Annotated in this window: 107 protein-coding genes, 3 tRNA genes, 3 rRNA genes, 1 pseudogene and 1 riboswitch (2 of these 115 running past the window's edge); of the genes and pseudogenes, 64 read left to right on the top strand and 50 right to left on the bottom strand. The window is 65.6% G+C overall.

What is annotated here, in order from left to right:
- The 5 genes from NMQ09_RS01460 to NMQ09_RS01440 form a co-directional block, all read left to right on the top strand.
- A protein-coding gene (locus NMQ09_RS01460) for a PKD domain-containing protein (protein ID WP_255192682.1) crosses the window boundary here: on the top strand, window positions 1-410 show its 3' portion. Its footprint begins 94 nt before the window's first position; 410 of the gene's 504 nt are visible here — the last part of the coding sequence; the start codon falls outside the window, past its left edge; its stop codon occupies window positions 408-410.
- A gap of 127 nt (window positions 411-537) precedes the next feature.
- A complete protein-coding gene (locus tag NMQ09_RS01455; protein ID WP_255192681.1) occupies window positions 538-1,140 on the top strand; it encodes a twin-arginine translocation signal domain-containing protein in 603 nt (200 codons plus the stop codon).
- A gap of 278 nt (window positions 1,141-1,418) precedes the next feature.
- Window positions 1,419-1,907 carry a plastocyanin/azurin family copper-binding protein gene (locus tag NMQ09_RS01450; RefSeq protein WP_255192680.1) on the top strand — a complete coding sequence of 163 codons (489 nt, stop codon included), beginning with the start codon at window positions 1,419-1,421 and terminating at the stop codon, window positions 1,905-1,907.
- 415 nt (window positions 1,908-2,322) lie between these two features.
- Window positions 2,323-3,357, top strand: a complete 1,035-nt coding sequence (locus NMQ09_RS01445; protein ID WP_255192679.1) for a DMT family transporter — start codon at window positions 2,323-2,325, stop codon at window positions 3,355-3,357.
- 76 nt (window positions 3,358-3,433) lie between these two features.
- A complete protein-coding gene (locus NMQ09_RS01440; RefSeq protein WP_255192678.1) occupies window positions 3,434-4,126 on the top strand; it encodes a rhodanese-like domain-containing protein in 693 nt (230 codons plus the stop codon).
- Between the two features lie 3 nt (window positions 4,127-4,129).
- On the opposite strand, the gene NMQ09_RS01435 is transcribed toward NMQ09_RS01440, so the two are convergent.
- Window positions 4,130-4,552: a methylated-DNA--[protein]-cysteine S-methyltransferase gene (locus NMQ09_RS01435; protein ID WP_255192677.1), complete on the bottom strand. Its 423-nt coding sequence runs from the start codon at window positions 4,550-4,552 to the stop codon at window positions 4,130-4,132.
- Between the two features lie 308 nt (window positions 4,553-4,860).
- Here NMQ09_RS01435 and NMQ09_RS01430 point away from each other — a divergent pair, with 308 nt between their 5' ends.
- A complete protein-coding gene (locus tag NMQ09_RS01430) occupies window positions 4,861-5,973 on the top strand; it encodes a pyridoxal-phosphate-dependent aminotransferase family protein (protein WP_255192676.1) in 1,113 nt (370 codons plus the stop codon).
- Window positions 5,974-6,117: 144 nt separating this feature from the next.
- Here the strand turns inward: NMQ09_RS01430 and NMQ09_RS01425 are convergent, their stop codons facing one another.
- Window positions 6,118-6,363, bottom strand: a complete 246-nt coding sequence (locus NMQ09_RS01425; RefSeq protein ID WP_255192675.1) for a ferredoxin — start codon at window positions 6,361-6,363, stop codon at window positions 6,118-6,120.
- 125 nt (window positions 6,364-6,488) lie between these two features.
- On the opposite strand from NMQ09_RS01425, the gene NMQ09_RS01420 reads away from it, so the two are divergent.
- A complete protein-coding gene (locus NMQ09_RS01420; RefSeq protein ID WP_255192674.1) occupies window positions 6,489-7,292 on the top strand; it encodes a class I SAM-dependent methyltransferase in 804 nt (267 codons plus the stop codon).
- Here NMQ09_RS01420 and NMQ09_RS01415 read toward each other — a convergent pair.
- The gene (locus NMQ09_RS01415; protein ID WP_255192673.1) at window positions 7,268-7,486 is read right to left on the bottom strand and encodes a hypothetical protein; all 219 of its coding nucleotides are present in this window, start codon (window positions 7,484-7,486) and stop codon (window positions 7,268-7,270) included. The two genes, NMQ09_RS01420 and NMQ09_RS01415, sit on opposite strands and share 25 nt — an antisense overlap.
- Window positions 7,487-7,640: 154 nt before the next feature.
- Between NMQ09_RS01415 and NMQ09_RS01410 the strand changes: the two genes are divergently transcribed.
- Window positions 7,641-8,561, top strand: a complete 921-nt coding sequence (locus NMQ09_RS01410; protein WP_255192672.1) for a hypothetical protein — start codon at window positions 7,641-7,643, stop codon at window positions 8,559-8,561.
- Window positions 8,562-8,785: 224 nt separating this feature from the next.
- A complete protein-coding gene (locus NMQ09_RS01405; protein WP_255192671.1) occupies window positions 8,786-9,994 on the top strand; it encodes an inorganic phosphate transporter in 1,209 nt (402 codons plus the stop codon).
- A 33-nt stretch (window positions 9,995-10,027) separates the two neighbouring features.
- Here NMQ09_RS01405 and NMQ09_RS01400 read toward each other — a convergent pair whose 3' ends face one another.
- Entirely contained in the window at window positions 10,028-10,495 is a 468-nt protein-coding gene (locus NMQ09_RS01400; protein WP_255192670.1) for a universal stress protein, read from the bottom strand.
- Window positions 10,496-10,578: 83 nt separating this feature from the next.
- Here NMQ09_RS01400 and NMQ09_RS01395 point away from each other — a divergent pair, with 83 nt between their 5' ends.
- The 5 genes from NMQ09_RS01395 (at window position 10,579) to NMQ09_RS01375 (ending at window position 16,738) form a co-directional block, all read left to right on the top strand.
- Entirely contained in the window at window positions 10,579-12,912 is a 2,334-nt protein-coding gene (locus NMQ09_RS01395; protein ID WP_255192669.1) for an ATP-dependent DNA helicase, read from the top strand.
- A complete protein-coding gene (gene cgi121 / locus NMQ09_RS01390; RefSeq protein WP_255192668.1) occupies window positions 12,912-13,406 on the top strand; it encodes a KEOPS complex subunit Cgi121 in 495 nt (164 codons plus the stop codon). Before NMQ09_RS01395 ends, cgi121 begins: the two co-directional genes overlap by 1 nt.
- 136 nt (window positions 13,407-13,542) lie before the next feature.
- Window positions 13,543-15,003 (top strand): sodium-dependent transporter, encoded by a 1,461-nt coding sequence (locus NMQ09_RS01385; protein ID WP_255192667.1) that lies wholly within the window; start codon window positions 13,543-13,545, stop codon window positions 15,001-15,003.
- A complete protein-coding gene (locus NMQ09_RS01380; RefSeq protein ID WP_255192666.1) occupies window positions 15,003-15,326 on the top strand; it encodes a DUF8026 family protein in 324 nt (107 codons plus the stop codon). The genes NMQ09_RS01385 and NMQ09_RS01380 overlap by 1 nt, the downstream gene beginning before the upstream one ends.
- A 71-nt stretch (window positions 15,327-15,397) precedes the next feature.
- Window positions 15,398-16,738, top strand: coding sequence for an oxidoreductase (locus NMQ09_RS01375; RefSeq protein WP_255192665.1), 1,341 nt, complete (start codon window positions 15,398-15,400; stop codon window positions 16,736-16,738).
- Window positions 16,739-16,915: 177 nt separating this feature from the next.
- On the opposite strand, the gene NMQ09_RS01370 is transcribed toward NMQ09_RS01375, so the two are convergent.
- Window positions 16,916-17,083 (bottom strand): DUF1931 family protein, encoded by a 168-nt coding sequence (locus NMQ09_RS01370; protein ID WP_255192664.1) that lies wholly within the window; start codon window positions 17,081-17,083, stop codon window positions 16,916-16,918.
- 248 nt (window positions 17,084-17,331) lie between these two features.
- Here NMQ09_RS01370 and larB point away from each other — a divergent pair, with 248 nt between their 5' ends.
- From larB to NMQ09_RS01355, 3 genes are all read left to right on the top strand, one after another.
- Window positions 17,332-18,120 (top strand): nickel pincer cofactor biosynthesis protein LarB, encoded by a 789-nt coding sequence (gene larB / locus NMQ09_RS01365; RefSeq protein ID WP_255192663.1) that lies wholly within the window; start codon window positions 17,332-17,334, stop codon window positions 18,118-18,120.
- 93 nt (window positions 18,121-18,213) lie between these two features.
- Entirely contained in the window at window positions 18,214-18,363 is a 150-nt protein-coding gene (locus tag NMQ09_RS01360; RefSeq protein WP_255192662.1) for a DUF7563 family protein, read from the top strand.
- Between the two features lie 84 nt (window positions 18,364-18,447).
- Window positions 18,448-18,711, top strand: a complete 264-nt coding sequence (locus NMQ09_RS01355) for a GIY-YIG nuclease family protein (RefSeq protein ID WP_255192661.1) — start codon at window positions 18,448-18,450, stop codon at window positions 18,709-18,711.
- A 6-nt stretch (window positions 18,712-18,717) separates the two neighbouring features.
- On the opposite strand, the gene NMQ09_RS01350 is transcribed toward NMQ09_RS01355, so the two are convergent.
- Window positions 18,718-19,311, bottom strand: a complete 594-nt coding sequence (locus tag NMQ09_RS01350; protein WP_255192660.1) for an NADPH-dependent FMN reductase — start codon at window positions 19,309-19,311, stop codon at window positions 18,718-18,720.
- Between the two features lie 145 nt (window positions 19,312-19,456).
- Here NMQ09_RS01350 and NMQ09_RS01345 point away from each other — a divergent pair, with 145 nt between their 5' ends.
- Window positions 19,457-20,830, top strand: coding sequence for a phosphoglucomutase/phosphomannomutase family protein (locus NMQ09_RS01345; protein WP_255192659.1), 1,374 nt, complete (start codon window positions 19,457-19,459; stop codon window positions 20,828-20,830).
- Between the two features lie 100 nt (window positions 20,831-20,930).
- Here NMQ09_RS01345 and NMQ09_RS01340 read toward each other — a convergent pair whose 3' ends face one another.
- On the bottom strand, window positions 20,931-21,779 hold the full coding sequence (locus tag NMQ09_RS01340) for an ABC transporter permease (RefSeq protein ID WP_255192658.1): 849 nt from the start codon (window positions 21,777-21,779) through the stop codon (window positions 20,931-20,933).
- A complete protein-coding gene (locus NMQ09_RS01335; protein WP_255192657.1) occupies window positions 21,776-22,693 on the bottom strand; it encodes an ABC transporter ATP-binding protein in 918 nt (305 codons plus the stop codon). The genes NMQ09_RS01340 and NMQ09_RS01335 overlap by 4 nt, the downstream gene beginning before the upstream one ends.
- Before the next feature lie 100 nt (window positions 22,694-22,793).
- Between NMQ09_RS01335 and NMQ09_RS01330 the strand changes: the two genes are divergently transcribed.
- Window positions 22,794-22,979 (top strand): hypothetical protein, encoded by a 186-nt coding sequence (locus NMQ09_RS01330; RefSeq protein WP_255192656.1) that lies wholly within the window; start codon window positions 22,794-22,796, stop codon window positions 22,977-22,979.
- Between the two features lie 25 nt (window positions 22,980-23,004).
- Here the strand turns inward: NMQ09_RS01330 and NMQ09_RS01325 are convergent, their stop codons facing one another.
- The 4 genes from NMQ09_RS01325 to NMQ09_RS01310 form a co-directional block, all read right to left on the bottom strand.
- On the bottom strand, window positions 23,005-23,817 hold the full coding sequence (locus NMQ09_RS01325) for an ABC transporter permease (protein ID WP_255192655.1): 813 nt from the start codon (window positions 23,815-23,817) through the stop codon (window positions 23,005-23,007).
- Window positions 23,817-24,821: an ABC transporter ATP-binding protein gene (locus NMQ09_RS01320; RefSeq protein WP_255192654.1), complete on the bottom strand. Its 1,005-nt coding sequence runs from the start codon at window positions 24,819-24,821 to the stop codon at window positions 23,817-23,819. The genes NMQ09_RS01325 and NMQ09_RS01320 overlap by 1 nt, the downstream gene beginning before the upstream one ends.
- Window positions 24,822-24,966: 145 nt before the next feature.
- Window positions 24,967-25,455: a PIN domain-containing protein gene (locus NMQ09_RS01315; protein WP_255192653.1), complete on the bottom strand. Its 489-nt coding sequence runs from the start codon at window positions 25,453-25,455 to the stop codon at window positions 24,967-24,969.
- Complete coding sequence (locus NMQ09_RS01310) at window positions 25,455-25,748, bottom strand: UPF0175 family protein (RefSeq protein ID WP_255192652.1); 294 nt, start codon at window positions 25,746-25,748, stop codon at window positions 25,455-25,457. Before NMQ09_RS01310 ends, NMQ09_RS01315 begins: the two co-directional genes overlap by 1 nt.
- Before the next feature lie 148 nt (window positions 25,749-25,896).
- On the opposite strand from NMQ09_RS01310, the gene NMQ09_RS01305 reads away from it, so the two are divergent.
- Entirely contained in the window at window positions 25,897-26,673 is a 777-nt protein-coding gene (locus NMQ09_RS01305) for a 23S rRNA (uridine(2552)-2'-O)-methyltransferase (protein WP_255192651.1), read from the top strand.
- Window positions 26,674-27,263: 590 nt separating this feature from the next.
- Window positions 27,264-30,215 (top strand): GLUG motif-containing protein, encoded by a 2,952-nt coding sequence (locus NMQ09_RS01300; RefSeq protein WP_255192650.1) that lies wholly within the window; start codon window positions 27,264-27,266, stop codon window positions 30,213-30,215.
- Between the two features lie 56 nt (window positions 30,216-30,271).
- Here the strand turns inward: NMQ09_RS01300 and NMQ09_RS01295 are convergent, their stop codons facing one another.
- Window positions 30,272-30,448, bottom strand: coding sequence for a ribbon-helix-helix domain-containing protein (locus tag NMQ09_RS01295; protein ID WP_255192649.1), 177 nt, complete (start codon window positions 30,446-30,448; stop codon window positions 30,272-30,274).
- A gap of 73 nt (window positions 30,449-30,521) precedes the next feature.
- Window positions 30,522-32,864, bottom strand: coding sequence for a twin-arginine translocase subunit TatC (locus NMQ09_RS01290; RefSeq protein WP_255192648.1), 2,343 nt, complete (start codon window positions 32,862-32,864; stop codon window positions 30,522-30,524).
- A 353-nt stretch (window positions 32,865-33,217) separates the two neighbouring features.
- On the opposite strand from NMQ09_RS01290, the gene tatC reads away from it, so the two are divergent.
- Entirely contained in the window at window positions 33,218-34,210 is a 993-nt protein-coding gene (gene tatC / locus NMQ09_RS01285; RefSeq protein WP_255192647.1) for a twin-arginine translocase subunit TatC, read from the top strand.
- Window positions 34,211-34,268: 58 nt separating this feature from the next.
- Here tatC and NMQ09_RS01280 read toward each other — a convergent pair whose 3' ends face one another.
- From NMQ09_RS01280 to NMQ09_RS01260, 5 genes are all read right to left on the bottom strand, one after another.
- Window positions 34,269-34,658 (bottom strand): hypothetical protein, encoded by a 390-nt coding sequence (locus tag NMQ09_RS01280; protein ID WP_255192646.1) that lies wholly within the window; start codon window positions 34,656-34,658, stop codon window positions 34,269-34,271.
- A 157-nt stretch (window positions 34,659-34,815) separates the two neighbouring features.
- Window positions 34,816-35,679 (bottom strand): ATP-dependent sacrificial sulfur transferase LarE, encoded by an 864-nt coding sequence (gene larE, locus NMQ09_RS01275; protein ID WP_255192645.1) that lies wholly within the window; start codon window positions 35,677-35,679, stop codon window positions 34,816-34,818.
- Between the two features lie 79 nt (window positions 35,680-35,758).
- Complete coding sequence (locus NMQ09_RS01270; RefSeq protein ID WP_255192644.1) at window positions 35,759-36,250, bottom strand: DUF5812 family protein; 492 nt, start codon at window positions 36,248-36,250, stop codon at window positions 35,759-35,761.
- 111 nt (window positions 36,251-36,361) lie between these two features.
- The gene (pheA, locus tag NMQ09_RS01265) at window positions 36,362-37,168 is read right to left on the bottom strand and encodes a prephenate dehydratase (RefSeq protein WP_255192643.1); all 807 of its coding nucleotides are present in this window, start codon (window positions 37,166-37,168) and stop codon (window positions 36,362-36,364) included.
- A gap of 111 nt (window positions 37,169-37,279) precedes the next feature.
- Window positions 37,280-37,588: a non-histone chromosomal MC1 family protein gene (locus NMQ09_RS01260; protein ID WP_255192642.1), complete on the bottom strand. Its 309-nt coding sequence runs from the start codon at window positions 37,586-37,588 to the stop codon at window positions 37,280-37,282.
- Between the two features lie 240 nt (window positions 37,589-37,828).
- On the opposite strand from NMQ09_RS01260, the gene NMQ09_RS01255 reads away from it, so the two are divergent.
- Window positions 37,829-38,026: a hypothetical protein gene (locus tag NMQ09_RS01255; protein ID WP_006066039.1), complete on the top strand. Its 198-nt coding sequence runs from the start codon at window positions 37,829-37,831 to the stop codon at window positions 38,024-38,026.
- A gap of 73 nt (window positions 38,027-38,099) precedes the next feature.
- On the opposite strand, the gene NMQ09_RS01250 is transcribed toward NMQ09_RS01255, so the two are convergent.
- Window positions 38,100-39,311 (bottom strand): potassium channel family protein, encoded by a 1,212-nt coding sequence (locus tag NMQ09_RS01250; protein WP_255192641.1) that lies wholly within the window; start codon window positions 39,309-39,311, stop codon window positions 38,100-38,102.
- A gap of 245 nt (window positions 39,312-39,556) precedes the next feature.
- Between NMQ09_RS01250 and citZ the strand changes: the two genes are divergently transcribed.
- The gene (citZ, locus tag NMQ09_RS01245; protein WP_255192640.1) at window positions 39,557-40,699 is read left to right on the top strand and encodes a citrate synthase; all 1,143 of its coding nucleotides are present in this window, start codon (window positions 39,557-39,559) and stop codon (window positions 40,697-40,699) included.
- Window positions 40,700-40,755: 56 nt separating this feature from the next.
- On the opposite strand, the gene NMQ09_RS01240 is transcribed toward citZ, so the two are convergent.
- On the bottom strand, window positions 40,756-41,535 hold the full coding sequence (locus NMQ09_RS01240; RefSeq protein ID WP_255192639.1) for an enoyl-CoA hydratase/isomerase family protein: 780 nt from the start codon (window positions 41,533-41,535) through the stop codon (window positions 40,756-40,758).
- A 93-nt stretch (window positions 41,536-41,628) separates the two neighbouring features.
- On the opposite strand from NMQ09_RS01240, the gene NMQ09_RS01235 reads away from it, so the two are divergent.
- The 3 genes from NMQ09_RS01235 (at window position 41,629) to NMQ09_RS01225 (ending at window position 43,668) form a co-directional block, all read left to right on the top strand.
- Window positions 41,629-42,063 carry a gamma-glutamylcyclotransferase family protein gene (locus tag NMQ09_RS01235; protein ID WP_255194539.1) on the top strand — a complete coding sequence of 145 codons (435 nt, stop codon included), beginning with the start codon at window positions 41,629-41,631 and terminating at the stop codon, window positions 42,061-42,063.
- Between the two features lie 203 nt (window positions 42,064-42,266).
- A complete protein-coding gene (gene ilvA, locus NMQ09_RS01230) occupies window positions 42,267-43,478 on the top strand; it encodes a threonine ammonia-lyase (RefSeq protein ID WP_255192638.1) in 1,212 nt (403 codons plus the stop codon).
- 10 nt (window positions 43,479-43,488) lie between these two features.
- Window positions 43,489-43,668: a universal stress protein gene (locus tag NMQ09_RS01225; RefSeq protein WP_345781290.1), complete on the top strand. Its 180-nt coding sequence runs from the start codon at window positions 43,489-43,491 to the stop codon at window positions 43,666-43,668.
- A 5-nt stretch (window positions 43,669-43,673) separates the two neighbouring features.
- Here the strand turns inward: NMQ09_RS01225 and crcB are convergent, their stop codons facing one another.
- Both crcB and NMQ09_RS01215 read right to left on the bottom strand, forming a co-directional pair.
- The gene (gene crcB / locus NMQ09_RS01220) at window positions 43,674-44,087 is read right to left on the bottom strand and encodes a fluoride efflux transporter CrcB (RefSeq protein WP_255194538.1); all 414 of its coding nucleotides are present in this window, start codon (window positions 44,085-44,087) and stop codon (window positions 43,674-43,676) included.
- A 26-nt stretch (window positions 44,088-44,113) separates the two neighbouring features.
- The gene (locus tag NMQ09_RS01215; RefSeq protein WP_255192637.1) at window positions 44,114-44,509 is read right to left on the bottom strand and encodes a CrcB family protein; all 396 of its coding nucleotides are present in this window, start codon (window positions 44,507-44,509) and stop codon (window positions 44,114-44,116) included.
- A gap of 87 nt (window positions 44,510-44,596) precedes the next feature.
- Window positions 44,597-44,665: riboswitch (Fluoride riboswitch) on the bottom strand.
- A gap of 168 nt (window positions 44,666-44,833) precedes the next feature.
- On the opposite strand from NMQ09_RS01215, the gene NMQ09_RS01210 reads away from it, so the two are divergent.
- The 7 genes from NMQ09_RS01210 (at window position 44,834) to NMQ09_RS01180 (ending at window position 53,705) form a co-directional block, all read left to right on the top strand.
- Window positions 44,834-45,760 (top strand): MBL fold metallo-hydrolase, encoded by a 927-nt coding sequence (locus NMQ09_RS01210; RefSeq protein ID WP_255192636.1) that lies wholly within the window; start codon window positions 44,834-44,836, stop codon window positions 45,758-45,760.
- Between the two features lie 123 nt (window positions 45,761-45,883).
- Window positions 45,884-47,224 carry a transposase gene (locus NMQ09_RS01205; protein ID WP_255190745.1) on the top strand — a complete coding sequence of 447 codons (1,341 nt, stop codon included), beginning with the start codon at window positions 45,884-45,886 and terminating at the stop codon, window positions 47,222-47,224.
- 83 nt (window positions 47,225-47,307) lie between these two features.
- Entirely contained in the window at window positions 47,308-47,715 is a 408-nt protein-coding gene (locus NMQ09_RS01200) for a hypothetical protein (RefSeq protein WP_255192635.1), read from the top strand.
- Window positions 47,716-47,796: 81 nt separating this feature from the next.
- Entirely contained in the window at window positions 47,797-48,573 is a 777-nt protein-coding gene (locus NMQ09_RS01195; protein ID WP_255192634.1) for an SDR family oxidoreductase, read from the top strand.
- Between the two features lie 85 nt (window positions 48,574-48,658).
- On the top strand, window positions 48,659-50,599 hold the full coding sequence (locus NMQ09_RS01190) for an AMP-dependent synthetase/ligase (protein ID WP_255192633.1): 1,941 nt from the start codon (window positions 48,659-48,661) through the stop codon (window positions 50,597-50,599).
- Window positions 50,600-50,885: 286 nt separating this feature from the next.
- Window positions 50,886-52,850, top strand: a complete 1,965-nt coding sequence (locus tag NMQ09_RS01185; RefSeq protein WP_255192632.1) for an AMP-dependent synthetase/ligase — start codon at window positions 50,886-50,888, stop codon at window positions 52,848-52,850.
- 54 nt (window positions 52,851-52,904) lie between these two features.
- Entirely contained in the window at window positions 52,905-53,705 is an 801-nt protein-coding gene (locus NMQ09_RS01180) for an N-acyl homoserine lactonase family protein (protein WP_255192631.1), read from the top strand.
- A 57-nt stretch (window positions 53,706-53,762) separates the two neighbouring features.
- On the opposite strand, the gene NMQ09_RS01175 is transcribed toward NMQ09_RS01180, so the two are convergent.
- A complete protein-coding gene (locus NMQ09_RS01175) occupies window positions 53,763-54,713 on the bottom strand; it encodes an aminopeptidase (protein WP_255192630.1) in 951 nt (316 codons plus the stop codon).
- A 144-nt stretch (window positions 54,714-54,857) separates the two neighbouring features.
- Between NMQ09_RS01175 and NMQ09_RS01170 the strand changes: the two genes are divergently transcribed.
- Window positions 54,858-55,778 (top strand): phosphatase PAP2 family protein, encoded by a 921-nt coding sequence (locus tag NMQ09_RS01170; RefSeq protein WP_255192629.1) that lies wholly within the window; start codon window positions 54,858-54,860, stop codon window positions 55,776-55,778.
- Window positions 55,779-56,037: 259 nt separating this feature from the next.
- Here NMQ09_RS01170 and cofC read toward each other — a convergent pair whose 3' ends face one another.
- The 3 genes from cofC to NMQ09_RS01155 all read right to left on the bottom strand — a co-directional run bounded on the left by cofC (window position 56,038) and on the right by NMQ09_RS01155 (window position 59,100).
- Window positions 56,038-56,691: a 2-phospho-L-lactate guanylyltransferase gene (cofC, locus tag NMQ09_RS01165; RefSeq protein WP_255192628.1), complete on the bottom strand. Its 654-nt coding sequence runs from the start codon at window positions 56,689-56,691 to the stop codon at window positions 56,038-56,040.
- Window positions 56,692-56,781: 90 nt separating this feature from the next.
- Window positions 56,782-57,966 carry a tubulin/FtsZ family protein gene (locus NMQ09_RS01160; RefSeq protein ID WP_255192627.1) on the bottom strand — a complete coding sequence of 395 codons (1,185 nt, stop codon included), beginning with the start codon at window positions 57,964-57,966 and terminating at the stop codon, window positions 56,782-56,784.
- A 222-nt stretch (window positions 57,967-58,188) separates the two neighbouring features.
- Entirely contained in the window at window positions 58,189-59,100 is a 912-nt protein-coding gene (locus tag NMQ09_RS01155; RefSeq protein ID WP_255192626.1) for a complex I NDUFA9 subunit family protein, read from the bottom strand.
- A 133-nt stretch (window positions 59,101-59,233) separates the two neighbouring features.
- Here NMQ09_RS01155 and tmk point away from each other — a divergent pair, with 133 nt between their 5' ends.
- Window positions 59,234-59,830, top strand: coding sequence for a dTMP kinase (gene tmk, locus NMQ09_RS01150; protein ID WP_255192625.1), 597 nt, complete (start codon window positions 59,234-59,236; stop codon window positions 59,828-59,830).
- A 41-nt stretch (window positions 59,831-59,871) separates the two neighbouring features.
- Here tmk and NMQ09_RS01145 read toward each other — a convergent pair whose 3' ends face one another.
- Complete coding sequence (locus NMQ09_RS01145) at window positions 59,872-61,512, bottom strand: thiamine pyrophosphate-binding protein (protein WP_255192624.1); 1,641 nt, start codon at window positions 61,510-61,512, stop codon at window positions 59,872-59,874.
- Window positions 61,513-61,807: 295 nt separating this feature from the next.
- Here NMQ09_RS01145 and NMQ09_RS01140 point away from each other — a divergent pair, with 295 nt between their 5' ends.
- Genes NMQ09_RS01140 through NMQ09_RS01130 form a run of 3 tightly spaced genes read left to right on the top strand, consistent with a single transcriptional unit; the run spans window position 61,808 to window position 62,902 of the window.
- Window positions 61,808-61,960, top strand: a complete 153-nt coding sequence (locus NMQ09_RS01140) for a 50S ribosomal protein L39e (RefSeq protein WP_255192623.1) — start codon at window positions 61,808-61,810, stop codon at window positions 61,958-61,960.
- On the top strand, window positions 61,960-62,238 hold the full coding sequence (locus tag NMQ09_RS01135) for a 50S ribosomal protein L31e (RefSeq protein WP_255192622.1): 279 nt from the start codon (window positions 61,960-61,962) through the stop codon (window positions 62,236-62,238). Before NMQ09_RS01140 ends, NMQ09_RS01135 begins: the two co-directional genes overlap by 1 nt.
- 1 nt (window position 62,239) lies before the next feature.
- Window positions 62,240-62,902, top strand: a complete 663-nt coding sequence (locus tag NMQ09_RS01130) for a translation initiation factor IF-6 (RefSeq protein WP_255192621.1) — start codon at window positions 62,240-62,242, stop codon at window positions 62,900-62,902.
- Between the two features lie 48 nt (window positions 62,903-62,950).
- On the opposite strand, the gene NMQ09_RS01125 is transcribed toward NMQ09_RS01130, so the two are convergent.
- The gene (locus NMQ09_RS01125) at window positions 62,951-63,433 is read right to left on the bottom strand and encodes a twin-arginine translocation signal domain-containing protein (RefSeq protein ID WP_255192620.1); all 483 of its coding nucleotides are present in this window, start codon (window positions 63,431-63,433) and stop codon (window positions 62,951-62,953) included.
- Window positions 63,434-63,972: 539 nt separating this feature from the next.
- On the opposite strand from NMQ09_RS01125, the gene pfdA reads away from it, so the two are divergent.
- Window positions 63,973-64,428 carry a prefoldin subunit alpha gene (pfdA, locus tag NMQ09_RS01120; protein ID WP_255192619.1) on the top strand — a complete coding sequence of 152 codons (456 nt, stop codon included), beginning with the start codon at window positions 63,973-63,975 and terminating at the stop codon, window positions 64,426-64,428.
- Window positions 64,429-64,437: 9 nt separating this feature from the next.
- Window positions 64,438-65,793, top strand: coding sequence for a signal recognition particle-docking protein FtsY (ftsY, locus tag NMQ09_RS01115; protein WP_255192618.1), 1,356 nt, complete (start codon window positions 64,438-64,440; stop codon window positions 65,791-65,793).
- A gap of 113 nt (window positions 65,794-65,906) precedes the next feature.
- Here ftsY and NMQ09_RS01110 read toward each other — a convergent pair whose 3' ends face one another.
- The 3 genes from NMQ09_RS01110 to NMQ09_RS01100 all read right to left on the bottom strand — a co-directional run bounded on the left by NMQ09_RS01110 (window position 65,907) and on the right by NMQ09_RS01100 (window position 68,095).
- Window positions 65,907-66,281 (bottom strand): hypothetical protein, encoded by a 375-nt coding sequence (locus tag NMQ09_RS01110; RefSeq protein WP_255192617.1) that lies wholly within the window; start codon window positions 66,279-66,281, stop codon window positions 65,907-65,909.
- Window positions 66,282-66,375: 94 nt separating this feature from the next.
- On the bottom strand, window positions 66,376-67,800 hold the full coding sequence (locus tag NMQ09_RS01105) for a dihydrolipoyl dehydrogenase (protein ID WP_255192616.1): 1,425 nt from the start codon (window positions 67,798-67,800) through the stop codon (window positions 66,376-66,378).
- A 94-nt stretch (window positions 67,801-67,894) separates the two neighbouring features.
- Entirely contained in the window at window positions 67,895-68,095 is a 201-nt protein-coding gene (locus tag NMQ09_RS01100; protein ID WP_255192615.1) for a type II toxin-antitoxin system HicB family antitoxin, read from the bottom strand.
- 476 nt (window positions 68,096-68,571) lie between these two features.
- Between NMQ09_RS01100 and NMQ09_RS01095 the strand changes: the two genes are divergently transcribed.
- Window positions 68,572-69,222, top strand: a complete 651-nt coding sequence (locus NMQ09_RS01095) for a DUF305 domain-containing protein (RefSeq protein WP_255192614.1) — start codon at window positions 68,572-68,574, stop codon at window positions 69,220-69,222.
- Window positions 69,223-69,347: 125 nt separating this feature from the next.
- Here NMQ09_RS01095 and NMQ09_RS01090 read toward each other — a convergent pair whose 3' ends face one another.
- The gene (locus NMQ09_RS01090) at window positions 69,348-70,667 is read right to left on the bottom strand and encodes an RNA-guided endonuclease InsQ/TnpB family protein (RefSeq protein ID WP_255192613.1); all 1,320 of its coding nucleotides are present in this window, start codon (window positions 70,665-70,667) and stop codon (window positions 69,348-69,350) included.
- Between the two features lie 460 nt (window positions 70,668-71,127).
- Here NMQ09_RS01090 and NMQ09_RS01085 point away from each other — a divergent pair, with 460 nt between their 5' ends.
- The 4 genes from NMQ09_RS01085 to NMQ09_RS01070 all read left to right on the top strand — a co-directional run bounded on the left by NMQ09_RS01085 (window position 71,128) and on the right by NMQ09_RS01070 (window position 74,263).
- Window positions 71,128-71,637, top strand: a complete 510-nt coding sequence (locus tag NMQ09_RS01085) for a 2Fe-2S iron-sulfur cluster-binding protein (protein WP_255192612.1) — start codon at window positions 71,128-71,130, stop codon at window positions 71,635-71,637.
- A gap of 124 nt (window positions 71,638-71,761) precedes the next feature.
- The gene (locus NMQ09_RS01080) at window positions 71,762-72,556 is read left to right on the top strand and encodes a class I SAM-dependent methyltransferase (protein ID WP_255192611.1); all 795 of its coding nucleotides are present in this window, start codon (window positions 71,762-71,764) and stop codon (window positions 72,554-72,556) included.
- A 67-nt stretch (window positions 72,557-72,623) separates the two neighbouring features.
- Window positions 72,624-72,809 carry a hypothetical protein gene (locus NMQ09_RS01075; protein ID WP_255192610.1) on the top strand — a complete coding sequence of 62 codons (186 nt, stop codon included), beginning with the start codon at window positions 72,624-72,626 and terminating at the stop codon, window positions 72,807-72,809.
- 80 nt (window positions 72,810-72,889) lie between these two features.
- Window positions 72,890-74,263 (top strand): signal recognition particle protein Srp54, encoded by a 1,374-nt coding sequence (locus NMQ09_RS01070; protein WP_255192609.1) that lies wholly within the window; start codon window positions 72,890-72,892, stop codon window positions 74,261-74,263.
- Between the two features lie 43 nt (window positions 74,264-74,306).
- Here NMQ09_RS01070 and NMQ09_RS01065 read toward each other — a convergent pair whose 3' ends face one another.
- Window positions 74,307-74,480: a DUF1059 domain-containing protein gene (locus tag NMQ09_RS01065; RefSeq protein WP_255192608.1), complete on the bottom strand. Its 174-nt coding sequence runs from the start codon at window positions 74,478-74,480 to the stop codon at window positions 74,307-74,309.
- 201 nt (window positions 74,481-74,681) lie between these two features.
- Between NMQ09_RS01065 and NMQ09_RS01060 the strand changes: the two genes are divergently transcribed.
- Entirely contained in the window at window positions 74,682-74,858 is a 177-nt protein-coding gene (locus tag NMQ09_RS01060; RefSeq protein ID WP_255192607.1) for a hypothetical protein, read from the top strand.
- Between the two features lie 41 nt (window positions 74,859-74,899).
- On the opposite strand, the gene NMQ09_RS01055 is transcribed toward NMQ09_RS01060, so the two are convergent.
- Both NMQ09_RS01055 and lipA read right to left on the bottom strand, forming a co-directional pair.
- Complete coding sequence (locus tag NMQ09_RS01055) at window positions 74,900-75,493, bottom strand: GNAT family N-acetyltransferase (protein ID WP_255192606.1); 594 nt, start codon at window positions 75,491-75,493, stop codon at window positions 74,900-74,902.
- Between the two features lie 98 nt (window positions 75,494-75,591).
- Window positions 75,592-76,554: a lipoyl synthase gene (lipA, locus tag NMQ09_RS01050; protein ID WP_345781275.1), complete on the bottom strand. Its 963-nt coding sequence runs from the start codon at window positions 76,552-76,554 to the stop codon at window positions 75,592-75,594.
- A 123-nt stretch (window positions 76,555-76,677) separates the two neighbouring features.
- Between lipA and NMQ09_RS01045 the strand changes: the two genes are divergently transcribed.
- The 10 genes from NMQ09_RS01045 (at window position 76,678) to lpdA (ending at window position 87,956) form a co-directional block, all read left to right on the top strand.
- Window positions 76,678-78,081 carry an MATE family efflux transporter gene (locus tag NMQ09_RS01045; protein ID WP_255192604.1) on the top strand — a complete coding sequence of 468 codons (1,404 nt, stop codon included), beginning with the start codon at window positions 76,678-76,680 and terminating at the stop codon, window positions 78,079-78,081.
- A gap of 87 nt (window positions 78,082-78,168) precedes the next feature.
- Entirely contained in the window at window positions 78,169-78,684 is a 516-nt protein-coding gene (locus tag NMQ09_RS01040) for a PH domain-containing protein (RefSeq protein ID WP_255192603.1), read from the top strand.
- Window positions 78,685-78,836: 152 nt separating this feature from the next.
- A complete protein-coding gene (locus NMQ09_RS01035; RefSeq protein ID WP_255192602.1) occupies window positions 78,837-79,421 on the top strand; it encodes a DUF7978 family protein in 585 nt (194 codons plus the stop codon).
- Window positions 79,422-79,520: 99 nt separating this feature from the next.
- The gene (locus NMQ09_RS01030; protein WP_255192601.1) at window positions 79,521-79,811 is read left to right on the top strand and encodes a hypothetical protein; all 291 of its coding nucleotides are present in this window, start codon (window positions 79,521-79,523) and stop codon (window positions 79,809-79,811) included.
- A 124-nt stretch (window positions 79,812-79,935) separates the two neighbouring features.
- Window positions 79,936-82,278, top strand: coding sequence for a DEAD/DEAH box helicase (locus NMQ09_RS01025; RefSeq protein ID WP_255192600.1), 2,343 nt, complete (start codon window positions 79,936-79,938; stop codon window positions 82,276-82,278).
- Between the two features lie 103 nt (window positions 82,279-82,381).
- On the top strand, window positions 82,382-82,639 hold the full coding sequence (locus NMQ09_RS01020) for a bacteriophage holin (RefSeq protein WP_255192599.1): 258 nt from the start codon (window positions 82,382-82,384) through the stop codon (window positions 82,637-82,639).
- Between the two features lie 224 nt (window positions 82,640-82,863).
- Window positions 82,864-83,973 (top strand): pyruvate dehydrogenase (acetyl-transferring) E1 component subunit alpha, encoded by a 1,110-nt coding sequence (gene pdhA / locus NMQ09_RS01015; protein ID WP_255192598.1) that lies wholly within the window; start codon window positions 82,864-82,866, stop codon window positions 83,971-83,973.
- 1 nt (window position 83,974) lies between these two features.
- A complete protein-coding gene (locus NMQ09_RS01010) occupies window positions 83,975-84,961 on the top strand; it encodes an alpha-ketoacid dehydrogenase subunit beta (RefSeq protein ID WP_255192597.1) in 987 nt (328 codons plus the stop codon).
- Window positions 84,962-84,963: 2 nt separating this feature from the next.
- A complete protein-coding gene (locus NMQ09_RS01005; protein ID WP_255192596.1) occupies window positions 84,964-86,508 on the top strand; it encodes a dihydrolipoamide acetyltransferase family protein in 1,545 nt (514 codons plus the stop codon).
- Window positions 86,508-87,956 carry a dihydrolipoyl dehydrogenase gene (gene lpdA / locus NMQ09_RS01000; protein ID WP_255192595.1) on the top strand — a complete coding sequence of 483 codons (1,449 nt, stop codon included), beginning with the start codon at window positions 86,508-86,510 and terminating at the stop codon, window positions 87,954-87,956. The genes NMQ09_RS01005 and lpdA overlap by 1 nt, the downstream gene beginning before the upstream one ends.
- Window positions 87,957-88,228: 272 nt before the next feature.
- On the opposite strand, the gene NMQ09_RS00995 is transcribed toward lpdA, so the two are convergent.
- From NMQ09_RS00995 to NMQ09_RS00985, 3 genes are all read right to left on the bottom strand, one after another.
- Entirely contained in the window at window positions 88,229-88,522 is a 294-nt protein-coding gene (locus tag NMQ09_RS00995; protein WP_255192594.1) for a DUF7521 family protein, read from the bottom strand.
- The gene (locus NMQ09_RS00990; protein ID WP_255192593.1) at window positions 88,519-88,896 is read right to left on the bottom strand and encodes a winged helix-turn-helix domain-containing protein; all 378 of its coding nucleotides are present in this window, start codon (window positions 88,894-88,896) and stop codon (window positions 88,519-88,521) included. Before NMQ09_RS00990 ends, NMQ09_RS00995 begins: the two co-directional genes overlap by 4 nt.
- 421 nt (window positions 88,897-89,317) lie before the next feature.
- Window positions 89,318-90,181, bottom strand: coding sequence for a hypothetical protein (locus NMQ09_RS00985; RefSeq protein ID WP_255192592.1), 864 nt, complete (start codon window positions 90,179-90,181; stop codon window positions 89,318-89,320).
- Between the two features lie 841 nt (window positions 90,182-91,022).
- On the opposite strand from NMQ09_RS00985, the gene NMQ09_RS00980 reads away from it, so the two are divergent.
- The 5 genes from NMQ09_RS00980 to NMQ09_RS00960 all read left to right on the top strand — a co-directional run bounded on the left by NMQ09_RS00980 (window position 91,023) and on the right by NMQ09_RS00960 (window position 96,264).
- A 16S ribosomal RNA gene (locus NMQ09_RS00980) occupies window positions 91,023-92,495 on the top strand.
- Between the two features lie 128 nt (window positions 92,496-92,623).
- Window positions 92,624-92,695: transfer RNA gene (locus NMQ09_RS00975), tRNA-Ala, on the top strand.
- A 209-nt stretch (window positions 92,696-92,904) separates the two neighbouring features.
- A 23S ribosomal RNA gene (locus tag NMQ09_RS00970) occupies window positions 92,905-95,825 on the top strand.
- Window positions 95,826-95,949: 124 nt separating this feature from the next.
- A 5S ribosomal RNA gene (gene rrf / locus NMQ09_RS00965) occupies window positions 95,950-96,071 on the top strand.
- The 16S, 23S and 5S rRNA genes sit together here with 2 tRNA genes alongside, the layout of an rRNA operon.
- A gap of 117 nt (window positions 96,072-96,188) precedes the next feature.
- Window positions 96,189-96,264, top strand: a tRNA-Cys gene (locus NMQ09_RS00960).
- Window positions 96,265-96,595: 331 nt separating this feature from the next.
- Here the strand turns inward: NMQ09_RS00960 and NMQ09_RS00955 are convergent.
- Window positions 96,596-97,396, bottom strand: a complete 801-nt coding sequence (locus NMQ09_RS00955) for an SWIM zinc finger family protein (RefSeq protein ID WP_255192591.1) — start codon at window positions 97,394-97,396, stop codon at window positions 96,596-96,598.
- Between the two features lie 644 nt (window positions 97,397-98,040).
- Window positions 98,041-98,114 (bottom strand) — tRNA-Lys (locus NMQ09_RS00950).
- A gap of 95 nt (window positions 98,115-98,209) precedes the next feature.
- Here NMQ09_RS00950 and NMQ09_RS00945 point away from each other — a divergent pair.
- A complete protein-coding gene (locus tag NMQ09_RS00945; protein ID WP_255192590.1) occupies window positions 98,210-99,472 on the top strand; it encodes an ArgE/DapE family deacylase in 1,263 nt (420 codons plus the stop codon).
- On the opposite strand, the gene NMQ09_RS00940 is transcribed toward NMQ09_RS00945, so the two are convergent.
- From NMQ09_RS00940 to dapA, 9 genes and pseudogenes are all read right to left on the bottom strand, one after another.
- On the bottom strand, window positions 99,469-100,176 hold the full coding sequence (locus tag NMQ09_RS00940; RefSeq protein ID WP_255192589.1) for a DUF7119 family protein: 708 nt from the start codon (window positions 100,174-100,176) through the stop codon (window positions 99,469-99,471). The genes NMQ09_RS00945 and NMQ09_RS00940 overlap by 4 nt on opposite strands.
- Window positions 100,177-100,447: 271 nt before the next feature.
- Window positions 100,448-101,383 carry an ArsA family ATPase gene (locus tag NMQ09_RS00935; RefSeq protein ID WP_255192588.1) on the bottom strand — a complete coding sequence of 312 codons (936 nt, stop codon included), beginning with the start codon at window positions 101,381-101,383 and terminating at the stop codon, window positions 100,448-100,450.
- A 15-nt stretch (window positions 101,384-101,398) separates the two neighbouring features.
- Window positions 101,399-104,035, bottom strand: coding sequence for a histidine kinase N-terminal 7TM domain-containing protein (locus tag NMQ09_RS00925; RefSeq protein ID WP_303842664.1), 2,637 nt, complete (start codon window positions 104,033-104,035; stop codon window positions 101,399-101,401).
- Window positions 104,036-104,115: 80 nt separating this feature from the next.
- Window positions 104,116-105,261, bottom strand: a complete 1,146-nt coding sequence (locus NMQ09_RS00920) for a M20 family metallopeptidase (RefSeq protein WP_255192587.1) — start codon at window positions 105,259-105,261, stop codon at window positions 104,116-104,118.
- Window positions 105,258-106,097 (bottom strand): diaminopimelate epimerase, encoded by an 840-nt coding sequence (gene dapF, locus NMQ09_RS00915; RefSeq protein WP_255194623.1) that lies wholly within the window; start codon window positions 106,095-106,097, stop codon window positions 105,258-105,260. Before dapF ends, NMQ09_RS00920 begins: the two co-directional genes overlap by 4 nt.
- A gap of 15 nt (window positions 106,098-106,112) precedes the next feature.
- A pseudogene (gene lysA / locus NMQ09_RS00910) lies at window positions 106,113-107,408 on the bottom strand (diaminopimelate decarboxylase); the annotation flags it as partial.
- A complete protein-coding gene (locus NMQ09_RS00905) occupies window positions 107,405-108,238 on the bottom strand; it encodes a 2,3,4,5-tetrahydropyridine-2,6-dicarboxylate N-succinyltransferase (RefSeq protein ID WP_255192586.1) in 834 nt (277 codons plus the stop codon). The pseudogene lysA and the gene NMQ09_RS00905, both read right to left, overlap by 4 nt.
- Window positions 108,235-109,005: a 4-hydroxy-tetrahydrodipicolinate reductase gene (gene dapB / locus NMQ09_RS00900; RefSeq protein ID WP_255192585.1), complete on the bottom strand. Its 771-nt coding sequence runs from the start codon at window positions 109,003-109,005 to the stop codon at window positions 108,235-108,237. Before dapB ends, NMQ09_RS00905 begins: the two co-directional genes overlap by 4 nt.
- Window positions 109,002-109,931, bottom strand: a complete 930-nt coding sequence (dapA, locus tag NMQ09_RS00895) for a 4-hydroxy-tetrahydrodipicolinate synthase (protein WP_255192584.1) — start codon at window positions 109,929-109,931, stop codon at window positions 109,002-109,004. The genes dapB and dapA overlap by 4 nt, the downstream gene beginning before the upstream one ends.
- Before the next feature lie 330 nt (window positions 109,932-110,261).
- Between dapA and NMQ09_RS00890 the strand changes: the two genes are divergently transcribed.
- Window positions 110,262-110,987, top strand: partial view of a M48 family metallopeptidase gene (locus NMQ09_RS00890; protein ID WP_255192583.1) — the 5' portion only. It continues 99 nt past the right edge of the window; 726 of the gene's 825 nt are visible here — the first part of the coding sequence; the start codon lies at window positions 110,262-110,264; its stop codon lies beyond the right edge, outside the window.

Genomic DNA, 110,987 nt, shown 5'->3' with positions numbered 1-110,987 from the left:
ATCCGGACGAACCGGCCGATGACGAGGCGCCGGACGACGAGGAGCCCAACGACGAAGCAATCGACGAGGAAGCCTGGGAAGGAATCGACGAGTTCTACTTCGAAGGGCGGACCGCGGCGTGGACTGGAATCGAGCCGGACCTCATCGAAGGCGTCGACAATCCGCGCCTCGTCCTCTTCGAGGGCGAGGAGTACGACTTCCGGTGGGTGAACGAGGACGGCGCCATGCACAATATCGCGATGTACGACGAGGACGACGAGGTCGTCGACGACTACGCGACCGAGGGAATGGAAGAGCAAGGCGAAGAGCAGACGCTCGAGGGCGTCGTCGCCTCCGAGGAGATGGTGACCTACATCTGTGAGTTCCATCCGACGACGCAGGTCGGTGATATCGAACTCATCTCCGAGTAATTTCCCGCGGAAGTAATACAGTAGTATCTGGAACATGATAGAATGAACGAACGATCCTCCTTCCGACTATGACTCTCAATAAGGGCTGAAAACGCCTTTAACATCGTTGAGGGCTTCGTTCGTATCGATGGAGAGTAATAATCCACTGTCACGCCGACGGTACTTGAAAGTTGCAGGTGCAACGGGCGTCGTCGCACTCATCGCCGGCTGTGCTGACGACGATCCAGCGGAACCGGACGACGAGGAGCCGGCCGACGACGAAGAACCGGCCGACGAGGAGGAAGACGAGGACGCGGAAGGCTTCGAGATCGAACCCGGAACCGACATCGAGTTCGACGCGCAGACGCCCGGCTGGGTCGGGATCGCACCCGATGAGATCGAAGGCGAAGAGAATCCGACACTCATCCTTCAGGAGGGTGAAGACTACACGATCGGCTGGCCCGAAGAGAGCGACGGTGCCCAGCACAACATCGAGATCCGCGACGAAGACGACGAGATCGTCGACGACCTCGCGACCGAGATCGTCGAAGAGCCTGGCGACGACCAGGTCCTCGAGTTCACCGCCAGCGAGGAGATGGTGACGTACATCTGTGAACCGCACGCGACCACGATGGTGGGCGATCTCGAGGTCGTCGCTAACGGGAACGGCGAAGACGAAGACGACGAAGACGTGGACGATGAAGAAGAAAACGGCGACGAGGACAACGGCGAGGAAGAAAACGACGAGTAGCGTTCCGACGAGTCGAACTGAACCACACGGACGGTTCGGTTAGATAACCGACCGACACTTTACCACTCCTTAGTTCCGATACCAGCGTCAGACAGTGGCCCGTTTCGACTGGAGCCACGAACAACCGCTCGGCGAATCGGCCGAGTGCAGAGCGGTCGAATGTGTAGAACTTTTGAGTTTATCCGGTGTTACCGGACGATCATCGTCCTGTGCTAGCATACATCTATGCGAACTAATTCCCGATTTATTTTTAAGCCTACAGTCCTAACATTGGCCTGATGGCACGAAACGGATCGGTATCCCGACGGAGACTGCTGAAGATCGCTGGCGCGGCCTCGGCGACGGCACTCGTCGCAGGATGTACAGGCAACGGCGACGACGACGACGCACCCGCCGACGACGGTAACGGTGACGACGACGACGGCGAGGAAATCGACGAGAGCGCGTGGGAAGGCGTCGACACGATCGAGCTCAACGCGTACACGGCGGGCTGGGAAGGCGTTTCCCCGTCGGTTATCGACGGTGAGACGAACCCGACGATCGTCCTCTTCGAGGGTGAAGAGTACGACTTCACCTGGTACAACCAGGACGGTGCCGGCCACAACATCGAGATCTGGGACGAGGACGAAGAAGTCGTCGACGACTACGCAACTGACATCGTCACCGACGACGAACAGACGCTCGAGGGCGTCGTCGCCTCCGAGGAGATGGCCTACTACCGCTGTGACCCCCACGCCGGGATGCAGGGCCGCATCGAAATCCGGTAGACTCCCCACTGAATTTCGCTTTTCCACTCTCCATCGGTACAGCGACGGCTCCACGTCCGCTGGTCGTCTGCTGCACGAAACGTGATCTCCCAGCGAGCACTCGCCCATCGGCGTCCGTTCTCGCACGCGTTGCGGAGCCGAGCGGCGCGCCCGGTTGTCAGCGCAGCTTCGTCATCGGTGCACTCCCTCCCTGTTCGCTCACCCCACGGGATTCCGTTCGCGTCTCGGGAGGTATTCTCTCTCGGTCACCCCATCCCTCGACCCGCCCGCGATCCGCCCCGAAAACATGTCTTGATACTTAGTAACATGGCCATTCTGGATGACTCTCGATAGCATTCAACACCAAATTACCGATCTACGGGCGCTGTAGCGGCCGAATAGAAACGTAGAAGTACACTCGTTACGTTACGTCTACATGACCTTTAACAGAGACATTCTCGTATTTGTCGCGCTCGCTCTCGTCTGGGGGAGTTCGTTCGCGGCGATCGAGGTCGGCCTCGAGTCGTTACCGCCGATCTTCTTCGCCGCCCTCCGGTTCGACGTCGCGGCCGCGTTGTTCGCGGTCGCCGTCGTCGCCTTCGGCTACCAGTGGCGACCGCGGACGCGCACGGACTGGGCGTTGATCGCCATCGGCGGCTTTCTGCTCATCGGCGCTCACTTCGCGCTGTTGTTCGTCGGGCAGTCGTACGTCTCGAGTGCCGTCGCCGCCATCGTCCTCAGCCTGCTGCCGATCGTCACACCGGCGTTCGCACTCCTCTTGCTTCCCCGGCAGCGGATTCGGCTGCCGACGGTCCTGGGTCTCCTCCTGGGGCTCGCCGGCGTCGTTCTCATCGCACTGGACGGCGGCTCGCTCGACGGGCAGGCGATCGGCGTCGGGCTGTTGGCCCTCTCGGCGATCACGTTCGCCCTCGGCTCCGTGCTCACCGAGCGACTCCGGGGGACGCTCCCGGTCGTTTCGCTCCAGGCGTGGTCGATGGCCCTCGGCGCACTCGTCTTGCACACGCTGAGTGCCGTCCACCCCGCCGAGTCGCTCGCCACCGTCGAGGTCACCCTCGCCGCGGTCGGTGCGCTCGCGTACCTCTCAGTCGTCGCCACCGCCGCCGGCTTCTTCGTCTACTTCACGCTGCTCGAGCGCCTCGGCGCAACCGAACTCAGCCTCGTCAACTACGCCGTCCCCATCGTCGCGGCACTCGTCGGCTGGGCGCTCCTCGGCGAGTCGCTCACGCTCGTGACCGTCGCCGGCTTCGGGCTGATCGTCCTCGGGTTCACGCTGTGCAAGCTCGAGGCGGTCTGGACGCTGCTCGCCCCGATCGTTCGTCGCCGCCGGGACCGTCGCCCCACTGGGACGGCCGAGCGAACGCGCGTCGTGTCCGACGGCGGCGAACGCCAGCCGCGTCGCTCGAGTTCGCGGCCGGACGCCGAGGGCTGTTATTCCCCGTGTGACGACTAGGGTCGCTCACGGCACCGCCACTCGGCTTCTCGAGTCCACCAGAAACCATATTATTCGCATCTCCGTAGGGAACCCGATGAACAGGCGTACGTTTCTCGCGGCGGGCGGCGTCGTCGCCGCCGGGACGGTCGCGGGCTGTCTCTCCGACGACGACCCGACCGCCGACTACCGCACGGAGACGTGGGGTGGCGAAGAGGTTCAGTTCGCCCCGCTCGAGCACGTTCACGAGTGGTACGAGGACGACGCGGTCGAACTCGTCGACACGCGCTCACAGCGTCAGTACGCCGAGGGCCACGTCGCCGGGGCGGTTCTCAGTCCCGCCCCCGACGGCTTCGAGGAAGACGACCCCGTCGCGTCGTGGCCGACCGACACCCGCATCGTGACCTACTGCACCTGTCCGACCTCGCTGGCCGGCCTGCGGGCGGCGGCCCTGATCGGTGACGGCTACGAGGAGGTGTACGGCCTCGAGGAGGGGTTCGATCCGTGGCGCGAGAACGGCTACCCCGTCGAGACGGCCGACGAGTCGGTGAGCCTCGAGACGTACGTGATCCGCGGCCGATCCGATCCCGTCCACGCCGGCGAGTACGTCTTTCTCACCGAGCCGGCGACCGACCAGCGCGAGATCAGCCCCGTCCAGGACGACGGCTCTTACCTGCTCGAGGCCGGCTTCGTCGACGTCTCGCCGGCGACGCGCCTCGAACTCGAGGCGCCCGACTACGCGCTCGAAGCGACGCTCGCGGAGCTCACGAGCGGCGTCGTGACGGGGTAGCGGCTACCAGCCTCCCGACAGCCGAGTCTGTCCCGTCTCCACCCGTGATTCGAACTCGAGCAGCCGGTGTTTCGTCGCCACGCCGCCAGCGGCCGAGTAGCCGCCGAGGCCGCCGTCGCTCCCGACGACGCGGTGACACGGGACGACGATCGGCACGGGGTTTCGGCCACAGGCCTGTCCGACGGCGACGGGGGCGGTCTCGAGGGTTGCGGCGAGCTCGCCGTAGGTTCGCGTCTCGCCGTAGGGAATCTCGGTCATCGCCGCCATCACCGCGCCGGTCAGCCCGTCGAGAAACTCGACGTCCAGCTCGAACGTCCGGCGGTCGCCGCGCTCGTACGCCCGTACCTGCGCCCGGATCTCGGCGGGCGACGCGGCGATCACGGAGGCGTCGATCTCGATCGTGCTTCCCAGAACGTCGACGTCCATGGCTCGAGTGTTTTCTCCATCCGCCCTTTCGCGTCGAAACCCATAAGTCCCTGCTACGCGCTGAAACGGGACGTCGCTCGTCGACTCGCGTTCGATCACGAACGCCCCGTCGATTCGTTTCAACTCGAGTAACTTGTCGCACGAGCACTGCGGTTTCCAGTCGAAATGAAGGGGTTGTGATTCACACCCGAAGCCGACCGCGGGCCCGGTGGGCGTCGTCTCGAGTCGGTCGTCCGTCTCGGACGGATGTCGGGATCAAAAGCACCATACCGTCTCGCGACCCAGTAGGCCTCACTCAGGTGGTTTCCGTGACCGAGAAACGCGAATACAAAGCCGACTATCCAGAGAAGACGCTGTACATTCCGGGTCCGACCGAGGTTCGCGAGGACGTCGTCGAGGCGATGTGTGAGCCGATGTTCGGCCACCGGATGGACCGGATGACGGACCTCTATACGACCATCGTCGAGGACACGAAGACGTTCCTCGGCACCGACAACGACGTGATCGTCCTCACGGCCTCGGGCACCGAGTTCTGGGAGGCCTCGACGCTCAACCTCGTCGACGAGCACATGTTAGTGGCGACCTGCGGGAGCTTCAGCGAACGCCACGCCAACGTCGCCGAACGGCTGGGCAAGACCGTCGACCGCCTCGAGTACGAGTGGGGCCAGGCGGTCAAGCCCGAGGACGTCCGCGAGGCGCTCGAGACGAGTGACACCCAGTACGACGTCGTCGCCTGCGTGATGAACGAGAGCTCTACGGGCGTCCGGAACCCCGTCGAGGAGATCGGCGACGTCGTCGCCGAGTATCCTGATACCTACTTCGTCGTCGACGCCGTCTCGGCGCTGGGTGGCGATTACGTGGACGTCGACGCCCACGAGATCGACGTCATCTTCACGTCGACCCAGAAGGCGTTCGCGATGCCGCCGGGGCTCGCCGTCTGCGTCGTCAGCGAGGACGCCTACGAGCGCGAACTCGAGCGGGACACCGCCTCGTGGTACGGCGGCTTCCAGCGTTGTCTCGACTACTACGATCGCAAGGGCCAGACCCACTCCACGCCGGCGATCCCGATCATGCTCGCCTACCGCAAACAGATGAAGCACATGCTCGAGGAAGGCCACGAGGCCCGGGACGAACGCCACCGCGAGATGGCCGAGTACACCCGCGAGTGGGCTCGCGAGCACTTCGAGATGTTCCCCGAGGCGGGCTACGAATCCCAGACGGTGGCCTGTATCGAGAACACCCAGGGCATCGACGTCGCCGAGACCATCGACGCCGTCAGCGAGGAGTACGATATGGTCTTCTCGAACGGCTACGGCTCGCAACTCGGCGAGAAAACGTTCCGTATCGGCCACATGGGCGAACACGACCTCGAGTCGATCGAGGCCCTGACCGACGCCATCGAGGACGTCGCCGGCTTGTAACCGTCGTCTGCGAGTCCGGGCGGTCGAGGGGTTCGTCCGTGTTTCGGTTCGCCGGTTCCCGATCACCAACCGACGTTCGAGCGTGCGCTCGAGGAGCCGACTGGTACGCTCGAGCGAGCGATTTCGAAAATCGAGGCTCCCGTCTCAGGGGATCAGTTGCTCGCCGTCGTCGTCGTAGATCGTGATCGCGTCGACGGGACAGGTTCGGGCGGCGAACTTCGCGTCGAGCTCCGCGGCCTCGGGAACCTCACGCACGAAGACGCCGTCTTCGACCTCCTCTGCGTCCTCGAGGACGGCCTTCCCTTTCGACTTGTCCTTCTCGAAGGCGTCCCACTCGGCGACACACTGATACATCCCGATGCAGACTTCCTCGTCGAACTCGACTTTCATACCGGACTCTTCGGAGGTTCGGCGTAAATCCTTGACGGGGCTCGCCCGACCTCTCTCCATGTCCCTCGTTACATGGGGGCATATTTCAACCGGACATTATATTTCCGGGGAGCCTGCGTTTCCGTATGGACCCCAGCGTGAACGAGTCGGCCGATCCGCTCGGACGGGCCATGTACGACCACCAGCGCGGCGAGCCGGGAACGCTGCGTTACCGCGACGGGGCCGACACGCGCGACGGTCACGTCGAGGCGTACTACTTCAGCCCGCCGAGCCAGTGGGCCGAGGCGACGGGGTCGCTCCTCGAGCGTCTGGCCTCCCTCGACGGCCCCGTCCTCGACGCGGGCTGTGGCGCGGGCCAGCACGCGCTGTGGCTCGCCCGTCGGGGCGTCGACGTGACCGGGATCGACGTCAGTCCCCACGCGATCCGTGCGGCCCGCGAACGCGGCCTCGAGGACGCCCGCGTGGTGGACGTGTTCGAGCTCGAGGCGGCGTTCGATCCTGGCCGCTTCCGGGCGGTCCACGCGGTCGGCACCCAGGTCGGCCTCGCCGGCTCGCTCGCGGGCGTCCGGGAGCTGCTCGCGTCGTTCGCCCGCGTCACCGACGAGGCGGGCGTGGCCGTCGTCCACAACTACGACCCGGCCGAGGTCGACGGGGACCTGCTGGGCTCCCGTCCCGACCCGCGGTCCGGGATCGCTCACCGGTGTTTCCACCTCGAGTACGAACCGCCGCTCGAGGCTGGCGACGAGGACGAGCGGACGCGCGTGGTCGGTCGAACGCTTCACTTCTTGCTGTTCGACCCCGACCGGCTCGCCGACGCGACGATCGGGACGCCCTGGTCGGTCGAGGAGGTCGTCTCGATGCCCGACGCGACGTACAAGGCGGTGCTGACGAAGCCGGGGGCCGATCAGCCGGCGGGGGTGAACAGGTAGCTGCCGCCCATCACGACGATCCCGACGAAGACGCCGAGCAGCCCGATCGGCGGCGAGACCAGGGCGAACGCCCCGCCGAAGATGACCAGCCCGAGGCCGAACCGCCGGACGGCCGAGCCCGGATTGTAGCCACAGTGGGGACACTCGTCGTCGTGTCTCGAGAGCTCTGCGTCGCATCGTCGACACCGGGCCATTCGACTCGACGTTTCAGGTCGACCGGCGTCAGCGTATCGGTTCACCGCCGGGGCGTCCACGACCCGTGGCGTCGCCGATGTCGCGCTCGTCCTCTTTCTCTCTCTCGCTGAGACGCTGGACGTCGCTTATGGAGCTTCTCGATGACTCGAGTCCATGGAACGGCGACGCTACCTCGCCGCCGCTGGCGCGCTCGGAATCGCTGGGCTCGCGGGCTGTTTCGGCGACGACGGCGACGACGGTGACGAGGGAGCGAGCGGTGATGGAGTCGCCGACGAGTCGAACGGTGACGACGACGACGAACCCGACGCCGGACCGGCCGCCGATCCGGTCGAGACGATCGACGCGTTCCTCGAGGCGGCCGTCGCCGAGGACGTCGACGCGATGGACGAGTTACTCCACGGCTCCAGCCCGCTCCGTGACCTCCTCGCCGCCCAGGGACCGCCCGAGTTCGAGGACGTTGACGACGTCGAGCGTGGCGAGACCGACGTCGTCGTCGAAGACGCCTCCGTCGAGGACGTCCTCGAACTCGAGGGCGCCTCGCTGTTCGTCGACCGGGACGCTCTCGAGACCGTCGTCGCCGAGGAGGACGTCGTGGTCGTCGAGACCGAACTCGAGACGTCGGCTGCCCTCGAGGGGGACACCTGGGTGCTCGCGACCGAGGACGACGAGTGGCGCGTCTTCTGGGTCGGCGGCCGGGCCGAGCCACCGGACGACCCTGAGGGGGCCTTCGCAGAGCCGATCGAGGACGAGGCGAACGACGTGGTGGCCGACGTCGAGTACGACGTCGACCCGGGAGACGACGCGGACGACGAGTTCCCGGACGCTGACTTCGCCCGGGTCACGCTCACGGACTCGCCGGGGACCGACGCCGACGCCGTTCGAATCGAGTCGACGATCGCCGGCGACGAAACCGAGCTTACCGGCGACGAGCCGGGTGGGTGGGCGGGCTCGTGGGCGATCGTCGCGCTCCACCCCGACGGCGACCAGCTCGTCGTGACCGCTCTCTCGGACGGCACCGGGGAGGTCGTCCACCGTGAACGCTACGAGCCCTCGTCCAGCTATAGTACTCGTTGAAACGATTTACACCCGGTCACAGCCGAACGGGCAGCCTCGGCCTCGTTGGCGAGGCTGCCCGCCAACGGTCGTGACCGGGTGTGCAATGACTTTCAACGGTTACTATAATTCGAAGCGGTGGTGTAGAACGAACGGGCGTGACACCCGCGGTCGGCGTTCCATCCGCTGGACTGCACCGGATCGGGAGAAGGCTTTTCTCCGTGTGAACGAATCCCGTAGAGGCAATGAGTGCGCTCACGTTCGGGTTGCTCGTCGGCGTCGCAATCCTCACCTGCCTGTTCATGGCGTGGGTACTCGGTGCGAACAGCAACTCCCCGCCGTTCGCTCCCGCGATCGGCGCAAACGCGATCTCGACGATGCAGGCGGCGTTTCTCATCGGCCTGCTCGCGGCCGCGGGGGCGATCATGCAGGGGGGCAGTATCTCCGAGACGGTCGGCGCGGACCTCATCGACGGTGTGGCGATCACGCCGCTCGCGGCCACCGCCGGGCTGTTGACGGCGGCGGGATTCATGGCGGTCGGGATCTACACGCGCTATCCGATCCCGGCGGCGTTCGCGACGACGGGGGCGATGGTCGGTGCCGGCCTCGCACTCGGCGGCGATCCGGCGATGGCGACCTACCAGCGTCTGGGCACGTTCTGGCTGCTGGTGCCGTTTATGTCCGGTGGCCTCGCCTACGTCACCGCGACGGTCCTTCGCCGGGACGACGTTCCCGAAGCGATCGGCGTCCCGCTCCTGGCTGGCATCGTCGGCGCGATCATCGCGAACGTCCGACTCGGCGTTATCCCCGACCCCGACGCCGATCAGGGGACGATCGCAGCCTTCCTCTCCCGACAGGTCGGCGGTGGGCCGACGCTCGTCGCGGACGTCGATCTCGGGCTCGTCCTCGTCACGCTCGCGCTCGGCCTGCTGAGTGCGTACTGGGTTCGCACGCGCGTCCTCGACTCCGTCGAGGGCGGCATCCGGTCGTTCCTCCTCGTGCTCGGGGGCGTCGTCGCCTTCTCCTCTGGCGGCTCGCAGGTCGGCCTCGCGACCGGCCCGCTCGAGAACCTCTTCCGGGGCGAACTCGGCTTGCCGGTGATCGCCCTGCTCGCTCTCGGTGCGGTTGGCATCCTCGCCGGGGCGTGGATGGGTGCGCCGCGGCTGTTACAGGCCACCTCCCGGGAATACGCCCAGCTCGGCGTTCGGCGGTCGATCGCGGCGCTCGTGCCGGGCTTCATCATCGCCCAGCTGGCGATCGCCCTCGGGATTCCGATCTCGCTCAACAACATCATCCTCTCCGGGGTCATCGGCGGCGGGCTGGCGGCCGGCTCGGCGGGCGTCTCGAAGCGAAAGATCGCCTTCACGGTTTCGTTCTGGCTGTTCACGCTCTTCTCGTCGATCGCCGTCGCCTTCGGCCTCTACCGCGCGCTCGAGACGGTACTCGGCGGCTAACGATACTCGGCGATTGGCGCGCTGTTCGGGTATTCACGAGCGCTCGTCGTCGTGTCGCCCTCGAGACGAGCGCGAGTCTCCCTCGAGGACGGTGACGGGGACCGGCGTCCGATTGATGACGGTCGTCGAGAGGTCGCGGCCGAGCAGCCGCCGGACGATCGGGTGGGCGTCCGTCCCGCACATGACGACGTGATCGAATCCCCCTTCACTGGCGTAGCGGGGGATGACGGTCCCCGGACGACCCTCAGCCGTCACGACTCGCACGTGGTCGGGGTCGGCGTCGATTGCGTCCACGATCGCTTTCGCGTCCGCTCGTGCACACTCGAGGCGCTCGTCGCTGCGCTCGAGGAGCTTCCCTTCGCTCAGCCGGGCGTCGAGTGGTGTGATCACCGACAGCACCGTCACCTCGGCGTTCGGAAACGTCTCGAGGACGTACTCGAGCGACTCGGTCTCACAGGAGCGGCCGAGGGCGGGAACGAGGACGCGGTTCGGGTCGGCCATGGCACACGTTTGGCCGGGCTCGGTATCCCTCTGTCGCCGCTCGAGACGACAGTTTAAACGGCGGGACGCCCGAACGGAGGGTAATGAACGTCGAGGAACTGTCGGGGTTGGCGCCCGGGGCCGTCTCGCATTTCCGGGAGCAGGGGATCGAGTCGCTCTATCCTCCACAGGCCGCAGCCGTCGAGGCGGGGGTTCTCGAGGGCGAGAACCTCGTCGCCGCCGTCCCAACCGCCAGCGGCAAGACCATGATCGCCGCGCTGGCGATGCTCTCGGCGATCGAACGTGGGGGGAAGGCGCTGTACATCGTTCCGCTCCGGGCACTCGCCAGCGAGAAAAAGGCGGAGTTCGACGCCTACGAGGCGTTCGGGGTCTCCGTCGGCGTCACCACCGGCAACTACGAGTCGACGAGCGACTGGCTCGCCAGCCGGGACATTATCGTCGCCACGAGCGAGAAGGTCGACTCGCTCGTGCGAAACGGCGCCGACTGGCTCACCGACCTCACCTGCGTCGTCAGCGACGAAGTCCACCTCATCGACGACCGCTCGAGAGGGCCGACGCTCGAGGTGACGCTCGCCAAGTTACGAAAACTCAACCCGACCCTGCAGACCGTCGCGCTCTCGGCGACCGTCGGCAACGCGGCCGAGCTCGCCGACTGGCTCGAGGCCGACCTCGTCGACACTGACTGGCGACCGATCGACCTCCGGATGGGCGTCCACTACGGCAACGCGCTCAACTTCGACGACGGGAGCACCCGCGAGGTGCCCGTCGAGGGGACCGAAAAGCAGGAAGCCGCGCTCGTCCGCGACATTTTAGACGAGGGGGGCTCCTCGCTCGTCTTCGTCAGCTCGCGGCGAAACGCCGAGGCAGCCGCGCGGGACCTCTCGAGCGTGACCACCCGGGCGCTCACCGACGACGAGCGGACCGACCTCGCTGCCCTGGCAGACGAGATCCGAGACGTAAGCGACACGGAGACGAGCGAGGACCTCGCAGCCTGCGTCGAACGCGGGGCAGCCTTTCACCACGCCGGGCTGGCGAGTGAGCACCGATCGCTCGTCGAGGACGCCTTCCGCGACCGCTTGCTCAAGCTCATCGCCGCGACGCCGACGCTCGCCGCCGGGGTGAACACGCCTGCTCGCCGGGTGATCGTCCGCGACTGGCGCCGGTTCGACCCCAGCGCGGGCGGCATGACGCCGCTGCCGGTGCTCGAGGTCCACCAGATGATGGGGCGGGCAGGTCGGCCGGGGCTCGACCCCTACGGCGAGGCCGTCCTCCTGGCGAAGGGCCACGAGGACATGAACGAACTGTTCGACCGCTACGTCTGGGCCGAGCCCGAAGCCGTCCGGTCGAAACTCGCCGCCGAACCCGCCCTGCGGACCCACGTCCTGGCGACGATCGCCTCCGGCTTCGCCCGCACCCGCGAGGGCCTACTCGACTTTCTGGCCGAAACCCTCTACGCGAGCCAGACCACAGAACGGGGTCGACTCGAGTCGGTCACCGACGACGTCCTGCAGTATCTCGAGGCGAACGACTTCATCGAACGGGAGGGGGAGACGGCGAGCGAGGGAAGCGACGGCTTCGTCTCGGCGGACGAACTCGCCGGTGAGCCGAGCAGCGTCGAACTCCAGGCGACGAGCCTCGGCCACACCGTCTCGCGGCTCTACCTCGACCCGATGAGCGCCGCCGAGATCGTCCACGGCCTCGAGTCCACGGACGACCGGCCGACCGCGCTCGGGTGCTACCAGCTGATCGCCCGAACCCCGGACATGTACGAACTCTACTTGCGCTCCGGTGAGGACGAGCAGTACGCCGAACTGTTTTACGAACGCGAGAGCGAACTGCTCGGCGACGCACCGAGCGAGTTCGAGGACGTCCGCTTCGAGGACTGGCTCGCGGCGTTGAAGACCGGGAAACTGCTCGAGGACTGGGCGAACGAGGAAGAAGAGAGTCGTCTCACCGACCGCTACCGGATCGGCCCGGGCGACCTCCGCGGGAAGGTCGACACGGCGGAGTGGCTGCTCGGCGCGGCCGAGTCGCTCGCCGCCGAGATCGACAGCGAGTGGACCGTCGCCGTCCGCGAGGCGCGCGCGCGGGTCGAACACGGCGTTCGCGAGGAGCTGCTCGAGCTCGTCGGCATCCGCGGCGTCGGCCGCAAGCGCGCCCGCCAGCTGTACGCGGCCGGCCTCGAGACGCCCGCCGACCTCCGGACGGCCGACAAGGGCGTCGTCCTCGGCGCACTCAAGGGGACGAAGACGGCGGAGACGATCCTCGAGAACGCCGGCCGCGAGGACCCGTCGATGGACGGCGTCGAGGAGCGCTCCGGCGACGGAAACGGCGGCGTCGAACGGGCGGGCGGTGCTCCTGCAGACGAACCCGACGAGGAACCGACGAAGAACCAGTCAAGCCTGGGTGATTTCTGATGTGGCTACTCGAGGGCCGACTCGAGATCGAGGACCTCGACGCGCTCGTCTCCCGGCTGGGCGAGATCGGCGATCGTCACGACGCGACGATCCAGGCGTTCGACGCCCGGTACGTCGCCGACCGGCGCCACCTCGAGCGGGCGGTGGAACTCGCGGATCGAGCCATCGAGCGTGGGGAGAACGTCGCCCGTGACCGGGCCGTCGAGATCCTGCTGTACGCCGCGGGCCGCCGACAGATCGACCGGGCGCTCGAGATGGGCGTCTCGGAAGGCGAGAACCGGGTCGTCGTGCTGGTCGACGGCGGTGACGAGGCTGGCGCCGTCGCAGCCCTCGAGGCGCTGGACGGCTTCGACCCCGGGACGACGCTCGAGGCTCTCGACGAGGAGCGACTCTGTTCGTTCTTCGAGATCACCGACGCCGAACGCGCGGCGACCGACGCGAGCCTCGCGGAACTCGTCTGCGAACGCGTGGCGTTACTCGACGTTGAGAAGTGACCGCCGAGGCAGCCCAGTGAACTACTCGAGCTAATTTCATTTTTCAGGACGGTATCTGCCTCCAGTACGTCTGTAATTCTGTCACCTCAAAACAGTTTTACTGCTGGTTGGTATCACCTACCTAGGGGTGATTCGCGTGTCCGATTCGGACCTCGAGATTTCACGGGCGGAGTGGGGAACCCGGTTCGGGTTCCTGATGGCAATGATCGGCGCCATGGTCGGCGTTGGAAACATCTGGCGGTTCCCGTTCGTCACGGGTGAGAACGGCGGCGGTGCGTTCATCCTGGCGTTCCTGATTCTGCTGTTCCTGCTGGCCGTACCGGGGCTGATGGCGGAGGTCGCCCTGGGTCGGTACGCCGGCCAGGGCGTCATCGGATCGATCCGGGAGGCCGTCGGATCGGGCGGGCTCGTGGGGCTCGGCCTCGTCGTCGTGCTGGTGAACTTCGCGCTGATGACGTACTACTCGCCCGTCGTGGGATGGACGCTGTACTACATGCTTCACTCGCTCACGTTCACGTTCACGCAACCGGGCTTCGAGGCCGAGGCGTTCATGGCGTCGTTCTTCGCGGACCCGGCGACGATGATCGCCATGCACACGATCGTCATGGCGCTGGTCGCGGGCGTGTTGTACCTCGGTATCTCGAGGGGCGTCGAGCGCGTCGTCGTCTTCGCGGTGCCGGCGCTGGTGATCGCGATGGCGGCGATCGCGATCCGCGCCGTTACCCTGCCGGGCGCGGGCGAGGGACTCGCGTTCACGTTTACGGTCCAGTGGGAGTATCTGACGTTCAGCGACACGTGGATCGCGGCGCTCGGCCAGGCGCTGTTCTCGACGGGGCTTGGCTGGGGGATCGCGATCACCGTCGGGAGCTACCTCCGAGAGTACGACGACGTCCCGCTCGGCGGCGGCGTGTTCACGGCGATCGGCGAGGCGTCGATCGGTATCCTCGCGGCGTTCGCCATCTTCCCGCTCGTCTTCGCCTACGGGCTCGACCCGGCCGACGGTGCGGGCCTGACGTTCGTCTCGCTCGTGCAGGTGTTCCCGGAGATGCCCGCAGGCGGCCTCTGGGCGATCGTCTTCTTCGTTGGCTTCTTCCTCGCCGCGCTCACCTCGGCGATCGTCATCACCGAGGTACTGATCACGACCATCGCCGAGGAAACTCGGCTCAGCCGCGGCCAGACGGTACTGTCGGTCTGTGGCCTGATCTGGCTGTTCGGCCTCCCGAGTGCCTACTCGGTCGACTTCCTCGACTTCGCGGACGTCACGTTCGCGAACTGGGGGCTGCCGCTCGCGACGCTGGCGATCATCATCGCCATCGGCTGGTTCTTCGGCCCCGAGCGCCTGCGCGTGCTGTCGGTCAACCAGAACGCCGGCGTCCACGTCGGCACCTGGTGGAATCCCATCGTGAAGTACGTCATCCCCGTCGTGATGGTGTTCATCATGGCCTTCTTCGCCTGGGAGAACTTCGGCGAGAGCGTCATGATCGCGGGCATGGCCGTGCTGGTCACGTTCCCCATCGTCAGCTACCTCTTCATGCGCTACCTCGAGGAAGCCGACCGACCGCGTGCGCCGACCGGTGCCCCCGGAGGTGACGACTGATGGCTGAAGCGATCACTCTCGAGACGTGGTTCGGGATGGGCGTCGCGATCGTCCTCTTCTGGGGCATCGCGACCTGGGCGCTCGTCCGCACGCTCAGGCAGGAAGAGCGGAAGGTATCGCTGCTCGAGCGCCAGCGCGCCATGGACACCTACTCGCCGGAGGCGCTCGAGGAACTCCGCGAGTTCGTCGAGACGAATCCCGAAGACCCCTACGCCGACGACGCACGAGCTCAGTACAACCAGTGCGTCGACCGGCTGAAGGCGGTCGAGGAGACGTTCTACGACTGGAGCGACGAGCAGATCCGATCGCTCGAGCGACTCTGAGTCCGGCGTCGAGGTCGCGCTCGTCTCGAGTTCGACGCCACGCTCTTGTCGATTCGTCCCGAATCGGTGCCATGGCGACGCTCGAGGACCCCATCGAAATCGGCGGCGTGACGGTCCGAAACCGGCTCTACCGCGCACCGCTGCTCGAGTGTGCGGGCAACGGCCCCGACGCCGTCGACACCCTGATCGACGATCTCGAGCCGGCGGCCGAATCGGGCGTCGGCCTCATCTTCCAGGGCGCGGTGATCGTCCGCGAGGAAGGCGGCTGTGCGGCCCCGGGGATGACCCACGTCGCCCACCCCGACTTCGTCTCCCGCCTCGAGCGGCTCACCGACCGGATTCACGATCACGGCGGCCGGATCTTCGCCCAGCTCGAACACGGCGGCCTGCGGAGCATGGAGACCTGGCACGCCGAGTTCCGGGCGCAGAATCCAGGCCTCGAGCAACTGGCCGTTTCGCGACCGCCGTGGCAGCTGCAGGTGCTCGACCGGCTCGGCCTCCTCTCGTTCGACCCCCACGTGCTCTCGACCGACGAGGTGTACGAGCTCGCGGCGGACTTCGGTCGATCGGCGGCCTGGCTCGTCGACGCGGGCTACGACGGCCTGCACATCTCCGGCGCGAACATGGGGATCGTCCAGCAGTTCTGCTCGCCGTTTTACAACCATCGCGAGGACGAGTTCGGCGGCTCACCGGAGGCCCGGCTCGCGTTCCTCGCGCTCGTCCACGACGAAATCCGCGACCGTGCGGGCGACGTCCCGCTAACCACGAAGGTGCCGGCGGAGACGCCAGCCCCACCCGTCGTGCGGCGCAAACTCTCTCTCGCCGACGGCGTCGAACTCGCCCGCCGGCTCGAGCGAATCGGCTACGACGCGGTTGTACCGGTACAGACGTCGGTGACGTGGGACATGAGTATCGTCCGCGGGAAGTACCCGAAACGGGCCTGGGCGCACGAGGGGTTCAGAGGCGAGTACGACGCCGCGTTCGGCAGCGCCTGGAGACGTCGACTGGTCGCGGCGGGCAACCGGCTCCAGTCGCTGCAGTACCCGACCGAGCCAGCCTGGAACGAGACGTTCTGTCGGCGCGTTCGCGAGGCGGTGTCGATTCCCGTGCTGGCGGAGGGCGGCATTCGCGACCGGACGGAGATGGATCGATTGCTCGCTGGCGGCGTTGGTGGGAGAACGAACGAGCCGGGGCCAGCCTGCGATATGGTTGGAATGGCCCGCCCATTCTACGCCGAGCCGCGACTCGCCGCCCGGTTGCTCGACTCTCCCGCCACCCGCGTCGTCTGTGAGAGCTGCAACAACTGCACGGTGCCGCAGGTGACGGGCGCCCCGGGGATGTGTCGAACCCCGTCCGTGCTCCGTGCGCGTGGCGAACTCGAGCGAGCCGGCGCGTACGATCACGAGGGGTAGTACTCCGCTAAGCGTCGACTGCGGGGTCGAACCGGCCTTCAGCGACGGGTTCGACCCTGCAGAGCAGGCTTGACAAAGCACTAGTGCTCGTCGAACCGACGCGTGCGCCGCCTGCCGACCGAACGACACGCTCCGCTCGAGGGCTGGCACTAATAAAAAGACGGTTACTCGGTGACCTTACAGGTCGCGGGGCTGGACCGTCTTTCGGTCGTTGTCTTCGGCACGCCGTGCGGCGTCTTCGAGCAGCTCGGAGACTTCCTCGTCGAGTGCATCGTAGAAGTCCGATGCGACGTTTTTGTCATCGAGCGCTTCCTTAACGGCGGCTTTGACGATAAGATCTGCCATACGATTTCCCTGTTTCCCCTACCCCTTTATAATAGTTGTGGTTATCCCCCTCGATATCGGGCGTCTGACGGTCTGAGTCGGGGGTTTTGCTCCCTCAGCCACCGGAAAGTATATGTCCGATGAATTACCGACGGCGATCACGACGCCCTCGAACCCCCGACCGCCGCTTGCGCGCGGCTCGCGCGCACCCTCGGGCACTCGCCGGCTCGCGACGACGCATTCGAGTGTGCGCGTCGAGTACCCCGGGTATGCGTGAACTACTCGAGGCCGTCGCCGCTGGTGAGCTCTCGCCGGCGGCAGCCGAAGCCGAGCTCCAGGGATACGTCGTCGGCGAGGCGGGCCGGTTCGACGCCGCCAGAGAGCACCGTCGTGGCATCCCCGAGGCGATCCTCGCGGAGGGAAAGCATCCCGAACAGGTCGTCGAACTCGCGGGAACCGCCGTCGAGACGACCGATCGGGCGATCGTCACGCGGGCGACAGACGACCACGTCGCGGCGCTCGAGTCGCGGTTCGAGCCGGCCGACTCCGAGTACGCCATCGAACGCCGTCGGTCGACGCTACTCGTTCGCTCACCGGCGTACGAGCCGCCGTCGCTCGCGGCGACCGTGGGAATCGTCACCGCCGGAACCGCCGACGAGCCGATCGCCGACGAGGCACAGGTGATCTGTGAGGATGCGGGCGCGACCGTCGATCGGATCCACGACATCGGCGTCGCCGCACTCGACCGGGTGCTCGATCAGGTCGACCGGCTCCGGTCGGCGGACGTCCTGATCGTCCTCGCAGGACGGGAGGGGGCCCTCCCGACCGTGATCGCCGGCCTCGTCGACACGCCCGTCATCGGCGTCCCCATCTCGAGCGGCTACGGCCACGGCGGCGACGGCGAGGCCGCACTCGCCGGACTGCTCCAGTCCTGTACCGTCCTCTCGGTCGTCAACGTCGACGCCGGCTTCGTCGCCGGTGGACAGGCAGCGTTGATTGCTCGAGCGATCACTGATGCTTCGGATAGCCGTGACGATAGTCGTTGTGTGGGAGATTAATTTTCTCCGAAGCGAAAAACCATACGCTGTTTGGGAATACCTATTTATTATCTCGTCGAATAGGTCCGCTTACCGGCGTCCGCCGGTGTCACCATGCCCGAGTGCAACCACTGCGGCGCGCACGTCTCCGAGCGGTTTGCGCGCGTGTTCGCCGACGAGTACGGCGTCATCCACGCGTGTATCAGCTGCTCGGCGAACGCGGGAATCGCCGAAGTCGCGAGACAACGCGCCCGTAGCGCCTGACCCACCCACGTATCGCGAGATCGACTACGGACCCCGACCCTGGCTACGCGAGACTTTTGAGACGGATAGCCGTACTCGAGAGCGATGGCTGATCACGTCGTCTACGTCCTCGAGTGTGCCGACGGCACGCTCTACACCGGCTACACGACCGACCTGACACGCCGCGTCGCCGAGCACGACGCCGGCGATGGCGCGAAGTACACCCGCGGGCGGACGCCGGTCGAACTCGTCTATCACGAGCGCTACGAGACGCGGTCAGAAGCGATGTCCCGCGAGTACGAGATCAAGTCGCTCACCCGTGCCGAGAAAGAGCGGCTGGTCGGCCTCGCCGACGAGCCGGAGGCGTGATCGTCGTCAGTCGTCGGCCGCCGTCGCCCGGGGTGTCGTGCCGTCGGGCTCGATGAACGCGTACTCGGCGAGCTGTCGGCCGAGTTTCTCGACGCGGTCTTCGAGATCGGGGTCGACGAACCGGCGGCCGTCGATGGCGTCGGGGTCGTCGGCGAACGCGTCGTAGGCCTTTCGGATGCCGACCTGGTGGGGTAAGATCCAGCCGTGAACGCCGCGGACCGTGATCCGGAGGTGATCGAGCGTCGAGCCGTAGCTGCCGCCGCCGGCGGTCGCGAGCAGGCCGACGGTGGTGTCCTCGTACTCGTCGAAACTGCAGTAGTCGTGGAAGTTCTTCAGTGCGCCCGAGTACGAGCCGTGGTAGACCGGCGTTCCGAGGACGACGGCGTCGGCTTCGCGGACGATCCGTCTGGCCTCCTCGCCGTCGCCTTGATCGTCGACGTCCGGGTCGAAAACGGGGAGATCGTACTCGCGCAGGTCGAGCAGCGTCGTCTCCGCGCCGGCTTCCTCGGCGGCCCGGAGGGTGTACCGGAGCGCCGTCCGGGTGTAGCTCTCCTCGCGGAGGCTCCCACAGACGGCGACGACGGTCGGTGCGGAACTCATGCGCCGAGATAGACTTTCGAATCGTAAAACCACCACGAATCGAGCCGTCGGGCTCGAGTCGCGCCTCCTCTTGGTCACTGACCCGCCATCCAGTCGACGCCGTCTCGGGCGTCGCTTTTTTGCGGGCCCCCGTCGACGAGGCCGTATGGACGCGATTCGGTTCGGAACCGATGGCTGGCGGGCGACGCTCGAGGAGTTCACGACCCCGCGGGTGCGGGCGGTCGGACAGGCCGTGGCGACCTACCTCGCCGACGAGGGACTCGAGGCCCCGGTCGCGGTCGGCTACGACGCCCGCGAGCACTCTCGAGAATTCGCCGAGGAGCTGGCGCGGGTGCTGTGTGCGAACGGGTTCGACGTCCTGTTGCCCGAGCGCGATCGGCCGACGCCCCTGATCGCTCACGGCATCGTCGATCGCGACCTCGCGGGCGCACTCGTCGTCACGGCCTCGCACAACCCACCGGAGTACAACGGCGTGAAGTTCATCCCCGACGACGGCGCGCCCGCCCTTCCCGACGTAACGGAGGCCATCGCCGACCGACTCGCCGAGCCGGAGCCGCTCCCGGAATCGGAACACGGCTCGATTCGGGAAGTCGACTTCGTCACCCCGCACGCCGAGGCCGCCCTCGAGCGCGTCGACGCCGACCTCGAGGGCCTGACGGTCGCCTACGACGCGATGCACGGCAGCGGCCGCGGCGTCACGGACGCGCTGCTCGAGCGCGCCGGCGCCTCGGTCACCCGCCTGCGCTGTGATCGGGATCCTTCCTTCGGCGGTTCGTCGCCCGAACCCTCCCCGGCGAACCTCGAGGAGCTCGTCGAGGTCGTCCAGTCGGGCGAGGCCGACCTGGGGATCGCCAACGACGGCGACGCCGACCGACTGGCCGTCGTCACGCCCGATCGCGGTTGCCTCGACGAGAATCTCTTTTTCGCCGCGCTGTACGACTCCTTGCTCGAGGACGACTCGGGACCGGCCGTTCGAACGGTCTCGACGACCTACCTGATCGACCGCGTCGGCCAGGCCCACGGCGAGACCGTCCACGAGGTCCCCGTCGGCTTCAAGTGGGTCGCCGAGGCGATCGCCGACCACGACGCCCTCGTCGGCGGCGAAGAGTCGGGCGGCTTCACCATCCGCGGGCACGTCCGCGAGAAAGACGGCGTCCTGATGGCGCTCGTGGCCGCGGCGATGCACGCCGACGAGCCACTGGACGAGCGGGTGGACCGCCTCCTCGCAGAACACGGCACCGTCGTCCAGGACAAGACGGGCGTCGCCTGTCCGGACCACGAGAAGAGCCGGGTGCTCACAGCGCTCGAGGACGAAATTCCCGACTCGGTCGCGGGAACGCCCGTCGAGGACGTCAACACTGCCGACGGCTTCAAACTCCTGCTCGAGGACGGCTCGTGGCTGCTCGTCCGCCCCAGCGGCACCGAACCCGTGCTTCGGGTGTACGCCGAGGCCGAGGACCGGGATCGGGTCGAGGCGTTGCTCGGCGCCGGGGAAGAACTGCTCGAGTCGCTCGTGTGAGGCGTCGATCACCGTCGATCGGACCGCCGCAGACTCTTCGTGGAACCTCCCTCGTTCGGGAGAGCAGGAGGGCAATGCTGACGGTGTGGCTGGGCCCTCGTCAGAAATCGACCCGTCTGAATCGAAGGTAGCCCCCGATCAGCGCCACGCCGGCGAACGCGGCGAAGGTCACGAATCCGATCATGTTCGGGTCCCAGAGAACGCCGACGCCGTCGCCCCCGACGATCGACTCGAAAGTGGTCGGGAGATACCACGAGAGTCCTTCGAACGCGTGAAAGGGGCTGGCCCGGACCGCGTACACGAGCCAGGTCGGTTCCGAAACGGTCGTCAGCTCCGCCGTGTACTCCACGCCGAGATCGGTCGATCCGGTGAGCACGTACGCGACCGCGGGGAGGATGACCCAGTCCCAGAAGAAGACGAACACCGCGAAGAGCCCACCGGCGATCCCGAGTGCTCTGGCCTCGGTTGAGACCATCGCGGAGATGCCGACGACCAACCCGAGCCACGTTCCGGCGTACGCGAGGAGTCCCACCGTCGCACCAACGAAGTTCGCGAGGCTCGTCTCCTCGGTCGCCAGCACGATCCCCGAGACGAGCGCGTACGGGACGGCGAGGGCGATAACGAGGATCGCGAACCGACTACAGAACTTTCCGACGAGCAGGTCGGCCCGTGAGCCGCCGCTTCCGAGCAGCAGTCGGGCCCGACCGGAGCTTCGGTCACCGACGACGGCGGCGTAACCGAGCCCGATCGCGATCAACGCGGTGAAAAACTGAAAAAAGTTCAGGAGCAGGCTCCAGGGATCGTGGACCGTGCCGAGAGCGCTCGAGGTCTGAAACCAGTCGAGGACCGCGAGCGCCGACACGAGCACGACCGCTCCCCAGAGAAACCGCGACCGGACGGTCTCCGCGAAGTCCGTTTTGGCGATCGACAGCGCAGTGTCCGGAATCACGCTGCGCCCTCCTCGGTTACGTCGGCAAACAACGCTTCGAGCTCCCGATCCGTTACGTCGAGGTCACACACGTCGTGTCCGTTCCCGTCGAGCCACACGATCACATCGGACTTCACGCCCGGGGACGCACACTGGACGCGAAGCCTGTGCCCCTCGCTCGTGACGCCGTCCACCTCGGGAAGCGACTCGAGTTCCTCGACGAGGTCGTCGTCCGGCGCGGGATCGAGGTCCAGTTCGAGGACGGCGGCCGCCCCCAGTATCTCGCGGAGCCCCTCGACTTCGTCGACCGCGAGCAGTTGTCCGTCGTCGAGGATTCCCACCCGGTCGCAGACGACCTCGACCTCCGCCAGGAGGTGACTCGAGAAGAGCACCGTCGTCCCGCGGTCGGACTCCGCTTCGATGATCGAGCGCAGGGTCTGGATCCCGTTCGGATCGAGTCCAGACATCGGCTCGTCGAGGATCAGGAGGTCCGGATCGCCGACCAGCGCCATCGCGAGCGCGAGCCGTTGTCGCATCCCCTTCGAGAACCCGCCCACCGGTCGCGAGGCGACGTCCGCCAGCCCGACCCTGGACAGCACCTGGTCCGGGTCCACCGTCTGCCCGGAAAGGTCGGCGACGAACGCACAGTGCGCCCGGGCCGACAGCCGATCGAACAGCTCGTATCGGTCCGGGAGCACGCCACACCGGCGCCGAACGAACGCCGGCGCTTCCTGTGGATCGGCCCCGAGAACGGACACGGACCCCGACGTCGGCCGTCGGAAGTCCAGCAGGACGTCGATGGTCGTGGACTTTCCCGCGCCGTTCGGCCCCAGGAAGCCGAACACCTCGCCCGCTTCGACCGTCAGGTCGATCGACTGGAGGGCCGTGACCTCGCCGAACCGTTTCGTGAGGCCCTCGATCTCTATGACAGACATCGTCGGCAGATCACCCCGAGCCTACTTAAATGGAAATTGACGTTTGCAGGGGTAGCAACCGCTCGGAGCAGAGGTCGCTGGCGCTCGCTCTGGGAGCGGGGTGCCGCGGACCGTTCTCGCGGACCGCCTCGAGCGGTCGGTCGTCGTTCATCCTGGCATCCGGCGTGGACACGCCACGGCGACGTTCGACCGCGACGCTCGAGTACGCAGTGTGCGCGAGGGCCCCGACTGCGTGCGCCCGCAGCCGATCTCGACGACACAGCCGATCGTCCACGCGGCCGAGTGAGGGGCCTCGAGTGGAAACGGAGGGGTCAGTTAGAGAGGCCGTAGCCGATCTTGAAGAGGTAAACGTCGAGCGCGAGCACGCAGAGAGTGAGCGTCGTGAGGACGCCGAGCGAGGCCAGCGGGACGACTTCGGCGTACGCTGCGGGCGCGAGCTCGAGGAAGTCCGAGTAGCCGAGCAGGCCGTACCTGACGCCGTCGACCATGTAGACCATCGGGTTCAGCAGGGAGACGTACTGCCAGGTCGTCGGCAGGATCGTCAGCGAGTAAAAGACCGCCCCGAAGAAGACGAGCGGCCGGAGGATGAACTGGTTCATCACCGTCAGATCGTCGAAGTCCCGGGCGATGAGCCCGCCGACGATCCCTAACCCTGCAAAGAGCGTCGAGATGACACCCATCGTCACCACGAGGAAGGCGGCGTTCGCGACGCCGATCCCGCCGCCGACGGTGAGCGGGACGAACAACCAGCCGACGGCGGCGACGATGGCGCCGACGATCAGTCCACGGACGGCGCTCGCGGCCACGTAGGCGACCACCATCTCGAGGTAGGACAGCGGCGAGGTAGTCGTCTCGTGGATGTACTCGTTCCAGCGGCCGTGGAAGATCGAGAAGGAGGCGTTCTCGAAGGCGTTCGAGATCGTCCCCAGCACGATGAGGCCGGGGAGGATGAACAGGATGTAGTGAAAGCCGGCGATCTCGTCGATCCGGCCGCCGAGGATCACCCCGAAGACGGCGAAGTAGAGCACGTTCGTGATCGCCGGCGGCATGAACGTGTTCTTCGGCCGCCTGATAAACCGCAGCAGTTCACGGCGCAACAGCGCGCGCGAGCCGACGGTCCACATCAGGCGACCCCCTCCTGTTTGTGGGCGTCGGATTCGTCTGACTCCGAGTCGACCGCCGACTCGCTCGCACTCGAGCGCGTCACCGTCCGATCCTCGCGTTCGGTGAGGTCGACGAAGATTTCCTCGAGCGACGTTCTCGAAATCTCGAGGTCGGTGATCTCGTAGCCGTCGGCCTCGAGCTCGTTGAGCACTCGCGGCGCGAGTCGGCTCCCGTTGTCGACGCGGACCTCGAGTCGGTCGCCCGAGAGGGTCGCCTCGTGGGCGTACGAGCCGAGGCTCGGCGCGGTCGTCGGTGTCGGCTCGAGGGCGAGCGAGATCGTGTCCGTCCCGCGGGTCTTCAGCTCGTCGGGGGTGGCGACGGTCACCTTCCGACCCTCGTTGACGATGGCGACCCGGTCACAGAGACGTTCGGCCTCCTCGATGTAGTGGGTGGTCAGCAGGATCGTCGTTCCCTCCTCGTTGAGTTCGGTGACGAGCTCCCAGAGATCGTGGCGGAGCTGAACGTCCACGCCGGCGGTGGGTTCGTCCAGAATTAGCAGGTCGGGATCGGTCACGAGCGCGCGGGCGAGCAACAGCCGGCGTTTCATCCCGCCGGAGAGCCAGTCGAAGCGCTCGTTTCGCTTGTCGTAGATGCCCACCCGCTTGAGGGCCTCGTCGGCTCGCTCGGCGGCTTCGGCTTTTGGCATTCCGTGGTAGCCGGCCTTGTGCATCAGCACCTCTCGGATAGGGAAGAAGCGATCGACGTTGAACTCCTGGGGCGCGAGCCCGATCGCGTCCCTGACCTCGCGGTACTCGGTCTCGACGTCGTGACCGAAGACGCGCGCCTCGCCGCCCGTCTTGCGGACCAGCCCGACGAGGGTGTTGATGAACGTCGTCTTGCCCGCGCCGTTGGGACCGAGCAGGCCGAAGAACTCGCCCTCCTCGACGGTCAGGTTCAGCCCCGACAGTGCCCTGAGGTCGCCGTACTCCTTGACGAGCCCGTTCGTCTCGATGGCCGGTGGCATTCACTCTTCCGTCGGCTCTCGCGCCGGTAAAGGGTGTCGAAGGGCTGCGTCCCGCGTCCGCGGCAGCGTTCGTCGCCCGTCTGCTTGCGACCGGCTCTCGGAGACGGTCTGAACGTCCCGTTCGACCACTCGAGTGGGCGCGGAGTCACCCGCCCAGTTCTCGGAGTTTCTTCTGCACCTGCGCGTAGACCTTCGGGTGGAGGTTCATTCCCTCGTCCACGAGCTCGTACAGGACGTCGGTCGCCTCGTCCGCCGACAGGTCCCCTTCGTTCGTACACCGAAGTAACAGCGTCGTCACCCACCAGCACTCGACGCCGTGACTCCGGGTGACCTCGATCAGTCCTTTGTCGTTGGCGAGGAGCCTCTCTTCGTCGGACGCTGCCAGTAGAATCACGGAGGCATCGGCCACCGCTACTCCCTCCAGCGACGCCACCTCGCCGGCTTCCGCCTGCGTTTCGTGAATCGTCACGCCTTCCAGAAACTCGTCGAGCGCCGCGGTACCACGTTTTCCCTCGGTCAGCACTTCTTCCCGAACCGCTTCCGTCGTCCGAACGTCGTCGAACGTCGTCGAGACGAGGTCGAGCCGACCGACCCACGCGAGTGGAATCAGCGCGGAGGAATCGACGACGACCATCAGATTCGGTCGAGGTCGCGCTCTAAGTCGTCGGTCGTGTATCCCACGTCGATCCCTTCCTCGGCTGCGAGGGTCAGCATCTCGACGTACGACACGTCCGCGAGGTCGGCCGCCTTCCGGAGGGTGATCGAGTGCTCCCGGAGCTGCTCGAGTGCTCGCTCCTTGCGCCAGTCGTCGAGCCCCTGCCGGATGAGGCGCCGAAGCACCTCGGACCGGTCGGCACTCATCGCCTCCTCGAGTTCGGCGAGCGCCTCCTCGTCGTCCTCCGGGATGCGCGTGGTGACCGTCTTCATCGTTACGATCGAGTACGTTACGATACACAATAGATGTAACGCCAGAGCCGAAACCTATCGATGTGCCTTTTTGGGTAGGCCCCGTCATACGGTGTATGAAATCCGTCGGCGATTCGCGACCGGTGTCGATACGCTCGGTGAGGTTCCCATGACGCGCCGCGACGAGTACTACAACAAGGCGAAACAGCAAGGCTACCGGAGTCGGGCGGCCTACAAGCTCCAACAGCTCGACGAGCTCGAGAACGTCCTCCCAAGCGGCGGCACCGTCGTCGACCTCGGAGCCGCCCCCGGCGGCTGGCTCCAGGTCGCCGCCGAGGAAGTCGGCCCCGAGGGGACGGTGATCGGCGTCGACCTCCAGCGGATCAAACCACTCGAGGAACACGACCACGTCGAGACGATCCGCGGGGACATGACCGAGAATCGGACCCGCGAGCGCGTCGTCGACGCCGCCGGGGGGACCGTCGACTGCGTCGTCTCGGACATGGCGCCGAACATGTCCGGCGAGTACTCACTCGACCAGGCCCGCTCGCTGTACCTCGCCCAGCGGGCCGCCGAGACCGCCCTCGAGTTGCTCGATTCGGGCGGCGACTTCGTCGTGAAGGTGTTCCAGGGACCGGACGTCGAGGAGTTCCGGGCCAGCCTCGAAGAAGAGTTCCAGTACGTCCGGGCGACGACGCCGGACGCCACCCGCAAGCAGTCCTCGGAGATCTACCTCATCGCGAAAGGGCGACTTACCGCGCCCGTCAGCGTGGGTGACGAACTCGAGGTCGAGATCGAAGCCATCGGGAGCGAGGGCGACGGAATCGCTTCGGTCGAGGGCTACAAACTGTTCGTCCCCGACGCCGAGGAAGGCGACGTCGTCAGGGTTCGCGTCGAGGACGTCAAGCCGAACTTCGGGTTCGCACAGAAGCTCGATCGAGAGTGAACCAGGCGCGTTGTGTGCTCGTCGAGAACGTGAACTCGACGAGCGATACGTAACGCCACAACTCGACGCAGACCCAAGACGCAGCTTCTATTCGGCTCCTACCGATCGAAACCGCCACCATCTACTATAGTAACCGTTGATAGTCATTGCACACCCGGTCACGACCATCGGCGGTCTGCCTCGTCGACGAGGCCGAGGCAGACCGCTCGGCTGTGGCCGGGTGTAACTCGGTTCAACGAATACTATCTCTCGTCAGCACCGCCTCGTTCACGCCGTGGTCCTCGAGGAACGAGGCTCTCAACGCGATCTGCGAAACACCCGTCCTGGTCGGTGAGCGGGTGCGATCCGGCGTGATGTATCCGACGACCGATCAGTTTTGGCGCCCGGCGTCGAGCCGGCCTCGTCAGCTCGTCCTGCCATCGTTATCATGAGTCCGAAGCATATAGTAAAACACTTAAATATAATAGATCCAGACTTTCTTTGTATGCATAATACAATAACTGTGTTAGAATCAACGTTGTGGGTGCCTTGGTCTCACAAATCAAGGGCTATTTCTGAACCGTCGCAGGACTCGTTCAGGGGTGGCGTCGATGGGTAACGCCACATTCAACCGACGCGAGCTCTTGCGGGCCACGGGTTGTGGTCTAGCCGGATTCGCCGCCCTCTCGAGTACGGCCGTTGCCTCGGACGACCCGGAGTCCAACGCCGAGTCGAAGCCGCTCGTGTCCGCGGAGGGAGACGGTTCCGCGGACGATCCGTACGTCATCACCGACGCGACCGAGCTACAGGGCATCGCGAGCGAACCCGATGCACACTACGAACTCGGTGACGACGTCGACGCGAGCGACGTCGGCGGGAGTGGCGGCTTCGAACCGATCGAGGCGTTCGCCGGTCACCTCGACGGCAACGGCTACGAGATTACGGGACTGACGATCGACCGGCCGGAGGAAAACGATGTCGGCCTGTTCGCCGATACGGAGGCGTCGGCGACGATCGAACGGGTGCGGCTGGTCGACGTCGAGATCGTCGGCAACAACACCACCGCCGGACTGGCCGGCTCCAACGCCGGAACGATCGAGCGATCGTTCGTCAGCGGCACCGTGGAGTCCGAGAGCGGTAGCAGCTTCGCGGACGTCGGCGGGCTGGTCGCTGAAAACAACGGGACGATCACGGAGTCGTTCTCGACGGCTGACGTGACGGCCGAGGAGGCGGGGAGAGTCGGCGGCTTCGTCGGGCGCAACCGGGAGACGATCGAGGACGCCTACGCAACGGGCGACGTCGTGGGCGACGACGACGTCGGCGGCTTCGTCGGGAACAACAGCGGGACGATCGAGACGTCGTACGCGACGGGGATCGTCGGTGGGCCGGACGTCGGCGGCTTCGCCGGGAGCAGCGACACGGAAGTCGACTGTTACTGGGACGAGGAGGCCTCCGGTCTCGCGTTCACGGCGGGTGACGCGACCGGCCTGTCGACCGACGAGATGCAGGGAGCAGACGGGACGGACAACCTGACTGGTTTCGACTTCGACTCGACCTGGGAGACCGTTGCGGGCGAGTACCCGGTGCTGGCGGCGATCGACGACGCCGACCAGCTCGCGGTCCGCCCCGACGAACGCCGGGCGGCACTACCGACGCTGGAGGGCGACGGTTCGGCCGAAGATCCGTACGTAGTTACGGCGGTCGACCACCTCCAGGCGATGGCGACCGACCGGATCGCGTTCTACGAACTCGAGGCGGACGTCGAGGCAGGTGGCGGCTTCGAACCGATCGAGGCGTTCGCCGGTCACCTCGACGGCAACGGCTACGAGATTACGGGACTGACGATCGACCGACCGGAGGAAAACGACGTCGGCCTGTTCGCCGACACGGTGATGTCGGCGACGATCGAACGGGTGCGGCTGGTCGACGTCGAGGTCGTCGGCAACAGCACCACCGCCGGACTGGTCGGCTCCAACGGCGGCACGATCGAGCGATCGTTCGTCAGCGGCACCGTGGAGTCCGAGAGCGGAAGCAGCTTCGCGGACGTCGGCGGGCTGATCGCTCGAAACAACGGGACGATCACGGAGTCGTTCTCGACGGCTGACGTGACGGCCGAGGAGGCGGGGAGAGTCGGCGGCTTCGTCGGGCGCAACCGGGAGACGATCGAGGACGCCTACGCGACGGGCGACGTCGTGGGCGACGACGACGTCGGCGGCTTCGTCGGGAACAACAGCGGGACGATCGAGACGTCGTACGCGACGGGGATCGTCGGTGGGCCGGACGTCGGCGGCTTCGCCGGGAACAGCGACACGGAAGTCGACTGTTACTGGGACGAGGCAGCCTCCGGTCTCGCGTTCACGGCGGGTGACGCGACCGGCCGGACGACCGACGAGATGCAGGGAGAGGATGCAGAAAGCCTGTTGGCGGGCTTTGACTTCGACTCGGCCTGGGAGACCGTTGCGGGCGAGTACCCGGTGCTGGCGGCGATCGACGACGCCGACCAGCTCGCGGTCCGCCCCGACGAACGCCGGGCGGCACTACCGACGCTGGAGGGCGACGGTTCGGCCGAAGATCCGTACGTAGTTACGGCGGTCGACCACCTCCAGGCGATGGCGACCGACCGGATCGCGTTCTACGAACTCGAGGCGGATGTCGAGGCAGGTGACGGCTTCGAGCCGGTCGAGGCGTTCGCCGGCCACCTCGATGGCAACGGCCACGAGATTACGGGACTGACGATCGACCGGCCGGAGGAAAACGACGTCGGCCTGTTCGCCGACACAGTGATGTCGGCGACGATCGAACGGGTGCGGCTGGTCGACGTCGAGATCGTCGGCAACAGCACCACCGCCGGACTGGCCGGCTCCAACGCCGGAACGATCGAGCGATCGTTCGTCAGCGGCACCGTGGAGTCCGAGAGCGGAAGCAGCTTCGCGGACGTCGGCGGGCTGATCGCTCGAAACAACGGGACGATCACGGAGTCGTTCTCGACGGCTGACGTGACGGCCGAGGAGGCGGGCAGGGTCGGCGGCTTCGTCGGGCGCAACCGGGAGACGATCGAGGACGCCTACGCGATGGGCGACGTCGTGGGCGACGACGACGTCGGCGGCTTCGTCGGGAACAACAGCGGGACGATCGAGACGTCGTACTCCATTGGAACGGTCGAGGGTGACGATATCGGCGGCTTCGCCGGGAGCAGCGACACGGAAGAAGACTGTTACTGGGACGAGGAAGCCTCCGGCCTCGAGTCGACGGCGGGTGACGCGACCGGCCTGTCGACCGACCAGATGCAAGGCGATAGCGTTTACTTCCACCTCGAGTTCGACTTCGACGACGTCTGGCGGGTCGTCGACGACCCGGACGACTATCCGGAACTGGCGTGGGAACCGGAAGGCGACGACGATGACGACGACGAGTCCGCCCTCGAGCAGTACGCGGGCGAGGACGACGTCGTCGAAACCGACGGCCTCCGCAAAGCGATCAACGACTGGCGCGGCGGGGTGATCGACACCGACCTGTTACGAGACGTGATCGATCACTGGCGAAGCGGCGAGCCTGTCGTGTAACCACCGTCGATACACGGTCTCGCCCACGTCGAACGGTCGCCGGTTTCGCGAGCGACTCACGCTTCGTCCTCGAGGCGGCCGTGTCGGTCGTCGATCTCGTCTAAGATGTCGAGGGTCTTCCTGATCGAGGCGCGGATGGCGTCGCTGCGGTTGACGAACTTGCCGTCGTCGCCGACGTGTTCGTCGAGGTCGTCGAGCAGCTCCTGGGGGATTTCGACGCTGATCTTGGGCATGGCCGGTGGTTCGAAGGCGCTGTTCTTATACTGTCCGGCGATGGGACCGTCGATTCGATGACGTTGATTCGTCTCAGTCGGTGGTGAGCCCGCCTTCGGGCTCGGGCTCGGTCTCGCGGCCGCCACCGCCGCCGAACAGCCGGCCGCCGGCGGTGAGCACGTAGAGGACGGCCAGCCCGAGCATGTACGTCAGCGCGACCGGGATCGCGAGCACGAGCATTGTGAGGATGCCCCGCGGGCTGACGAACGCCGCCACGGTGAAGATGGCGACGACCATCGGTCGCCAGGCCCAGAGCATCCGCCGGTAGGAGACGATGCCGCCGACGTGGAACAGCGCCATGGTGACGATCATGTTGAAGAGGAAGCCGATGCCGACGGTGGTGAAGATCACGAGCCAGAAGAAGCTCTTCATCCGGTAGGAGACGACCATTCCGGCGTTGATGGCGTCGGCGATCAGGTAGGAGATGACTGCGGGGGCGATCCAGAAGAAGCCGAGGTAGGTGCCGAAGGCAAACCCTGCGAGCAGTGAGCCGCCCCAGACGATGAACAGCCGGCGGTCGCCCCGGACCAGCCCGCGCTCTTTGGCCGCGGGCCAGCCGTAGTAACAGACCATCGGCAGGATCGAGATGATCGCCGCCAGCGTGCTCACCTTCACGATGAAGATCAGCACTTCGACCGGGTGGAGGGCGATGACGACTCCCATCTCGTCGATGAGCGTGCCGAGAGTCATCCCCTCCGGATCGACCTCGTTGCGGACGGCTACCTCGTGGAGGACGTGTTCGGGGACGCGGTCGAGGAACGCCAGCAGGATCTGGCGGAGCCCGCCCTGGTACATCCAGAAGAACGACCCACCGAGGACGATCATGAACACCGCGACGATGCGGAACATCTTCGAGGTGAGGCTGCGCAGGATGAACATCAGGTCGTAGGCGTAGCCGCCGATGTCTTCCTCGGTGGTCTCGTCTTCGGTGAACGGATCGATCATCCCCGCCGCGGTGCTCGAGAACAGCCCCCCTTCCGATTCGTCCGCTGTGTCGGCCGAGGCGGCTGCCGACTCGCTCGAGGCCACACCGTCTCCCTCGGCGCCGTCCTCGGCGGCGCTGGCTGCCGCTTGCTCCTGGAGCCTGTCGAACCGGGTGATGATCGCCTCGGCCTTCTCGCGGTCGTCGTCGTACATCGCCTCGCGGGCCAGCTCGAGCGCCTGGTCTTCTTCCATCGCGAGGAAGACGTCGGCCGAGAGGTCGTCGATGCTGTCGGCGTCGAGCAGTTCGAAGTCGACGTCGTCGGGATCGGTGGCGTGGATCAGCGCTTCTTCGCGGGGGTAGACCGGGCTCTGGAGCACCTTCAGCGTGTAGAGCAAGAGAAAGAACACGCCGAGGCTGAGCGCGATGAGCAGACCCGAAGCGGCCTCGCCGAGGAGTCCGTGGTCGGCGGCGAGCACCTCGAGGCTGGTCGGGCCGGCGGGCTCGAATCGGCCGAGCAGCGGGTAGACCTCGTCCTCGAGGAGGGCGAACGCGCCCTGGTTGATGGCGGCGGTGACGGCGACGAACGTGAGCCCCAGGACGACGCCGAACTGGAGCGTTCGCCGTTTCACGAGAGCGGTTCCGCTTCCGGTCTGTGCGGCTCCCTTCCGTCGGATGTTGGTGACGAGCTTCGCCAGGCCGAGGCTGAACACGTAGAGGACGATCAGCGGCGCCGCCCACATGATCTGCGTGAACGGGTCCGGGGGCGAGAAGAACGCGCCGAAGACGAAGATGCCGATGATCGCGTAACGCCACTTGTCCCGGAACGTCTCGTACCGGACGATCTCCGTGTACGAGAGGACGCTCATGAACAGCGGGAGCTGGGCGGCGAGGCCAAACGAGAGCGTCAGGAGAGCGATGAATTCGGTGAACTCGGTGATGCCGAAACTCGGCTTGACTCCCGTTTCGTACGTGACGTCGCCCAGGAAGCCAAACGCGTACGGGAAGAAGACGGCGTAGGCGTAGATCACGCCGCCCCAGAAGAGGAGAAACGCCGTCGCCGCGAAGCCGGCCATGTAGGCCCGGGAGATCGGGACGACCGACTGGATTCCTCGTCGGCGAAGCGCCTCGCGGGAGAAGTAGAGGACGGCGGGGATGGCGAGGATGATCCCGACGATCAGGCCGATCTTCGCCTGCAGGAGGATCACTTCGAACGGAGTTCGCGTGATGAGGTCGGTCGCTTCCGCGACCTCGGGAGCCATCTCCGCTTTCGCCGTCGCCTCGAGGAAGTCCCAGATCCAGATCCGCAGGGCGTAAAACGAGCCGATGAAGCCGATGACGAAGACGATGAAGATCTTCTGGAGGTGCGCCTGTGCACTCGAGAAGATCGCCCCGAGAGTTTCACGGCCAGCGCTGACCGCCTGAACCGTCTCTTCGCCGACGGTCGAACTCATTTGGTGGTCGTGGATAACTTACATCCAGTTATCAACCTTTCGAGTACGCGAGTACCGACCGCCGTCGGCTAGCGATTCGCTGGCCTCGCGCTCGAGACGCTCGACGTCGTCTCGGTCCGATGAAGGTGACCGTCGGTTGGACGTCGCCTCGGTCGGTGACGGTGGCCGTCAGTCGGGTGGCGAACGGTTCGCCGGCCGTACGGAGTCGCCACTCGAGGAGCGATGGGTGCTGACCGCCCGAGGCCTCCGTTTGACCGCCCCGTCGGAACCGCCTGCTGGCGTCGCGTTCTCGCTTGCTGTGTGTGATCGTAAGAAAAAGGCCTATAACTGGCGGCCTATCTATCTCTCGATAGATGGCGGACGAGTCGGACGAGGGTGCTGACGCCGGCGAGCCCAGAGAGTCGGAGGCCTCGCTCGACGAGGAGGCGTCCCAGGACCCTGACGAGTGGGCCGAAGCGGCCGAGGGGAGTGACGAGTCCACCACCGCCGACGACGCGACTGACGCCGACTCCGAGCCGCGCGAGGCGAAGACCGACGGCGAAGGACTCGCCGACGACCTTCCCGAGCGCGACCGTGACGAGCCCACCTTCCCGGACCCGGACGACGATATCGGCGGCATCTCGACCCCGCCGGACGACGAGGAGATGCCGCTGGCCGACCACATCGAGGAGATGATCCTGCGGCTCGCGGTCGTTCTCCTCGTCGGCTCGGCGTTCACCGCGATCGGACTCCTCGGAGCGACCGAGGCGATCGACATCATCTGGAGCCGGGTCTTCCCCGCGGGCGTCGACGAGCCGGCGCACATCTACTACCCACTCGAGCTGTGGCTGACCCGGATCAAGGTCGCCGCGCTGCTCGGCATCATCGTCGCGTTGCCCGTGTTCGTCTACCAGTGTTACCTGTTCATGCGGCCTGGCCTCTACCCCCACGAGCGCAAGTACTACCTCGCGGCGGTGCCGACGAGCGTCGTCCTCGCGGGGGTCGGGATGCTCTTTTCGTTCGTCGTCGTCCTGCCGATCCTCTTCTCGTACTTTACCTTCTACGCCGAAGGCAGCGCCGAGATCGCCTACGCACTCGGCGAGACGTTCGGGCTGATCATCACGCTCACGGGCTTTCTGGCGATCGTCTTCCAGATCCCGCTCTTTATCATGCTCGCGATCATGATGGGCGTCACGACGCGTGCGTGGCTCGCCGAGAAGCGCCTCTACTTCTGGGCGGCCTTCTTCGGGCTCGCGTTCATGTTCACCGTCGACCCGACGATGATGGCGCCGATCATCGTGGCGATCGTGATGATCCTGCTGTTCGAGGGGACCCTGCTCCTGCTCAAGTGGACCGGCCGGGAGTGACCACGTCGCGTCTCGACCGGACGATCGACCGTTGCTTACCGGTCGAGATCGGTGATCGTCACTCCGTCGTCGGAACGACGACGTCGTCGTTCGCGCTCGAGGGCTTCAGGTGTTCGGTCGCGTACGCGACCGCCGACTCGACGTCGGCCGGACGCTCGCAGACGCCCTCGAACAGCGACATGAACTTGCGGGCGAATCGGTCACAGCTTTCGTGCGTCGTCGCCGTCCTGACCACCTCGCGCTGCTCGAACTCGAGTCCGGGGAACGTCGTAACGGCGAGTTCGTAGCCCGGTCGCTCGAGCGCCGCGAGCGTCGCCGGAGCGATCCGTAGCGAGACGTCGCCGGTGTCGTGGACGTACGTCGTGAACCGTCGGGGTCGTGCACCCGGGGTCGGCCGATAGGTGTCGGTTCCGTCGCAGCACCACGCGGACGGGAGGTCCTCGGTCATCGATGGCGGATACACCGAGTACGTATAGAAATCGGCCTGTTATGACAATATTGTCCACCTGAACCAGAGGATAGCGCACGAACGTACGCTATCGTGTCTAAAAAGTCCAAATACACTTACTAATACGTCGGTTCACTCGAGGACAACTGGACGCACGTCAGCTGTCGTCGAGTTCCGACTCGGCACGGTCCCGATCGTCGACGGTTGGTGACTCCCCGCCGGGGCTAACGCTGCCGGTGCGGTAGCCGTGGAGGTCGAGGGTGACGTACTCGAAGCCGATCCGCGTCAGCTCCTCGCGGGCCGCCTCGACGAAGGCGGGGTCGAGTGCGTCCTCGAGTTCGTCGGGAGCGACCTCGATGCGAGCGAGGCCGTCGTGGTCGCGGACGCGAAAGCGCCGAAAGCCCCAGGTTCGAAGGAGGGTCTCGGCGCGTTCGACGCGGCTCAGCCGTTCTTCGGTCACCTCGAGGCCCGTCGGGATGCGCGAGGAGAGACAGGCCATCGAGGGTTTCTCGGCGACCGAGAGGCCGTAGCGGTCGGCGATCTCTCGCACCTCGTCCTTGCCGATGTCGTGGGCCAGCAGCGGCGAGTGGACGGCGAGTTCCTCGACCGCCTGCAGTCCCGGCCGGTGGCCCGCGTTCGGATCGTCGGCGTTCGTCCCGTCACAGACCGTCTCGATTCCGAGCTCGCGGGCGGCCTCGAACATCTCGCCGAGTCGCATCGTCCGACAGTGATAGCACCGCTGGTCGTCGTTCCGGACGAAGTCGTCGCTCTCGAGTTCGGAGAACTCGACGATCTCGTGACGGATGCCGATCTCGTCGGCGACCCGTCTCGCCTCGGCGAGTTCGGCTTCGGGGAGCGTCTCGCTTCTCGCCGTGCAGGCGACCGCTCGCTCGCCGAGGGCGTCGTGGGCGATCGCGGCGACGGCGCTCGAGTCCACCCCGCCGGAGAAGGCGACGAGCACCCCGTCGCGGTCGGCGAGGTCGGCGCGGGCGGCATCGAGTTTCTGCTCGACCGTGGGCATGTCCCGTCGTTCGGCGCGAACGGGCAAAAGGACGTTGTATGCGGCTTCGACGAGCGGTCGACCGGTCGACGTGCGTCGGTCAGTCGGGCAGGTACCGAACGCTCACGACGCCCGCCGCCGGCGCACAGCGAACCTCCACCCGGACCGCCTCGAGTCGGGCTGCCCGCGCGACCGTCTCGAGGTCCTCGCAGATCTCTCGCGCCGTCTCTTCGGCTCCCTCCGGCGGGACTGCGAGGACGTGGATCTCGCCCCGTCCGGCTCGCTCGCTCCGCACGACGTCGCCGACGTCGGCGTCCGCCGCGGTCTCCTGCGACGCCTGCGTCGGCTCGAGGTCGCTGTCGATCACGTCGACCTGCCGCCGTGACTCGACGTCGACCACCTGCCACGTAACCTCGAGGGGCGGCTCCGGCGCCACGGTCGCCTCGAGGACGTCACGCGCCTCGAGGCCGGGGTTCGACGAGAGCGTGTGGACCTGGGCGGTATCGACGTCGCGAATCATCGCCGACGCCTCCTCGGCGTGCGTCACGACGAACGTTCCCGTCTTCTCGTCCGTGTCCGTCTGCTCGTTCATGGTCGACGGGAGGACGTCGACGGCTTTCGGGGTTTCGACTCGAGAACGGCTCGCTTTTACCGGCGGCGCCGCGTCACTCGCTGCGCCCACCGCCTGGCCACGACCGAGGGGTCACTCCACGACGTGTTCGATGTCGTATGAACCGAGCCGACGGACCCAGCCGTTAGGTACGAGCTCCTCGAGGTCGGCCAGCGCCGCTTTCGTCCGTTCCTCGTACAGCCCGGCGTCGACGTCGAAGTGAAAGAGGTAGTCGCCCAGTCGCGTCCCGCTCGGTCGCGACTCGAGGCGCGTGAGGTTGATGTCGCGCTCTGCGAACGGTTTGAGCAACTCGAGCAACATCCCGGGGTAGTTCGCGTTCGGGTAGATGACGAGCGAGGTCTTTCCGCCGGCTTCCGAGCGCTCCTCGACGGGCGCGAGCGCGAAAAATCGCGTCGCGTTCGACGTCTGGTCCTGGATGTCCTCGGCGAGCACCTCGATGCCGTCGCCGGCGTTGTCGGGGTGGCCGATGCCGGCGACTGTCGGATCGTCCCGGGCGCGCTCGACGCCCTTGGCCGTGCTCGCGACGGCCTCGAGCGTGGCGTCGGGATACGCCGACTCGAGGTAGGAACGACACTGGGCGAGCGCCTGGGAGTGGCTGGCGACCGTCTCGAAGTCGGCGCGCTGGGCGAGCAGGGCGTGACGGATCGGCGTGACGATCTCACGGACGACGGCGACGTCGTACTCGGCGACGGCATCCAGGCTCTCGGTGACGCTTCCTTCGATGCTGTTCTCGACGGGGATGACGCCGCGGTCGTACTCGCCGCTTGCGACCGCGTCGACGATCTCGGTGACCGACTGCCGGAAGTCGATCTCGTCGGCCACCGCGCGCGTCGCTCGATGGGAATACGTTCCTTCGGGACCCAGCGTGACTGCGATCATGTCGCTCTGTAGCAGGCAGGGTGGGAAAAGCGCGTCGAGAGCGATCGCGTATCGAACCCGACGCTCGACTGTTGCACGATGCTCGAAGGGTAGAATTCGTCGGCAGTCCCACTACTCGTCGAGGTGCTCGATGCCCTTCTTCGAGACGTTCGCCTCGGTGATCTCGCCGGGCATCCAGTCGGGTTTGTCGTCCGGAGCCGTCTCCTCCCAGGCCCAGCCGTCGTAGATGTGAACCTTGCTGGTGCCTTTCTCGCGGAGCCTGAGTTCGGTCATCTCCGCGTCGTCCTCACTCGGGGCCGGCTCGAGCCGTCGAGCCGCTTTCAGCGCCGCCTGTCTCGGGGTGTTCCCCGAGAAGACGCTCTCTTCGGTACCGTCGGAATCGCGCAAGGCGAAGTTTCGCTTACCGTCTTCACGTACCATGGTTTTTGGCCTCCATGGCAAACCAGCACAGGGTCCGACATAAAGATATCCCCGAAAACCGACCGAAAGCGCCGGTATCTTTAAGTACGTTCGACTCACCACTTCTCCGCAACATCGACAGAGGGAGCCGACTTCCTGACGAGCCGGCTCTGTGGCGACCTGTGTGAGTCAGAGTCAGTCGCCGTGACGTAGAAAACACTTAAGTACATCCTACGGCGAAGTTCGTGGTAGAATCCCGCGATGGTACGGAAAAAGAAGTTGAGTCCAAGCGGTGCGAAAGACGAGGACGGAAACTACCACAACGTGCACCTCAACCTCCACGAGGACGAACTTGCAGTCGCGGGCATGGACATCGGTGACGAGGTATTCGTCCGCGTCCGAGATGGCAAGATCATTATCCAGAAAGCCGACGAGGACGAAGTAGAGCACGAGTTCTAGGGCCACAGGTTCGTTCTGGACGGAACTAGCGACCACCGGCGAGCACACCGCTCGCGATCGTCCACCTCTCGACCTACGAACCGACGAGTTCCTCGAGCCGCTCGGCGCCCGCCCTGGTCCCCTTTGCGAGCAGGACGTCCCCGGCGCGAAGCTCCGTCTCGGGCCCGGGCTGGATCTCCCACTCGTCGTCCTCGACGCTGGGAGAGCCACGCGGTCGTCGCACGCCGATGACTCGCATTCCCGTCTCCGTTCGGACCATCGTCTCGCCGAGGGTGCCCCCATCGAGGGTGCTCCCCTCGGCGACGGTTCGCCGGACGATCACTTCGTCACTCTCTGAGACCGCCTCGGCGACGACCGGGTGCGTTCCCAGCCCACGAAGCACACCTTCACTGATTTCGAGGGCCGCGTCGCTGATGACCTCCGTGCTCCCCGCGAGGTGAACCAGTCCACGCAGGTCGACTGGGTCGTCGACGCGCGCTGCAGCCTGGAGCGTCCACGCCTCCAGGCGCGACTCGAGCTGGTCGACCTCGGCCTCGAGCGCAGCGACCTCTTCGGCGAGATCGGTGCTATCGTACAACACTGCACCGTAGGCGAGGTCGACGGCGAGTTCGCTCATGTTCTTCATCAGCACGATGGCGTCGACCGCCCGTTCGAGGTCGGCGATGCCCGGCTCGACGGGTTCAGGCGTCTCGTAGGGCTCGCCCGTGACCGTCTCGTAGACCGGCCCGAGGTTCTCCTCGAAGCCGCGCATGAGGATCACGTCCTCGGCCTCGAGGACCGTATCGACGTTGGGGTTGAGCAACCACTTGCCGCGACGCCGGATGGCGATCACGCGAACGCCGGTCTCGGTCTCGAGGTTGAGGTCGCCGAGGCTCCGGTCGGCGAAGCGCGACTCCGCCTCGACGGTCGCACGCACGACCGGCTCGACTGCCTCGGGCAGCGCGGCCCGCATCGCGTCCGGGAGACCGATCTCCTCTAAGACCACCTTCGCGACGTCGCCAGCGGCGTCAGAGATCTTCTCCGCCGCGCCAACGACGCCGAGCACCGGGGCGAGCTGTTCTGCGTCGTCGGTGGTTCGGGCGGCCATCAGCAGGCTCATCCGGGCCTGCAACTGGAGGACGTCCATTCGCTCTTCGAGCGTGAGCACCTCCTCGGCAACCGCCTCGCTACCGAACAGCACCGCTGAGTACGACAGATCGATGAGTAACTCGGCGGTGTCTTTCATCTCGGCGAGCACCTCCTTGACGCTGACGGGGCGGTACTCGACCTCGTGGGACGTATCCATGTTCGTCGACTTGTATGGGCCACGAGAAAAACGTTGCCGGAGGACTGTGGCGACACGACCGCCGGGCGCCCCGATCTCGTCACGTCCGGGAGGGAACGTGGCGACCTCGAGTTCGACGATTGACGCGATACCCGTCGCTCGAACGCCACGTGCCGAGGGGAGATAACGACGTTCGTCGACAATCTCTCGTCTGTTTTGCATGGAAAAAGACAATCCTTTTCCAGTGGCGTGCGAAAACCCCTCCCATGGCTGACGATCTCAAAAAAGGGCTAGAGGGTGTGCTAGTCGCTGAATCCGAACTCAGCTCGATCGACGGCGACGAAGGCCGATTGGTCTACTGCGGGTACACCATCGAGGAGCTCGCCCGCGGGGCGAGCTACGAGGAGGTGCTCTACCTGCTCTGGAACGGCCACCTCCCGGACGAGGCCGAACTCGAGGAGTTTTCAACCGCGATGGCCGCCGAACGCGACGTCGATGGAGCCGTCCTCGAGACGACACAGACGCTCGCTGCGGCCGACGCCAACCCGATGGCCGCGCTCCGGACGATCGTCTCGGAGCTGTCGGCGTTCGATCCCGACGCCGACGCCGACCCCACCGACGAGGACGCCAACCTCCGCAAGGGCCGTCGGATCACGGCGAAGATTCCGACGATCCTCGCCGCCTTCGAGCGTACCCGTCGAGGCGAAGAGATCGTCGCCCCGCGCGAGGATCTCTCCCACGCCGCGAACTTCCTCTACATGTTAAACGGCGAGGAGCCCGACGAGGTGCTCGCCGAGACGTTCGACCAGGCGCTCGTCCTCCACGCCGACCACGGCCTGAACGCCTCGACGTTCTCCGCGATGGTCACCGCGAGCACCCTCGCGGACCTCCACGCCGCGATCACGAGCGCGATCGGCACCCTCAGCGGGAGCCTCCACGGCGGCGCCAACCAGGACGTCATGGAGATGCTCAAAGAAGTCGACGGCAGCGAGATGGATCCCCTCGAGTGGGTCGAGACCGCCCTCGAGGAGGGCCGTCGCGTCCCCGGCTTCGGCCACCGCGTCTACAACGTCAAAGACCCGCGCGCGAACATCCTCGGCGAGAAATCCGAGGCGCTGGGTGAGGCCGCCGGTGACATGCGCTGGTACGAGATGAGCGTCACCATCGAGGAACACCTCGCAACGGAAAAGGGACTCGCACCCAACGTCGACTTCTATTCCGCCTCGACGTACTACCAGATGGGCATCCCCGTCGACCTCTACACCCCCATCTTCGCGATGAGCCGCGCCGGCGGCTGGATCGCCCACGTCCTAGAGCAGTACGACGACAACCGCCTGATCCGCCCGCGCAGCCGCTACGTCGGTCCCGACCCCGAGGAGACCGAGTTCGTCGCGCTCGAGGATCGGTAACGGCTCGAATCGCAGTTTCTCACACTTCGACCCGTCGGTAAGCGTCGTCTCCGCCCTTACCGGCCCGGCCACTCCGGCTCGCGACCCTCGAGGAACGCCTCGATCCCCTCCGCCGCGTCGTCGGTGACACAGAGCGCGGCGAACCGCTCGTTCGAGTACTCGAGGGCTTCCTCGTAACCCATGTCGGCCATCTCGTAGTAGGCCCGCTTGCCCCGCTGGACGGCGACGGGGCTCTTCTCGGCGATCGACTCGGCCAGGTCCATCGTCGCCTCCCGGCGCCGGTCTTCGGGAACGACGCGGTTGGCGAGCCCCCACTCGACGGCCGTCTCGGCGTCGATCAGCTCGCCCGTCAGCAAGAGCTCGAGACAGCGCTTCTCGGTGACCGAGTTCATGATCGGCACCGCAGGGCCCATGCAGAACAGCCCGACCTTCGGGGCGGTCGCGCCGAGTTTCGTTCCCTCGGCGAGGACGGCCAGGTCGCAGGCGGCAACCAGCCCCAGCCCGTTGGCGGCGGCGAAGCCGTGTGCGGACGCGATCACCGGCGTGGTCATCCCCACGAGCGTCCGGAACGGCTCTTCCATCCGGGAGACCCACGTCTCGTACTCGGCCGCTCCCTCGTGCGCTCCGTGTTCTGTGAGGTCGATGCCGGCCGAGAAGGCGTCTCCCGCCCCCTCGACGACGATCACTCGAACGTCGTCGTTCGCCTCGAGGGCCTCGAGCGCGTCGTCGAGGTCGAGCGCCAGCTGCGTGCTGAACGTGTTCATCGACCCGGGGCGGTCGAGGGTGATGGTGGCGACGTACCCATCGTGATCGATCGTGATGGTTTCGTAGCGCATACCGCAATGGACGACCCTGAGGCGGTCAAGGTTTCGGTCCGATCGTCGAACGAGACCGACGAACGTACGGGCGACGGACGCGAACGGACGGCCGTGCTCACGTTCGTTTACGGGACGCTCACCGATTCCGAACGGGTCGCGGCCGTACTCGAGGGGCTCGAGTACGAGTTCGCGGCTCGAGCCACTCTCGAGGGCTGTCACCGCGTCGACGGACGCTATCCGACGCTTGCCCCTGGCGGGTCCGTCGAGGGACGACTGCTCGCGGTCGATCGCAGCGGCCTCGAGGCGGTCGACGCCTACGAAGGGGTCGACGCGGGGCTGTACGTCCGGATCGCGGTTCCGCTCGAGGGACCGGACGAATCGCTCGAGGCCGACTCGGCCTGGACGTACGTCGGCCGCCCCGATCGGCTGGGCGTTGCCGACCGCGTCACCTGGCCGGGGAGCGGTCCGTTCGCCGATCGCGTTCGGCGGACGGTCGAGCGAGATGCTGCCATGGTGGTTAGTCACACGCCACCGTATCTCGAATGACGTGCGTCTGCCCTCCGTCAGACGCTCGCCGGAGACGGCCGCTATCGCCCAATTTCACTTTCACCCCGCGGCCATGAGGTTTATGTACTCTGCGTTCCCGTGTACATTCGCACGTCACACGCCGTGCATCCCCTGTATTCCCTGTCGTGCTGCCATCGCCGGCAGCACAACCCTTAATCACGACCGAGTGAGTACTCGGGCGTATGTTCGGACGGGCCGACGTTCTCGAGGCGCACGAGCGAGTCCGGGAGACCTCCCGGCACACGCCACTTTCGTACTCTTACACCTACTCGGAGATGACGGGTGCCGACGTCCACCTCAAACTGGAGAACTTCCAGCGGACGGGCGCGTTCAAGATCCGTGGTGCGACGAACCGGATCGCGACGCTCTCAGACGCCGAGAAGGCAGCTGGCGTCGTCACTGCGAGTGCGGGAAACCACGCCCAGGGGGTCGCCCTGGCGGCCACGCGGGCGGGCGTCGACTCGAAGATCGTCATGCCCGAGAACGCGCCCATCGCGAAGGTCAAGGCGACCCAGTCCTACGGCGCCGAAGTCGTCCTCCACGGGGCTGATTACGCCGAGGCTGCCGAGCACGCCCACGAACTCGAGCGCGAGGAGGGTCGAACCTACCTCCACGCCTTCGACGACGAGGACGTGATGGCCGGCCAGGGGACGATCGGCCTCGAGATTCTCGATGACTGTCCCGAGGTCGACACCGTCGTCGTCCCGATCGGCGGCGGCGGGCTAATCGCCGGCATCGCCGTCGCGATCAAGGAGTCCCACCCGGACGTCCGCGTGATCGGCGTCCAGGCCGAGGGGGCCTCGAGCCTCGTCCCCTCCCTCGAGAAAGGTGAGCGCGTCACCATCGACGGCGTCGACACGGTCGCCGACGGCATCGCCACTCGGAGCGTCGGCTCGAAGACGTTCGCCGTCATCGAGGAGTACGTCGACGAGGTCGTCACCGTCCCCGACTCGGAGACCGCGATGGCCGTCGTCCACCTCTTAGAGCGCTCGAAGACGCTGGTCGAAGGTGCCGGTGCCGTCCCGCTCGCGGCCCTGCTGTTCGACCACTTCGCCTACGACGAGGGCGAGACGATCGTTCCGGTCGTCTCGGGCGGCAACATCGACCTCAACACACTGACGACCGTCATCGTCCGTGGGCTGGTCGAGACCGGGCGCTACCTGAAGATCCGGACGGTGTTGAAAGATCGGCCGGGCGCGCTCGAGGACCTGCTCGGGATCCTCACCGCCTATCGTGCGAACATCTTCGCGATCCAGCACGACCGCACCTCCCGAGATATCGGCATGAGCGACACCGAGGTGGAGATCGACTTAGAGACCCGTGGCCTCGAGCACGTCGAGGAGGTGATCGAAGCGATGGAAGCGGACGGATACGCGGTCGAGGTCATCGTCTGACCGCCACGGGATCGCTCGAGTCGTGCGCGGACGCTTCGTCGACGGGATCGTCATCTGGACCCACGGCCGGGAGGGGCCGGCGCGATACCTCCTCGGGAGCACCGCCGAGTCGGTCGTCAGGCGCTCGGCCGTGCCGGTAACGGTCGTTCGCGGGGCGCGAGATGGGGGGTCGGCGGACGGCGACGCATAGGCCGGTCAGACGGCGGCGACGAGCAGCCACGCCAGCCCGATGGCCACGAGCGAGACGAGGAGGTTCGCGAGCGCGTTCGTGAGCGCGAGCCGCTGGTCGCCGCGTTCCCAGAGCTGGACCGTCTCGACGGAGAACGACGAGAAGGTGGTGAACGAGCCACAGAAGCCGACGCCCAGCAGGAGCGTCGTCGACTCGCTCGCGCCGGCGAAGACGAGCAGGCCGAAGAGAAAGCTCCCGAGTACGTTGACCGTGAGCGTCGCTGCCGGAAGCTCCTCCCAGGTGACGTGTCGGTAGACCAGATGGCGTGCGACGGCTCCAAGCGCCCCGCCCGTCCCGACGAGGTGAGCGGGTTCGGGCTCGAGCGGGATCGTCGAGAGGGCGGCCAGCCACGGACCGATCAGCACAGCGAGAGCGGTCACGTTCGATTCGGCGAGAGCGAGCACGCTCACGGCCGATCACCCTGGCGGCCGATTCGGCGGGCGAGCCCGCGACCGACGAGGACGCCCGCGAAGCCGAGTCCGTAGTTCGCGGCGACGATCGCACCCGTGCCGAGCAGGCCCGTCGCGAGCGCCGTCTGGACGGCGAACGTGCTGTAGGTCGTTAACGAGGAGAGAAAGCCCGTCGTGAGGACGACGCCGGCCGTGGGGTCGACGATCCCGGTGTACTGCGCCTCGTAGACGATGAATCCCAGCAGGAGGCTCCCGAGGACGTTCGCGACCAGGACGGCCTGCACCTCGGTGAGGTGTCCGAGCGCGAAAAAGCGGAGGTTCGAACCGGCGAAGCCGCCGATGGCGACCAGGGCGATCGTCTCGAGTCGGGCGAGGGGGTGGGCGTCGGACATGGCTGGCTGAGACGGTCTGCTGTGATTCGGTACCGGTGATCGCTCGAACGGTGCAGCGATCACCGGTGACACAGTACAACGATCCGTCTGTGAGCAGGGACCGTCAGCCGGCTTCCCCGGCGGTTGGGTTGGGCGGGCCCCATCGCCCGGATACGCTCGACTATTCAGACCGATCTAATGAACGTTACGCGTGAGCGTCGGGGGAGCGTCCGCGTGGGCGCTTCGATGGCGTTCACACCGACTCGAGGCAGGCCACTGTCGGACCGCGGGCACGCGCCACGCGAGACGACAGCCTTTATCAAACCGGGTCGCACCCACTCGACTATGGATCAAGGTGACGTTCGCGAAGTCACGGAAGGCGACTGTACCGACCTCTTCTACGTCGACGTCGGGCTGTTCGGCACGAGCGGCTACGGCGCGGTCTACCTCATCGACGACGACCGACCGGCCATCGTCGATACGGGGCTGGGAACCAACTACGAGTACGTCCTCGAGGCCCTCGATGAGGTCGGCATCGGCCGCGACGGCCTCGAGGTGATCGCCGTCACGCACATCCACCTCGATCACGCGGGCGGGGCGGGGCTGATCGCCGACGCCTGTCCGAACGCGGAGGTGTACGTCCCGGCGGTGGGGGCCCGGCACCTCTACGACCCCGAGCGGCTGGTCGAGGGGACGAAGGCGGCCGTGGGTGACCAGTGGGAGTACTACACGGAGCCCGAACCCCTGCCCGAGGAGCGCACGGTAGAGTACGAGGACGGCGACGTGATCGACCTCGGGACCCAGGAGCTGCGCGTCCACGCCGCCCCCGGCCACGCCCCCCACCACTTCGTCTTCGAGGAGCCCGCAAACGACGTGGTCTTCGTCGCCGACGCCGCCGGCCTGTGGGTCCCCGGACGCGAGGTGATCATGGAGACGTCGCCGCCCTCGCAGTTCAATTTCGACGGCTGCCTCGAGGACCTCGAGACGCTGAAGGCGATCGACCCGGACGTCTTCTGTTACCCGCACTTCGGCCCGCGGTACGTCGGCGACGAAGCCGAGGACGCACTCGAGGAGTACGGCCGGGTGCTCACCGAGTGGGTCGAGGTCGTCGAGGAAAAACGCGAGGAACTCGGGGACGACGAGGCGGTGGTCGAGCACTTCGCCGATCGGCCGAAGATGGTCGAGGAGTGGGGCGAGCGCAAGGCGCGCGAGGAGCGGAAGATGAACACCCGCGGCGTGCTGGGCTACCTCGACTGGCGCGACTCCCGGTAGCGTCCCGTCTGTCGGTTCTGGCGTTCTATCAGCGGTCAAGGCAGAGTACCACGGGTCACCTGACCCGTGGGTGAATGCCGACAAATCACTACACTTACAACGATTCACGACAATTTATTGACGATGCAAGATGCAGGACTGACCCAGACGCTTTCTTTTGGATTAACCATCCAAACGGGTAGTCCTGACAACTTGTACAAAGGGTGTCTCGAAGCCCGACGAGTTCGCAACGAAGTCAACCGCCTCGACCGTGAGGGATGGGACTGGGACGACATCCACGACACCGTAGTGGATAACGCCAACCTCGTGAAAAACACGACTCAACTCCTCGTCCAGAAAGCACTGGGTGAGATAGAGACGTACCACGACCACAAAGACAACGAGTGGGGCCGACCGTTTCCCTACATTGACGAGACGTATCCAATGCGGATGAATCACAACGAAGGATACGCCCTCACTGTAGATGATTCGGGAGATGTTCGCTTCAGAGTCAGTTACAAACCGTACAACCACGTCAAAGGCGTACTTCGCGGTAGTCCCAACCACCTCGAACGAGTCAAGAACGCTCTTAACTCTGACTCGTGGAGAGTGGGCGTAGCTGAACTCGTGTATAAACACGACGAATGGCGAGTACACGTCACAGTCACCCACAAGACACGCACCGTAGCGTCTCCAGACTACGCAGAGACAGTAGTTGGTGTGGACATTAACGAGGACTGCGTGGCACTCACCGCGCTGAATAGAGCTACTGGTGACGTACTCGATTCAGTCGTCATCGAGTACCCCGACATCAAACGAGTTCGCCACGAGTTTTTCACCAAACGGAAGCGGATGCAGAAAGTCGGACAATCCGCGTTCGAGAACGTGGTCCAAACCGAAGAACAAGACTTCGTTCACGACCAACTCCATAAAGTATCGCGCGACGTAACACGATGGGTTTCGCAATTCAACGAACCGGTAATCGTCTTTGAAGACCTCAAAGACATGCGAGACTCAATCGATTACGGCACGCGAATGAACCGGCGCTTGCACTCCTTGCCGTTCGCCGCACTCCGAGATATGGTGACGTACAAAGCCGCTTGGGGTGGAATCCCCTCAGACGATGTTGACCCGGCGTACACGAGTCAACGCTGTCCGCGAACGGAATGCTTGCACACCGAGCGAGCGAATCGGCGTTGGAAGCGGTTCAAATGTATGGAGTGCGACTTCCAAGACCACGCTGACCGGAAAGCAGCGGTTTGTGTGGCGCAAGAATGGTTCCACGAGCAGAATGAGAATGTGCCGTCTCTCGAAACCCTTCCAAGTGTTCGGAAGGTGAGACGGACGGCATCGGGCCTGTGTGAAGAGGCCGACTCTCACGGAGCAGTTTTCGCTTCGGGTGTTTACCGACACGGAAAGTCGGCGCGAGACTCGCAGAGTCAAGCGCGAGAGGAATTAAAGACCGTTGCCCCGACTACAGGGTAGACACGGACGCCACGGGTCACCCGACCCGTGGTACTTCACTCTCGAATCAAAATAATTATCTGCTGTTTGGATAGCTATCGAATATGTCCAGTTCCGAGTCAGTTGGTTCGCTCGAGGCATCAGTCGCCGAGCAGTCGTCGTATCGAGACAACTGGTGGCACGTCGTCGCCGTCGTCGCGGTCCTCGCCGTCGTGCGCGTGAGTTCTAGGCTCGTCTATGACGACCCGCTCTCGACGCCCGTGATCGTGCTGGCCGGCTCCGGGTTGCTGTTTTTCATCGCCTTCTCCCTCCCAATCGCGGTCTACCTCGACAGCCGGTACGTCGCGGACGTGAGCGCGTGGGCTCCGAATCGTGGTCTCCTCACCGGCCTGGCTGCGATCGCCGTCGTCCCGGTGTACGTTACGCCTCACCCGCTCCTGGTTCTCGCCCCGCTGTTCGTCGGGCTGCCGTACCTGGCGCTTCGCCACCGACACGCTCCGCTCGTCGGGTGAGCGAGTAGTCACTGCCCGTCATCACACCTGCTCGTGATCAGGCGGGTGAACATTCATCCCGTCTGCGGACAATGCTATCGTATGGCACTACTCAGTGGAGAGGCCGCCGTCGTCACCGGTGGCTCGAGTGGAATCGGCCGTTCGATCGCCCGGACGTTCGCCGAACACGGTGCGGACGTCGTCGTCGCCGACGTCGTCGAGAAACCGCGCGACGACGGGACGCCGACGCACGAACTGATCCGCGAGGAGACCGACGCCGAGGCGACGTTCGTCGACTGCGACGTCACCAACCGTGCGGACCTCGAGGCGGCCGCCGACGCGGCCGACTCGTTCGGCGGGCTGTCCGTGATGGTGAACAATGCGGGGATCGTCGGCCCCGTCGGACCGATCACCGACCTCGACCCCGACGAGTACGACCGCCTCCGTGAGATCAACATCGACGGCGTCCTCACGGGCTGTCAGGTAGCCGCCGAGCGGCTGATCGACCGGGGCGACGGCGGGAGCATCGTCAACATGTCGAGCGTCGCGGGGATGGTCGGGTACGCGAACATCGCACCGTACAGCCTCGCGAAGGGCGGCATTCGGTCGTTGACGTACTCGCTGGCCGCGGAACTCGGTCCCCACGGGATTCGGGTCAACGCCGTCCACCCGGGCGTCATCGAGACCGAGATGACCCGCGCCGACTTCCCGATCGTCGGCACCGAAGAGGGCGAGGCGCTCGAGGAGACGAACCCGCTTCGGCGGCTCGGCCGGCCCGAAGACGTCGCGAACGTCGTCACCTTCCTCTCGAGTGACCTCGCGGGCTACGTCACCGCGGAGTCGATCGTCGTCGACGGCGGCGACCTGCACACTGCCTGATCGGTCGTCGAACTCGAATAAACGCGAGATTGTGTGCGGTGAGTTCCCACACATTTTATCCGGTGGGAGGTTCTGTCAGGCAGGTATGGACTGGCGCGAGGCCGAACGGGAGTACACGGACGAAGTCATCGGGGAGACGACACTCGGCCGGCTGTTCGAGGATGCGGCCGACCGTCACGTGAACGAGCCGGCCCAGCGGTACAAAGGTGGGATCTACGATCGGTCGCTCACCGAGTCGATCCTTCCGGCAGCCCCCGCCGGGGAGTTTCACGCCGTCTCCTACGGCGAGATGCGCGACGTCGTCCGCAAACTCGCGGCCGGCTTTCGCGACCTCGGACTCGAGACGGGTGACCGGGTCGGCATCTACGCCAACACGCGGATGGAGTGGGCCCAGACCGACTTCGCGCTGCTCGCGGCGGGCGGGATCGTCACGACCGTCTACACCGGCTCCTCCCGCGAGCAGGTCCAGTACCTCCTCGACGATCCGGACGCGACCGCCGTCGTCGTCGAGAACGAGGAACTGCTCGAGGACGTCCTCGAGGTAGAAGACGGCCTCGACCTCGACTTCCTCGTCTCGATGGACCGACTCGCCGAGCACGGTGACCGCGAGGACGTCTACACGCTCGCGGACCTCTACGAACGCGGCGAGGAGACGTTCGAGCTGGAGGCCTACGAGTCGTGGGTCGACGACCCCGACCTCGACGATCTGGCGAGTCTGATCTACACGAGTGGGACGACCGGCGAGCCCAAGGGCGTACAGCTGACTCACCGGAACTTCCGGTCGAACGTCAACCAGATCAGAGCGCGGTACGGCCCGCGGCCGGACAAAGACGAGGAGCTGCCGGTCATCGACACCGACACGCAGACGGTGTCGTACCTGCCGCTGGCACACGTCTTCGAGCGAACGGCGGGGCATTTCGTCATGTTCGCGAGCGGCGGGTGTGTCGCCTACGCCGAGAATCCCGACACGCTCCAGGAGGACTTCGCCGCGGTCGGTCCGAATACGGCGACGAGCGTCCCCCGGGTGTACGAGAAGATCTACGACGCGGTCCGCGAGCAGGCCAGCGAGTCGTCGACGAAACAGCGCATCTTCGAGTGGGCCGTCGAGGTCGGCCGCGAGTACCAGGAAGCCGACTCGCCCGGGGCGGTCCTGCGGGCGAAACAGGCGATCGCCGATCGACTCGTCTTCGCGCAGGTTCGCGAGGCCCTCGGCGGCAACATCGAACTCCTGATCAGCGGCGGCGGGAGCCTCTCGGCCGAGCTCTGCACGCTCTACCACGCGATGGGACTGCCGATCTACGAGGGCTACGGCCTCACCGAGACCGCCCCCGTCGTCACCGTGAACCCGCCGGAGGAGCCGAAGATCGGGACGATCGGTCCCGCCGTCGTCGACGTCGAACTCGAGATCGACGGGTCGGTCGTCCACCAGGACGCCTTCGACGACCCCGGCGAGGTCGGCGAGTTGCTCGTCCGCGGCCCGAACGTGAGCGACGGCTACTGGAACCGCCCGCGGGCGACCGACCGGGCGTTCACGGAGGAGGGATGGTTCCGAACCGGCGACATCGTCCACCTGCGTCCGGACGGCTACGTCGAGTTCCGCGAGCGACTGAAACAGATCCTCGTGCTCTCGACGGGCAAGAACGTCGCCCCCGCCCCCATCGAGGACGCCTTCGCCGCCAGCGAGGTCGTCGAGCAGTCGATGGTCGTCGGCGACGGCCGGAAGTTCGTGGGCGCGCTGCTCGTCCCCAACGTCGACCACCTCGAGTCGTGGGCCGAAGCCGAGGGGATCGACCTCCCGGGCGATCCCGAGGCGCTCTGTGCGGACGAGCGCGTCGTCGAGTACATCGGCGAAGAAGTCGACCGGATCAACGAGGACTTCGAGCGACACGAGACGATCAAGGAGTTCCGTCTCGTCCCCCAGGAGTTCACCGAGGAAAACGAGATGCTCACCCCCACGATGAAGAAGAAACGCCGGGTGATCATGGACCGCTTCGAGGACCGGGTCGAGGAGATGTACGCCGAGTGACCGACCTCGAGTGCGCCGGATTCGCGGACTCGGTCTCGAGTGTGCCGGATTTGCGTACTCGGTCTCGAGCGCGCCAGGTTCTCGTACTCATCCTCGAGCGTTCGACGCGGTGAACGCCTCGAACGCCCGACCCGTCGATCGACTCGAGGTAGACAGCTCTGCCCTGTCGGCGGTGGTCGACGTGGGTCGCCGTCCGTCTGCGTCCTATTTTCAGACCTCGACTGCTGAACAGAATCGTGAACAATCAAACAATTTATAGTGTATCGGTGGTATGGTGTGACAACTCATGGACTGGAAAGAGTCAGAACGGGCGTTCGACAACGAGGTGATCGAGCTCGACACGCTCGGGAGACTGTTCGAGGAGAGCGCCGAACGGAACGTCGACCAGCCAGCCCAGCAGTACAAGGGTGGGATCTACGACCGGACGCTCGCGGGGACGGCGTTCGACCCGGCACCCCCGGGCGAGTACGCGACGCTGACCTACGGCGAGATGCGCGATATCGTCCGTAACCTCGCGGCCGGCTTTCGTGACCTCGGCGTCGACGCCGGCGAGCGCGTCGCGATCTTCGCGGACACCCGCATGGAGTGGGCCCAGTGTGACTTCGCGTTGCTCGCCGCGGGCGCGGTCGTCACCACAGTGTACGAAAGTTCCTCGCCCGCGCAGGTGGCGTACCTCCTTGAGGACCCGGGTGCGATCGGCGTCGTCGCCCAGGGTGAGGATCACGCAAAGCGCGTGCTCGAAGCCGCAGACTCACTCGAGTTGCGATTCGTCGTCGTGATGGACGAGGTTTCCTCCGAGTACGCCGACCGCGAGGACGTCTACACGCTCGCAGAGGTCTACGAACGCGGGCAGGAGACGTTCGAGCTGGAGGCGTACGAGTCGTGGGTCGACGAACCCGACCTCGACGACCTGGCGAGCCTGATCTACACGAGCGGGACCACCGGCGACCCCAAGGGCGTGCAGCTGACCCACCGGAACTTCCGGGCGAACGTCAACCAGGTGTATCGACGCTACGGTCCCCGGCCGGGGAAGCCAGAGGGGGCACCGTCGATCGACGGCGACACGCAGACGGTGTCGTACCTGCCGCTGGCGCACGTCTTCGAGCGGACGGCGGGACACTTCCTCATGTTCGCAAGCGGCGCCTGCGTCGCCTACGCCGAGAGCGCTGACACCCTGAAGGAGGACTTCGGCCTCGTCGGGCCGACGACCGCGACGAGCGTCCCCCGGGTGTACGAGAAGATCTACGATGCGATCCGCGAGCAGGCGAGTGAGTCGGACGTGAAGCGTCGGATCTTCGAATGGGCGACTGCGGTCAGCAGGGAGTACCACGAGTCGACCAATCCGGGGACGGTCCTCAAGCTGAAGATGAGTCTCGCGGACAAACTGGTGTTCGGCAAGGTCAAGTCGGCGCTCGGGGGCAACGTCGAGTTTCTCGTCAGCGGCGGCGGGACGCTCTCGGCCGACCTCTGTACGCTCTATCACGGCATGGGGCTGCCGATCTACGAGGGCTACGGCCTCACCGAGACGTCCCCCGTAGTGACGACCAACCCGCCCGAGGAGCCGAAGATCGGCACGATCGGCGTCCCCGTCGAGGGCTGTGAGGTGACAGTCGACAAGTCCGTCGTCCCGGAGGAGACGACCGACGGAACTCTCGGGGAGGTCGGGGAACTGCTCGTGCGGGGCCCGAACGTGACCGAGGGCTACTGGAACAAACCCGAGAAGACCGCGGGGGCGTTCACCGAGGAAGGATGGTTCCGTACGGGCGATATCGTCACCATCCGCCCGGACGACTACCTCGTCTTCCACGAACGGGCCAAGCAGATCCTCGTGCTCTCGACGGGCAAGAACGTCGCCCCCGCTCCCATCGAGGACGCCTTCGCCGACAGCCAGATCGTCGAACAGTGCATGGTGATCGGCGACGGCGAGAAGTTCGTCGCCGCGCTCATGGTCCCCAACTTCGAGTATCTCACAGCCGTCGTCGACGTCGACGACCACGAGCGCCTCGTCGACAACGAGGAGGTTCAGGCACTCGTCCAGGCGGAAGTCGACACGGTCAACGAGGGCTTCGAACCGCACGAACGGATCAAGGAGTTCCAGCTCGTTCCGCAGGAGTTCACTGAGGAAAACGAGATGCTCACTCCCACGATGAAGAAAAAACGCCGGGTCATCCTCGAGAAGTTCGCAGAAGAGGTCGCGGACATCTACCCCGAGCGGTCGACGGACGAGCCACAGGCCGGGACGGTTGACTGAGTCTGGCCTTCGGTAGCACATACCCTTATAGTTGCTCGAGCGAAGAACTCACCAGTGACAGTTACCAGCCTCTATCGCCTGAACACCGCCGAGTGGACCCTCGATTACAGCGCCGCGACGCAGCTCCAGCAGCCGGGTGAGCCCTACCCCGGCTGGTGTCCGTGTTATTTGCTCGAGCACCCCGAGGGACTCGTCCTCTTCGACACGGGGGTTAGCCGCGAGATGGCGGCCGACCCGACGACGTACGGCCCGAACGGCGCGCCGCACATGGTCGAGTTGCTCGAGACGCTCGACCTCGAGGTCGGCCAATCGCCGACCGACCACCTCGCGGCGCTGGGCTACGTACCCGACGACGTCGACTACGTGGTACTCTCACACCTTCACACCGATCACGCGGGGAACATCGACTCGTTCCCCGACGCCGAGTTTATCGTCCAGAAGGCGGAACTGCGGTACGCGTTCTGGCCCGACGGCGTCCAGTCGCTGTTCTATCTCGAGGGCGACTTCTCGCCGCTTCGGAGCCACGAGTACGACGTGACTGCGATCACGGGCGAGTACGACCTCTTCGGCGACGGCAGCGTCGTCGCGTTCCCGACGCCGGGACACACCCCCGGCCACCAGTCGCTCGCGGTCGACCTCGAGTCGTCGACCGTGATCCTCGCCGCCGACGTCGCCAACAGCCGGCCGGGCTACGAGAACGGCCTCGTCGCGTCGTTCGCCTGGTCGCTCGAGGCCTCGCTCGAGTCCATCCAGACGGTTCGCGACCGGGCGCGGCTGACCGACGCCGACGTGATCGTCCACCACGACCCCGCAGACCAGGAGCGGCTGCCCGACCCGCCCGAGGCGCTCAGGTGAGTCCAGGGCGGCGGCTCTTGGGTGGTGGACACTCGAGAATCGAAGCGTTTGGCGTTCCTACTCCGCTCGCGGGAGCTCGACTTCCACGCCGTCGGCGAGCACCGTCGGCTCGCGGAGGATGCCATCCAGGTGAATCGGCGCCTCGACGTCGCCGCCGATGCCCGCGTCGTCGCCGATCGCGATGTGGACGGTGCCAGCGGCCTTCTCGTCGAGTAAGACGCTCCCCACGAGCTCGGTGACGGCGACGTTCGTCCCGATGCCGAGTTCGGCGAGGTTGTACGCCGCCTCACCCACTTCCTCGGCCGCGTTCTCGACCGTCTCGCGGATCTCGTCGTCCGAGATGTGCGTGACGAGGCCGTCTTCGACCTCGAAGGTGAGCTCCTGGTCGTCCTCGAGCAACCCGTGCGGGCGCATCGTCCCGTCGACGACGAACGTGCCGTTGGCGGTCTCGGGGCTGACGAACACCTCGCCGGCGGGGAGGTTCGACATCTGACCGGGCTCGTGGACGATGCCGGTGTCCGAGAGGAACGCCCGGTCGCCGACCTCGAACGTGATGTCGGTACCCCTGTCGGTCGTGACGCGGATCTCCTCGGCGTCGTCGACCTGCTCGCGGACGTCGTCGCAGTGGGCTGCGATCGACTCGTAGTCGGCGTCGAGCCCCGTCGTGAACACCTCCTCGGTGATGCCGGGGAGGGTGGCGACGCGGGCACCCGCCTCGTTCGCGTCCGTTCGGGCGCGCGTGTGACTCAGACTCTTCGTCGTCGGCGCGAGGACGACGTCGCCGCCGGCCATCGCCGCGGCAACCGGCGCCGGCGGCTCGCCGCCGTGGGTCTCCCCCGGCGGGTACCGGACGATCACGGCGTCGTCGGTGCGCTCGCTCGCCACCTCGTACAACGCCTCGCCGATCGGCAGGCGCTCGTCGTCAGTGACGATGACACAGGATTCTCCCTCCTCGAGGTTCAGACACTGGTACACGGCCGTCTCGGCCGGCGCACGGAGCTCGCTCATGGCTCATCCTGGGACCAGTACCCCGATAGGTCTTGTCTTCTCGGTGTCCCTCGTCGTCTCGCCGTCGGCTTCTGTGAACGGTTCCAGTCGTGTCAACTGCGCAATCACGGCGTTTATTGAGGCCTCTGTCCGACTATTGAGTTCATGACAGGGTCGACGCTCGAGAGCGTCCTGTTCGACGAGTCGACGAACGAGGCGATTCGGTCGGCGCTACCCGACCACGCGATCACGTTCCTCGAACTCGTCACCCACCTCGGCGACGGCGCGACGCTGGTGATCCTGGCGACGCTGCTGTACTGGTTCGGCGCCGAGTCCCGCCAGCGAAAGCGGGCGCTCGTGATCGCGATCGGGGTCGGCGCGCTCGCGATCAGCGCCGGGATGAAAGGGATCTTCGTGCGGCCGCGTCCGGAGCTGGCGTTCGCTCCCGAAAACTATCCGGGCTACAGCTTTCCGAGCGCTCACGCGCTCGGGGCGGCGGCCTTCTACGGCGCGCTGGCCGCCGTCGCTGACACCGGGAGCCGACGGCAGCGGTACGCGGTTGCCGGAACGATCATCGGCCTCGTGGCGTTCTCGCGGGTCGTCATCGGCGTCCACTACCTCGGCGACGTCGTCGTCGGCGTGGTGATCGGCCTGCTGTTCGTCGCGCTCGTCATCCGGGACGACGAGCCCGAGCCCGGCTTCGTGTTCGCGCTCGCGGGTGTGATCGCCGCCGGCTCGTTCGCCCTCGGTTCGACCGAGTACACGACGTTGACGATCGGCGCTTCGGTCGGCGCGACACTCGCCTGGACGGCCGTCGACGGTCGCCTGACCAGGCCGCACGGGGCGTCGATCCTCCTGCTCGCGTACCTCTGTCTGCCGGTCGTGATCGCGCTCCGGGCGGCGTCGCTCCTCTGGGGGCTCCACTGGAGCGTCGAAATCGTTGGCTATGCGGCCGCGACGGGTGCGATCATCGTCGTTCCCGTCGTCGCCGAACGGCTCAACGATTGGCCACCGGTCGAGTGGCTACAGGAGCGACTTCCCTTCCGCGGCCGCACGATCGATCCGACCGACCGACGATCGACGTAGACGAGCAATCGCTCGACGTGACCGTTAACCGACCCCGGTACGGTGCTCACTCATCGACTCGGCGTCACAACTTCCCGTGCTGCGTCGGCAAAAGTGGGGGATTGGGGGGGTGGGGGGGTGGCGACAGTGTCTCAGATCGCCAGTCATTGGTAAGAACCGGAGGATATTAAATGTATGTTTTTTCCACTCGATTGGTCGGTATTTTTTCTGTGTCGAGAGCTCCAGTGGTCGGTACGGCGACTCTATCGACTCGAGCGTCTCACGTCGAGTTCCCCCGTGAGTCGATAGCCGCGTTTCGATCGGTGTCTCGACTCACCGTCACCCGACCATCGGTCGTCTCCAGGCGAAAGCCAGCGTCCTCGAGGAACGTCCGCGAGCGCTCCCCGCCGTGGAGGAGCACCTCGACGAGGTCGGCGGGTTCGTCGACGTCGGTCGAGAGTCGAAACGAGTCCACCGTCTCGAGCTCGGCGTCGAGGTCGTGCGCGATCCGCCGATGATCCCGGTAGGAGGCGCCGTGGTAGTCGACGCGAAACGCCGGGTGGCGGGCGACGAACGCGTTCGTGCCGCCGCCGCGTCCCGGCACGAGTACGACGTCGCCGTCGGCCGCGAACAGTCCCTCGAGCGCATCGGACGTCGCCAGCGCGAGGTCGGCCATCACGACCGCGACCGGCTCCGTCGCCGACGCGAGGACGGCGTTGACTGCGTCGTCGAGCGGCCGGTCGTCGACGACGACCGGCGACTCGACGTCGGCGGGAGCCGTCGCCAGCACCGTCGGTTCGCGTCCCGTTTGCCGGATCGCCGACTGGACGTCCGCGAGCATTGCTCGAGCGAACGCGACGCGCTCGCGTGGCTCGAGGACGGACGAAAGGCGCGTCTTCGGCGCGTCGACGGCGAACGGAACGACGACGTGCATCTCGACTGAGTTGCCGACACACGGGCAAAAACGCGTCGAAGCGACCGTCGCTGGCGACTCGAGCGTGATCGGACGTGGAGAAAAACGTCGTTAGAACAACGGCTCGAGTTCGTCCTCGCCGTCGTCGACGAGGCTCTCTAGGTTCTCCTGACTTTCGGCCTGGATCTCTTCGATGTTGTCCTGGGCTTCGATCGCGACCTGCTGGAGGCGTTTGATGCGCGGGACGTTCGTGACGCCGGCGAGCAGGATTGCCGCGGATACCTCCGGAACCTCCCGGGGGAAGTCGCCACCACGGACCTCCATGCTGCCGGTTTCCTCTTCGAGCCACTTCCGGCCGCGCTCAATTCCTTTCCGGTTCAGGTACTCACTCGGCCCGGCGAGAACGAGCAGGGCGCGCTCGGCTCCTTCGATCTCACAGGGGAGGGTGAGTCGCCCGAGGGCGGCCTTGCGCACGAGGCTCGTGATGCGGTTCGTCGTGTTCGCGGCGTCGAGTTCGTCGTCGATCCCGCCGCCACCGTTGTTCGTGAACCGAGAGAGGAGCCCTCCGCCGGTGTTGAGATCGACTTCTTCGGAGGCGTAGCCGACAGTGGAGACGCCGCCGCCCGAGAGCGTGTTGATGATCTCCGAAGAGTCGACGACGCTCTCGGCGACGTCCTGTCCCTCGCCGACCTCGCCGGCGCCAAAGAGGATGCCGAAGCGACGAACGATCTCCTCGTTGATCTGGTCGTAGCCGCCCTCGACGGACTCGCCGGCGCTGCGCCAGGAGTCGTTATCGAACACCATCAGGTTGTCCACCTCGCGGACGAACGTCTGGAACGAGCGGGCGGCGTTCAGCGTGTAGATGCCACCTTCGTCCGTTCCCGGCAGGACGCCGAGTCCGTAGACCGGGATGGTGTAGATGCGCTTGAGGTGTTTCGCGAGGACGGGCGCACCGCCCGAGCCCGTTCCGCCGCCCATCCCGGCGACGATCAGGAACGCGTCGACTTCGTGGGTCGGGATCTGATCGATCGCGTTCTGGATCTCGTCAATGTCCTCCTCGGCGATCTCCGCGCCGAGTTCGTTGTCCGCACCGACGCCGTGGCCCTTCACCCGGGCCTGGCCGATGAGGACGCGATTCTCCTGTGGGATCTTCTCGAGACCCATGAGGTCTGCTTTCGCCGAGTTGACGGCGATCGCCGCACGGACGATCTTGCTACCCGTTCGCTCGTCGTACCCGAGAAATCGATCGACGATTTTCCCACCGGCCTGTCCGAATCCGATCATCGCCAGCTTCATTGTTAGTCAGGGGGCTCCGTTGCATTGAGACAGAGCGAAAGGGGACATAAAGCTTGTGATGAATTGAATTTCACGAAACCGTGGACGTCCTCGCGACCGTCCGATAGCGTGGCCGTCTGGCGCTGTTGGCGCCGCTTCGCAGACCGACGGCTACCTGTACCGACTCGCGTTTTATATATGTAGCTAGCCCGATTCGTCCGGTCGGATTCGTTCCTCACGCCGTCAGCTTCCGCCGCGAGCTGCGACTGGACGGTCGATGCCGAGGTACTCACGGAGCGTCGTCAGTTCTGCTTCGGTCCGGCCGAAAGCGGTCACGTCGTTCTCGATGACGGTGTTGTCGAGCTCGAGCGAACGCGCCTGGTCGGGGCCGAACGGGACGAACGGAATCGGGCCCGCGACCGCGAGCCCGAGTTTCGCCACCGGCATCGGGACCGGGAGCACTGACACGGACTTCCCTTCGGCCTCGTAGGCGAGTTCCGCCACGTCAGCGAGCGTCACCACCTGTGGGCCGGCCACCTCGTAGGTCTGCCCGACGTGGTCGTCGACCTCGAGGGCGTCCGCGAGCATCGGGACGAGGTCGTCCACGTAGATGGGCTGAAAACGCGTCTCCCCGCCACCCGGCAGGCCGGTCACGTACGGCGTCGTCAGCTTTTTCGTGAACGGGACGAACTCCTCGCCCTCGCCGAAGACCACCGAGGGCCGAACGATCGTCCACTCGAGGTTCGACTCGCGAACGACCTGCTCGGCCTTCCCCTTCGCCCGGAGATAGGCCGTCTTCGCGTTCGGGTCCGCGTCGAGGCCGCTCATCTGGACGAATCGCGACGTACCGCCCGCCTCGGCGGCGCGCACGAGGTTCTCGGTTCCGCCGAGGTGGACCTCCTCGTGGGAGGTTCCCGCCGGGGGCTCGAACAGCGGCGAGAGCGAGACGAGGTTGACGACCGCGTCGTGGTCGGCGACCGGCCCCGCGATCGAGTCGTACGCGGTTGCGTCACCCATCGCGGTCTTCACTCCTGCGGGAAGGCCCGATACGTCGGGATCGCGTGCGAGCGCCGTCACCTCGTGGCCCCGGTCGACCAGCTCCGCACAGAGGTGCCGTCCGATGAATCCGGTTCCGCCCGCGACGAGTACCTTCATATCCGAGATATGTACTCGGAGCGGTAAATAACTGCGCGGCTACACTGTAAGGTCGGGGCCGCCAGCGAGAGGCTGCGGTCGTCCGTCCCGTCAGCCCGACACATCCTTGTACCCTCCACCGCGATTCACGGGCATGCTCGTCACGCTCGAGGGGATCGACGGCAGCGGCAAGACGACGGTCTGGGAGGCGCTTCACGACACGTACCCGGACGCGACGTTCACCCGCGAGCCAACGACCTCGTGGTACGGCGACGCCGTCTACCGCTCGATCGCCGACGACGACGCCGACCCCCTCGCCGAACTCTTCCTCTACACCGCCGACCACGCCGATCACCTCTCGCGGCTGATCGAACCCGCCCTCGAAGCCGGCGACCTCGTCATCTCTGACCGCTATTCGGACTCCCGGTACGCCTACCAGGGGGCGACCCTCGAGGGCGTCCTCGCCGATCCAGTGCAGTACGTGATGGACGTCCACCGCCCGTTCACGATCGACCCCGACCTGACGATCTACTTCGACCTCGGCCCGGAAACGGCGGCCGAACGTGCGGGGGCGACCAACAAGTTCGAACACGCGGAGTATCTCGCGTCGGTTCGCGAGAACTACGAACGGCTACTCGAGCGCGATCTCGACCGGTTCGTTCGCGTCGACGCCAGCCGGTCGCCCGACGCGGTGCTCGAGCGCGTCGAGGACGAACTCGAGTCGGCCCTCGAGTCGACGGCCGGGGAGTGACCGGCGCGAGTTCGACTCGCCAGTTGGGGTGTGATGACCCACTACTCGTTCATGAAGACGCTCGCCTGGGGCTCCGCTGGATCGGTCGGGATCTCGACGAGCGTCGGCCCCTCGCTGTCGATCGCCTCGGCGACGGTCGCCGCGACGTCGTCGGTGGTTTCGGCGCGCATCGCCTCCAGTCCGAGCCCCTCTGCAACCGTCGCGTACGAGACCGGCGCCGACTCCCACCCGTACTCTCCCGGCTCCATCCGGTAGTTTCGGCCCGCCTCCTCGCTGATGATCGCGTAGTCGCTGTTGTTCAGCACGACCACCGTCACGTCGATCCCTTCACCAACCAGCGTGTGGAGCTCGTGCAGACACATGAGCAACCCACCGTCGCCGGTGAGCGCCACCACGTCCTGGTCTGGGTTCGCCTTCTTCGCACCGATCGCCGAGGGCAGCCCCGACCCCATCGTCGCCCACGAGCCCGGATTGACGTACTTTCGTGGTTCGTACGTCGGGAACGTGAGAAGCCCCCACAGTCGGAACCCACCGGCGTCGACGGCGACGATGGCGTCGCGGGGCGTCCCCTCCCGGATCGCCTCGAGCGCGCTCACGGACGTCAGGGGCGCGTCCGTCACCGCGCGCAACGCCGAGAGCCGGTCGTCGACCGCGTCGCGCGCCGCTCGTGCGCGCTCTCCCCCAGTGCCGTCGATCGATCGGTCGGCGAGGGCGTCGTCGAGCGCCTCGAGCGTCTGTTCGGCGTCGGCGACGATGCCGACTGCCGGCTCGTAGCCTCTCCCGACGTCGCTCGCCTCGAGCGTCACGTGAACGAGGTCGGACGGGATGTCGATCGTCCAGTGTTGCATGGTCACCGCGTCGAGGTCGGTGCCGACGGCCAGCGCGGCGTCCGACTCGGCGATGAGCGCTTTCTGGGCCGTCCCGGTGGCGCCACAGAGGACGCCGCCGGCGAGCTCGTGATCGTCGGGAAACACCGCCTTCCCCTTGTACGTGAGCACGACCGGCGCCTCGAGGCGCTCGGCGACGCGTCGCAGTTCGTCGCTCGCGTTCGACGCTCGGACGCCGCCACCGGCGATGACGATCGGTGCCGACGCGTCCGCGAGGAGGTCGGCGGCGCGTTCGACCTTCGTTCCGGGAGCGGTGGCGACCGATCGTCGCTCGGTCTCGCCGGGTTCGGCGAGCTCGACGTCCATCTTGAGGAAGTTTTTCGGAATTCCGACGCGGACGGGACCCATCGGGGGCGTGCGCGCCACGTCGATCGCCCGTTGCAGTTCGGCGACGGTGCTCTGGGGCGTCTCGACGGTGACGTTCTCTTTAACGACGTTGTCGTAGGTGTCCGGCGGCGTCTCGTGAATCCCGTCCCCGCCCCGGATCTCGGGTTCGGTCTCGACCGCGATGTGTACGAGCGGCGTGCAGTCGTTCAACGCGTTCTTCAGCCCGTTCATCGCGTTCATGTCTCCGGGTCCGGGGATGACGACCGTCGCAGCCAGCTTCCCACTCGTCTCCGCGTATCCCCACGCCTGGTGTGAGACGGCGGTCTCGTGTCGGGCCATGACGAACTCGATGTCGTCTCGTTCGCTGATGCTCTCGTTCAGCGGCAGCGACTGCTTCCCGGGGATTCCAAACAGCGTCTCGATGTCGTTCGACACCAGACACGTGATAATCTCGTTAGCAACCTTCATGGCTGTACTGCGGTCCGTATCGGTGGTAAAGGTGTAGGATTCGACGGGCGCCGACGAGCGTCGACGTCTTCGAACGACCTAGGTCACAACTGAAACGGGTTACACACTGCTCGCAGCGAAACGGCCAGTACTGACCGCTGAGTCGCGAGCAGGTGGGCATCGACGTTCAGTGGCTACTGTAACGCACTGCGACAGCGGCCGGAACTGCCCACGGCTCCGGCCGACGCGGTGTGTCGAGCGGCCATCCGCCCAGATGGACAAGATTTTAAGCCAGCGTGGGCTACGTCCGGCCACTATGGGCAAGAAGTCGAAGGGCAAGAAAAAGCGGCTTGCCAAACTCGAGAAGCAGAACAGCCGGGTTCCGGCGTGGGTCATGCTGAAGACCGACATGAACACGGTGCGAAACCACAAGCAGCGCAACTGGCGGCGCAGCGACACTGACGAATAATGAGTGCAAGTGATTTCGAAGAGCGGGTCGTCACGGTCCCGCTCCGAGACGTGAAAGCTGGAGCGAACCACGAGGCGGCCGACCGGGCGATGACGATCGTCCGCGCACACCTCGCGAAACACTTCGCGGTCGACGAAGGAGCGATCCGGCTCGACCCCTCGATCAACGAGGCCATCTGGGCGAACGGCCGCTCGAACCCACCACGGAAGCTCCGCGTCCGCGCGGCACGCTTCGACGAGGCGGGCGAATCGGTCGTCGAAGCCGAATTCGCCGAGTAACTTGCTCCGCGCCGCCTTCGCCGGCTCGGCGTACGTCGGCGTCTTCGCACGCGCGACGAACGACTGCGCCCTCGTCCGGCCCGACGTCGACGACGACCTGCGCGCCGAACTCGAGGACGAACTCGAGGTTCCCGTCCATCCGACGACCGTCGGGGGCGCCTCGACGGTCGGCGCGCTCGCCACCGGCAACGAGAACGGCCTGCTCGTCAGCAGCCGTGTTCTCGACTACGAGCGCGAGCGCCTCGAGGAGCTCGTCGAGCTCCCGATCGCCGAACTCCCGGGCAGTATCAACGCCGCTGGAAACGTCGTCCTCGCGAACGACTACGGGGCCTACGTCCACTCCGACCTCACCCGGGAAGCGATCCAGGTCGTCAAAGAGACGCTCGAGGTGCCCGTCGACCGGGGCGACCTCGCGGGCGTTCGCACGGTCGGCACTGCCGCCGTCGCGACCAACGCGGGCGTGCTCTGTCACCCGAAGGCGACCGACGCCGAACTCGATCATCTCGAGGACGTCCTCGACGTCCGCGCCGACGTCGGCACGATCAACTACGGCGCGCCACTCGTCGGTTCGGGCCTGATCGCCAACGAGTCGGGCTACGTCGTCGGGGAGGACACGACGGGCCCGGAACTGGGCCGGATCGAGGACGCGCTGGGCTACATCTGATTTCGAGAATCGTTGCGGGTTACGACGGAGGGAACGTTGCTAAAACGTTCACGCGTAGCTGAGCGGGTTCAGCATGTCGACGAACTCGAGCGTGCTGTCCTGTGTGTATTTGATGACGTCGACGATGAGGTACTCCGTCTCGACGATGAGTTCCTCGGTGTAGACGATTCGATCGGCCATCTCGCCGATCCGGTCGGCCATCTCGCCGATCTCGTCGACGGTGTACAGCACGCCGTCGAGACTCTCGAGGTATAGCACTTCGCCAGTATCCGCGAGTACCATGACAACCTGGTCGACCTGACAGCAGCCGTTCCGGTTCAGGAACAGGTAGTAGGTGCTGCCGTCGGAAAGCGGCGCGTAGATGAACGATTCGCCGAAATACGTCTCGGCGAACGAGACGGTCGTTCCTGGCTCCAGCTCGAGCTGATAGTCGTCGTCGGTTTCGGCCGCAACGGCGTTCGTCGTCGCGAGGGCGGCTCCGCCGGTGGCGGTGCCGACGCCGAGTTTCGTGAGGAATGTCCTTCGATTCATTGTACGTAGTCCTGCCCACGTGAACGTTCAGCGTTGGGCAGTATTGTAAATATTGAACAACACTATACATAACGCTGTTGATTTGGATACTGGTGTATTATCGGCTATTCGGCACAAAGGTGCCTTTAATTTGACCGTGGGGGACTTCCGTGAGGCGGATGGCGAATTAAATAGTGGCTCAATATTGCATGCTGTTCACTCGGCCATCGCCGCTCGTCTCGTTCGGTTATCTCGTGCCACCGGTAGACCTATCGGTGAGCACCGGTGCGGCGAGGCCGCTGGCGACGAGCACGCCTCCTGATACTACTGGACAACAGTCAGTAACCACTCGATCGCGCTGTGACCGGCCGTCGGATTCGCTGACGGCAAAGCGTTCGCCGGAGGCGAAAAACAGCGCCGACGCGAACGGGAACATTCTTCCGACTGCCCGACGGATGATGGACCATGAGCCAGTTTGTCGTCACCGGTTTCGAAGACCGCGACAGCGACGCGGCGCTCGAGCCGTCGATCGACGCCGAGAACGAGGAGGTCGTCGAGGCATGAGCGGTCAACAGGAACTGCAGGCGATCTCCCAGGAACTTCAGGAGCTGCAAGGTCACATCGAGAGCCTCCAGGGCGTCGTCGAAACCATCCGCGAAGAACAGCGCGCAGTCGACGAGGCGATCACCGCCGTCGAGACGCTCGAGACGGACTCGGTCGTCCAGGTCCCCCTCGGGGGCGGGGCGTACGCCCGTGCGACCATCGAGGACATCGACGCCGTCATCGTCGAACTCGGGGCTGACTACGCCGCGGAGTTCGAACAGGACGGGGCCGTCTCCGCACTCGAGATGAAAAACGACCGGCTCGACGACCGCATCGCCGAGGTGACCGAACGCATCTCCGAACTCGAAGCCGAGAGTACCCGGCTCGAGGGCCAGGCCCAGCAGCTCCAGCAGCAAGCACTCCAGCAGCAACTGCAGGGAATGCAGGGACAGGGGCAAGAGCGCGACGAGTAACGGAGTGCCATGTTCGATAGCCTGAAAAAGAAACTCGGGAGCTTCCGGAAAGACGTCGAGGAGACGGCTGAAGAGAAGGCCGAACCCGTCGACGAGGAGGAACTCGAGGAGCTTGCGGACGCCGATGCGGAGACGCTCGAGGCGGACGCGGACACGGAGACGCTCGAGGCGGACGACCACGAATCGGCCGCATCCGAGCGAGCCGACACCGAGGATCGCGACCCGGTCGAGGCCGATCCGGCGGCCACCGACCCCGTCGAGGAGCCGTCGGCGACGGCCGAGGCGGTCGCGATGGACGCCTCGCAGCCCGAGAGCGCCGCAGAGACCGAGCCGACGCCGGAGCCCGACGCGACCGAGCCCGAGTCGCCCTCGGACGCCGACCCCGACCTCGACGTGGAAGCCGAGCCGGCGGCCGACGACGGCAGCGACGAGGACGCCGACGAAGACGCCGACACCGACGAGGACGGGGGTCGATCGCTCGGCTTCGGCTACAAGGCGAAGTCACTCGTCCGCGGGAAGTTCGTCATCGAGGAAGACGACCTCGAGGGACCGTTACACGAACTCGAGCTCGCGTTGCTCTCGAGTGACGTCGAGATGAGCGTCGCCGAGGAGATCCTCGACAACATCCGCGAGGAACTGATCGGCGAGACCCGGACGTTTACCACCTCGACGGGCGAGGTCGTCGAAGACGCCCTCAAAGAGGCGATCTACGACGTGATCAGCGTCGGTCAGTTCGACTTCGACGAACGGGTAGCGATCGAGGACAAACCCCTGGTGATCGTCTTCACCGGCGTCAACGGCGTCGGCAAGACGACCTCGATCGCGAAGCTCTCGCAGTACTTCGAGGAGCGCGGCTACTCGACCGTGATGGCCAACGGCGACACCTACCGTGCGGGGGCGAACGAGCAGATCCGCGAGCACGCCGAGGCGCTCGGGACGAAGCTCATCACCCACGAGCAGGGTGGCGACCCCGCCGCCGTGCTGTACGACGCCGTCGAGTACGCCGAGGCCAACGACGTCGACGTCGTCCTCGGGGACACGGCGGGGCGACTCCACACGAACGAGGGGCTGATGGACCAACTCGAGAAGATCGGTCGCGTCGTCGACCCCGACATGACGTTGTTCGTCGACGAGGCGGTGGCGGGCCAGGACGCGGTCAACCGCGCCCGGGAGTTCAACGAGGCCATCGAGGTAGACGGCGCAATCTTGACGAAAGCGGACGCCGACTCCAACGGCGGCGCGGCGATCTCGATCGCCCACGTTACCGGCAAGCCGATTCTGTTCCTCGGTGTCGGCCAGGGCTACGACGACGTCGAGCGGTTCGATCCCGAGGAGATGGTCGATCGACTCCTCGAGGAGGAGTAATTCGGCGTTGCGGTTCCAGCCCAGTACGGTTGTGGCTGGGCCAGAACTGGCAGGCAGTGGGCCGTAGTGGGCCGTCTGCGGAGTCGTCCGGACACGTCGGCTTTTTCGAACACCTACAGCATCGTCGCGAGCAGATCGCCCAGCGGCGCATTCCCGAACGCGAGCAACGCGACGTTGTTGCCGACGAAGGCGGTGTACATCGAGACGACGACGATCAGGAACCGGTCGTCGGCGGGCGCTGAGAGGACGTGGCTAATGGCGACCACGGCTGCCGCGTAGCAGGTGGCCGCGAGCACGACGCCCGGTAACCCGAACAGCTCGAAGAAGAACACGGTCACGGGATTCAGTTCGGTCGGCTCTGGGAAGACGAAAAACAGGCTCGCAGCCACCATGTCGACGAACCAGAGCGCCAGGAAGGCGACCTGTAGCGGGACCGAGCCCGGTAGGTCGAGGGTGGCGGGAACGCGGACGGGTGACTGAACGTCCATACTCGCTTCTCGCCTCGAGTGAGAATACCCGTTCTCCCTGCAATATCGGGCTGTGAGTGGTTCACCGGATCGCCGCTGGCTCGAGCGAGCCAGCTCACTCCTCCGCCGTCTCTCGCCAGTCGGGTGCGGTCGAGTACGGTCGCGTCGACAGTTCGTCGAATGCCGTCAACAGGACCTCAGAGAGCGCCGGGTGGACGTGCACGGTATCAGCGACGTCGTCGACCGTTCTGCCCCCGCGGCCCATCACGACGACAACTTCGTGGATCAGCGTCGACGCCTCCTGGCCGACGACGTGACAGCCCAGGATCTCGCCGTCGGACCCTGCGAGCACCTTCACGAGGCTCTCCGGCTCCTCGAGGAGCAGCCCCAGCGGCGCGGCGTCGTAGGGCACCGTCGTCGACTCGAACTCGAGGCCCTCGTCCTCGAGTTCGGCCTCCGTTCGGCCGACGCTCGCGACCTGCGGGCTCGTGAAGATCGCGTGGGGCATGGCGTCGTAGTCGACCGTTCGCTGGGTGTCTTCGAGGACGTTCGTCGACACGCATCGCGCCTCGTAGTCGGCGGCGTGCTTGTACGGCTCCTCGCCCAGGACGTCGCCGAGCGCCCAGACGTCCTCGGCGTCGGTCCGCAAGAACGCGTCGGTCTCGACGTACCCCCGGTCGTCGGTCTCGATGGTGGTGTGCTCGAGCGCGAGCGTGTCCGTGTTCGGCGTCCGGCCCGCCGCCACGAGCACCTCGTCGGCGGTAAGTTCGGTCGCCTCGTCGTCGGCTTCGACGGTGACGGCGACCCCGTCGCCGCGCGCTTCGACCGCCGTCGCCTCGTGACCCGTGTAGACCGCGAAGCGGTCCTCGAGTGCCGCCGTTACCGTCCGACTCACGTCGCGGTCCTCGCGCGGGAGGAGGACCTCGCTCCGGCCGACGATCGAGACGTCGGTCCCGAAGGCGTCGAAGACGTGTCCCAGCTCGGCGCCGATGTAGCCGCCGCCGACGATCACGAGCTCGTCGGGACGCTCCTTGAGAAACAGCGCGTCGTCGCTGGTGAGGTACTCGAGCGTCTCGAGGCCGTCGATCGGGGGCGTCGTCGGCCGCGAGCCCACGGCGATCACGACGTGCTCCCCGTGGAGTCGCCCGAGCTCGGTCCCGTCTTCGTCTTCCACGGCGATCGTCCGATCGTCGACGAACCGCCCCGCGCCGTCGTAAAGCGTCACGTTCGACGCGCCCTCGAGGGTCGCCCGCTGGCGGTCGGCCTTTGCGTAGACGGTCTCGTGGACCGATTCGGTGATCGACCCGAAGTCGACGTCCCGAACCTCGGCGTCGATGCCGAACCGTCCCGCACGGCGGATCTCCTCGAGCACGTCCGCGCGGTGGACGAGCGCCTTCGAGGGGACGCAGCCTCTGGTGATACACGCGCCGCCGAGCGGGCCGGGTTCGACGACGGCCGCGTCCCAGTCCGCCTCGGCCGCCGCCGTTGCGACCTGCGATCCCGAGCCGCCGCCGAGGACGACGAGATCGTACTCCTCCATCGTGCGATCGACCACGAACGGCGTCTTATAACCGGGACCTGCTCACTGTCGTTCGAGGGCCGTGTTCGGCGACGGGACGGCGACGAGCGACGACTCAGAGCCAGCCGTCTTCCGTCTCCGTCGTCGACTCCTCGTACACCTCGAGCGCTCCCGCGAGGTTCTCGAGCGCCTCGGCTTTCGAGTGACCCTGACTCGAGACGCCGGTCTCCTCGTCGGTCGCCACGTAGAGGACGCCCTCCTCGAGGGTGATCGTGACTGTGCCGACCTCCTCACCGTCCGGGGATTCGTTGCTCATATACACTCCTAGCGTCATCGTCGTAAAATACTGCTGCGATCGGTTCCGGAAGTGTACGGGTGGGGAGGTGGTCCTCGAGTCGCTGCCGAACGATGGGGCGGACGATGAGGATTGATTCCTCAGCGATCGGTGTAGCTGAGGGATGGATCGCGATGGGTTGAGGTCTATTCATCCCTTGTCAGAAACTGCGTGCGAGATCCAGCGTGTGTATGCAGCACGTCACTCCGTTTATTTCATACCCTCAGGTCGAAACTAACCGGTACATAGTACCGTTTAGACATCGTGATACTCTCGGACTCTGGCTGTGAGTATTAACCTCGTAGCCGTGCTGCTATGGACAGAACACGGATGAGTGATCAGCATACGTTTTGAACACCTGATTAGTTGGATCGCCTTGAGTTCCAGGATTGGACGGCGATCCTCTGTACATGGTGTTCAGAAGTAGCGCATACCACTCCGCTGTGTTCTGATTAACAATGGATAGACGTGAGTTACTACAAGTAGTGGCTGGCGGGCTGGTACTGACACAGGTACCGGTCACGTTCGCACAGGACGACGAGGAGTTCAACGCTGTGGACATCATGTTCGTGCGGATGATGATTCCACATCACGAGGGGGCGATTCAGATGGCTGAACTCATCCCGGCGCGAACCGATCGGGAGGAATTACTCGATATCCGGATGGGGATCATCGAGGAGCAAGAAGCAGAGATCGATCTCATGTGTGACTTGCTCGACGAAGCCGAGGTTACTGGCTGTGACGAGGTGGGCGGTATGCTGCCTCATGAGATGGGTGGCATGATGCGCGGTGATGGCATGGGAGACGGGATGCACGATGATGGCATGGGAGACGGGATGCACCCCGACGAGATGGAGGAGATGATGCCGCGAGAGCACATGATGACCCATGACGACAGGCGGGAACTCCGTCGCGCCGAAAACGAGGAGTTCGATTGCCTGTTCGCCGAACACATGATTCGCCATCACGAAGGTGCCGTGGTGATGTCCGAGTACGTCCTTGACGACGGTGCATCTGAGCGCGTTGCAGACCTCGCAGAGGGAATTATCGACGCCCAGCAAGAAGAGCTCGAATTGATGGAGGAGTGGCAAGACGACTGGGATTGTTGATGTGTGCCATCCCAGTTTGGTCTCTTTCGGGTATTTTGGCCGTCTGAGGAGACAGCACCCCATTGACATCCTCCCGCGCCTGAAGTCGCGGGAATCCCACGGCACCGCACCGCTGAGTTGGGATATTACGGTTTGCAGTCTACCACTTGTTCCTGCGGTTGGAATCCGCTGGACAAGTCGTAAAGGTAGACTCCGGGCTGTGCCAACCAGCCGGTACTCCTATCCTCGTCCAAACTGGCCGAAGACTCGGAGTTACTTTGGTTCAAGTCGAGACGGATGTTCTCCGCCCCGTTCATATCAGCGTTGAACGCCGCCTCACACGACGTGCAGACGTATAGGCCACGCTCAACTCGCTGACTCTCGTCTTCCCTACCGCAGACGCAACACGTCTTCGATGTATCTCGCTCGGACACTTCTACGACTTCTATGCCCTCGACTTTCGCTTTGTATTCGAGGATGGTTGAGAACCGGTCGAACGCCCACCCGTGCAGGTCGAGGTTCCCGTGTTTGCCCCAGTCCTTCGACTCGCTGGTGTCTTTCTCTCGAACTCCAGCGAGTTCCCCGATGTTGATTCGCCCCACTTCCTTCTCGACACACCGTTCAACGATGTGTTTCGCTAAGGCGTGGAAGAAGTGAGTGCGGCGCTCCGACCACTTCTTGTGCAATCTGGTGGCTCGCTCTCCACCAGAATCGTCGCACTTGGCGATCTCTTTTGGGAAGTAGTATCCGTCCTGTTTCAAGCGGTTTCCGGGGTAGAGGTCAGCGTCCTCGGTGCTGTATGCGACCGCCGCGAAATTACAGATACCGAGGTCAACACCAGCCGTCTCGGTGCCGGGTGCAGTAGGTGTTTCAATCTCGTCTTTGCAGACGAGATGCAGTTCCCATCGCCTCTTTGCCTTCTCGTAGACGGCACGAACCTGTTGGAGGTTCTCGACCGTGACGCCGGGGCGTGTCTCGTATTCGACAAGGATGTATTCCCACGCTTTCGGGTGTGCCTTGTGATTTGCACCCTTCGAAAGCCTGACGCGGTTGTTCTTCGCGTCGTGTTTGATTCCGTTTTGCTTCCACGTGACCGTGCTGCGTGGGTGTTCTTCGTGGACACGATGGCCTTGGTTGTCGTAGTAGTTTTTCTTGCGGTAGCCGGGCGGATTTGCTCGATTGTCGGATTTCCTCTTACCGTACCACGAGTTGAAGGCTTCAGCGAGTTCCTCCAGAACGCGCTGACTGGACTGCGAGTGTAGTCCCTTGTATTTGGAGTGACCTTTCAACTCGTCTTTGAGGTCGCCGTGGTCGGGTATCTCGCCCGTGTTCTCCCAGAGTTGTCGGGAGTGGTAGTTCGCAACGTTCCAGAGTTTGCTGGCTGACCATCCGTGTCGGTCGAGCGAGTCCGCTACCTGTGAGTGGTTGCGGATCTTCGCTCGGTGAGTGCGGTGGACTTCCAGCATTCTGAACGTCTGTATAAGTTCTTACACTCGTTTCTATTGTAAAGTTTTGGGTTGAGAACGGTGGAATATCCGGCCTTGCTACCGACGGTGGATTGTGGAGGCGTTGTCGGATTCATCCTGACCCTAAAGGGTCAGGTATTCTCCTCGATTTTGTATAATAATTAGGATCCTGTGTGACGAACAACAGAGATAGCGGACGTCACCGAAGCACGCCGTTCGTTCCTCGCGGGCATCACCTGTATTGACCGATCTGAACAGCTGGATTCCGCGGAGCCTCTGTGCAAGATATGCGCTATGTGTCTCGCACGACGGCCTGAACGTGACCTGTAACTGGTAGAAAATCTAGCGGCACATTCGCAGTCTGGTGTGCGTCAGGTCCACGAAAAACCGCCTCGAAAGGGCGAAATTCACTCGAGCCGGCGGAAACGCTTACGGGGGTGATCGGTGTGAAGACAACGGTATGGGCGACCACTCGACCAGCGAACCCGACCAGTCGGCGGATCGGTCACGCGTGGCGGTCGCCGTTCCTCGTGACCTGCCCGACCTCGAGCGTCGACGACTGCTGGCCGCGATCGGTGGCACGGGAGCCGTCGTCCTCGCGGGCTGTGCCGACGAGGGCCCGGCCGATGACGTCGACGACGCGCTCGAGGACCCTGACGACGACCCGGACGACGTGGCCACCTACGAACTCGTGTTTCTCGAGGACGAGGAAACACCAGTCGAGGTCGCCGAGGACGAGGAGATTCTGTATCCGGCACTCGACGCCGACGTCGACGTGCCGTACGCCTGTGAGGTAGGGACCTGTGGCGACTGTACGGCGCGATACGACGGCGACGCCACCGAGGTCGTCACCCACGACGGCAACGAGTATCTCGACGACGATCAGCTCACCGAGGGCTGGCTCCTGACCTGCGTCGCCTACCCCGAGGCCGACTTCGAACTCGAGGTCGCCCACCCCGACGACGAGTGACCGGGCAGGGGCCGCCGTCGGCGGCGAGAGCCGGTACTGTAGTGAGGCTGGGGCTCGTCGTGGCGAACGATCGAGACGACCCCAGAGATCCACCGGCTCGCGGGGGCTCGAGGGAGTGATCGACGTGACCGACGACGACATCGACCGAAAGCGGGCGGCAGCCGCCTCGTTCGACGACCACGCGAGTGCCTACGTCCACAGCCCCGTCCACCGGGAGGGCGCCGACCTCGAGCAACTCGCCTCGTGGTGTGCCGACGCCGACTGCGCGCTCGACGTGGCGACGGGCGCGGGCCACGCCGCGGGCGCGCTCCTCGAGGCTGGCGTCGACGCGGTCGTCGCCGCCGACGCCTCGCCGACGATGGTGGCGACGGCGCTCGAGGAGTACCCCGGCCTCCGTGGGACGGTCGTGGACGCCGAACGACTACCCTTCGCCGACGACGCCTTCGACGCCGTCACCTGCCGGATCGCTGCCCACCACTTTCCGAACCCCGACCGGTTCGTCCGCGAGGTCGCTCGCGTCCTGGCCCCCGGCGGGACGGTCGCGCTCGAGGACAACGTCGCTCCGCCCGAGGCGTCGCTCGAGGACTTCCTCAACGAGGTCGAGCGCCTGCGCGATCCGACGCACGTTCGCTCGTACACCGAACGCGAGTGGCGGTCGTGGTTCGCCGACGCGGGGCTCGCGGTCGAGGAGACGCAGCTGTTGAAAAAGACTCTCGAGTACGAGCGCTGGGTAGCAACGTTAGAGGTACCGCCGGAGCGACGCGAGCGACTCGAGCGACGGTTCGCGAACCCGCCACCGGGTGCGTGCGAGGCCTTCGACCTCGCATACGACAACGAGGGGATCGTGCAGTCGTTCTCGAGTGTGAAGCTCTTACTTCGGGCCACTCCGTCGGCCGTCGGGACGCCCGATCCCGCTTGACCGCCATGCGCATTCAGGGGCTCGAGTTCTTACGTTCGTTCGTCGATATCGGACGGTGTAGATTCCAATGGCAGGCGCCGACGAACGCGACAAGTCAGCGGCGATCTGTGAGACGTGTGGCGAGACCGTCGTCGTCTGGGTCTGGCCGGAGGGGGAGATCCAGCCGGTCGGCGTGCCGGATCCGTCTTGCTGTGACGATCCCGAGTTCCAAGTTCTCGGAACGGACCCTGCCGACGACGCGATCGAAGAGTGAGATGCGAGCCATCCCAGCGCGTCGGTTCGCCGGCGACCCGAGAAAAAGCCTTTAACGCCGTCACCGCATAGCCTCAGCAAATGGTACTCGACGATCTCGGCAGTTCTCTGCGGGGCACCCTCGATAAGCTCCGAGGTAAATCGCGCATCTCGGAGGAAGACGTCGAGGAGGTCGTCAAGGAGATCCAGCGGTCGCTGCTCTCCGCTGACGTGGACGTCTCGCTCGTGATGGAGCTGTCAGACAGCATCAAGACGCGCGCACTCGAGGAAGAGCCCCCGGCCGGCACGCCGGCCCGGGACTTCGTCCTGCGCATCGTCTACGAGGAACTGGTCGGCCTCATCGGCGAGTCGACCGAACTCCCGCTCGAGGAGCAGACGATCCTGCTCGCCGGCCTGCAGGGGTCGGGGAAGACGACCTCGTCGGCGAAGATGGCGTGGTGGTTCTCGACGAAGGGGCTTCGACCCGCGGTGATCCAGACCGACACGTTCCGGCCGGGTGCGTACGACCAGGCCAAGCAGATGTGTGAACGCGCGGAGGTCGACTTCTACGGCGACCCCGACGAGGAAGACCCCGTCAAGATCGCCCGTGACGGCCTCGAGGCGACGAGCGAGGCCGAGGTCCACATCGTGGACACGGCGGGTCGGCACGCCTTAGAGGACGACCTGATCGCCGAAATCGAGGAGATCGAGTCGGTCGTCGAGCCCGACACCTCGCTTTTGGTGCTCGACGCCGCAATCGGTCAGGGGGCGAAAGACCAGGCCAGCCAGTTCGACGAGTCGATCGGCATCGACGGCGTCGTCATCACCAAACTCGACGGGACCGCGAAGGGTGGTGGTGCGCTGACGGCCGTCGACCAGACGGACTCGTCGATCGCCTTCCTCGGCACCGGCGAGGAGGTCGAGGACGTCGAACGCTTCGAGCCCAACGGCTTCATCTCCCGGCTGCTGGGGATGGGCGACCTCGCCCAGCTCGCCGAACGCGTCGAGCGTGCGATGGAGCAGACGGGCGTCGAGGAAGACGACTGGGACCCAGAGGACATGCTGTCGGGCCAGTTCACGCTCAACGACATGCAAAAGCAGCTCGAGGCGATGAACAACATGGGCCCGCTCGACCAGGTGCTCGACATGATCCCCGGCCTCGGCGGCGGCATCAAGGATCAGCTGCCCGACGACGCGATGGACGTCACCCAGGACCGGATGCACACGTTCAGCGTGATCATGGACTCGATGACCGAGGCCGAAAAGGAGTACCCGAAGGCCATCGGTGCGAACCAGGTCCGACGCATCGCCCGCGGCTCGGGGACGAGCGAAGACGAGGTCCGCGAGCTGCTTCAGCAGTTCAAGATGATGGAGCGGACGATCAAGCAGTTCCAGGGGATGGGCTCGGAAAAGGAGATGCAGCGGATGATGCAGCAGATGCAACAGCAAGGTGGCGGCGGCATGGGGCCGTTCTGACCGCCGGCGCTGCGTTTCTCTCTCCTCTCGTCTAAACGCGTGGTCAGACGACCTGTAGGTGTTCGTCTCGGAGTTCCTCCTCGGTGAGCTCCGTGTCGTGAACCTCTTTCATGTGTTTCTGGGCCAGTTCGACCGCCTCAGTTTCGTTTTCCGACTGAATAATGAACCGGCACGTATCCGATACCGACTCACAGTCGAGTTTGTGTGCGTCTGCCATATGTACTCACGTGTGGCGTTACCGCCCACCATGCTAGTTGGCAACATGGGCGTTGAAAAAGCTATCTGGTGACCGTTCGGCAGTCACTGCCCTCCGTGCAGCCGACGGTACCCAGCCACTCACGACAGGCCCAGCGCGCTTGGGCTTTCCACCGCACTCGGGCCACTCAATCGATATCTCGGGCGCGTGAGGCGCCTTACCATGGCTCGATTCCCAACCGAGTACGAGGAGTGCGAACGGGTCGTCGCCCCGGACGGCTCCTCCGACGCCGACGCAGTAGCGGCTCTCGAGGAACGAGGACGCACCCTCCAGCGCCGCGGGGAGTTTCACTTCTGGATGGAGTGTCGCGGGCTCGAGGCGATCGCCGTCTCTGTCTGATGGGAGCTGGCACGCGCTGAACGGGCGACAGTACTGGTGACCTACTTATTGGTCGCCTCGAGGTACTCTTCACGCGAGATGGTATACCTGTGCACGTCGGCGACGGCGTCCGACAGCGCCAGCCAGTTGCGCAGGAGCCCCTCGTACTGGCCGCCATATCGGTCGACGTACTTCTCGATCGCCCGTCGGGACTTCTCGTTTCCGACGACGTGGGCGGCGACGACGAGTTCGAGTCCGAGTCGGTCGAACGCGACGGCGAGGATGGCGTCGGCTCGCTCGCCGGAATAGCCGCGGCCCCAGAATCGCTTGTCGAGCAGAATTCCGAGGTTGGCGGATCGCTTTTCCCAGTCCGGATACAGCCCCGTCGTCCCGGCGACGACGCCCGCCCCGTCTTCCCCCTCATTCGGCCGGATCACGTATTTCGCGCCCGCGCCGTCGTTCCACAGCCGTTCGGCCTCGTCCACGTAGTCGTACGTCTCTTTCACCGTCTCGTGGGGCGACGAATCCCAGTACTCGAACAGCTCCTCGGTATCGGCGCCGTCGGCGTAGAGATCGTGAAGCTCGAAGACGTCGACGGTGTCGTGCGAAATTCGTTCGAGACCCAGTCGGTCCGTTTCGATGCGTTCGGGGAACATAGCGTCTCGTCCACTCCGGGAACAATAATGGTACGAACGCACTCGCACCAACCGAAATCGGAACGGAATGAGTCGTCGACGCTCGATCGATCCGCGGCTCAGTCGGACGGCTGTCCGCGGTGAGCTTCTGCGCGTGCTTGTGCCACTGACTTCCCCTCGCGCAGGACCGCGTCGACGAACAACTCGCCAGCTTTGTACGACGATCGGACCATCGGGCCGCTCGCACAGTAGAGAAAGCCGAGCTCCTCCTCGGCGACCCGCCGCCAGGTCTCGTACTTGTGCGGGTGGTCGTAGCGTTTCACCTCGAGGTGGCTCCGTGACGGCTGGAGGTACTGTCCCAGCGTGACGATGTCGACGCCGCGTTCGCGGCAGTCCGCGAGCGTCTGGTACACCTCGTGGTCGTACTCGCCGTGGCCGAGCATGATCGAGGTCTTGGTGTAGACGTCGGACTCGCGGTCGACGAACTCGAGGACGGACAGCGACTGCTCGTAGCCCGCCCGCCGGTCGCGAACCGGGAACTGCAGGCGTTCTACGGTCTCGACGTTGTGGGCGATCACGTCGGGGTCGGCGTCGACGATTTTTCGCACCAGCTCCTCCTCGCCCTGGAAGTCGGGGATCAGGACCTCCACCAGGATGCCGGGGTGGCGGGCTTTGATCTCGCGGATGGTCTCGGCGAAGTGGCCCGCGCCCTGGTCCGGCAGGTCGTCGCGGTCGACGCTCGTCAGGACGACGTAGTCGAGGCCGATCTCAGCGACCGCACTCGCAACGTTCGCCGGCTCGTCCGGATCGAGCGGCTCCATCCCGCCGGTTTTCACGTCACAGAAGTTACAGCCTCGAGAGCAGCGATCGCCCATCAGCATGAACGTCGCCGTCCCACCGCGGTCGTCGCCACCGACGTGGCCGCCGGACCAGCACTCCCCCAGATTCGGGCAGTTCGCCTCCTCACAGACGGTGTGGAGGTCGTGCTCGCGCAGGGTCTCCCGAATGCCGGCGAACTCCCGGCCCGACGGCGGACGCATCTTCAACCAGTCGGGCTTTCGCGAGAGGCTCATACCCGACATCTGGACTCGAGCGGTGAAAAACGGTGGTGGTTCCGTGGTTCGAACGGTGGCCACAACCAGACGCGTGTGGCAACAGTAATTTATACTGGTTATCCGTTGAATACGATAGTCACGAGAGGATAGATGTTCGACATCTCCCGATCAGAGATCACCGACGGCTCGCTCCCGAAAGCCCTCGTGGTCCTCGCAGCGCCGTTGCTCGTCCAGAACCTCGTCCAGGTCCTCCAGCAGGTCGTCGACGTCTTCTGGCTCGGCCGACTCGGGGGCGACGCCGTCGCCGCCGTCGGGCTGAACTTCCCGATCCTGGGGCTGCTCGCCACCGTCGCCATCGGGGCGTCCGTCGGCACGCAGGTCGTCGTCTCCCAGCGCGCGGGCGCAGAGGACCTCGAGGGAAGTCGTCGCGCGGCGGTCAACGGCCTCGCCGTCGGCTTCGTCGTCGGCCTCGCCGTTGGCCTCCTCGCGTTCTGGTTCGCGCGGGACATCGTCGGCCTGTTCGGCACCGACGAACCGGTTGCCCGGATGGCCGTCAACTATCTCGCCGTCTACGCGCTCGTGATGCCGATCATCACCGCGAGTGACGTCCTCGAGTCGGGGTTCGTCGGCTGGGGTGACGCCCGGGCGGCGCTGTACATCAACGTGTTCGCGGTGGGAATCAACATCGTCCTCGATCCCTTCCTCATCTTCGGCTGGGGGCCGTTCCCGGAACTCGACGTCGCTGGCGCCGCACTCGCCACCGGAATCGGTTACACCGGCGGCCTCCTGCTGGCGATCGGGATGGCCGTTCGCGGTCGGGACGACTTCGTCATCGATCGGACGGTCCTCGAGATTCGCCGCGAAGACGTCGCCGAGATCGTCGACGTCGGCTGGCCGACCGCCGGACAGTTCCTCGCGGGGCAGTCGGTCCGGGTGGTGATGGTCGCCATCGTCGTCGCCGTCGGCGGTTCGGCGGGGCTCGCCGCGTACACGATCGGTGCACGCGTCGCCAGCGTGGCCTTCATCCCCGCGATGGGGCTTCAGCAGGCCGCCCAGAGCGTCGTCGGCCAGAATCTCGGCGCCGAGAAGCCGGCCCGCGCCCGGCAGGCGACCTGGACCGGCGTCGCCATCGCCGGCGGGGCGCTCACCGTCGTCGGCGCCGTCCAGTTGCTCGTCCCCGAGACGCTCACCGCGCTCTTCGTGCCCGACGTCACCGCCGCCGAACTCGAGTTGACCGTCGAGTACCTGCGCATTCTCGCCTACGGCTACTGGGCGATCGGGGCGACGTACCTCCTGCAGGCGGGGTTCAACGGCGCGAGCCGAACGCGAACGAGCTTCGTCGCCACGCTGTTACAGTACTGGGTCGTTCGACTGCCGGTCGCTGCGCTCCTGGCGTACCCACTCGAGCTGGGCGTCGTCGGCGTCTTCTGGGCGGTCACCCTCTCGAACGTCGCCGCCGCGATCGGGCTCGGCCTCTACTACTGGCGCGAAACGGCGAACGGGATGAACGCTCGAGCGGCGAGCGAGGCGGCCGCGTCGGCGGCTGGCGACTGACGGACGCGTTGGTCACGTAATCCGGACGGTCTGGAAGTTGTTTATTTCCCGATAGCTTTACGGGCTCGAGCGGAATATGGGGGACCCATGACCGACCGGTCGCCGAACTGGCTCCACCTGAACGACGGCGAGGAGGTCGTCTGGGAGAGCCGTCCACACCCGATCGCGATGGGGCGCGGGCTGCCAGCCGGCGTCGCGCTCGTCCTCGTCGGCCTCTTTCTCGCGGGCTGGGGAACGACCGGCGGTGGATCGGAGGTTCTGACGATGGTCGGCGTGCTGATCGCGCTCGTCGGCGCCGCGATGCTCGGCTACCTGTACGCCTTTTGGACCAACACCCGGTACGTGATCACGACCTCGGAGCTGTACGAGAAACGCGGCGTCGTCTCCCGCGACGTCACCCAGTTTCGCCTCGAGCGCGTCCAGAACACGAGCTTACGGCAGTCGACGGTCGGCCGGCTGCTCGGCTACGGCGAGCTCACCGTCTACACCGCCGGCTCCGGCGATCCGGAGCTCACCTTCGAACGGCTGCCCCGGCCCCACGAGGCGAGTACGATCCTCTCGAGACAGCTCGACGCCGCCGACGCTCGCTCCTCGAGGACGTGAGCAGGTTCGAATCACTGCTCGAGGTCCCTGTCAGCATGCCAAGCCGTCCGCTCGAGGTCCCTGTCAGCATGCCAAGCCGTCCGCTCGAGGCCGCTTATCGACCTGTTAAACCACAAAGCCTATTGTACCGACGCCGCTCCGAAGCCGATGCCATGACCGACCACCTGTCAACGACTCCGAATCGATCGACCTCGCGTGCCTCGAGCGTCGCGGCGAGCGCGGGGCTCGGCGTCCTCGCCGCCGTAATCGGTTACCTTCTCACCTATCTCCTGATCGTGGGTGAGGTCCGTACCCGCATCGGCGGCGACGTCGCCGACTGGAAGGGCGTCGCCTGGTACTACTACAACGCCCACCTGGTCGACGTCGAGGCCAGCGGCTCGATCGGCGGCTTCGGCGGGAACGAACCCGTCGACTTCATCGCTCAGTCCGGAAGCACGACTGCCAGCGTGCTCTACGTCGTCCCGCCGCTCGTGCTCGTGGCCGCCGGCGCGGCCCTGGCGTACCACCTCGGCGAGGCCGTCGCCGTCGGCGCGCCGGTGACGATCGGCTACGTCGTGGTGATAGGCGTCGGTGCGTTCGTCTCGGAGGCGACGACAGAAGCTGAGTTCTTCGGCATCGAAGCCTCGGGTTCGATAGCGCCTGAACTCGCCCCGGCGACCGTCCTCGGAGGAATCCTCTACCCGCTCGTGCTCGCGACAGCGGGGGCGATTGCCGTCACACTCCTCGTCCAGAAGTAGGCACTGTCTCGTTTTTCTCTACTGGATTCGACGATGAACGAACAATAAAAATCGGCAGAAAAGTATAAGTCGTGGCTCTTTGATATTCAGTCTACTGCCATGGCAGACCCAACAGTAGCAGCTGGCACAGGAAGCGACGACGTAAACGAGATCCTCGCGGCAGTACTGTCGTTCATCATCCCCGGGATTGGTCAGATCTACAACGGACAGACGACCCGCGGCGCCGCCTTCCTCGGCGGGCTCGTCGTCTTCTGGATCTTCACCTTCATCATGATGTTCCTGCTCGTCGGGTTCCTCATGATGTTCTTCGCGCCGCTCATTCACATCGCGGCCGCCGCCGACGCCTACATCCAGGCCGGCAAGATCAACTCGGGCGAAATCACGGTCTAAACCTGGACGCCAGCCCCGCCGACCGTCGAGGGAACGTTTCGAGACCACCGATCATTTTCGGATCGGGGGAACCAGAGTCAGTGGAAGGAAACGCCTTTGACCCGCCACTACGCGTCTCTGAATGATGGAGGTCGCCGAGGTTCTGCCCGACTTTGCCGACGCGTTCGCGTTCGAGTCGTTCAACCGGATGCAACGGGAGGCGGTTCCCGCCTTGCTCGAGCGCGAAGAGAACGTCGTCGCCAGCGCACCGACGGCCTCGGGAAAGACGGCGCTGGCGGAACTGGCGATCTGTAAGGCGCTCGCCGATGACGGGACGGCACTCTTTATCGCCCCGTTGCGAGCGCTGACCAACGAGAAAGAAGCCGACTGGGACCGCTTCGAGGCGCTGGGGTACTCGGTGTACGTCGTCACGGGCGAGCGAGACCTCAACCCGCGCCGGGCCCGACACGCCGACATCCTCGTGATGACGCCCGAGAAGCTCGACTCAGCCACGCGAAAACACGACTCCCGACGCTACGACTTCGTCACCGACGTCGACGTCTGCGTCATCGACGAGGTGCACTTACTCGACGCCGACCGACGGGGCTCGGTGCTCGAGGTCGCCATCTCCCGGCTGCGTCGGCTTTGTGACCCCCGAATCGTCGCGCTCTCGGCGACGATGCCCAACGTCGACGACGTGGCGGCGTGGCTCGACGCGAGTGCGGAAACGACGCTCGAGTTCGGCGACGAGTACCGCCCCGTCGACCTCAACGCGGGCGTGAAGACGTACACCCACGGCGAGAACTCCTTCGCCGATAAGTACCGTCGGCTCTACCGGGCGCTCGACCTCGCCGAGCCCCACCTGCGCGAGGACGGCCAGGCGCTCGTGTTCGTTGCCTCCCGCCAGGACACCGTCCAGGCGGCGAAGAAGGCCCGGGACGAACTCGCCGAGCGCGACCTGCGGATCGGCCCACGTGGGGACTACGACTTCCACACCGAGACCAAAGACGCCCTCGAGAACGAGACGCTTCGAAACTCCGTCCTCGACGGGGTTGCCTTCCACCACGCGGGGCTCTCGAAGAACGACAAGGACCACGTCGAGGAGTGGTTCAAGCAGGGCAAGATCGAGTTGCTCTTTTCCACCTCGACGCTCGCGTGGGGGGTCAACCTGCCCGCCCGTTGCGTCGTGATCCGGGACACGAAGTACCACGACCCGCTCGAGGGCGAGGTCGACATGAGCCCGCTCGACGTCCTCCAGATGCTCGGACGGGCGGGGCGGCCGGGCTACGACGACGTCGGCTACGGCTGGGTCGTCTGTGACACCCGCGACGCCGACAGGTACCGTCGGCTGCTCCGGGATGGCAAGGAGATCGAGTCCCGGCTCGCCGAGAGCCTCGACACCCACCTCAACGCCGAGATCGCGATGGGGACGATCACCGACCTCGAGGACGTGATGGACTGGCTCGAGACGACCTTTTACTACGTGCGCGGCCAGTCCAGGCCCGAGGCGTACGACTTTCCCAACCTGCGCGGGAAGGTCAGAGACTGCCTCGAGCGGCTGGTCGAGGAGGGGTTCGTCGAGATGGACGGCCTCTCGATCGAGGCGACGCCGCTCGGCGTCCTCACGTCGAAGTACTACCTGCGCCTCGAGACGGCCGCCGGCTTCGCCCGGTGCTGTGAGCGCGAGGATCTCGAGGAGGGGGACGTCCTCGAGGCGGTGGCAACGGCCGTGGAGTTCGACTCCGTCTCCGCGCGCCAGGCAGAACGCGACGCGATCAACGCCGTGCTCGTGGGTCAGGAGACGGGCGATCTCGACGCCGGCGAACGGAAAGTGCTGGCCATCCTTCGGGGCGCCGCGAGCGGGACCACCCCGGCCGACCTCCGGAGCGACGCCTGGGTGATCCGCCAGAACGCCCTCCGACTGCTGTCGGCGTTGCGGGCCTTCCTCGAGCGCTTTTCCTCGCCCCACGACGCCAACCTCGCCAGGCGACTCGAGGCGCGGATCGAAAACGGCGTCGCCGACGACGCCGTCGGGCTCACGGCCATCGACGGCGTCGCGGCGGGGCGGGCGAGCAAGCTGGCGAAAGAGGGGTTGACGACCCCTGGAGACGTCCTCGAGGCCGGCGTCTCCGGCCTGATCGACGCGGGGCTCTCAGAGGGCGTCGCCGAACAGGTCTCCGAGGGGGCGCAGTCGCTCCCGGCCGTGGAACTCGAGTGGGGCGCGTTCCCCGACTCGGTGGCGAGTGGCGAGAGCGACGTCCACGAAGTCACGATCAGGAACGTCGGCGAACCCGCCCAGGCCGGCATTCGCGTCACGGTGAACGACGTCGAGATGACGGCCACGAGCACGTACCTCCGCGAGTCAGAAACGGTTCCCGTCGGCGTCTTCGGGGCCGACGAAAACGAACTCGCGTTCACCGTGAGCGTCGCGTTCCCGAACGAACCGCTGGTGCCGCTCGAGGAGACGCGCGTCGTCACGGTCGAGTGATCGAGCCCTCGGTGGCGGGGACGCTTCTCGAGGAACCGCCGATCTCTCGAACCGTGTAACTGGGCAGTCATCTATACGGCACTTCGGATCGTACCTCCGGCCGATGCGCCGAACGACTCGAGACCGTGAGACGGTCGATCCGCTCGCACTGGGCCTCGCCGCTGGACTCACGTGGGCCGTCGCCGTCGGGTTCCTGGGTGTCACGTCACGATTCGGCTGGGGTGAGGGGTGGCGAGAGTTGCTCGCCGACCTCTACCTGGGATACGAGGAGCACACGGCGATCGGCGTCACCTGGGGTCTCCTCGACGGCTTCGTCGGCGGCTACCTGCTCGGCTGGCTGTACAACGCCTTCAGGCGGTGAGCACGCGTCGGACTGTTCGTTCGTCCACTCTATCTATCGCCATCGTTCACCACGTATGTACATTTCCGCTAGCCAGGGAAAAATTTGGTCAAACGACCACTCATATCCCGACAGACTCCATCGATTTGGTACGCTTTCGCAAGAATAGCGACCATAGTAAGCTATTTACGAAACTCCTATAACGCGAGCGATAGACGATAGCGTATGCGAAGGTGGCCTTACCCGTGAGCACGCTACAGTACGACCCCGGGAAGCGAGTACAGGTACTCGACGATGCCGGGCACGTCCTCGAGGGAGCCGAGGTACCGGACCTCACAGAGGACGCGCTGGTCGAGATGTACGAACAGATGCGGCTGGCCAGACACTTCGATCAGCGGGCGGTGAGTCTCCAGCGCCAGGGTCGGATGGGGACGTATCCGCCGCTGTCGGGCCAGGAAGGCGCCCAGATCGCCAGCGCGCTCGCGCTCGACGACGAAGACTGGATGTATCCGAGCTACCGCGAGCACGGGGCTGCCCTGGTTCGGGGAATGTCCCTCGAGCGAACCTTGCTCTACTGGATGGGACACGAGCAGGGGAACGCGATTCCCGAGGACGTCAACGTCTTCACCGTCGCGGTGCCGATCGCGACGCAGATTCTCCACGCGACCGGCGGGGCGTGGGCGTCGAAACTCCGCGACGAAGAGAAGGCGTTCCTCTGTTACTTCGGCGACGGCGCCACGAGCGAGGGCGACTTCCACGAGGGGCTGAACTTCGCCGGCGTCTTCGACGTGCCGGCGGTCTTCTTCTGTAACAACAACCAGTGGGCGATCTCCGTGCCGCGCGAGCGCCAGACGGCGAGCGAGACGCTGGCCCAGAAGGCGACCGCCTACGGCTTCGAGGGCGTGCAGGTCGACGGGATGGACCCACTAGCGGTCTACCAGGTCACCCGTGACGCCGTCGAGAAGGCGAAAAACCCCGACGAGGACGAACTCCGGCCGACGCTCATCGAAGCCGTCCAGTACCGCTTCGGCGCCCACACCACGGCGGACGACCCCTCGGTCTACCGGGACGACGAGGAGGTCGAACGCTGGAAGGCGAAAGACCCCATTCCGCGTCTGGAGACGTTCCTCCGCAACGAGGGAATGCTCGACGACGAACGCGTCGACGCGGTCGGCTCGCGTGTCGAAGATCGGGTCGCCGAGGCGATCGACGCCGCCGAGAACGTCGAGCGCCCCGATCCCGAAGAAATCTTCGCACACGTCTACGAGGGGATGCCCAGACGGCTCGAAGAACAGCTCGAGTGGTTCGAAACGGTTCGCGAACGACACGGCGACGACGCGCTCTTGGAGGAGTAACATGGCTGCAGAATCGGAAAACCTCACGCTGGTACAGGCGGTCCGGGATGGACTGCACGCGGAGATGGAACGCGACGAAGACGTCTTAGTGATGGGTGAGGACGTCGGGAAGAACGGCGGCGTCTTCCGCGCCACCGAAGGGCTCTACGAGGAGTTCGGCGAGGATCGCGTAATCGACACGCCGCTGGCCGAGTCGGGCATCGTCGGCACGGCGGTCGGGATGGCCGCCTACGGCCTGAAACCCGTACCCGAGATCCAGTTTTTGGGCTTCATCTACCCCGCGTTCGACCAGATCGTCAGTCACGTCGCGCGACTGCGCACGCGATCGCGCGGCCGATACACCTGTCCGATGGTGATCCGGGCCCCCTACGGCGGCGGCATCCGCGCGCCCGAACACCACTCCGAATCCACCGAAGCGATGTTCGTCCACCAGCCCGGGCTCAAGGTCGTCGTCCCCTCGACGCCCTACGACACCAAGGGGCTGCTGACGAGCGCGATCCGCGATCCCGACCCCGTGCTCTTTCTGGAACCGAAACTGATCTACCGGGCGTTCCGCGAGGAGGTACCGAACGACTCCTACGAGGTGCCGATCGGCAAGGCCGCCGTCCGCCGTGAGGGCGCGGACATCTCCGTCTTCACCTGGGGCGCGATGACGCGGCCGACGCTCGAGGCGGCCGAGGAACTCGCGGGCGAGATCGACGTCGAGGTCGTCGACGTGCGCACGCTGTCGCCGATCGACACCGACACCATCGTCGAGTCGTTCACGAAGACCGGTCGCGGCGCCATCGTCCACGAGGCGCCCAAAACGGCCGGCCTCGGCGCGGAGATCACGGCGACGATCCAGGAGGAGTGTCTGCTCTATCAGGAGGCACCGATCAAGCGCATCACCGGCTTCGACACGCCGTTCCCGCTGTACGCGCTCGAGGACTACTACCTGCCCGAACCGGCGCGCATCACCGAGGGAATCAGGGAGGCGATGGAGTTCTAGTCATGGTCCGAGAGTTCAAACTACCCGACGTCGGCGAAGGGGTCGCCGAGGGTGAACTCGTCTCCTGGCTGGTCGAGGAAGGCGACGAGGTTACAGAGGACCAGCCGATCGCCGAAGTCGAGACGGACAAGGCGCTCGTCGAGGTTCCCTCGCCGGTGAACGGGACGGTTCGAGAACTTCACTGGGAGGAAGGCGACGTCGTCCCCGTGGGAGACCTGTTCATCACGTACGACGTCGAGGGTGAGGCGCCCGACGAAGCGGCTGCGGCCGACGCGGAACCCACCGGGGACGAGGCGGCCGAGACGGAAGGCAGCCCGGGCGCGACCGGGGCTGACGCCGAGGAGGTCGCCACGCCCGAGGGCCGCGTCTTCGCCCCGCCGCGGGTGCGACGGCTGGCCCGCGAGGAGGGCGTCGACCTCGCCCAGCTCGAGGGAAGCGGTCCCGGCGGCCGAATCACCGAGGGTGACGTGCGCGCCGCCGCAGAGGGCCAGGAAGCGGCTGCGGGCGCCGAACCTGCGACCGGTGAGGCCGACGCCGCGACCGATGTAGAGCCGGAGGCGGAACCAGCGGATGCGGTCGCCGAGGCTGAGGGGACTACCGCCGGAACGGCCGTCCCTGCGGGCGTCGAACCGGCTGACCGAGACCGGACGCTGGCGGCACCCGCCACGCGTCGGCTCGCCCAGGAGGAAGGCGTCGACATCGACGAGGTGCCGACCGACGAGGAGCGCGACGGCGAGGCGTTCGTCACGCCCGAGGCGGTCCAGGAGTACGCCGAGGCCCAGCGTCGGGCCCAGGAAGCGGACGTCGCTACGGTTGCGACCGGCGAGACCGGGCCGCGCGAGCGACGCGAGCCGTTCAAGGGCGTCCGGCGGACGATCGCGGAGGCGATGGAGCGCTCGAAGTACACCGCGCCACACGTCACCCACCACGACGAGGTGGACGTGACGAAGCTCGTCGAGACGCGCGAGCAGCTCAAGCCGCTCGCCGAGGAGCAGGGTATCCGGCTGACGTACATGCCGTTCATCATGAAGGCGGTGGTGGCGTCGCTGAAGGAGTTCCCGGAGATGAACGCGATGATCGACGACGAGAACGAGGAGATCGTCTACCGGAACTACTACAACCTGGGCGTGGCGGCGGCGACCGACGCCGGGTTGATGGTGCCCGTCGTCGAAGACGCCGACCGGAAGGGCATGCTCCAGCTCTCCTCGGAGACCGACGAGCTGGTGACGAAGGCTCGAGAGCGCACCATCTCCCCCGACGAACTGCGGGGCTCGACGTTCACGATCACGAACATCGGTGGCATCGGCGGCGAGTACGCCACGCCGGTGCTCAACTACCCCGAGGCGGGCATTCTGGCGGTCGGCGAGATCAAACGCAAGCCCCGCGTCGTCACCGACGAGGACGGGACCGAGTCGATCGAACCGCGGTCGGTGATGACGCTGTCGCTGTCGTTCGACCACCGACTGATCGACGGGGCGGAGGGCGCGAGCTTCACGAACAAGGTGATGGAGTACCTCGAACACCCCGAACTGCTGTTACTAGAATAATGGTCGTCGGAGACATCTCGACTGGAACGGACGTACTGGTGATCGGCGCCGGACCCGCGGGCTACGTAGCCGCGATCCGCGCCGGACAGCTCGATCTCGACGTGACGCTCGTCGAGAAGGAGGCCTACGGCGGGACCTGCCTGAACCACGGCTGCATCCCCTCGAAGGCGCTGATCACGGCGACGAACGTCGCCCACGAAGCTGGCCACGCCGAGGAGATGGGCATCCACGCCGACCCCGCGGTCGACATGGCAGGAATGGTCGGCTGGAAGGACGACGTCGTGACCCAGCTCACGAGCGGCGTCGAGAAGCTGTGCAAGGCAAACGGCGTCAACCTGCTCGAGGGAACGGCACACTTCGCGGACGAGCACACCGTCCGGGTCTCCCACGGTGGGGAGGGCCAGGGAAGCGAGTCGATCGAGTTCGAACACGCGATCGTCGCGACGGGTTCGCGGCCGATCGAGATCCCCAACTTCTCTTACGAGGACGACCCCGTACTCAGCTCGCGAGAGGCGCTGGCGCTCGAGTCGATCCCGGAGTCGCTGGTGGTCGTCGGCGCGGGCTACATCGGGATGGAGCTGGCGGGCGTCTTCGCCAAGCTCGGCACCGAGGTGACGGTGATCGAGATGCTCGAGGATATCCTGCCGGGCTACGAAGCCGACCTCAAACGGCCCGTGAAGAAGCGCGCGAAGGAGCTGGGCGTCGACTTCCACTTCGGTCAAACCGCGAGCGAGTGGCACGAGCACGGCGACGGCATCCGGGTCGTCACCGAGCCCGCGGAGGCCGAGGCCGAGGCCGAAGCCGACGGCGGCGGGCTCGAACTCGACGCCGAGAAGGTGCTGGTCGCGGTGGGCCGTGCCCCCGTCTCGGACACGCTCGACCTCGAGGCGGCGGGCGTCGAGACCGACGATCGCGGATTTTTGGAGACGGACGACCGCGGGCGGACGAACGTCGAGCACATCTTCGCCGTCGGCGACGTCGCGGGCGAGCCGATGCTCGCCCACGCGGGCAGCTACGAGGGGCAGGTCGCCGCGGAAGTGATCGCCGGGGAGCCGTCGGCGATCGACTACCAGGCGATGCCCGCCGCCGTGTTCACCGAACCCGAGATCGGCACCGTTGGGCTGACCGAGGCCGAAGCGGAAGAACAGGGCTTCGAGCCGGTCGTCGGAAAGTTCCCGTTCATGGCGAGCGGCCGGGCGCTGACGACGGGCCACGCCGACGGCTTCGTCAAAATCGTCGCCGAGGAAGAGGCCGGGTTCGTGCTGGGTGCTCAGATCGTCGGGCCCGAAGCCTCCGAGCTGATCGCCGAACTCGGACTGGCGATCGAGCTTGGAGCGACCCTCGAGGACGTCGCGGCGACGGTGCACGCCCACCCGACGCTGGCGGAGTCGGTGATGGAAGCCGCGGAAAACGCGCTCGGGCACGCGATTCACACGCTCAACCGGTAGCCGTTCGTTCTTTTGCGCTCGAGTCGACCGACGAATCGCCGGGTGCTGATGCCTCGTGCCGTCGGCTGAACCTCCGTACCGGAGCGACCGCCGGTCTCAGACGACGCCGACTGCTCCCTTCATCCCGCGCCGTTCGTGGGGAAGACAGGAGTACAGCTCCGGTCCCGGTTCGTCGAACGTGTGTACGAACGGTTCACACTCGTTCCCGTGAGCCGGGAACGGATTGGATCGACAGCGACGGACGCGTGGCCGAAGACGACACACCCGTGGCGTCACTGTACGTACAGCGAGTAGGCGATGATGAGAAAGCCGACGAGCACCAGCAGACTCTCGATCAGGACGCCGACCGCCAGCGACACGTTGAGTAGCTCGTGAAACAGCCCGGCGAGTACCAGTCCCAACGTAATGATCGCGAACCCGGCCGTCAGGAGCCCGAGCGCCTGGTGGCGGGTCCGTCGGTACGCCTTGAACGCGAAGTACGTGATCGCCCCACCGACGAGCAGTGCCAGCGTCTTCACGATCGCGAGGGCGATCGTAATCTCCATTCCTGTATCGTGTGGACTCATGTTTCCTTTCTCACCTCCGACCACAACTCGGCCAGCCGTTCGTCGGCCGTCCGCGTCGGGCGTTCGATCGAGACTCCGACCGACCGGTCCTCCTCGAGAAAGAGCGTGATCTCTTCGAAGGCTATCGAGTACCGGCTCGCGTGGTGGCCGTCCTTTCTGATCTCGGTCGACTCCTCCAGCAGCGTCGCGTCGGTCAGCAACTCGAGCTTCCGGTACAGCGTCGATTGGGGGATGTCACATCGTGACGTGATTTCGGCCGCCGTCAGTGGCTCGTCGAGATTCCGGATGATCTCTCGACAGTCGGGATCGTCGAGCGCGGCACAGATCTCCGCGGCCGACAGCGCCGACTCCGAATCGATCGGGTCCCGGACCATTCGTAGACCTCTTCTCACGCGTCTGATTTATGATCATCGGTGGGTCGGCCGACTTCGGACCGGCCCCGTTCTCGTGGTCGCTCGTGCGTGCCCGGGCGCGGGGGAAATGACACAGTCGGCGCTGATGCGATTCGTTCATACGCGTACGCGCCCGACGTGGACGTGCGCGGGTCTCATCCGATCCGACCACGTCCACGACGGACGGGATGACCGATCGGCCTCCGCCCGCGCGATACTATTCATACCGCGTGTCCCACGGCTCACTCGAGCCATACCGCGTCCCACGGAGCGCTCGAGCGTACTGATCGTCGTTCAAGTTCCGCCGACTGGACGTTCGCCAGGCAGAGCCCGCGACGCACTCGCTGAGGCTACGGGGAGCGAACGCGATCCGGGTCGTGATGACGTCACGCACTGCGTCCCGCTACTCGACTGCGACCCACGGGTCGTAGACCCAGCTCACCCCATCTTCGACTTCTGCCTCCCCGTCGACGTCCGGAACTGTCTCGAGGAGTTCGGATAACCACTCCACCCACGCCTCGGGCGACTCGTACCCCGCCGGATGATCGTCGTACACGCGTTCGACGAGCTCGTCGGCCGTCACCGCACCGCGACCAAAGAGAACGACGAACGCGGCTCGGGCGGCCGCTCGTTCCTCCGCTCGAAGCTCTCGGCTCTCGAGCGCGTGGCGAACGCTCCCGATCGACGGCGCCGTGGAATCCGGATCGCGCACCGCCCGCCCATCCTGATCCGCAAACGTCTCGACCACCGCCGATCCCTCGTACCGCCACGTCTCGCCGATCGACCCCTCCGCTGTGACCGCCACGTCGGGGAGTCGCTCGAGTTGGTCGCGTACGCACGCTTCCCACCATCGATCGGCCGTCTCGTAGCCTGCGGGCACCGCGCTGTAGACGCCGTCGACGAGCTCGGCAGTCGTCGCCTCGCCCCAGTACCGGAGGAACGAGAACGCACTCCGAACGGCCGCTGCCTCGTCCGGACGGAGCATCTCGTTCTCGAGCGCTCGCTCCACGTGCGCCGGCGTGTCGATTCGGTCGTCGGCTGCCCCGGCTGGCGTGGCGGTGAGCATTCGCCGCCCGTTTTCAGTTAGCTCGTACTCCCTGTCGGTTACCGTACGAACCAGCCCGTTGCTGGCCAGCTGTGTGAGTCGCTCGTCGATCGCCGACCGAGTCGCTTCGAACCGATCCACGAGTTCGTCGGCCGTGACTCGTCCCTCGGCGATCGCCTCGAGTACGGCTCGACCCAGTTCGTCCACCGTGTTCGACGTCACGCTCCGCTAGCACCCGGCGGAGCTACTTATAGTACCAACCGGCGACGGCCGTCCGAAACCAGGCTGTGTGCAGCGATCTCCGGAGCCGCCGTCACCACCTGTTCGGTTCGTTCGGCTCGACGAACGGCGCTTTCGCGGCGACGTCCTCGAGCACTGTTTCACTCGCTTCGGTCGACTTCCGTTAAGTACTGTCACTCACGTGAGTGACTGGTGGAAAACCGTCACATGGTATCGGGTTCCGATGTGGATCTCGTTCGACGGCCTTATATACGGACCTGCTCCTCGATACTAATGCGAACGACGTGGCGCACGCCGCCACGTCCCCTCCGGCCATCCCTGGCACGGAGGCAGGTACATCATCCACCTCGATACCACCTGTCGGATCGGTCCGTCAGGTGTGCTCGGATCGACCGTCACTGTCGCCGGTTTCCGGCGTGATGGATACGACGCCCTTATATACAAACGGCGCGTACCCTATATTGTGCGGTGGACGAGCCGGATGCCGTTTCCGGCACGTCTCCGATCCGATGCCCTTAAGTGTACGAGGGCACTTGGATGAAAACGCAAAGAACGCGTGATCGGTGGGGCGTTCAACTCGCTCCACCAATCCCGGACGATCCCGAAGGGGTTAAGTACCTCTCGGGGCATACAAACACGTCCGGAGGAAATGAGGATTCCACCCCTGCGGTCTTCCGTACAGATGGGATCTGATGTTAGCCTTGGTAGTTCGGTGACGCCCAATCGGTCGATCGATTCGGTCGTCGTCGAACGCGGACCCAACATAACGTGTGAGTATTACGATATTCACCGCCAACACCTCCCTCCATCTGGAGGGAATAGCATTCCGGTTGATCCTGCCGGAGGTCATTGCTATTGGAGTTCGATTTAGCCATGCTAGTCGTACGAACTTAGATTCGTGGCGAATAGCTCAGTAACACGTGGCCAAACTACCCTGTCGAGCGGCATAACCTCGGGAAACTGAGGCTAATTCCGCATACGGCTCGATGCCTGGAACTGGCTCGAGCTCGAAACGCTACGGCGCGACAGGATGTGGCTGCGGCCGATTAGGTAGACGGTGGGGTAACGGCCCACCGTGCCGATAATCGGTACGGGTTGTGAGAGCAAGAGCCCGGAGACGGTATCTGAGACAAGATACCGGGCCCTACGGGGCGCAGCAGGCGCGAAACCTTTACACTGCACGACAGTGCGATAAGGGGACTCCAAGTGCGAGGGCATACAGTCCTCGCTTTTTCCGACCGTAAGGTGGTCGGCGAATAAGGGCTGGGCAAGACCGGTGCCAGCCGCCGCGGTAATACCGGCAGCCCGAGTGATGACCGCTATTATTGGGCCTAAAGCGTCCGTAGCCGGCCAAGTAAGTCCGTCGGGAAATCCGCGCGCCTAACGCGCGGGCGTCCGGTGGAAACTGCCTGGCTTGGGACCGGAAGATCCAGAGGGTACGTCTGGGGTAGGAGTGAAATCCTGTAATCCTGGACGGACCACCGGTGGCGAAAGCGCTCTGGAAGGACGGATCCGACGGTGAGGGACGAAAGCTAGGGTCACGAACCGGATTAGATACCCGGGTAGTCCTAGCCGTAAACGATGTCTGCTAGGTGTGGCACAGGCTACGAGCCTGTGCTGTGCCGTAGGGAAGCCGTGAAGCAGACCGCCTGGGAAGTACGTCCGCAAGGATGAAACTTAAAGGAATTGGCGGGGGAGCACTACAACCGGAGGAGCCTGCGGTTTAATTGGACTCAACGCCGGACATCTCACCAGCACCGACAGTATGCTGTGAAGCTCAGTGTGACGAGCTTAGTGGAGCTACTGAGAGGAGGTGCATGGCCGCCGTCAGCTCGTACCGTGAGGCGTCCTGTTAAGTCAGGCAACGAGCGAGACCCGCATCCTTAATTGCCAGCATCGACGTGAGTCGGATGGGTACATTAGGGAGACTGCCAGTGCCAAACTGGAGGAAGGAACGGGCAACGGTAGGTCAGTATGCCCCGAATGTGCTGGGCGACACGCGGGCTACAATGGCCGAGACAGTGGGATGCCACCCCGAAAGGGGGCGCTAATCTCCGAAACTCGGTCGTAGTTCGGATTGTGGGCTGAAACTCGCCCACATGAAGCTGGATTCGGTAGTAATCGCGCCTCAGCAAGGCGCGGTGAATACGTCCCTGCTCCTTGCACACACCGCCCGTCAAAGCACCCGAGTGAGGTCCGGATGAGGCCTGGATTCCCAGGTCGAATCTGGGCTTCGCAAGGGGGCTTAAGTCGTAACAAGGTAGCCGTAGGGGAATCTGCGGCTGGATCACCTCCACAGACCGGGACCACCCCGACGAGGGTGGCCCACCACGTCCGCGTCCGACCGACCGCCGATCTGGCCGATCGGGCACCTTTGAACTACCAAGGCTAACACCGTGTCCTCCCGTCTGCTGACGGGAGGGTGGGCCCATAGCTCAGTGGGAGAGTGCCTCCTTTGCAAGGAGGATGCCCTGGGTTCGAATCCCAGTGGGTCCATGACTCGGTGCGAGTCGGAGTGAATCGCTCCCCTTAAGTGGGAGACGCCACTACGACTCAATCCGAACGCAAACCGATGCACCACCCCGCGCAAGTGCGGGTGGGAAGGGTCAATGCACGCTGCGTCTACAGCGCTGCAAATGAGACCGTGTGTACGTGTAGTCCAGGCGTCCACTGGACCCGTTCCCGGGTCACAATTACAGATCCGACGAACGTGGCTACTGTGCCAGCTGGTGGATCGCTCGGCTCGAGAGCCGACAAAGGACGTGCCAAGCTGCGATAAGCCTGAGGGACCCGCATGGAGGGGAAGAACTCAGGATCTCCGAATGGGAATCCCCACAGCAATTGCCTTGCGCAATGGGGAACGCCGGAAATTGAAACATCTCAGTACCGGCAGGAAAAGAAAGCAAACGCGATGTCGTTAGTAACGGCGAGTGAACCCGACGCAGTCCAAACCGAAGCCCTCACAGGCAATGTGGTGTTCGGACTGACTCTCATCATCAGAAAACCTGCAAGAAGTCTTCTGGAACGGAGCGCGATACAGGGTGACAGCCCCGTATTGCAGGCGAGTACGATGTGCGTCAGCTCCAGAGTAACGGGGGTTGGATTTCCCTCGTGAATCTCGCGGGCATCGACCGCGAAGACTAAACACTCCTCGAGACCGATAGCGAACAAGTAGCGTGAGCGAACGCTGAAAACCACCCCAAAAAGGGAGGTGAAATAGTGCGTGAAATCAGTTGGCGATAGAGCGACGGGGCTTACAAGGCCCTGAGAGAAATGACCCAGGTGCGAACCTGCAGTAAGAATCTCAGGGAGCCGAAGTTCCGTCGTACGTTTTGAAAAACGAACCAGGGAGTGTGCCTGATTGGCGAGTCTAACCCGAGTATCGGGGAAGGCATAGGGAAACCGACATGGCCGCAGCGCTTTGCGTGAGGGCCGCCGTCTTCAAGGGCGGGGAGTCAATCGGGCACAACCCGAAACCGGGCGATCTAGGCGTGGGCAGGGTGAAGCGTGCCGAAAGGCACGTGGAGGCCCGTTAGCGTTGGTGTCCTACAATACCCTCGCGTGATCTGCGTCTAGGGGTGAAAGGCCCATCGAGCTCGGAAACAGCTGGTTCCAACCGAAACATGTCGAAGCATGACCTCCACCGAGGTAGTCTGTGGGGTAGAGCGACGGATTGGGAGATCGGACTCCGAGAGGAGTTCGCCTCGCTGTCCAACTCCGAACCTACAGACGCCGTTGACGTGGGGAGTCCGGTGCGCGGGGTAAGCCTGTGTACCGTGAGGGAGACAACCCAGAGCTGGGTTAAGGTCCCCAAGTGTGGACTAAGTGCGATCGAAGGTGGTCTCGAGCCCTAGACAGCCGGGAGGTGAGCTTAGAAGCAGCTACCCTCTAAGAAAAGCGTAACAGCTTACCGGCCGATGGTTCGAGGCGCCGAAAATGATCGGGGCTCAAGTCCACCACCGAGACCTGGCGGCACACTTTCGAGTGTGATCCCGTAGGTTGGCGTTCCGTTCGGGTGGAAGCACGGCCGAGAGGTCGTGTGGACCGTGCGGAAACGAAAATCCTGGTCAAAGTAGCAGCGTGAGTCGGGTGAGAACCCCGACGGCCGAACGAGTAAGGGTTCCTCAGCAATGCTTATCAGCTGAGGGTTAGCCGGTCCTAAATCAGTCCGTAACTCGAGACTGTTGAAAGGGAGATAGGTTAATATTCCTATGCCAGTGTGCAGTAAAAGTCGACGCTTTGGGGCCGCCCAGGCCGGGCCATCGCCCGGTAGAACCATCGAAATCCGTGGAAACCGTAATGGTACGAAGCGGATGAATGGTGGGATATCGCAAGCTGGGTCAACCTAGAGCCCGTGAAAAGACGAGCACACTGTCCGTACCGAGAACCGACACAGGTACTCGTGGCGGCGAAAGCCAAGGTCTGTCGGGAGCAACCGACGTTAGGGAATTCGGCAAGTTAGTCCCGTACCTTCGGAAGAAGGGATGCCTGCCGCGGAAAGCGGCAGGCCGCAGTGACTCGGGCGCTCCGACTGTCTAGTAACAACACAGGTGACTGCAAATCTGCAAAGACGAGTACAGTCACTGAATCCTGCCCAGTGCAGGTATCTGAACACCCCGTACAAGGGGACGAAGGACCTGTTAACGGCGGGGGTAACTATGACCCTCTTAAGGTAGCGTAGTACCTTGCCGCTTCAGTAGCGGCTTGCATGAATGGATCAACGAGAGCGCCACTGTCCCAACGTTGGGCCCGGTGAACTGTACGTTCCAGTGCGGAGTCTGGAGACCCCCAAGGGGAAGCGAAGACCCTATAGAGCTTTACTGCAGGCTGTCGCTGAGACATGGCCGCCATTGTGCAGCATAGGTAGAAGACATTACACAGGTACCCGCGCCAGCGGGCCACCGAGTCATCCTTGAAATACTACCCGATGGTGACTGTGACTCTCACTCCTGGCGGAGGACACCGGTAGCCGGGCAGTTTGACTGGGGCGGTACGCGCTTGAAAAGATATCGAGCGCGCCCCAAGGTTCCCTCATCCGGGACGGAGACCCGGAAGAGAGCGCAAGAGCATACGGGAGCCTGACAGTGTCCGGCACAACAACGGACGCTGACGCGAAAGCGTGGTCTAGCGAACCAATTAGCCTGCTTGATGCGGGCAATTGCTGACAGAAAAGCTACCTTAGGGATAACAGAGTCGTCACCCGCAAGAGCACATATCGACCGGGTGGCTTGCTACCTCGATGTCGGTTCCCTCCATCCTGCCCGTGCAGAAGCGGGCAAGGGTGAGGTTGTTCGCCTATTAAAGGAGGTCGTGAGCTGGGTTTAGACCGTCGTGAGACAGGTCGGCTGCTATCTATTGGGGGTGTTATGGTTCCTGACGGGAACGTTCGTATAGTACGAGAGGAACTACGAATGGGTGCCACTGGTGTACCGGTTGTTCGAAAGAGCACGTGCCGGGCAGCTACGCACCACGGGGTAAGAGCTGAACGCATCTAAGCTCGAAACCCACCTGGAAAAGAGGAGCCACCGAGATCACTCGTAGAAGACGAGTTCGATAGACTCGGGGTGTACGCACCGAGGCAACGAGGTGTTGAGCCCGCGAGCACTAACCGATCGAGCCACTAATCATATTCATGGATCTGCACTGTGACCCGTTTGAACGGGTCCAGGCGCAAACTGGACTACACGTAACATACGGTTTCAGACCACCGACGTTGGACGAAATCGCGGTTCGAGTCCGCGAGTCGGCGTTAAGGCGGCCACAGCGGCGGGGTTCCTCCCGTACCCATCCCGAACACGGCAGATAAGCCCGCCTGCGTACCGGCCAGTACTGGAGTGGGAGACCCTCTGGGAACGTCGGTTCGTCGCCTCCACTCATACTATCATCACCCCCCGAGAGCAACCGCTCCGGGGGGTGGCTGTATTTACGGACGGCCCGATCAGGGCCGTACCGCTACGCTTAAACGACCACAGTGACTACTACCGACCGCGCCAAGGTGGCAGAGTCCGGCCGAACGCAGCGGCCTGCAGAGCCGCCTACCGCCGGTTCAAATCCGGCCCTTGGCTTCTCTACCGCGAGCAACTCCGCGAGCGGTAAGAATCAACTGAGGATTTGAATCCTGGGACGAGCAAAGCGAAGTCCCCCCGGTTCAAATCCGGCCCTTGGCTTTGTTGCCGCGAACAACTCCGTGAGCGGCAAGCACCAAATCGAGGATTTGAGCCCAGAGAGTGAGCGAAGCGAACTCTCGTGGTTCAAATCCGGCCCTTGGTATCTCACACGTTCCCCCAAACCCCTCAGGAGGATTGCGTCTTGACAACTCCTCTTCAACGGCTCCTCTGAGATCCATCTAAACGGATCGTTCGGTCCAGAGGGATGAATTGCTTCCCAGCTGGATCGCTATGATTGTCGGTTTTCGAGGTCGTCGATCGCTCGATAAAACTGCTCGCTGTTAGCTGGGTGCGCCGACATCGCTTGTTCCTCTAGCACACCACTGTACTTCTCGAACTCGTCTTGACCGAGATCGGCTGCGAGCACGCACTCGACGTATCCCTCGAGTGCGGACTGGAGCGTCCGGGCGTAGTGGTCGTAGGCGGCGTCGATTCTGTCCTCGTTGTCGTCGATTCCTTCGAAAACGGCGCGATAGACGCTCGCGGCTGGGAGGTATCGGCCGCGGCTGCGATACTGGTCGGCCACGTCGAAGAAATGCGAGAAGTCGATGGCGTCGGTGACTACTGGGTACTCCCGAGTGTGCTGGTCGAACAGCGCTTCGATCTCCTCGCGGTACTTCTCGACGGGCGTGTCGTCGTCGCCGAACCGCGCCAGGAACCGGTCGCGCACGTCCGGATTCGCCGCGAGCGTCTCACGTACGAACGCCCGCAGATCGGCTGCCGGGACGGCCTCGAGGATGGCCGTGACGCGCTTGCTCTCGTCTCGTGGTTCGTCAACGGCGACCTCGAGGATCACCGCGACGACGTGTTTGCACTCGCCCGGGCCGTCGTAGGGGCACGTACATCGGGCGTCGATGCCGTCGTCGAACTCGACGGTCACGTCGTACGCGCTCGAGCCCTGGACGATGGCGGTGACGACGTCGTCGAATCGCTGTAGTCGCCGAACTCGCCCCTCTCGGCGATACGTTCGGCCACGCTCGAAGACGGCGTCGGTACAGCGGCTTCGGATCGCTTCTTCGTCGACGTTCATGGGTGTCCTGGTGTACTCGAACGGACGTAAGTCACGGTGTTCCGACTCGCCTTTGGGGTGGACGGTTGCCGGTTTGAGGGAATCGCCTGGGCAGGGAACGCGTTCACACGCCGTGGTCGGGTGGTTCCCTGTGACTCGAGTGAAGGTACGCCGGTGCATAGCTACTCTTCCAAAACAGTTTGGCTGCTGTCGACTCACCGTTTCGGTCGTCGTGAAAGCGGGTCGGATTCGTTGCTGGTGGCTCACGGAACGGTCGTCGCAAAAGCGGGCCGGGCGCGATTTGAACGACGCCGAGACGTTCCGGTTCGCTCGCTCCGCTCGCTCACTGGCTGCGACTCGTCTACTTCAAATCGCTCGTGACCGTTTTGCCACTCGCGAGATTGCTCGTGGCAAAATCGTGCCTGCCGGTTCACTCACCGATTCGCTGCGCTCATCGGTTCGTTGCACGTGCCGGGCGCGATTTGAACCACGCCCGAGAACCTGCTCGCGTTGCTCGCAGAACCTCGGTCTGATTCAGATTCCTCCTGAAGTCGGAATCTGAACACACGGTCGGACGTGCTCGCTTCGCTGCGCGCGACCTCCCTGCGTTCAAATCCCGCCGGTTCCGAGACTCGCCGCTCGCGAATTTGCTCGCGGCGAGAATACGGGCCGGGCGCGATTTGAACACGCGACCGTCTGGTTAAAAGCCAGATGCTCTGCCGGACTGAGCTACCGGCCCTCGGTTCATCATTCCGTCGAGTGGTGGTTAAACGTTTCTTTCTTCGTCGACCCGGAGAGCGGTGTGTTGAACTGTACCGGTGAGAGTCCTCGAGTATGGACTTCGCCGACGACTGGGACGACGAACTGCGATCGTTCGCGGAGCGACTGCTCCGGTTCGAGACGACGGCCGGGAACGAAGCGCCGGCTCAGGAGTGGCTTCGCGAGCGACTCGAGGCGTTCGGCTTCGAGACGTATGAGTGGGTCGCCGAGGCAGCCCAGCTGGCTTCCCATCCGTCGTTTCCCGACGATCCGGAGGCGATTCAAACGTCGGGGCGGCCGAGCGTTGCGGGCGTGCTCGAGTTCGGTGATCCCGATGCCGGGCCGACGCTGGTGTTGAACGGACACGTCGACGTCGTGCCAGCGGGACGAGAGAGCGCCTGGAGCGGGAACCCGTTCGAGCCCCGATGGGACGGTGACCGGCTCACCGCTCGCGGTGCGGTGGACATGAAGTGTGGGCTGGCGGCGTGCGTCTTCGCGGCGCGCCACCTCGCGGAGACGGGAACCGACATCGACGGGCGGGTCGTCGTCGAGAGCGTCGTCGGCGAGGAAGAGGGTGGCATCGGCGCGGCTGCGGCGGCGCTGTCGAATCCGTACCCGTTCGACCGTGACGCAGCGATCGTCGCCGAACCGACCGAGCTGCGACCGATCACGGCGACGGAGGGAAGTCTGATGACGCGGCTCCGCCTAGAGGGACGGTCGGCGCACGCGGCGACGCGGTGGCACGGCGAGTCGGTGCTGGAGCACTTCGAACGGATCCGACGGGCGTTTATGGACCTCGAGGCCGAGCGCGGTGAGCGAGTGAGCCATCCGCTCTACGAGGCGTTCCCGACGCCGTGGCCGGTCTGTTTCGGGACGGTCGAGGCGGGGTCGTGGGCGTCGACGGTGCCGGACGAGCTGGTCGCGGAGATTCGAATCGGCGTCGCGCCGGGAGAAACGGTCGACGAGGTCGAACGCGAGTTCGAGGCGCGGCTCGCGTCGGTCGTCGACGACGAGCCGTGGCTCGAGTCGAACCCACCCGAGTTCGAGCGCTTTTCGATTCAGTTCGAGGCGGCCGAGACCGACCCTGACGAACCGGTCGTCGGCGCCGTGCAGTCGGCGATGGCCGAGGTCGGACTCGAGGAGTCGGCCGTTCGGGGGGCGACGTACGGTGCGGACAGTCGCCACTACGTCGCGGCGGGGATTCCGACGGTACTGTTTGGACCTGGCAGTATCCAGCAGGCGCATTTCCCGGACGAGACGATCGATTGGTCCGAAGTGTTGACGGCAGGGGAGACGATCGCACGAGGGGCACGAACGTTCTTCGCCGGGGAGCGCTAGCGGTCGTCGAGGGACGCCTCGAGTGCGTCGGCGACGAGGTCGTCGGGTTCGACGCCCTCGAGGGAGGCTCGTTGTCTGAGGTCGCGGTAGACGGTTGGCGGGAGGGTGAGTTCGAGTTCGCCGAGGGTGACGTCGTACTCGGCGAGGGCCTCGGCGATGGGGACGCCGTTGTTGATCGCGCTCGCGACGTTGCGGACCTCGCGGACGGTCAGGTCGCCGTCGAGGACGGCCCAGGCGAGCAGCAGGCGAGCCTCGCCAGCGACGCGGGCGATGTGTTTCGCGGCGGTCGGCGCGATTCGTCCGAGGGCGACCTGTCGCCGGACCGACCGGGGGAGGTCGTGAACGCGGGCCCACTTACGGATGAACGAGACGGTGACGGCGTCGCCCTCGCCCGCCTCGCTGGCTCGTTCGGCGGCGGCCTTGTAGGAGCCGACGCCCCGAACGAGGGCGGCACAGGCGGCTGCACCGCGGAGCATATAGAGGTGGTCGTCGTCTGCGCCCCCGTTGGCGAACTGGGAAACGGTGTCGGCAGCCTCGGTGACGCTTTCGGGATCGGTCGGATCGAACTGGATGGCTCGGCGGGCGTGTGATCCGGTGACCGATTCGTCGCCCCGGATGACCGGCGCGCCGACGGGTGACTCGCGGTCGGTCGGGATCGACCGGGTTCGGTCGTCGGCCCGGTCACCGGGACGGTCGGTCGTCATGGGGAGAACGTAGGGAGGGACTACTCAAAAAGCTCACCGTCCCGGCCTCTCCCCGCGTCCTTCGGCGAGGTGGTCCCAGATTCTCGTACGGCCGTCGCCGCCGGGGCGACGAGTTCGGCGATGCGTTTCTGTCAGCTGGCGTTCTCATCGGCTCTCGCCTGTCGGAACGGACTGCTGTTATCTCGGCTCGGGCGTCGACGTGACGCTGCGTGTCGACACGATTCGGGGCTGTCCACTCCGTTCGCGAGACGATCAGCGGAGTTACGCAGCATCACTCCGGCAGTCGGTCGGCGATCGCCGATAGCGTCTCGAGGCCGTGGATCTCGCCGTCCGTCTCTGGAAGGGTGAGTACCTCGAGATCTGGAAACGTCTCACGAACGGTCTCCACGCGCTCGTCGTGTCTGTGCAGGCGTGACTGACAGCGCGAACAGTCCGCGTCGGCCTCCTCGAGGACGCGGTTGACGACGATCGTCTCGACGGTGACGCCGGCCTCGCGGAGCCGCTCGAGGAGGCGTTCTGACTCCGCGATGGCCATCGTCTCGGGGATCGTCACGATCCGGAACGTCGTCCGTTCGGGATCGACGAGCAGGTCGCGGGCGCGCTCGAGTCGTGCCTGCAGCTCCTCGATTCCCTCGTCGCGATCGCGGCCTGAGAGGTACGAGAGCGGGCCGAGGGTCATCCGGCGGGCGGCGTCGCCGAGGCGTCGAACCTGTCCCTGGAGCGAGCGGGTCGTCTCGAGGGCGAGTCCCAGCACCTCGGGGAAGTCGAACAGCCGGAGAGTGTGTCCCGTCGGTGCGGTGTCGAAGACGACGACGTCCCAGCGGCCGTCGTCGACGTACTCGACGAGCAGGTCGAGCGCGGCGAGTTCGTCGCCCCCGGCCGGGGTGCCGGCGGCGAAGAGTCGGTCGATCTCCTCGTCCTCGAGGCGGATGCCGGCCGCTCGGAGGTCGGCGGCGAGTGCCGTCGCGATGCGCTGGTATCGCTCGGCCCGGGTGTCGGGGTCGATCTCGACCGCCTCGAGGTTCGGACGGAGTTCGCGAGGCTCGGGACCGAGGTCGGTCTCGAAGGCGTCGGCCAGCGAGTGGGCGGGATCGGTCGAGACGACGAGCGTCCGCCGGCCCGTCTCGGCGAGGGTGAGCCCCGTGGCCGCTGCACAGGTCGTTTTGCCGACGCCGCCTTTGCCGCCGTAGAAGAGACACTCGGTCACGGCGGCCAGTACGACCTAGTCGCTCCTAAACCCCTGGTCCGAGACGGCGAACTCGAACCGTGCGCCGCCGGCGTCGCTCTCGGTCAGGGTGATCGTCCAGCCGTGGCCCTCGGCGATCTCTCGGACGATGGCGAGTCCGAGGCCGGTGCCGTCGGCGTCGGTCGTGTACCCTCGTTCGAACACTGCCTCGCGCTCGTCGGGCGGGATGCCGGCTCCGTCGTCCGAGACGGCGAACCCGTCGGCGGTCGCCTCGACGGTCACCGTCACGGGGGTTCTGGTCGTCGATTCGTTCCCGTCGAACGCCTGTTTCTGCGTCTTCCCGTGTTTTACGGCGTCCTCGTGAGTCTTCGAACGAGGGCTCGTGGAGCTATGCTCCACGGCGTCCTGACGAGCCTGTGAGTCAGGGCTCGTGGAACTGTGTTCCACGGCGTCCTCGTGAGCGTTCGAACGAGGGCTCGTGGAACTGTGTTCCACGGCGTCCTCGTGAGCGTTCGAACGAGGGCTCGTGGAGCTATGCTCCACCGCGTTCCGGAACAGGTTCTCGAGCAGCTGCACGAGTCGCGTCCGGTCGGCTTCGATCAGTCGGCTGTCTCCGATCTCGAGGCGTGTCTCGCCGGTGTCGGTGGTCTCCCAGGCGTCGCGGGCGGCCGAGCGGAGTGAGCAGCTGTTCGTCGCGCCGATCTCTTCGCCCGCGCGTGCGAGTTCGAGGAGGTCGTCGACGATTTCGGTCATTCGGTCGAGGGCGGCCTCGACGCGCTCGAGTTCGTCGACGTCGCCGGTTTCCCGGGCCACCTCGGTGAAGCCGGTCGCGATCGCGAGCGGGTTACGCAGGTCGTGACTGAGGACGCTCGCGAACGTTTCGAGGCGTTCGTTCTGGCGGCGGAGGGTCCGTTCGCGGGCTTTGCGTTCCGTGATGTCGTCGACGACGGCGACGTAGCCGTCGACGGTGGCGTCCGGACCGTGGCGTCGTGCAAGCGCGACCGACGCGTCGATCCGGGCGTCGTCGGCCCGCCGGAGTTCGAGTTCGATTCGCGCCGTGGGGACGTCCTCGAGCGGGAGTTCACACAGCCGGTCGAGCCGTGCGGCGTCGACGACGGGCAGGGGATCGTTGGCGTCGTCGGCGATCGGTAGCCGTCGGCCGATCGCCTCGTCGGTGCGCCAGCCGAGGATCGACTCGGCGGCCGGGTTCCACAGCTCGATCGTTCCCTCGCGGTCGCAGGCGATCACGCCGACCGGCGAGGCGGTGATCACCGACTCGAGCGTCTCGGCGGTCTCGGCGAGGTCGCGCTCGGCGGCCTTTCGGCGAGAGACGTCACGGACGACGCCGACCCAGCCCTCGGTGTCGGCGTCCGACGAGGGGGTTACGGGCGCGAGTTCGATCTCACACGGTACGGGGGCGGCGCTCGTCACGACGTCGGCCTCGAGTCGGTCGCCGTCGGTTCCCGGCGCGTCGGCGGGCCAGTCGGCCTCGAGGTCGAACACCGCCGTCGGTCGCTCGCCGAGCACCGCCGTCTCGTCGGCCTCGAGCAGCGTCAGGAAGGGGTCGTTGACGATCGAAAACCGGCCGTCGGCGTCGAGAACGAACACGGGTTCGCGGATCGACTCGTAGATCGTCTCGTACCGTTCGAGGGCCAGTTCGCGCCGTTTGTGGCCCGTAACGTCGCGGAGCGTGACCGCACGGCCGACGATTCGGTTGTGGTGATCGCGGAAGGGTCGCACCTGGGCCTCGAGAAACCGCGTCTCGCCGTCGATCGTGACGGGGAGTTCGCGCCAGTCGGTGACCGTCTCGACGTCGCGGTCGAACGGCCAGGACTCGAGGAGGGCGTCGATTCGGTTTCCGACCGGGTCGTCGACGTCGAGCAGCCACCGCGCGGCCGGGTTCGCGTCGCCGATTCGCCAGTCGTCGGTGAGGACGACGACGCCGTCGGTCAGGCGCTCGAGGACGGTCCGGTGGCCGGTCGGAATCGGGTCGAGGAGTCGAAACCGAGCGAGGGCAAGCGTCATCGTCGCTGCCGAGACAACGAACAGGGCGCCGGTGAGGTCGAGGCCGGTGAAGACGCCGGTCAGGTAGAAGACGTTGCCCGCCCACGGGAAGGCCGCGGCCGCGAGGATCGCGACGGCCTGGCCGCGGTAGAGGTGACGCGCCCGGAGAAAGAGCTGGACGAGCAACAGCGTCGCGAACAACATCAGGAGGTACGCGAACACGAACGTCGCCACGAGTATCGGTCCCGCGGAGACGGCGAGCGTCGCGTTCGGTTCGATCGACAGGTCGCTGACCAGGAGGGGGTCGAACCACGGGCTCAGTGCCGTCGCGGCGGTCACGATCGGCAGTCCGAACAGGACGACGGCGACCGTTCGTGAGAACAGCTCGTCACGACCCGTGTACTGGACGACGAAACCGAGCCAGAGGGGCGGGACGAGCGCGAACGTCGCGAACACGAGGCGGAGCCAGTCGGCCGTCCGCTCGAGCGAGGGCGTCGTGAGTGCGAGCGTGTAGCTGACGCCCCAGCCGACGAGGACGAGGAGACACAGCGTAAGCGTTCGACCGCCGGGCTCGTCACGGTATCGCCACGTGACTGCCGTGAAGACGGCCGCGACGGCCGTCGTCGCCGAGATGATCACCGTCGGTGTGCTCACCCCCACACCTGTCATTCTACAATCGGGTTTCGATGCGACTGTTATGAACGTATGTATCGGTCGCCCACGGCCGACGAGCGTCGCCGTCCGGCAGGCTACCGCGGGCCGTCAGCGAGCAGCCGCGAGAGCACTCGCTCGAGCGCCTCGGCCGCCGCCAGCACGTCTGCCCTTGGCACGTACTCCCGTGGGGCGTGGGCGACGGCGCCCTCATCGTCAGCGAGGACGCCGGGGCCGAAGACGACCGTCGGCGCGTGGGCGGCGAAGTACGACGCCTCGGTGGCGGCGGTGAACGGGCGCCGTCTCCCTCCGCTCGCTGTCGCGAGTTCGCGGGCAACCGTTTCCTCGGGGTCGGTTTCCCACGCCTCGAGGAAGGGCGTCTGGCGCTCGGCGAACGCGAAGTCGACAGCCACGTCGTCCGGGACGGCTGTCCGCAGGTGGTCACACAGCGCCGTCCGAAAGCCCTCGGCAGTTTCTGGGGGGACGCTTCGACGGTCGACCGTCAGCCGGCAGTCGGCGGGCACCTGGTTCGTCGCCGTTCCGCCCTCGACGACGGTGGGGGTGAGCGTCGCCGCGCCCAGTCGTGGGTGCTCGGGTGGGGCGTCCTCGCGCTCGTCGAACGTCTTCAACGCCCCGAGGACGGATTCGAGCGCCGCGACCGCGTTGATTCCGCTCTGGGGCTCGGCCGCGTGGGCGTTCGCCCCCGAGAGCGCGATCGTCCCCTCGAACCGACCTTTCGCGGCGGTGCAGACGTCGAGGTCGGTGGGCTCGCCGACGATCACGGCGTCGGCCGTCCGGATCGACGAGTCCTCGCGCGAGACGAGCGCGTGAGCGCCCGTCGACAGTACCTCCTCGTCGGGCGTGATCGCGAGCGTGAGCCGGCCAGTGTCGAGGTCGGCAGAGAGAAACGCCGACAGCAAAGCGGCGAGCGGTCCCTTCGCGTCACAGGAGCCCCGGCCACGGATCACGCCGGCTGACTCGTCGACCTCGAGCGGGACGTGTGGTGAGACCGTATCGATGTGCGTGTTCAGGACGACGTGTGCGCCTTCTCCACTGCCCTCGTCGCCGGCGTCGTCGCCGCGGCTCGCCAGCACGTTCCCCGCCTCGTCGACGCGGGGCTCGACGCCGTTGTCCTCGAGCGTCTCGCACAGCACGTCGCGCATCGGTCCCACGTCCTCGTGGGAGGCGGTCGCGACGGCGTCCTCGAGAAACGTGATCGGGTCGAAGTCGGCGGTCGCGCTCACGATTCGGCCTCCGAAACGCGCACCTCGCCGTCGAACTCGCGTTCGACCGGGCCGACGAGCGAGGCGACGCCCCGATCGTCCACCGTCACCCGGAGGTCGCCGCCAGGCGGGCGAACGGCGAGGTCGGCGGCGTCGGTCAGCCCGAGTTCCCGCGCGACCGCGGCGATCGCGACTGCGCCGGTGCCACAGGAGTCGGTCTCGCCCTCGACGCCGCGTTCGAACGTTCGCTGGCGGAAGCCGTCGTCGTCGACGCTCGCGAGGACGACGTTCGTCCCCTGCGGGAAGGCCTCGGCGTGACGGACCGGCGGCGCGACCGACTCGAGGTCGACCGCGTCGACGTCGTCGACGAACGCGACGGCGTGGGGGACGCCGGTGTTGACGACGGAGACCTCGAGGCCCTCGATCTCGGTTTCGACCACCGGCTCGTCGGCCTCGACGGGGATCGCCTCGGGTGCGAACGTCGGCTGGCCCATCTCGATGGCGACCTCGCCGTCGACGCGTTCGGCCCGCCGGGCGCCCGACGGCGTGTCGACGACCACGCGCTCGGCCCCCGTCCGACGCATCGCCCACTCGGCGGCACAGCGCGCACCGTTGCCACACATTTCGGCGGTGCCCCCGTCGGGCTGGAAGAGCGTCATCTCGACCCGCGGCGGGGAGGCTCGGGGGCGAAGCCCCAGAAAGAGGATGCCGTCCGCGCCGACGCCCCTCTCGCGGTCACACTCGCGAACTGCGAGCGCGCTCCGGTCGGGGACGGGGTCGTCGGCGTCGACGATCAGGAAGTCGTTGCTCGTGCCGTGGTACTTCTCGAAGGCGACGGTCTCTCGCTCGAGGTTCACGTCGCGCTCGTCGCCGGTCGCGTCGCCGTCCCGGGCGCGGCGTTCGGGTCGCGTCACGTCCGCGACCGTCTCGCGCGCTCGAGCCAGCCGCGGCTCCCCGCCGTCGAGGACGACCGACGCCGGCCGCGGCCGGGAGTTGTACTGGTTGGCCATCTCGTAGCCGTACGCACCCGCGTTGCCGATCGCGAGCCGGTCGCCGCGGGCGCTCGCGGGCAGCTCGCGGTTCTCACAGAAGACGTCCGAACTCTCACAGATCGGCCCCGTGATCGTCTGCGGGCTCGAGGGCCGGTCGGCCGCGTCGGCCTCGAGATTCCGGATGGCGTGGGAGGCGTCGTACATCGCCGGTCGCAGCAGCGTCGTCATGCCGGCGTCGACGCCGACGACGGTCGTCTCCGGAGCCTTCTTCACCGTATTGACCCGCGTCAGCAGCACGCCGGCGTCGGCGACGAAATATCGGCCGGGCTCGACGGCAAGTCGGGCGTCCACGTCGCCGAGCGCCTCGCGGGTCGCCTCGGCGACGGGCTCGAGGTCGAGTGGCTCTTCGTCCTCGTGGTAGGGAACGCCGAAGCCGCCGCCGACGTCGACGAACTCGAGCGAGCCCACCTCGCGCTCGACCTCGCGGGCGAGCTCGCTGATGCGGGAGACGAACTCGCGGTGGGCCTCGAGCTGGTCGGCGGAGACGCCGGAGCCGACGTGGGCGTGGACGCCGACGACCTCGAAGCCGCGGTCGGCCGCCTCGGCGGCGATCTCGAGGGCGTCGTCGTAGGGAACGCCGAACTTGGCGTCGGTCCCGACGCGGACCTTCTCGTGGTGGCCCGCGCCGATGCCCGGATTGACGCGGAGGGCGAGCCGTCCGTCGTATCCTCGTTCCGCGAGCCGGTCGATCGTCTCCCGCGCGCCGGCGACGACCGTCAGGTCCGGGTGGTCGGCCGCGACCGAGACGGCGTAGTCGAGGTCGGCCCCAGGGGGGTTGACGGCCGTGTAGTGGACCTGCTCGCCGGCGGCGCCGGCGGCCAGCGCGCGCTCGAGTTCGCCGGCGGAGGCGCACTCGATGCCGACCCCCTCGGCGAGCAGCGTCTCGAGGACGTCACCGAGCGCGTTGGCTTTCGCCGCGTAGAGGCGTTCGGCGTCGGGGAACGCCGCCTCGAGTCGGCGGGCGTTCTCGCGGACGCGCTCGAGGTCGAGGACGTACAGCGGGCTCCCGTACTGGGCCGTGAGCGCCCGCAGCGACGTGGCGTTCCAGTCGGCGAGTCGGCGGACGGATGGCCCCGAACCTGCTGACGGGCTGTCCGTGCCCCCCTCGTCGTTCACTCTCGCAGCACCTCCTCGCGCGCGGTGGCCTCGAGCGTCTCCGTCTCGAGGTCGGTGGCGACGACGGCGGGCTTGTACGCGCCGCCGGAAAAGATGTCGTGATCGCTGACAGACGACTCGACGAAGCGGGTGAACGCCCGTCGTTCGGACGGCAGTTCGCCGTACAGCACCTCCTCCTCGACGAGGTCGTAGACGGGGATTCGTGGGGTCAGGAGGGTGTTCTCACCGACGACGCTATCCTCGCCGACGACGAACCCGGAGGTGACCCGACAGCCCGCACCCAGCGAGACGCCGTCTTCGATCACGACCGGGGCGTCCTCGACGGGTTCCAGCACGCCGCCGATCAGCGTGTTCGCGCCGAGTTTGACGTTCGCGCCGATCTGAGCGCAGGAACCCACCGTATCGCAGGAGTCGACGAGCGTGCCGTCGCCGACGTACGCGCCGACGTTGACGAAGCTCGGACTCATCATAATGCAGTCGGCACCGAGGTACGCCCCGCGGCGGATGGTCGTCCCGTTCGGCGTGTTCCTGGTGTGGCGCTCGCCTAAGTCGGCGGTCTCGCGCAGGGGCAGGACGTCGTAGTGGTCGACGCCGCCGTACTCGAACGCCCGGTTCTCCCGGAGCCCGAAGTTGAGCAGGATGCCCCGCTTGACCCACTCGTTGGCCTGCCACTCCCCGTCGCGCTTCTCGGCGGCGCGCACCTCGCCCGCCTCGAGCGCGTCGAGGAACGCCTCGAGCGTCGCGCGGTCGTCGTCGGTCGCCGAGGCGGCGTCGACGTCGTCGCTCTGGTACCGGTTCCACAGATCCCCGATCTCGTTCTCGAGACTCATTCGTCGATCACGTCCGCAAAGTCGTACCAGCCGGCCTTCCGTTCTGCGATCCAGGCAGCCGCGTCGACCGCGCCAGCGGCGAAGACGCCGCGGTCCTCGGCGCGGTGGGTGAGCCTGACCTCCTCGTGGTTGCCCGCCAGGAGGACGACGTGCTCGCCCGTGACGTCGCCCGCCCGGAGCGCGTGAACGCCGATCTCGCCCGCCTCGCGGGGCTGGTCGCCCTCCCGGCCGTGCGTTCGGCCCGCGAAGTCGCCGTTCGCCTCGATCTCCTCGAGCAGGCGATTCGCCGTTCCGCTCGGCGCGTCGCGCTTGCCGTTGTGGTGGGTCTCGACGACCTCGACGTCGTAGCCCGGCAGATTTCGCACGGCCTCGCCGACGACGTTGACGAGCGCCTGGACCCCGCGGGCGAAGTTCGGCGCGTGGAGCACCGGAACGTCCTCGCTCGCCGCACGGAGGGCCTCGAGGTCGTCCTCGTCGAAGCCCGTCGTCCCGGTGACGAACGCCACGCCCGCGTCGGCACAGCGAGTCGCGTACTCGAGTGCCGAGTCCGGTCCCGTGAAGTCGATCACGACGGCCGGCTCGCGCTCTCTGAGGAGCGTGTCGAACTCGGCGGCCGACTCGATCTCGACGCCGCCGACCTCCTCCTCGTCGACCGGCGTCCGGTTGACGGCGAAGACGGCCTCACACGCGGCGTGGTCGGCGATCGCGGCGAGCACCGCACGGCCCATCCGCCCCGTCGCCCCGGTGACGCCGACCCCGATCGTCATCGATCGGCCTCCGCGTCCGCGTTCGCGAACTCGGTCGGCCGCTCCTCGAGGTCTTCGAGGATCGACTCGAGTTCGTCTCGGTGCTCGTCGCTGAGTCGGGTCAGCGGCGGGCGCATTCGGGCTGGACCGTAGCCGCGGATCTCCATCGCTTCTTTCACCGGGATCGGGTTGGTCTCGACGAACAGGTGGCGCATGAGCGGGCCGAGTTCGTGGTGCAGTTCACGGGCGCGCTCGTAGTCGCCCGCGAGCGCCGCGCCGACCATCGCGCAGGTGCGCTCGGGCTCGATATTCGCAACGACGCTGATCGTTCCCGTTCCGCCGATCGAGAGCAGCGGCAGCGTGACCGCGTCGTCACCGGAGAGGACCGAAAAGTCCGCGTCCGCGGTTCGCTCGGTGATCTCGCCGATCGCCCAGAGGTCGCCCTCGGCGGCCTTGTAGCCGGCGATGTTCGGGTGTTCGGCCAGGTCGACGACCGTATCGGGCTCGATCGTTTGTCCCGTCCGGCCGGGGACGTTGTAGACGATCTGTGGCAGGTCGACGGCGTCGGCGATCGCTCGGTAGTGTTCGTAGAGGCCGCGCTGTTCTGGCTTGTTGTAGTACGGCGAGATGAGCAACAGCCCGTCGGCGCCGGCGTCGGCGGCGCGCTCTGAGAGTTCGAGCGCCTCGCGGGTGTTGTTCGAGCCCGTGCCCGCGATGACGGGCACGTCGTCGACGGCCTCGATGACGGCCTCGACGACCTGGACGTGTTCGTCGTGGGTGAGCGTCGCCGATTCGCCCGTCGAGCCGACGGGGACGAGGCCGTCGACGCCCGCGGCCTCGAGGCGCTGGGCGTCTCGCTGGAGCGTTTCGAAGTCGATGCGTTCGTCGGCGTCGAAGGGCGTACAGATCGCCGGGAAGACGCCGGTGAGGTCGATGTCGGATGTCATTGGTGTGGAGTGTGTGGATACCGCCGGTTGACGGTGAACTGGACGAAATCGGTACGATCACGCGCGGTCGGGGTCGCGCCCGGGACGAGGGTGCCACGCTCGCCTCGAGCACTCGTTACGCGCGTTTTTTCGGTTTCGAAAATCGAGGGGCGGCGGCGCTCCCGGAGTCGCGGACGATCCGGCGAGCGACGCAGCACATACACGGATCACCACCGCGGGTAGGTTTATTCGTTGCGGATTCGATCAGCCACCGGGGTGTGAGGGGTGGGTTCAGTCAACATACCGTTCCGAGTCGCTTATGCCTCGTGATTCCTAACCTCAGTGTACGATATGAGTGACTTTGGACTGAAAGTACGGATGGCGATCGTGGGCACGATCCTGTTCGCATTCTACATCGCCGCCGCGACGGTGATCGCGACGGTGTTCGCCCTCCCAATCTTGCCGGTGCTCGTGGTGGGTATCGTCGCCCTGCCGGTGATCCAGTACAAACTCGGCAAGTGGCTCGCGCTGCGGGGTGCCGAGGACATGCCCGAGGAGGGCCAGTACGCGGAGGTTCACCGCATGACCGAATCGCTCTCCCGGGACATGGGGGTCGAAAAGCCCCGACTGATGGTCATGCAGATGGGCGTCCCCAACGCGTTCGCGGTCGGCCGCAAGGGCGCGGGCGTCGTCGTCGTCTCCACGGAGCTCATGCAGTTGCTCCGCCGGGACGAACTCGAGGGCGTCATCGCTCACGAGATCGCCCACATCAAAAACCGCGACGTGATCACGATGGTGATCGGCCAGTCGATCGCCATGATCGTCGGGATGGCCGTCTACTACGTGATCGCCCTCACCGGCGAGCGAAACATCGGGAGCATTCTCCTCGGCTACGCCGCCTCTATCGTCGCCCAGACGATCGTGACGATCTTCGTGCTCGCGATCTCGCGCTACCGCGAGTACGTCGCCGACGCCGACGCCCGCGAGGCCATCGGCAGCGGCGACCCGCTCGCGCGCGCCCTCGAGAAGATCTCCGGCGTCTCCGAGGGGCGTGAGTCGACGCTCGACGACAACATG

It is taken from the genome of Natronobeatus ordinarius, assembly GCF_024362485.1.
GTDB lineage: Archaea > Halobacteriota > Halobacteria > Halobacteriales > Natrialbaceae > Natronobeatus > Natronobeatus ordinarius.
This window is presented reverse-complemented; position numbering and strand designations above follow the sequence as displayed.

What these genes read in the sequence shown, in the direction of transcription:
- NMQ09_RS01455 (WP_255192681.1), top strand. Translation starts at nt 538, where the DNA reads ATGGAGAGTAATAATCCACTGTCACGCCGACGGTACTTGAAAGTTGCA.
- NMQ09_RS01450 (WP_255192680.1), top strand. Translation starts at nt 1,419, where the DNA reads ATGGCACGAAACGGATCGGTATCCCGACGGAGACTGCTGAAGATCGCT.
- NMQ09_RS01445 (WP_255192679.1), top strand. Translation starts at nt 2,323, where the DNA reads ATGACCTTTAACAGAGACATTCTCGTATTTGTCGCGCTCGCTCTCGTC.
- NMQ09_RS01440 (WP_255192678.1), top strand. Translation starts at nt 3,434, where the DNA reads ATGAACAGGCGTACGTTTCTCGCGGCGGGCGGCGTCGTCGCCGCCGGG.
- NMQ09_RS01435 (WP_255192677.1), bottom strand. Translation starts at nt 4,552, where the DNA reads ATGGACGTCGACGTTCTGGGAAGCACGATCGAGATCGACGCCTCCGTG.
- NMQ09_RS01425 (WP_255192675.1), bottom strand. Translation starts at nt 6,363, where the DNA reads ATGAAAGTCGAGTTCGACGAGGAAGTCTGCATCGGGATGTATCAGTGT.
- NMQ09_RS01420 (WP_255192674.1), top strand. Translation starts at nt 6,489, where the DNA reads ATGGACCCCAGCGTGAACGAGTCGGCCGATCCGCTCGGACGGGCCATG.
- NMQ09_RS01415 (WP_255192673.1), bottom strand. Translation starts at nt 7,486, where the DNA reads ATGGCCCGGTGTCGACGATGCGACGCAGAGCTCTCGAGACACGACGAC.
- NMQ09_RS01410 (WP_255192672.1), top strand. Translation starts at nt 7,641, where the DNA reads ATGGAACGGCGACGCTACCTCGCCGCCGCTGGCGCGCTCGGAATCGCT.
- NMQ09_RS01405 (WP_255192671.1), top strand. Translation starts at nt 8,786, where the DNA reads ATGAGTGCGCTCACGTTCGGGTTGCTCGTCGGCGTCGCAATCCTCACC.
- NMQ09_RS01400 (WP_255192670.1), bottom strand. Translation starts at nt 10,495, where the DNA reads ATGGCCGACCCGAACCGCGTCCTCGTTCCCGCCCTCGGCCGCTCCTGT.
- NMQ09_RS01395 (WP_255192669.1), top strand. Translation starts at nt 10,579, where the DNA reads ATGAACGTCGAGGAACTGTCGGGGTTGGCGCCCGGGGCCGTCTCGCAT.
- cgi121 (WP_255192668.1), top strand. Translation starts at nt 12,912, where the DNA reads ATGTGGCTACTCGAGGGCCGACTCGAGATCGAGGACCTCGACGCGCTC.
- NMQ09_RS01380 (WP_255192666.1), top strand. Translation starts at nt 15,003, where the DNA reads ATGGCTGAAGCGATCACTCTCGAGACGTGGTTCGGGATGGGCGTCGCG.
- NMQ09_RS01375 (WP_255192665.1), top strand. Translation starts at nt 15,398, where the DNA reads ATGGCGACGCTCGAGGACCCCATCGAAATCGGCGGCGTGACGGTCCGA.
- NMQ09_RS01370 (WP_255192664.1), bottom strand. Translation starts at nt 17,083, where the DNA reads ATGGCAGATCTTATCGTCAAAGCCGCCGTTAAGGAAGCGCTCGATGAC.
- larB (WP_255192663.1), top strand. Translation starts at nt 17,332, where the DNA reads ATGCGTGAACTACTCGAGGCCGTCGCCGCTGGTGAGCTCTCGCCGGCG.
- NMQ09_RS01360 (WP_255192662.1), top strand. Translation starts at nt 18,214, where the DNA reads ATGCCCGAGTGCAACCACTGCGGCGCGCACGTCTCCGAGCGGTTTGCG.
- NMQ09_RS01355 (WP_255192661.1), top strand. Translation starts at nt 18,448, where the DNA reads ATGGCTGATCACGTCGTCTACGTCCTCGAGTGTGCCGACGGCACGCTC.
- NMQ09_RS01350 (WP_255192660.1), bottom strand. Translation starts at nt 19,311, where the DNA reads ATGAGTTCCGCACCGACCGTCGTCGCCGTCTGTGGGAGCCTCCGCGAG.
- NMQ09_RS01345 (WP_255192659.1), top strand. Translation starts at nt 19,457, where the DNA reads ATGGACGCGATTCGGTTCGGAACCGATGGCTGGCGGGCGACGCTCGAG.
- NMQ09_RS01335 (WP_255192657.1), bottom strand. Translation starts at nt 22,693, where the DNA reads ATGTCTGTCATAGAGATCGAGGGCCTCACGAAACGGTTCGGCGAGGTC.
- NMQ09_RS01325 (WP_255192655.1), bottom strand. Translation starts at nt 23,817, where the DNA reads ATGTGGACCGTCGGCTCGCGCGCGCTGTTGCGCCGTGAACTGCTGCGG.
- NMQ09_RS01320 (WP_255192654.1), bottom strand. Translation starts at nt 24,821, where the DNA reads ATGCCACCGGCCATCGAGACGAACGGGCTCGTCAAGGAGTACGGCGAC.
- NMQ09_RS01315 (WP_255192653.1), bottom strand. Translation starts at nt 25,455, where the DNA reads ATGGTCGTCGTCGATTCCTCCGCGCTGATTCCACTCGCGTGGGTCGGT.
- NMQ09_RS01310 (WP_255192652.1), bottom strand. Translation starts at nt 25,748, where the DNA reads ATGAAGACGGTCACCACGCGCATCCCGGAGGACGACGAGGAGGCGCTC.
- NMQ09_RS01305 (WP_255192651.1), top strand. Translation starts at nt 25,897, where the DNA reads ATGACGCGCCGCGACGAGTACTACAACAAGGCGAAACAGCAAGGCTAC.
- NMQ09_RS01300 (WP_255192650.1), top strand. Translation starts at nt 27,264, where the DNA reads ATGGGTAACGCCACATTCAACCGACGCGAGCTCTTGCGGGCCACGGGT.
- NMQ09_RS01295 (WP_255192649.1), bottom strand. Translation starts at nt 30,448, where the DNA reads ATGCCCAAGATCAGCGTCGAAATCCCCCAGGAGCTGCTCGACGACCTC.
- NMQ09_RS01290 (WP_255192648.1), bottom strand. Translation starts at nt 32,864, where the DNA reads ATGAGTTCGACCGTCGGCGAAGAGACGGTTCAGGCGGTCAGCGCTGGC.
- tatC (WP_255192647.1), top strand. Translation starts at nt 33,218, where the DNA reads ATGGCGGACGAGTCGGACGAGGGTGCTGACGCCGGCGAGCCCAGAGAG.
- NMQ09_RS01280 (WP_255192646.1), bottom strand. Translation starts at nt 34,658, where the DNA reads ATGACCGAGGACCTCCCGTCCGCGTGGTGCTGCGACGGAACCGACACC.
- larE (WP_255192645.1), bottom strand. Translation starts at nt 35,679, where the DNA reads ATGCCCACGGTCGAGCAGAAACTCGATGCCGCCCGCGCCGACCTCGCC.
- NMQ09_RS01270 (WP_255192644.1), bottom strand. Translation starts at nt 36,250, where the DNA reads ATGAACGAGCAGACGGACACGGACGAGAAGACGGGAACGTTCGTCGTG.
- pheA (WP_255192643.1), bottom strand. Translation starts at nt 37,168, where the DNA reads ATGATCGCAGTCACGCTGGGTCCCGAAGGAACGTATTCCCATCGAGCG.
- NMQ09_RS01260 (WP_255192642.1), bottom strand. Translation starts at nt 37,588, where the DNA reads ATGGTACGTGAAGACGGTAAGCGAAACTTCGCCTTGCGCGATTCCGAC.
- NMQ09_RS01255 (WP_006066039.1), top strand. Translation starts at nt 37,829, where the DNA reads ATGGTACGGAAAAAGAAGTTGAGTCCAAGCGGTGCGAAAGACGAGGAC.
- NMQ09_RS01250 (WP_255192641.1), bottom strand. Translation starts at nt 39,311, where the DNA reads ATGGATACGTCCCACGAGGTCGAGTACCGCCCCGTCAGCGTCAAGGAG.
- citZ (WP_255192640.1), top strand. Translation starts at nt 39,557, where the DNA reads ATGGCTGACGATCTCAAAAAAGGGCTAGAGGGTGTGCTAGTCGCTGAA.
- NMQ09_RS01240 (WP_255192639.1), bottom strand. Translation starts at nt 41,535, where the DNA reads ATGCGCTACGAAACCATCACGATCGATCACGATGGGTACGTCGCCACC.
- ilvA (WP_255192638.1), top strand. Translation starts at nt 42,267, where the DNA reads ATGTTCGGACGGGCCGACGTTCTCGAGGCGCACGAGCGAGTCCGGGAG.
- NMQ09_RS01215 (WP_255192637.1), bottom strand. Translation starts at nt 44,509, where the DNA reads ATGTCCGACGCCCACCCCCTCGCCCGACTCGAGACGATCGCCCTGGTC.
- NMQ09_RS01210 (WP_255192636.1), top strand. Translation starts at nt 44,834, where the DNA reads ATGGATCAAGGTGACGTTCGCGAAGTCACGGAAGGCGACTGTACCGAC.
- NMQ09_RS01205 (WP_255190745.1), top strand. Translation starts at nt 45,884, where the DNA reads ATGCAAGATGCAGGACTGACCCAGACGCTTTCTTTTGGATTAACCATC.
- NMQ09_RS01200 (WP_255192635.1), top strand. Translation starts at nt 47,308, where the DNA reads ATGTCCAGTTCCGAGTCAGTTGGTTCGCTCGAGGCATCAGTCGCCGAG.
- NMQ09_RS01195 (WP_255192634.1), top strand. Translation starts at nt 47,797, where the DNA reads ATGGCACTACTCAGTGGAGAGGCCGCCGTCGTCACCGGTGGCTCGAGT.
- NMQ09_RS01190 (WP_255192633.1), top strand. Translation starts at nt 48,659, where the DNA reads ATGGACTGGCGCGAGGCCGAACGGGAGTACACGGACGAAGTCATCGGG.
- NMQ09_RS01185 (WP_255192632.1), top strand. Translation starts at nt 50,886, where the DNA reads ATGGACTGGAAAGAGTCAGAACGGGCGTTCGACAACGAGGTGATCGAG.
- NMQ09_RS01175 (WP_255192630.1), bottom strand. Translation starts at nt 54,713, where the DNA reads ATGAGCGAGCTCCGTGCGCCGGCCGAGACGGCCGTGTACCAGTGTCTG.
- NMQ09_RS01170 (WP_255192629.1), top strand. Translation starts at nt 54,858, where the DNA reads ATGACAGGGTCGACGCTCGAGAGCGTCCTGTTCGACGAGTCGACGAAC.
- cofC (WP_255192628.1), bottom strand. Translation starts at nt 56,691, where the DNA reads ATGCACGTCGTCGTTCCGTTCGCCGTCGACGCGCCGAAGACGCGCCTT.
- NMQ09_RS01160 (WP_255192627.1), bottom strand. Translation starts at nt 57,966, where the DNA reads ATGAAGCTGGCGATGATCGGATTCGGACAGGCCGGTGGGAAAATCGTC.
- NMQ09_RS01155 (WP_255192626.1), bottom strand. Translation starts at nt 59,100, where the DNA reads ATGAAGGTACTCGTCGCGGGCGGAACCGGATTCATCGGACGGCACCTC.
- tmk (WP_255192625.1), top strand. Translation starts at nt 59,234, where the DNA reads ATGCTCGTCACGCTCGAGGGGATCGACGGCAGCGGCAAGACGACGGTC.
- NMQ09_RS01145 (WP_255192624.1), bottom strand. Translation starts at nt 61,512, where the DNA reads ATGAAGGTTGCTAACGAGATTATCACGTGTCTGGTGTCGAACGACATC.
- NMQ09_RS01140 (WP_255192623.1), top strand. Translation starts at nt 61,808, where the DNA reads ATGGGCAAGAAGTCGAAGGGCAAGAAAAAGCGGCTTGCCAAACTCGAG.
- NMQ09_RS01135 (WP_255192622.1), top strand. Translation starts at nt 61,960, where the DNA reads ATGAGTGCAAGTGATTTCGAAGAGCGGGTCGTCACGGTCCCGCTCCGA.
- NMQ09_RS01125 (WP_255192620.1), bottom strand. Translation starts at nt 63,433, where the DNA reads ATGAATCGAAGGACATTCCTCACGAAACTCGGCGTCGGCACCGCCACC.
- pfdA (WP_255192619.1), top strand. Translation starts at nt 63,973, where the DNA reads ATGAGCGGTCAACAGGAACTGCAGGCGATCTCCCAGGAACTTCAGGAG.
- ftsY (WP_255192618.1), top strand. Translation starts at nt 64,438, where the DNA reads ATGTTCGATAGCCTGAAAAAGAAACTCGGGAGCTTCCGGAAAGACGTC.
- NMQ09_RS01110 (WP_255192617.1), bottom strand. Translation starts at nt 66,281, where the DNA reads ATGGACGTTCAGTCACCCGTCCGCGTTCCCGCCACCCTCGACCTACCG.
- NMQ09_RS01105 (WP_255192616.1), bottom strand. Translation starts at nt 67,800, where the DNA reads ATGGAGGAGTACGATCTCGTCGTCCTCGGCGGCGGCTCGGGATCGCAG.
- NMQ09_RS01100 (WP_255192615.1), bottom strand. Translation starts at nt 68,095, where the DNA reads ATGAGCAACGAATCCCCGGACGGTGAGGAGGTCGGCACAGTCACGATC.
- NMQ09_RS01095 (WP_255192614.1), top strand. Translation starts at nt 68,572, where the DNA reads ATGGATAGACGTGAGTTACTACAAGTAGTGGCTGGCGGGCTGGTACTG.
- NMQ09_RS01090 (WP_255192613.1), bottom strand. Translation starts at nt 70,667, where the DNA reads ATGCTGGAAGTCCACCGCACTCACCGAGCGAAGATCCGCAACCACTCA.
- NMQ09_RS01085 (WP_255192612.1), top strand. Translation starts at nt 71,128, where the DNA reads ATGGGCGACCACTCGACCAGCGAACCCGACCAGTCGGCGGATCGGTCA.
- NMQ09_RS01075 (WP_255192610.1), top strand. Translation starts at nt 72,624, where the DNA reads ATGGCAGGCGCCGACGAACGCGACAAGTCAGCGGCGATCTGTGAGACG.
- NMQ09_RS01070 (WP_255192609.1), top strand. Translation starts at nt 72,890, where the DNA reads ATGGTACTCGACGATCTCGGCAGTTCTCTGCGGGGCACCCTCGATAAG.
- NMQ09_RS01065 (WP_255192608.1), bottom strand. Translation starts at nt 74,480, where the DNA reads ATGGCAGACGCACACAAACTCGACTGTGAGTCGGTATCGGATACGTGC.
- NMQ09_RS01060 (WP_255192607.1), top strand. Translation starts at nt 74,682, where the DNA reads ATGGCTCGATTCCCAACCGAGTACGAGGAGTGCGAACGGGTCGTCGCC.
- NMQ09_RS01055 (WP_255192606.1), bottom strand. Translation starts at nt 75,493, where the DNA reads ATGTTCCCCGAACGCATCGAAACGGACCGACTGGGTCTCGAACGAATT.
- lipA (WP_345781275.1), bottom strand. Translation starts at nt 76,554, where the DNA reads ATGTCGGGTATGAGCCTCTCGCGAAAGCCCGACTGGTTGAAGATGCGT.
- NMQ09_RS01045 (WP_255192604.1), top strand. Translation starts at nt 76,678, where the DNA reads ATGTTCGACATCTCCCGATCAGAGATCACCGACGGCTCGCTCCCGAAA.
- NMQ09_RS01040 (WP_255192603.1), top strand. Translation starts at nt 78,169, where the DNA reads ATGACCGACCGGTCGCCGAACTGGCTCCACCTGAACGACGGCGAGGAG.
- NMQ09_RS01035 (WP_255192602.1), top strand. Translation starts at nt 78,837, where the DNA reads ATGACCGACCACCTGTCAACGACTCCGAATCGATCGACCTCGCGTGCC.
- NMQ09_RS01030 (WP_255192601.1), top strand. Translation starts at nt 79,521, where the DNA reads ATGGCAGACCCAACAGTAGCAGCTGGCACAGGAAGCGACGACGTAAAC.
- NMQ09_RS01025 (WP_255192600.1), top strand. Translation starts at nt 79,936, where the DNA reads ATGGAGGTCGCCGAGGTTCTGCCCGACTTTGCCGACGCGTTCGCGTTC.
- NMQ09_RS01020 (WP_255192599.1), top strand. Translation starts at nt 82,382, where the DNA reads ATGCGCCGAACGACTCGAGACCGTGAGACGGTCGATCCGCTCGCACTG.
- NMQ09_RS01010 (WP_255192597.1), top strand. Translation starts at nt 83,975, where the DNA reads ATGGCTGCAGAATCGGAAAACCTCACGCTGGTACAGGCGGTCCGGGAT.
- NMQ09_RS01005 (WP_255192596.1), top strand. Translation starts at nt 84,964, where the DNA reads ATGGTCCGAGAGTTCAAACTACCCGACGTCGGCGAAGGGGTCGCCGAG.
- lpdA (WP_255192595.1), top strand. Translation starts at nt 86,508, where the DNA reads ATGGTCGTCGGAGACATCTCGACTGGAACGGACGTACTGGTGATCGGC.
- NMQ09_RS00995 (WP_255192594.1), bottom strand. Translation starts at nt 88,522, where the DNA reads ATGAGTCCACACGATACAGGAATGGAGATTACGATCGCCCTCGCGATC.
- NMQ09_RS00990 (WP_255192593.1), bottom strand. Translation starts at nt 88,896, where the DNA reads ATGGTCCGGGACCCGATCGATTCGGAGTCGGCGCTGTCGGCCGCGGAG.
- NMQ09_RS00955 (WP_255192591.1), bottom strand. Translation starts at nt 97,396, where the DNA reads ATGAACGTCGACGAAGAAGCGATCCGAAGCCGCTGTACCGACGCCGTC.
- NMQ09_RS00945 (WP_255192590.1), top strand. Translation starts at nt 98,210, where the DNA reads ATGGACTTCGCCGACGACTGGGACGACGAACTGCGATCGTTCGCGGAG.
- NMQ09_RS00940 (WP_255192589.1), bottom strand. Translation starts at nt 100,176, where the DNA reads ATGACGACCGACCGTCCCGGTGACCGGGCCGACGACCGAACCCGGTCG.
- NMQ09_RS00925 (WP_303842664.1), bottom strand. Translation starts at nt 104,035, where the DNA reads ATGACAGGTGTGGGGGTGAGCACACCGACGGTGATCATCTCGGCGACG.
- NMQ09_RS00905 (WP_255192586.1), bottom strand. Translation starts at nt 108,238, where the DNA reads ATGAGTCTCGAGAACGAGATCGGGGATCTGTGGAACCGGTACCAGAGC.
- dapB (WP_255192585.1), bottom strand. Translation starts at nt 109,005, where the DNA reads ATGACGATCGGGGTCGGCGTCACCGGGGCGACGGGGCGGATGGGCCGT.
- dapA (WP_255192584.1), bottom strand. Translation starts at nt 109,931, where the DNA reads ATGACATCCGACATCGACCTCACCGGCGTCTTCCCGGCGATCTGTACG.